The 104,389-nt window shown below is 39.9% G+C and carries 87 protein-coding genes (1 of these 87 only partly in view); 41 read left to right on the plus strand and 46 right to left on the minus strand.

What is annotated here, in order from left to right; all coding sequences use genetic code 11:
• Both pyrF and WAE64_RS19305 read left to right on the plus strand, forming a co-directional pair.
• Positions 1 to 61 carry the final stretch of an orotidine-5'-phosphate decarboxylase gene (gene pyrF, locus WAE64_RS19300; RefSeq protein ID WP_340239296.1) on the plus strand. 776 nt of this gene lie to the left of the window's left edge, so 61 of the gene's 837 nt are visible here — the last part of the coding sequence; its start codon lies beyond the left edge, outside the window; its stop codon occupies positions 59 to 61.
• Between the two features lie 41 nt (positions 62 to 102).
• Positions 103 to 1,374 (plus strand): DUF2851 family protein, encoded by a 1,272-nt coding sequence (locus WAE64_RS19305; RefSeq protein WP_340239297.1) that lies wholly within the window; start codon positions 103 to 105, stop codon positions 1,372 to 1,374.
• Between the two features lie 46 nt (positions 1,375 to 1,420).
• On the opposite strand, the gene WAE64_RS19310 is transcribed toward WAE64_RS19305, so the two are convergent.
• The 8 genes from WAE64_RS19310 to WAE64_RS19345 all read right to left on the minus strand — a co-directional run bounded on the left by WAE64_RS19310 (position 1,421) and on the right by WAE64_RS19345 (position 11,005).
• Positions 1,421 to 1,630: a hypothetical protein gene (locus WAE64_RS19310; RefSeq protein WP_340239299.1), complete on the minus strand. Its 210-nt coding sequence runs from the start codon at positions 1,628 to 1,630 to the stop codon at positions 1,421 to 1,423.
• A 6-nt stretch (positions 1,631 to 1,636) separates the two neighbouring features.
• Positions 1,637 to 3,103, minus strand: a complete 1,467-nt coding sequence (locus WAE64_RS19315; protein ID WP_340239301.1) for a CCA tRNA nucleotidyltransferase — start codon at positions 3,101 to 3,103, stop codon at positions 1,637 to 1,639.
• 294 nt (positions 3,104 to 3,397) lie between these two features.
• A complete protein-coding gene (locus WAE64_RS19320; protein ID WP_340239302.1) occupies positions 3,398 to 3,802 on the minus strand; it encodes an ExbD/TolR family protein in 405 nt (134 codons plus the stop codon).
• A gap of 235 nt (positions 3,803 to 4,037) precedes the next feature.
• Positions 4,038 to 4,439, minus strand: coding sequence for an ExbD/TolR family protein (locus WAE64_RS19325; RefSeq protein WP_340239303.1), 402 nt, complete (start codon positions 4,437 to 4,439; stop codon positions 4,038 to 4,040).
• Positions 4,440 to 4,468: 29 nt separating this feature from the next.
• Positions 4,469 to 5,146, minus strand: coding sequence for a MotA/TolQ/ExbB proton channel family protein (locus WAE64_RS19330; protein ID WP_340239304.1), 678 nt, complete (start codon positions 5,144 to 5,146; stop codon positions 4,469 to 4,471).
• Positions 5,147 to 5,443: 297 nt separating this feature from the next.
• Complete coding sequence (locus WAE64_RS19335) at positions 5,444 to 7,513, minus strand: DUF262 domain-containing protein (RefSeq protein WP_340239305.1); 2,070 nt, start codon at positions 7,511 to 7,513, stop codon at positions 5,444 to 5,446.
• Between the two features lie 225 nt (positions 7,514 to 7,738).
• Complete coding sequence (locus tag WAE64_RS19340) at positions 7,739 to 9,223, minus strand: helix-turn-helix domain-containing protein (RefSeq protein ID WP_340239306.1); 1,485 nt, start codon at positions 9,221 to 9,223, stop codon at positions 7,739 to 7,741.
• Positions 9,224 to 9,730: 507 nt separating this feature from the next.
• Positions 9,731 to 11,005 carry an aminotransferase class I/II-fold pyridoxal phosphate-dependent enzyme gene (locus WAE64_RS19345; protein WP_340239307.1) on the minus strand — a complete coding sequence of 425 codons (1,275 nt, stop codon included), beginning with the start codon at positions 11,003 to 11,005 and terminating at the stop codon, positions 9,731 to 9,733.
• 411 nt (positions 11,006 to 11,416) lie between these two features.
• On the opposite strand from WAE64_RS19345, the gene WAE64_RS19350 reads away from it, so the two are divergent.
• The 3 genes from WAE64_RS19350 (at position 11,417) to WAE64_RS19360 (ending at position 13,576) form a co-directional block, all read left to right on the plus strand.
• The gene (locus WAE64_RS19350) at positions 11,417 to 12,226 is read left to right on the plus strand and encodes a hypothetical protein (protein ID WP_340239308.1); all 810 of its coding nucleotides are present in this window, start codon (positions 11,417 to 11,419) and stop codon (positions 12,224 to 12,226) included.
• A gap of 213 nt (positions 12,227 to 12,439) precedes the next feature.
• Positions 12,440 to 12,778 carry a bacillithiol system redox-active protein YtxJ gene (gene ytxJ / locus WAE64_RS19355; protein WP_340239309.1) on the plus strand — a complete coding sequence of 113 codons (339 nt, stop codon included), beginning with the start codon at positions 12,440 to 12,442 and terminating at the stop codon, positions 12,776 to 12,778.
• Between the two features lie 225 nt (positions 12,779 to 13,003).
• Positions 13,004 to 13,576 (plus strand): hypothetical protein, encoded by a 573-nt coding sequence (locus tag WAE64_RS19360; protein ID WP_340239310.1) that lies wholly within the window; start codon positions 13,004 to 13,006, stop codon positions 13,574 to 13,576.
• Between the two features lie 79 nt (positions 13,577 to 13,655).
• Here the strand turns inward: WAE64_RS19360 and WAE64_RS19365 are convergent, their stop codons facing one another.
• The gene (locus tag WAE64_RS19365) at positions 13,656 to 14,084 is read right to left on the minus strand and encodes an OsmC family protein (protein ID WP_340239311.1); all 429 of its coding nucleotides are present in this window, start codon (positions 14,082 to 14,084) and stop codon (positions 13,656 to 13,658) included.
• 195 nt (positions 14,085 to 14,279) lie between these two features.
• Here WAE64_RS19365 and WAE64_RS19370 point away from each other — a divergent pair, with 195 nt between their 5' ends.
• The 3 genes from WAE64_RS19370 to WAE64_RS19380 all read left to right on the plus strand — a co-directional run bounded on the left by WAE64_RS19370 (position 14,280) and on the right by WAE64_RS19380 (position 17,464).
• Positions 14,280 to 15,107, plus strand: coding sequence for a hypothetical protein (locus WAE64_RS19370; protein ID WP_340239312.1), 828 nt, complete (start codon positions 14,280 to 14,282; stop codon positions 15,105 to 15,107).
• A 91-nt stretch (positions 15,108 to 15,198) separates the two neighbouring features.
• Complete coding sequence (lipA, locus tag WAE64_RS19375; protein ID WP_340239313.1) at positions 15,199 to 16,074, plus strand: lipoyl synthase; 876 nt, start codon at positions 15,199 to 15,201, stop codon at positions 16,072 to 16,074.
• A 208-nt stretch (positions 16,075 to 16,282) separates the two neighbouring features.
• Positions 16,283 to 17,464, plus strand: coding sequence for a lycopene cyclase family protein (locus WAE64_RS19380; protein ID WP_340239314.1), 1,182 nt, complete (start codon positions 16,283 to 16,285; stop codon positions 17,462 to 17,464).
• Here WAE64_RS19380 and WAE64_RS19385 read toward each other — a convergent pair.
• Together WAE64_RS19385 and WAE64_RS19390 are read right to left on the minus strand one after the other, a co-directional pair.
• Complete coding sequence (locus tag WAE64_RS19385) at positions 17,442 to 18,659, minus strand: NADH-quinone oxidoreductase subunit D (RefSeq protein WP_340239415.1); 1,218 nt, start codon at positions 18,657 to 18,659, stop codon at positions 17,442 to 17,444. The genes WAE64_RS19380 and WAE64_RS19385 overlap by 23 nt on opposite strands.
• Positions 18,660 to 19,020: 361 nt before the next feature.
• Complete coding sequence (locus tag WAE64_RS19390; RefSeq protein ID WP_340239315.1) at positions 19,021 to 19,914, minus strand: phosphodiester glycosidase family protein; 894 nt, start codon at positions 19,912 to 19,914, stop codon at positions 19,021 to 19,023.
• Positions 19,915 to 19,944: 30 nt separating this feature from the next.
• Here WAE64_RS19390 and WAE64_RS19395 point away from each other — a divergent pair, with 30 nt between their 5' ends.
• A complete protein-coding gene (locus WAE64_RS19395) occupies positions 19,945 to 20,526 on the plus strand; it encodes a DNA-3-methyladenine glycosylase (protein WP_340239316.1) in 582 nt (193 codons plus the stop codon).
• Positions 20,527 to 21,143: 617 nt separating this feature from the next.
• On the opposite strand, the gene WAE64_RS19400 is transcribed toward WAE64_RS19395, so the two are convergent.
• A complete protein-coding gene (locus tag WAE64_RS19400; protein ID WP_340239317.1) occupies positions 21,144 to 23,057 on the minus strand; it encodes a DUF4139 domain-containing protein in 1,914 nt (637 codons plus the stop codon).
• A 119-nt stretch (positions 23,058 to 23,176) separates the two neighbouring features.
• Here WAE64_RS19400 and WAE64_RS19405 point away from each other — a divergent pair, with 119 nt between their 5' ends.
• Positions 23,177 to 23,374 (plus strand): hypothetical protein, encoded by a 198-nt coding sequence (locus WAE64_RS19405; protein WP_340239318.1) that lies wholly within the window; start codon positions 23,177 to 23,179, stop codon positions 23,372 to 23,374.
• Between the two features lie 387 nt (positions 23,375 to 23,761).
• Here WAE64_RS19405 and WAE64_RS19410 read toward each other — a convergent pair whose 3' ends face one another.
• From WAE64_RS19410 to argS, 3 genes are all read right to left on the minus strand, one after another.
• Positions 23,762 to 24,643 (minus strand): 1,4-dihydroxy-2-naphthoate polyprenyltransferase, encoded by an 882-nt coding sequence (locus WAE64_RS19410; RefSeq protein WP_340239319.1) that lies wholly within the window; start codon positions 24,641 to 24,643, stop codon positions 23,762 to 23,764.
• Between the two features lie 82 nt (positions 24,644 to 24,725).
• The gene (locus WAE64_RS19415; RefSeq protein WP_340239320.1) at positions 24,726 to 25,328 is read right to left on the minus strand and encodes a glutathione peroxidase; all 603 of its coding nucleotides are present in this window, start codon (positions 25,326 to 25,328) and stop codon (positions 24,726 to 24,728) included.
• A gap of 36 nt (positions 25,329 to 25,364) precedes the next feature.
• Positions 25,365 to 27,140, minus strand: a complete 1,776-nt coding sequence (gene argS, locus WAE64_RS19420; RefSeq protein ID WP_340239321.1) for an arginine--tRNA ligase — start codon at positions 27,138 to 27,140, stop codon at positions 25,365 to 25,367.
• A 403-nt stretch (positions 27,141 to 27,543) separates the two neighbouring features.
• Between argS and WAE64_RS19425 the strand changes: the two genes are divergently transcribed.
• The 3 genes from WAE64_RS19425 to WAE64_RS19435 all read left to right on the plus strand — a co-directional run bounded on the left by WAE64_RS19425 (position 27,544) and on the right by WAE64_RS19435 (position 29,338).
• Positions 27,544 to 28,245, plus strand: a complete 702-nt coding sequence (locus WAE64_RS19425) for an RDD family protein (RefSeq protein WP_340239322.1) — start codon at positions 27,544 to 27,546, stop codon at positions 28,243 to 28,245.
• Between the two features lie 63 nt (positions 28,246 to 28,308).
• Positions 28,309 to 28,803 (plus strand): hypothetical protein, encoded by a 495-nt coding sequence (locus WAE64_RS19430; protein ID WP_340239323.1) that lies wholly within the window; start codon positions 28,309 to 28,311, stop codon positions 28,801 to 28,803.
• A gap of 115 nt (positions 28,804 to 28,918) precedes the next feature.
• Positions 28,919 to 29,338, plus strand: coding sequence for a DUF4348 domain-containing protein (locus WAE64_RS19435; protein WP_340239324.1), 420 nt, complete (start codon positions 28,919 to 28,921; stop codon positions 29,336 to 29,338).
• A gap of 205 nt (positions 29,339 to 29,543) precedes the next feature.
• Here the strand turns inward: WAE64_RS19435 and WAE64_RS19440 are convergent, their stop codons facing one another.
• From WAE64_RS19440 to WAE64_RS19460, 5 genes are all read right to left on the minus strand, one after another.
• A complete protein-coding gene (locus WAE64_RS19440) occupies positions 29,544 to 30,140 on the minus strand; it encodes a hypothetical protein (RefSeq protein ID WP_340239325.1) in 597 nt (198 codons plus the stop codon).
• Between the two features lie 4 nt (positions 30,141 to 30,144).
• Positions 30,145 to 30,633: an RNA polymerase sigma factor gene (locus WAE64_RS19445; RefSeq protein ID WP_340239326.1), complete on the minus strand. Its 489-nt coding sequence runs from the start codon at positions 30,631 to 30,633 to the stop codon at positions 30,145 to 30,147.
• 280 nt (positions 30,634 to 30,913) lie between these two features.
• Entirely contained in the window at positions 30,914 to 31,327 is a 414-nt protein-coding gene (locus WAE64_RS19450) for a lipocalin-like domain-containing protein (RefSeq protein WP_340239327.1), read from the minus strand.
• 106 nt (positions 31,328 to 31,433) lie between these two features.
• Positions 31,434 to 31,565, minus strand: coding sequence for a hypothetical protein (locus tag WAE64_RS19455; protein ID WP_340239328.1), 132 nt, complete (start codon positions 31,563 to 31,565; stop codon positions 31,434 to 31,436).
• 73 nt (positions 31,566 to 31,638) lie between these two features.
• The gene (locus WAE64_RS19460; RefSeq protein WP_340239329.1) at positions 31,639 to 35,577 is read right to left on the minus strand and encodes a hybrid sensor histidine kinase/response regulator transcription factor; all 3,939 of its coding nucleotides are present in this window, start codon (positions 35,575 to 35,577) and stop codon (positions 31,639 to 31,641) included.
• A 456-nt stretch (positions 35,578 to 36,033) separates the two neighbouring features.
• Between WAE64_RS19460 and WAE64_RS19465 the strand changes: the two genes are divergently transcribed.
• The 9 genes from WAE64_RS19465 (at position 36,034) to WAE64_RS19505 (ending at position 47,169) form a co-directional block, all read left to right on the plus strand.
• Positions 36,034 to 36,393 (plus strand): hypothetical protein, encoded by a 360-nt coding sequence (locus WAE64_RS19465; RefSeq protein ID WP_340239330.1) that lies wholly within the window; start codon positions 36,034 to 36,036, stop codon positions 36,391 to 36,393.
• Between the two features lie 1,075 nt (positions 36,394 to 37,468).
• A complete protein-coding gene (locus WAE64_RS19470) occupies positions 37,469 to 38,074 on the plus strand; it encodes an RNA polymerase sigma factor (protein ID WP_340239331.1) in 606 nt (201 codons plus the stop codon).
• Positions 38,071 to 38,517 (plus strand): DUF1129 domain-containing protein, encoded by a 447-nt coding sequence (locus WAE64_RS19475; RefSeq protein ID WP_340239333.1) that lies wholly within the window; start codon positions 38,071 to 38,073, stop codon positions 38,515 to 38,517. The genes WAE64_RS19470 and WAE64_RS19475 overlap by 4 nt, the downstream gene beginning before the upstream one ends.
• 60 nt (positions 38,518 to 38,577) lie before the next feature.
• A complete protein-coding gene (locus WAE64_RS19480) occupies positions 38,578 to 39,000 on the plus strand; it encodes a hypothetical protein (RefSeq protein ID WP_340239335.1) in 423 nt (140 codons plus the stop codon).
• 2 nt (positions 39,001 to 39,002) lie between these two features.
• Complete coding sequence (locus WAE64_RS19485; protein WP_340239337.1) at positions 39,003 to 40,628, plus strand: S41 family peptidase; 1,626 nt, start codon at positions 39,003 to 39,005, stop codon at positions 40,626 to 40,628.
• Positions 40,629 to 40,745: 117 nt separating this feature from the next.
• Positions 40,746 to 41,558, plus strand: a complete 813-nt coding sequence (locus tag WAE64_RS19490) for an alpha/beta fold hydrolase (RefSeq protein ID WP_340239340.1) — start codon at positions 40,746 to 40,748, stop codon at positions 41,556 to 41,558.
• Between the two features lie 509 nt (positions 41,559 to 42,067).
• Positions 42,068 to 42,505, plus strand: a complete 438-nt coding sequence (locus tag WAE64_RS19495) for a response regulator (RefSeq protein WP_340239342.1) — start codon at positions 42,068 to 42,070, stop codon at positions 42,503 to 42,505.
• Positions 42,506 to 42,698: 193 nt separating this feature from the next.
• A complete protein-coding gene (locus tag WAE64_RS19500) occupies positions 42,699 to 44,240 on the plus strand; it encodes an SBBP repeat-containing protein (RefSeq protein WP_340239343.1) in 1,542 nt (513 codons plus the stop codon).
• Positions 44,241 to 44,439: 199 nt separating this feature from the next.
• Positions 44,440 to 47,169 (plus strand): PAS domain S-box protein, encoded by a 2,730-nt coding sequence (locus WAE64_RS19505; RefSeq protein ID WP_340239345.1) that lies wholly within the window; start codon positions 44,440 to 44,442, stop codon positions 47,167 to 47,169.
• A gap of 129 nt (positions 47,170 to 47,298) precedes the next feature.
• On the opposite strand, the gene WAE64_RS19510 is transcribed toward WAE64_RS19505, so the two are convergent.
• The 3 genes from WAE64_RS19510 to WAE64_RS19520 form a co-directional block, all read right to left on the minus strand.
• Entirely contained in the window at positions 47,299 to 47,787 is a 489-nt protein-coding gene (locus WAE64_RS19510) for a hypothetical protein (protein ID WP_340239346.1), read from the minus strand.
• A gap of 310 nt (positions 47,788 to 48,097) precedes the next feature.
• Entirely contained in the window at positions 48,098 to 48,469 is a 372-nt protein-coding gene (locus WAE64_RS19515) for a hypothetical protein (RefSeq protein WP_340239348.1), read from the minus strand.
• Between the two features lie 322 nt (positions 48,470 to 48,791).
• Positions 48,792 to 52,226, minus strand: a complete 3,435-nt coding sequence (locus tag WAE64_RS19520; RefSeq protein ID WP_340239417.1) for a ThuA domain-containing protein — start codon at positions 52,224 to 52,226, stop codon at positions 48,792 to 48,794.
• Positions 52,227 to 52,684: 458 nt separating this feature from the next.
• Between WAE64_RS19520 and WAE64_RS19525 the strand changes: the two genes are divergently transcribed.
• On the plus strand, positions 52,685 to 53,407 hold the full coding sequence (locus WAE64_RS19525; RefSeq protein ID WP_340239349.1) for an NUDIX hydrolase: 723 nt from the start codon (positions 52,685 to 52,687) through the stop codon (positions 53,405 to 53,407).
• A 138-nt stretch (positions 53,408 to 53,545) separates the two neighbouring features.
• On the opposite strand, the gene WAE64_RS19530 is transcribed toward WAE64_RS19525, so the two are convergent.
• The 4 genes from WAE64_RS19530 to WAE64_RS19545 form a co-directional block, all read right to left on the minus strand.
• On the minus strand, positions 53,546 to 56,065 hold the full coding sequence (locus WAE64_RS19530; RefSeq protein ID WP_340239351.1) for a heavy metal translocating P-type ATPase: 2,520 nt from the start codon (positions 56,063 to 56,065) through the stop codon (positions 53,546 to 53,548).
• A 257-nt stretch (positions 56,066 to 56,322) separates the two neighbouring features.
• Entirely contained in the window at positions 56,323 to 56,559 is a 237-nt protein-coding gene (locus WAE64_RS19535; RefSeq protein ID WP_340239353.1) for a hypothetical protein, read from the minus strand.
• A 668-nt stretch (positions 56,560 to 57,227) separates the two neighbouring features.
• Positions 57,228 to 57,647, minus strand: coding sequence for a response regulator (locus WAE64_RS19540; protein WP_340239355.1), 420 nt, complete (start codon positions 57,645 to 57,647; stop codon positions 57,228 to 57,230).
• Positions 57,648 to 58,002: 355 nt separating this feature from the next.
• A complete protein-coding gene (locus tag WAE64_RS19545; RefSeq protein ID WP_340239419.1) occupies positions 58,003 to 58,155 on the minus strand; it encodes an SDR family oxidoreductase in 153 nt (50 codons plus the stop codon).
• A 196-nt stretch (positions 58,156 to 58,351) separates the two neighbouring features.
• Between WAE64_RS19545 and WAE64_RS19550 the strand changes: the two genes are divergently transcribed.
• Positions 58,352 to 58,873 (plus strand): YciE/YciF ferroxidase family protein, encoded by a 522-nt coding sequence (locus tag WAE64_RS19550; RefSeq protein ID WP_340239357.1) that lies wholly within the window; start codon positions 58,352 to 58,354, stop codon positions 58,871 to 58,873.
• Between the two features lie 93 nt (positions 58,874 to 58,966).
• Here WAE64_RS19550 and WAE64_RS19555 read toward each other — a convergent pair whose 3' ends face one another.
• Positions 58,967 to 59,146, minus strand: coding sequence for a hypothetical protein (locus tag WAE64_RS19555; protein WP_340239359.1), 180 nt, complete (start codon positions 59,144 to 59,146; stop codon positions 58,967 to 58,969).
• A 345-nt stretch (positions 59,147 to 59,491) separates the two neighbouring features.
• Here WAE64_RS19555 and WAE64_RS19560 point away from each other — a divergent pair, with 345 nt between their 5' ends.
• The 6 genes from WAE64_RS19560 to WAE64_RS19585 all read left to right on the plus strand — a co-directional run bounded on the left by WAE64_RS19560 (position 59,492) and on the right by WAE64_RS19585 (position 65,309).
• A complete protein-coding gene (locus WAE64_RS19560; protein ID WP_340239361.1) occupies positions 59,492 to 60,667 on the plus strand; it encodes a glycosyltransferase family protein in 1,176 nt (391 codons plus the stop codon).
• 567 nt (positions 60,668 to 61,234) lie between these two features.
• Positions 61,235 to 61,912, plus strand: a complete 678-nt coding sequence (locus WAE64_RS19565; protein WP_340239362.1) for a winged helix-turn-helix domain-containing protein — start codon at positions 61,235 to 61,237, stop codon at positions 61,910 to 61,912.
• Between the two features lie 168 nt (positions 61,913 to 62,080).
• Positions 62,081 to 62,962: a cation diffusion facilitator family transporter gene (locus tag WAE64_RS19570; RefSeq protein ID WP_340239364.1), complete on the plus strand. Its 882-nt coding sequence runs from the start codon at positions 62,081 to 62,083 to the stop codon at positions 62,960 to 62,962.
• Between the two features lie 116 nt (positions 62,963 to 63,078).
• Entirely contained in the window at positions 63,079 to 63,624 is a 546-nt protein-coding gene (locus WAE64_RS19575) for a Crp/Fnr family transcriptional regulator (RefSeq protein ID WP_340239365.1), read from the plus strand.
• Positions 63,625 to 63,706: 82 nt separating this feature from the next.
• Positions 63,707 to 64,342 carry a hypothetical protein gene (locus WAE64_RS19580; RefSeq protein ID WP_340239366.1) on the plus strand — a complete coding sequence of 212 codons (636 nt, stop codon included), beginning with the start codon at positions 63,707 to 63,709 and terminating at the stop codon, positions 64,340 to 64,342.
• 568 nt (positions 64,343 to 64,910) lie between these two features.
• Positions 64,911 to 65,309, plus strand: coding sequence for a VOC family protein (locus WAE64_RS19585; RefSeq protein ID WP_340239368.1), 399 nt, complete (start codon positions 64,911 to 64,913; stop codon positions 65,307 to 65,309).
• Positions 65,310 to 65,375: 66 nt separating this feature from the next.
• On the opposite strand, the gene nhaA is transcribed toward WAE64_RS19585, so the two are convergent.
• From nhaA to WAE64_RS19610, 5 genes are all read right to left on the minus strand, one after another.
• Positions 65,376 to 66,545: a Na+/H+ antiporter NhaA gene (gene nhaA, locus WAE64_RS19590; RefSeq protein WP_340239370.1), complete on the minus strand. Its 1,170-nt coding sequence runs from the start codon at positions 66,543 to 66,545 to the stop codon at positions 65,376 to 65,378.
• A gap of 395 nt (positions 66,546 to 66,940) precedes the next feature.
• Positions 66,941 to 67,984: an alpha-hydroxy acid oxidase gene (locus tag WAE64_RS19595; RefSeq protein ID WP_340239372.1), complete on the minus strand. Its 1,044-nt coding sequence runs from the start codon at positions 67,982 to 67,984 to the stop codon at positions 66,941 to 66,943.
• 151 nt (positions 67,985 to 68,135) lie between these two features.
• Complete coding sequence (locus tag WAE64_RS19600) at positions 68,136 to 68,843, minus strand: hypothetical protein (protein ID WP_340239374.1); 708 nt, start codon at positions 68,841 to 68,843, stop codon at positions 68,136 to 68,138.
• A gap of 8 nt (positions 68,844 to 68,851) precedes the next feature.
• On the minus strand, positions 68,852 to 71,461 hold the full coding sequence (locus WAE64_RS19605) for a hypothetical protein (RefSeq protein WP_340239375.1): 2,610 nt from the start codon (positions 71,459 to 71,461) through the stop codon (positions 68,852 to 68,854).
• 287 nt (positions 71,462 to 71,748) lie between these two features.
• A complete protein-coding gene (locus tag WAE64_RS19610; protein ID WP_340239376.1) occupies positions 71,749 to 73,728 on the minus strand; it encodes a DUF3298 domain-containing protein in 1,980 nt (659 codons plus the stop codon).
• Between the two features lie 225 nt (positions 73,729 to 73,953).
• Here WAE64_RS19610 and WAE64_RS19615 point away from each other — a divergent pair, with 225 nt between their 5' ends.
• On the plus strand, positions 73,954 to 75,312 hold the full coding sequence (locus WAE64_RS19615; RefSeq protein ID WP_340239378.1) for a TlpA family protein disulfide reductase: 1,359 nt from the start codon (positions 73,954 to 73,956) through the stop codon (positions 75,310 to 75,312).
• A gap of 114 nt (positions 75,313 to 75,426) precedes the next feature.
• On the opposite strand, the gene WAE64_RS19620 is transcribed toward WAE64_RS19615, so the two are convergent.
• The 3 genes from WAE64_RS19620 to WAE64_RS19630 form a co-directional block, all read right to left on the minus strand.
• Complete coding sequence (locus WAE64_RS19620) at positions 75,427 to 75,723, minus strand: hypothetical protein (RefSeq protein WP_340239379.1); 297 nt, start codon at positions 75,721 to 75,723, stop codon at positions 75,427 to 75,429.
• Positions 75,724 to 75,944: 221 nt separating this feature from the next.
• Entirely contained in the window at positions 75,945 to 76,211 is a 267-nt protein-coding gene (locus WAE64_RS19625) for a hypothetical protein (protein ID WP_340239380.1), read from the minus strand.
• A gap of 27 nt (positions 76,212 to 76,238) precedes the next feature.
• Positions 76,239 to 76,409: a hypothetical protein gene (locus tag WAE64_RS19630; RefSeq protein WP_340239382.1), complete on the minus strand. Its 171-nt coding sequence runs from the start codon at positions 76,407 to 76,409 to the stop codon at positions 76,239 to 76,241.
• Between the two features lie 332 nt (positions 76,410 to 76,741).
• On the opposite strand from WAE64_RS19630, the gene WAE64_RS19635 reads away from it, so the two are divergent.
• Positions 76,742 to 77,170 carry a response regulator gene (locus WAE64_RS19635; protein ID WP_340239383.1) on the plus strand — a complete coding sequence of 143 codons (429 nt, stop codon included), beginning with the start codon at positions 76,742 to 76,744 and terminating at the stop codon, positions 77,168 to 77,170.
• 276 nt (positions 77,171 to 77,446) lie between these two features.
• On the opposite strand, the gene WAE64_RS19640 is transcribed toward WAE64_RS19635, so the two are convergent.
• The 3 genes from WAE64_RS19640 to WAE64_RS19650 all read right to left on the minus strand — a co-directional run bounded on the left by WAE64_RS19640 (position 77,447) and on the right by WAE64_RS19650 (position 82,151).
• Entirely contained in the window at positions 77,447 to 78,829 is a 1,383-nt protein-coding gene (locus tag WAE64_RS19640) for a TolC family protein (RefSeq protein WP_340239385.1), read from the minus strand.
• A gap of 142 nt (positions 78,830 to 78,971) precedes the next feature.
• Complete coding sequence (locus WAE64_RS19645; RefSeq protein ID WP_340239386.1) at positions 78,972 to 80,321, minus strand: HlyD family secretion protein; 1,350 nt, start codon at positions 80,319 to 80,321, stop codon at positions 78,972 to 78,974.
• A gap of 192 nt (positions 80,322 to 80,513) precedes the next feature.
• Positions 80,514 to 82,151 (minus strand): ATP-binding cassette domain-containing protein, encoded by a 1,638-nt coding sequence (locus WAE64_RS19650; RefSeq protein ID WP_340239387.1) that lies wholly within the window; start codon positions 82,149 to 82,151, stop codon positions 80,514 to 80,516.
• A gap of 136 nt (positions 82,152 to 82,287) precedes the next feature.
• Between WAE64_RS19650 and WAE64_RS19655 the strand changes: the two genes are divergently transcribed.
• Positions 82,288 to 82,962 carry a TetR/AcrR family transcriptional regulator gene (locus WAE64_RS19655; RefSeq protein ID WP_340239389.1) on the plus strand — a complete coding sequence of 225 codons (675 nt, stop codon included), beginning with the start codon at positions 82,288 to 82,290 and terminating at the stop codon, positions 82,960 to 82,962.
• A 303-nt stretch (positions 82,963 to 83,265) separates the two neighbouring features.
• Here the strand turns inward: WAE64_RS19655 and WAE64_RS19660 are convergent, their stop codons facing one another.
• Entirely contained in the window at positions 83,266 to 84,603 is a 1,338-nt protein-coding gene (locus WAE64_RS19660; RefSeq protein ID WP_340239390.1) for a Fic family protein, read from the minus strand.
• Between the two features lie 322 nt (positions 84,604 to 84,925).
• On the opposite strand from WAE64_RS19660, the gene WAE64_RS19665 reads away from it, so the two are divergent.
• Complete coding sequence (locus WAE64_RS19665; RefSeq protein ID WP_340239391.1) at positions 84,926 to 85,225, plus strand: hypothetical protein; 300 nt, start codon at positions 84,926 to 84,928, stop codon at positions 85,223 to 85,225.
• Between the two features lie 124 nt (positions 85,226 to 85,349).
• Here the strand turns inward: WAE64_RS19665 and WAE64_RS19670 are convergent, their stop codons facing one another.
• A complete protein-coding gene (locus WAE64_RS19670; protein WP_340239392.1) occupies positions 85,350 to 85,772 on the minus strand; it encodes an SRPBCC family protein in 423 nt (140 codons plus the stop codon).
• Positions 85,773 to 85,882: 110 nt separating this feature from the next.
• Complete coding sequence (locus tag WAE64_RS19675) at positions 85,883 to 86,212, minus strand: hypothetical protein (protein ID WP_340239393.1); 330 nt, start codon at positions 86,210 to 86,212, stop codon at positions 85,883 to 85,885.
• A 278-nt stretch (positions 86,213 to 86,490) separates the two neighbouring features.
• Between WAE64_RS19675 and WAE64_RS19680 the strand changes: the two genes are divergently transcribed.
• On the plus strand, positions 86,491 to 86,949 hold the full coding sequence (locus WAE64_RS19680) for a MarR family winged helix-turn-helix transcriptional regulator (RefSeq protein WP_340239394.1): 459 nt from the start codon (positions 86,491 to 86,493) through the stop codon (positions 86,947 to 86,949).
• Positions 86,946 to 89,576, plus strand: coding sequence for a phosphoenolpyruvate synthase (ppsA, locus tag WAE64_RS19685; RefSeq protein WP_340239395.1), 2,631 nt, complete (start codon positions 86,946 to 86,948; stop codon positions 89,574 to 89,576). The genes WAE64_RS19680 and ppsA overlap by 4 nt, the downstream gene beginning before the upstream one ends.
• 143 nt (positions 89,577 to 89,719) lie before the next feature.
• Here the strand turns inward: ppsA and WAE64_RS19690 are convergent, their stop codons facing one another.
• From WAE64_RS19690 to WAE64_RS19705, 4 genes are all read right to left on the minus strand, one after another.
• Positions 89,720 to 91,267 (minus strand): DEAD/DEAH box helicase, encoded by a 1,548-nt coding sequence (locus WAE64_RS19690; protein ID WP_340239396.1) that lies wholly within the window; start codon positions 91,265 to 91,267, stop codon positions 89,720 to 89,722.
• A gap of 12 nt (positions 91,268 to 91,279) precedes the next feature.
• Positions 91,280 to 93,952: a hypothetical protein gene (locus WAE64_RS19695; protein WP_340239397.1), complete on the minus strand. Its 2,673-nt coding sequence runs from the start codon at positions 93,950 to 93,952 to the stop codon at positions 91,280 to 91,282.
• Positions 93,953 to 94,038: 86 nt separating this feature from the next.
• The gene (locus tag WAE64_RS19700; protein WP_340239399.1) at positions 94,039 to 94,986 is read right to left on the minus strand and encodes a DNA adenine methylase; all 948 of its coding nucleotides are present in this window, start codon (positions 94,984 to 94,986) and stop codon (positions 94,039 to 94,041) included.
• Positions 94,987 to 95,392: 406 nt separating this feature from the next.
• The gene (locus tag WAE64_RS19705) at positions 95,393 to 96,088 is read right to left on the minus strand and encodes a helix-turn-helix domain-containing protein (protein ID WP_340239401.1); all 696 of its coding nucleotides are present in this window, start codon (positions 96,086 to 96,088) and stop codon (positions 95,393 to 95,395) included.
• 1,970 nt (positions 96,089 to 98,058) lie between these two features.
• On the opposite strand from WAE64_RS19705, the gene WAE64_RS19710 reads away from it, so the two are divergent.
• From WAE64_RS19710 to WAE64_RS19730, 5 genes are all read left to right on the plus strand, one after another.
• Positions 98,059 to 98,949, plus strand: a complete 891-nt coding sequence (locus tag WAE64_RS19710) for a recombinase RecT (protein WP_340239403.1) — start codon at positions 98,059 to 98,061, stop codon at positions 98,947 to 98,949.
• A 266-nt stretch (positions 98,950 to 99,215) separates the two neighbouring features.
• Positions 99,216 to 99,467, plus strand: coding sequence for a hypothetical protein (locus tag WAE64_RS19715; RefSeq protein WP_340239405.1), 252 nt, complete (start codon positions 99,216 to 99,218; stop codon positions 99,465 to 99,467).
• 951 nt (positions 99,468 to 100,418) lie between these two features.
• Positions 100,419 to 101,429 (plus strand): hypothetical protein, encoded by a 1,011-nt coding sequence (locus WAE64_RS19720; protein ID WP_340239406.1) that lies wholly within the window; start codon positions 100,419 to 100,421, stop codon positions 101,427 to 101,429.
• A gap of 254 nt (positions 101,430 to 101,683) precedes the next feature.
• On the plus strand, positions 101,684 to 102,601 hold the full coding sequence (locus WAE64_RS19725; RefSeq protein ID WP_340239408.1) for a DUF5655 domain-containing protein: 918 nt from the start codon (positions 101,684 to 101,686) through the stop codon (positions 102,599 to 102,601).
• 253 nt (positions 102,602 to 102,854) lie between these two features.
• Positions 102,855 to 103,475 carry a tetratricopeptide repeat protein gene (locus WAE64_RS19730; RefSeq protein WP_340239410.1) on the plus strand — a complete coding sequence of 207 codons (621 nt, stop codon included), beginning with the start codon at positions 102,855 to 102,857 and terminating at the stop codon, positions 103,473 to 103,475.
• Positions 103,476 to 104,389: the final 914 nt, after the last annotated feature.

Here is a 104,389-nt window from a genome sequence, read left to right on the forward strand (position 1 = left end):
TGCCGAAGAAGCCAGAAAAGTACAACAAGAAATGGAAGGCTACCTTTCAGCAATTCTGTAAATGTTAGCGTAATATTAAAGCATAGTCAATAGGTTTATACCATGACAGAATCTTTTATTAACTACCTGTGGCAATTTCAACAGTTTGATAAATCTTTGCTGCGCACTACCAGACAAGAATCTCTCAGGATACTGAAAACGGGTATTCTGAATACTGATGCTGGCCCTGATTTTTCGCAGGCCAGAGTACAAATTGAAGAAATAGAATGGGCGGGGAATATTGAGATACATATTCGGGCGTCGGACTGGAATAATCATAATCACCAGACCGACGCCAGTTATAACAATGTAATACTGCACGTGGTTTGGGAATACGACAAACCCATTGTAAGAGCTGATGGGAGTGAGATTCCAACTTTGGAATTGAAACCGATAACCGATGGCTCGTTACTACACAAATATCAAGCACTTGTTGATAACAAAAACGTGATTCCGTGCGCTGCGCAATTTGGCGGCGTTTCTGATTTATCTAAGATTGCTACGCTCGACAAGGCTTTAACTAAGCGATTGATTCAGAAAGCCAAGCTGATAGAAACTTTGCTGGCAGAAAACAACGGCGATTGGGAAGAAACTACTTACCAGCTATTGGCCCGAAACTTCGGTTTTAAACTAAATTCGGAGGCTTTTTTGCGTTTGGCGCAGCATATTCCGCTTAAAGTATTGCAAAAACACCGTGATAATATCACGCAGATAGAGGCCATTCTTTTTGGGCAGTCGGGACTTTTGGTTGATGTTGACGATTATTCAAAAAAACTGGTACAGGAATATGATTTTTTTGCTGTTAAGTTTTCGCTGAAAGATACAAGATTAGAGCCCCATGAATGGAAGCTACTCCGAACCCGCCCTGCCAATTTCCCTACTATCAGAATCGCTCAACTGGCACGTTTGATTACGCTGCAAAAGAGCTTTTTCTCCTTATTTACCCAAACCGAATCGATAGACGATTTACGCAAGGCACTGCAAGTGCGCCAGAGCGAGTATTGGCAAGAGCATTATCATTTTGGTAAAAAACTAGGTAAGAAAAGTAATGGCTTGGGTAAAGATTCGGTTGATAATTTATTGATAAACACGGTTATTCCGTTACTGGCGTGTTATGCCCAAAAGACGGATAATCTGGCTTATATGGATAGAGCCCTTGCTTTTTTAGAGAGTTTTCCGGCCGAAAGTAATCATATTATTGATATGTGGAAGAATATGGGCCTAAGCATAACAACCGCTTATGATGCCCAGGCGAGTATTGAACTCTATAATAATTTTTGCACCCAAAAGAAATGCCTGCAATGCAATGTGGGTATTGAGCTATTGAAGAAGTAGGGCAAGCTATGCTTTTATTAACATAGCTTGCAAAAACTCATAAAATCTAAGTCCGGTTTATCATGCCTACGCCTGAAACCATCAGGATAAGACCTAATACGGCAGGAGCTATTTTTCTTGCTCCGGCTACATCAAAGCCCATCAAACGGTTGTTGCTCGACATAAAAGCGGCACAGGCAAAAAGCAACAGCAATAAGCCGATACCTGTTAATACTGCTCCCAAGTTTCTTTTAAACTTAGTGTTTTCGTCATTCATAAAAAATCAAGATTTAGGTTCAAGTGATTCTGAAAATGTCTTTATTTCGGCTTTACTCTTTACAGGTTTAAAATTCAGTTTCTCGCCTTCGGCCAACATAAAATCATAGGCAATATCAAAATCGTTCGGAATTGTGCCATCAAGAATGGCCTCTCTGATAGCTATTTTTATGTCGCCGACCTCACGTGAGGGTTTTAAGTCAAACGCCTCCATGATGATTTCTCCGGTAATAACCGGTTGAAAATTGCGGAGTTTATCTTTGGCCTCTAGCTCAATCAGTAGTTCTTCTACTTTATCGAAATTGCCCAGGTAGCGTCTTACCTTGCTCATGTCTTTCGAGGTAATATCGGCCCGGCACAAAATCATCAGGTATTCAATGTCGTCGCCTGCTTCAAACAGCAGTCGGCGAAGCGCCGAATCGCTCACGCCTTCTTTGGCCAGGGCAATGGGGCGTAAGTGCAACCTTACCAGATTTTTCACCATTTTCATTTTGGCATCTAGCGGCAACTTCAATTTTCTGAAAATACCCGGTGTCATCTTTGCACCGAGTTCTTCGTGCCCGTGGAATGTCCAACCCACTTTTGGGTGAAAACGTTTGGTAGCTGGTTTGGCAATATCGTGGAGAATAGCCGCCCAACGCAACCACAAATCGTTCGATTTTAGGGCCACGTTATCGAGCACCTGCAAGGTATGGTAAAAATTATCTTTGTGCCCTTTGCCGTCTTGGGTTTCTACGCCTTGCAATTCGCAAAATTCAGGGAAAATGATTTGCAACAAACCCGTATAGAACAACAACTTAAAGCCATACGAAGGTGTTTTTGATAACACAATTTTATTAAGCTCTTCGGTGATACGCTCTTGCGACACAATAGAAATGCGGTCTTTCATGGCCGCAATGGCATCGAAAGTTGTGCCTTCAATATCAAAACCAAGTTGTGATGCAAACCTGATGGCACGCATCATGCGCAGGGGGTCGTCAGAAAACGTAATTTCGGGGCTTAGTGGCGTGCGAATGATTTTCTTACCTATATCGGCCACGCCATCAAAGGGGTCAATGAGTTGCCCGAAATCTTTGATATTTAACGAAATACCCAGGGCATTAATCGTGAAGTCCCGTCGGTTCTGGTCGTCTTCCAGCGTGCCGTCTTCAACAAGCGGCTTGCGTGATTCGATGCGGTATGATTCTTTTCGTGCGCCTACAAATTCTATTTCTAAATCGTTTAGCCTGATTTGAGCTGTACCAAAGTTTTTGAAGAAACTCACGTGTACGTTGTCACCCAGTTGGCTTGCTACTTTTTCGGCCAGACCAATGCCGCTGCCCAAACACACCACATCAATATCTTTGTTGGGTCGGTTTAGTATCAGGTCTCTTACATATCCGCCAATAACGTAGGCTTCAACACCCATTTCGGTGGCCGAACGGGCTATTACCTCAAAAATTGGTTCTTTAGCTATATGTTCTTTAAAATTCATTTTGTTTCATGATATTGAGTGATTCAGCAGCCCGCCATGCGGTAATTGTATGAATATTCCGGTGGAGGAAGTATTCTCAAATGATTCAGTAAATCGCTCAAAGGTTATTTATAAATATTCTCTACAAGGATTCATCTAATTGATTTTTCTTGTGAGAATAACAGCAGTTTCTCTTTAACAGTACAATTATTGAGAAAAGTTGCAATTTAGTAAGGAATAGCGGTATAAATGAGAGAAATATAGAAAAAAAGCCGATAATTTTATCGGCTATCAATTATATTAAAGGTAGTTTCCTTACTGATTCAGCTCAGTAGCCATTACCATTTTTATCTTTAGCTTGGCCCCCAGCGACATCACATCGACCAACTCTTGTACCGTAACAGAATTATCGACACGTAGGGTTATTACGGGTTCGTCCATGTTAGCGGTGGCTGCTATCAGCCTTTCTTCCAGTTGAGGCAATGGCACGGCCGTGCTATTGATATAGTAGGTTTTATCTTTGGTAATAGTAAGTGCTACGGGTTTGGTTTTGGGAATATCCTGCACCGATTTTGATGATTTCGGCAAAAGCAATTTTATCACGTTCGGATTCCCCAGCGTTGAGATAATCAGAAAGAACAACAACAGGAAAAACATGATGTCGTTCAGCGATGCTGTTGATACCTCGGCATGAAACCGTCGTTGTCTTTTTAATTTCATGATAGTAATATTATAACTTTATGGATATAGTGTATCGATAGTATGAATTGCATATATGCTGCAATTTAACAAAAATAGAGGTTTCTTAAAAGAGGTCAGTTTGTATTATTAAGAGAAAGACCCCACTCCCTAAATCCCTCTCCCCAACAGTGGGGAGAGGGACTTTTTGCCCCCTTCCCCATTGTTGGGGAAGGGTTGGGGATGGGGTCTTTTATAGTGTTTTTTTGAAAAATCCTTACTTATTAAGCTCGGTAGCCAGTACCATTCTTATTTTTAGTTTGGCACCAAGTGCCATGGCATCAACCAAATCTTGTACTGTCAGTGAGCTTTCGGCTCTTAGCACTACAGTTGGTTCTTCCATGTTGGCCGTGGCTGCTATGAGCCTTTCTTCCAATTGCGGAAACGGCACGGGCGTACTATTAATATAATAGACTTTATCTTTGGTGATTGAAAGCGAAATAGGCTGCTTGCTTACATCGTGCGATGATTTTGATGATTTCGGCAAAAGCAACTTTATTACGTTCGGATTCCCCAGCGTTGAGATAATGAGGAAGAACAACAGCAGGAAAAACATAATATCGTTTAGCGATGCGGTTGATACCTCGGCCTCAAATCTTCTTTGTCTTTTTAATTTCATTATCGTAAACAGATGCTTGTTTTCTCCGATTATTTTATAGGCTCATTCAGCGTATCAAGGAAGTCCATCACGGTTGCTTGCAGGTGAATACCGAATTTATCAATCATCATATTGATACTATGGTAACCCGCATAAGCAATAACCCCAACCACAAGACCGGTAAACGACGAAATCATTTTTTCGTACAAACCATTGGCAATGATTTCGATGGTGAAGTTTCCGGTAGCGGCAATATCATAGAAAATACGGATAATACCCGAGATAGTACCGATAAAACCCAGAATAGGCGCAACCCCGGCGATAAGCCCCAGATAACCCATGTTTTTTTCCATTTTAGAAATCTCAAGGTTTGATTGGATTTCCATGGCACTTTCGATGTCTTTTACAGGTCGGCCAATACGTGTGATACCTTTTTCTAATATACGTGAAATAGGCAGGTTAGTACTTTTGCAAAGTGTGATAGCCGTGCGGAGGTCTCCACGAAGGATATTATCTTTGAGGGTTCTTAAAAAGCCATAATCGATGTTAGAAGCACCTTTAATAAAGAGGTAACGCTCTACGATAAAGAAGATGGCCAGAAACAACAAGAACAATAAAGGATAAACGACAATCCCCCCTTTTAGCAAGAGGCTTAAGTAATTAATCGATTCGGCATTTGCTGCAGTTGAAGTTGAGTCAGTAACTTGAAGCAAAATTGGTTGTAGCATGAGGCAAAGATTATAGGTTTTTGATATAAACTTTAAGAAAGCGGAATTTAGTATGCAAGTTAGTTTTTTTTTGTTCTAAACTTGAAGATTTCTTTGTTAAGTTCAATTTTTGAGGTACTTAGGTGGGTTGTATAGGGGATTAGTGCTATTGTGGGGAGGGGATAAACGTTGTAGTATGTTTTCTGAGCAACTCTTGTTTAGGCTAAATATATATTTAGCCTAAACAGTTATATTCAGGAATTGTAGTAATAATATTAACAAAGGCTCTTAAAACTATAACTATAATTTTAACTTTCTTTAATCAGCATATTTAATTAATAATTCGTCTTCAAATTCAAAAATTGTTAAAGCTTGTTTAATTCTGTCAAATTTACCTACATTATCAATATTTGTCTCTATATAATATGTGTCGCTTATAAGAAATGGTTGTCTTAATCCGTTAGTTGTTGGGTTTTTTGTCAAACTTATTCTATTACCAATTTCAGAGGTAAAAAACGTTTCTGGTTGTAGGTCAAAAAGCTGTTTAAAAACTTCTAAATACAATTTGGAGACTTGTGTTACTTCAAGCTTTTGGTCAAAAAATATTGCATACTCCAATTTCTTATGCTTTGGCTCTTCTGCATCAAAAATATTTACTTCATCATTTTCTGTTTCTAACTCTATATTAATATCTGGAATGGGCCAAATTTTGAGAAATCTTTCCGCAATAAGATGTGCTCTAGTTTCTATTTCCTGTTTATCCCATTTTATTTTTTCTTTTAATTCACGATTTAACCAAAGTCGACTGAAAATATAGCCTTGCTCTTTGCCTTCAATATTCATTATTTTTTTTTCCCCAAATGATTTGTTACCAAGTTTGCCATTATTACCAGATAAGGTAAGATTTCCAATCGTATTAAGATAATTTTCTTTTATAAAGTTGTATTCTTCTGTTCCCAGGTCAATCTTCCATTTAGGGTCAGGATTTTGCGGAAAAATATGTTCAATTGTAATATCTGAATTGCCTTCTATTGTTACAAGTTCTTTATTTTGAAAATTTTCAAGTCTTTCGAGCAAATAGGTTCTATTTTTAGGTTTAATATTATATACATCTTTTTCCTTTAAAGCATTAATAGTTTCATTGTTTCGAGGAAATCTTTGGACACCTGACCTTTGTAATAATGATTTTTGAATAGAAATTAGATAATTTCTAGGCTCAATCTTGTCATAAAGACCCATGAAAATTTTATTAAGTGCGTTTGTCGGCAATGCGAGGATAAAACGTCTAAATGTAAAAGATTGGACAAGGGATAAAATAGATATAAATGTTTGTTTATCAATTATATCGTTAGCAAAATCCTCATAAACTTTCATTAGAAAAGGGAAAGCTACATTTATTTCTATACGATTAATGTATTCCAATTGAAGTCTTATATCTTTGTCTGTTTCGTTTTTTGGGTTGACAAGTTTATTATAGAATTTAACTAATGATTTTAATTCAGATAAAACAAGCTCCAACTCTTCAATAGTTGTGGTTGGATACTTTTTTTTGAATGTTTGGTATACATCTCCTTTATTGGGAATTTCTTTATTTTTAAGTGTTAAATAGTCTCTAATAAATTCTGAGACCTTTGTTTTGTTCAAAATTTCATCTTTAGCATTTTTTTCAATGACCTCCCAATAGCTTTTATAAATTTTATCTTGGCTTGTTCTAGAAAGTCCCATTAAAATATAATTTCTTATTAAATCAGCTTGGGACAGTTCTAGGCCTGTTGAATTGAGACTTTCAAAAATCCTTTGAGGGTTATCTTTTTGTCTATCTAATGCAATATCAACAAAGATTAATTTAGATAGCCCACGTTGAACAGTTTCAAAATTATCTACTGTAATTGCTGTTCTAAAATAGCTAAAATTCTCAACTATTTTAGAATATCCTTTAAATTCTTCATCATTACTCGAGTTAAGTATATATCTTAAAGCATCCTTATTATTTTCTGTTGGCTTTAGCTTTAATTTTTCGGCTTCAGGAGCAAATTCATTAATTAAATAAGTCTTATGAATCTTATTTACTAATTTCTCATTTTCAAGTTCTTGTGCAAGTCGATAAAGAGAGATATAAATTAGCGTAATTGTAGTCAAGCGTTGTTGCCCATCAATGATTGTTAATTCTGTTAATCCTGATGCAGTATAAACGTCATCATGAACGTAAACGATACTTCCAATAAAGTGAGCATTTGTTTTATCATTTTTACCTGTTTCAATAATATCTTGGAATAGCTGCTTACATTGAGAAAGTGTCCAATCATAGTTCCTTTGGTAAACAGGAATAGCAAATGTTGTTTCATTTGTCGCTAAAAATTTATCAACTCTAGTTTCGTTTGCTTTCATTTTTATTTATTATCATTTATAAAGTAAATATTTAGTCATTAAGTGTACATTTAAATATTATGAATGCACAAGATTATTTCACAAATTAAGAAAACTATCTTTGCTATATAAATTTATTTATTATTCGGATACTTTGAATTTAATAAATCCCATACCCACAAAAAAAACAAAACCCCAACAAATAATCATTGGGGTTTCAATTAATATCTTTTTATATTCGTAATTCTAATTTTCCATTGCCTTTAGAGCGGCTTTCATTTGTTGTATCTGTCGTTTTTTCTGGAGTATCACCGGAGCAGCTACACGTTCTTTGCAGTCGAAAAGACTACAACGTTCGCAGGTTTGGTTTACGTCACGGGTCTGAATCTTGGGGTCTTCCAGAAACTTGAGTTTAGCACGCAGGTTATCGTTCATCTCGAAGCCCATCGTAACGCTTATGTTGATGTTCGAAATGATATTAAGCGGCCGTGCCATTGTCATTACAAAGTACTGGCTTTTCGAATCAACGTAGTTAGATATTTGCACGCCTACCAGCGGCTCTTTCATTTCACCTTTCTGTACCAAGTCCGAAACATCGTCAAGAATGTTCAGCGAAATCCAACGGCGGCAGTAATGTTCCTGCTGAATTTCGTGTGGCGTGTGGCGACGAGCCAGATGCATTTCTTTGGTAAGGTGATAATCTTTTTTGCCGTTTGGTGCTTCAAAACGTAAGAAAAAGATACCATCAATGCCAAAATACTTGGGCAATACATTACTGATGCGGTGGTAGAGGGTTTCGGGCGTTGCCTGAAAATTTTCGGCCAATTCTACCAGTGTATCATTTTTCCAGGTGCTTTGGTTAAATAATTGGTCTAGCTTTTCAATCAGTTTTTCTCTCCTAATCAGCACTGCGCCTGCAAAATAAGAGGCATTGAAATTGTTCAGAATCTGCTCAAACGATTTCACCTCTACCCACGATGAAGTATAAGGGCGGTCTTTCAACTTCATGTACAAAAAGCCCAACTCACGGCCTAGGGTAAAAGCCCGTTGGTCTGACGTGATTCGCTTATTAATTAATAAAGTATTGGTTTTAGACAAAAAAACCGAGCGTATGTTGGCAATATGGGGGTAATCTTCTTCGTCGAAATACTTAATCGTAAAGCCGTATTTATCGGTGAGTAGGTTTGACAAGAAAAACTCATCAACCTGTTGGTCGGGGCCAATGTTGTTTTCGGCCAGAAAACGGTCTACTGTATCTTCAATTTCGGGAAAATAATTATCGTGCATTTCCTGATACGAGCGCAACACGGCAAAATAAAATTGCTCAACGGTCATGTTGTAGGTGCGGCCTATTTCAATAATAGTGCTGATAAAAGCACTCAGTTTGGTAGGTGCGCCCGATAGCAACTCGAGGAGGTCGGCAGGCGAAATGCCAAAGATTTCAAAAGGCAGTTCGGTCAGGAAGTTCGAATGGAGCAGTTCTGAGATTGGCTCCAGCTTTTTATTGAGTTTCAGCGAAACGAGGCTGTCGTAATCAACACCCATTGCTTCGGCAAGGGCCACAATTTTGTCAGATTTCGGATATTTTTTCCCCTTTTCTATTTCGTTGATGTACGACATCGACAGTCCCGATTTCTGGGCAAGGTCGGTCAATGACATACCTTTGTCTATTCGTAATTGCTTTAATTTTAGTCCAAATACTAGGCGGATGTTGTCGGTATTAAGGCTCATTTAATAATCTTTGGTAAAAAAAGGGGTTAAGTAAAATTACTTAATGTTGTTGGTAAGTGTAATTTGTGCTCTTAAAGATATGAAAAAACTTATGATGTGCCTAAAGAATTGGATAAAAGAAAGACAATTTTATTACTATACTAAGAATCAGGACGTCAATAATTGTGAACATGGAATTTTTAAAGAATATATAGTTTCATGATTAGTTTACATTCTTTATACTAGAATAATTATCGATGTAATAAATAAAGCCTTGATTGTGAGTGCTTTGTAGTCCCGATAGGGACGATATATCGGTAGTATAATCTCAGGCTCAAAAGTCCAAGTCCCATCGGGACGATATATTTTTTAATATACCGTCCCGATGGGACTTAGTTTTTATTCAATCCATTTTTTCTACCGATATATCGTCCCTAACGGGACTAAATCTTTCGAATTCCAACAAAAAAACCTCCATTGCCGGGGGCAACAGAGGCTATTATTTATTTAGGTATAATTGAGTCTATATCAGGCTTTATCGTGTTGTTTGTCTCTCATTTTAAATCCTTTCAATACCTGCTCTTTGTTGAAAGAGCCTTCTTTCTCTAATACCTCAATGTATTCGGCCAGTAGGTCGCAAAGATTTTTTACATCTTCTACGGTTTGGTATAGGCTCAAAGAAATTCGGAAACCTGAGTGCTTAACCGGTACAGCCGGAACTGTTGACGGGCTTAGTAAGAAATCTTTGCTCATCAGGAACTGAGAAAAACGAATCAGCAACTCAACACTACCCAAGCCCATAAAGAACTGCGGCGTGTGTGCATAGTTGATGATTGGTAGTTTTAGGTCGATGGCCTTTTGTTTAAACACCGTGATTAATTCATTAAGGCGCATCTGGCGTTCGTAGATTTCGTCAGTAAGATGAATATCGGCAATGCAAGAAGCGGCCGTGATACCTGCGTGCAGGGTAGGGGCCGAGAATCTTAGTGCGCCACCGCAGTTATATACGGTTTGTTTGGTTAGCTTGTTGGGGAATATCAATGCCGAACTAAAAGCACCAAAGCCTTTGTTAAGCGAGGTAATCACATACATTTTTTCGTGGCGTGGTATGTTGTGCAGCGCAAAACCTTTACCATGCTCACCAATCCAGCTCATGCCGTGGGCATCATCAATATATGTTTTGAATTTATCATACTTGTTCATTAGCATCTCGATGTCTTTCATCGGAGCCACATCGCCGTGCATTGAGTAAACGCTATCGGCCATATACCATACGTTGTCGTATTTCTCGCTTAGTGCTTTTATTCTTCTCTCAAGCATTTCCATTTGGCTATGCTTAATCATCTCAACATGGTAGCCGTCAGCTTTCAGGGTATTTACAGCTAGCTGTACGCTTTCATGCACAAACTGGTCGAGGATAACGGCGTCGTTGCGCCCAATAATTACCGGAAGGTAGGCAAAGTGCCCGAGTGTGGTGCTTGATGCAAGAAATGTGGGTAACCCAAAAATCTTTTCTAGTTTATCTTCTAGCTCAAGGTAGTGGTCGAACGACATATACATTCTTGAAATAGAAGTTTGCATTCCGTATTTACGAATGCCTTCAATCGCAGCTTCCTTTACTCTTTCGTCGTTTTCAAAGGCAAGGTAGTTGTTTGACATAAAGCTGATGTAAGACTTACCATCTATTGAAATCTTGCGGCTTGATTCTTCATCCTGGTGTGCTTTTACTTGAATCAGTCCTAGGTCACGAGCATTGCTGAATACGTCATTGACATACAGCATCTGTTTTGACAAATCTTTCATAAAATTGATTTTTAGGTTATCGTAATGGCTAATTAGTAAACGAAAATAGGGACATATTTTCGGATATAAAGATTGTCAAAAAATGTACCAATATTTAGGGAAATCTTTCACAACCGATAAATGGTACAAAAATATGGATAAGTGGATGAAAAAAAAGCCTTTTGAACATCCGCTTGAAAAGTTTTTTTTATTTTTTTTCAAAATCCAAAACATTCCGTATATATTTAGCACGTCTTTTGATAGAGATTAAAGTATTGAAAGCTCGATTGAAATGGTGCTGAAATTAAATCTACATAAATATTTGATATTCAGGTTTTTAAACCATATTATTATGTGCAGATTCGGCAACCGTTTTTTTTGAGCCAGATATTTTGTCGTTTGTCCAAACCTTATACACTTGTTTCCTTACTCATGCAAAGAGTTATTACTATATTAATAGCATTATTAGTAATATTCAATATATATGCGTTTCTGAACGAGAGCCGTGTTGTGTTGCTTATTGGCACTACACTATTGATGCCTATGATGGGGGTTTATTATGGTTTTGCCCGTAAATGGGAAACAACGGGGATAGATAAACTAATGTATTTTGCTTGTGCCTTGGGTGGTTTTTCTGACCTTTCGATATACCTTAACTATAGAGGAAACGGCGAGTTGATGCAGATAACGCTAACCTGTATAGTGCATTTGATTTATATTGTTGTTTTTCAGAAAGAGGGTACGCACGTATATAGTTTAGGGCGCAAAAATCTACTCAAACTTGCTATTCCGGCCGGCTTTGTTTTCTTCTTTTTTGGTTTTGTTTTATTAAAAGTAATACCCGATACGGTTTTTCTGGTTACGGTGCTTTATGCCTTCGAGGTTTTTATACTGGTTGTGTTGGGGTATTTCAGGCCTGTAAACAAAAAAAGCTACTGGATAGGTGTAATTGGGGTTACATTGCTTTTAATAAAAGATGTTTTGTATAGTCAGTTCCACTTTATAAATCAAAACCCGTTTCTGCACTCGGTGATGGACGTTACCAATGCCTTGACTTACTTTTTTATTACCTGGAGTGTTGCCATCAGCCAGAACGATAAGTCGGTAGTGCCAAATTACTCGGGCTTAGTGTCTAAATTCCTTAAGTTTCTGCGCAATACGCATATCGTAAAGATGATTGCCCTTAAAGTGCTTAACCTACGCTATCAGCTAAGTATTATCTATCGTAACTATTTGTCGTAACATATTTATAAATTGGTGTGAAAGGTAGAGACAGGGCATTGCCCTGTCTGTACAAAACCATGCATTCCATAACACCCTTATTTTGTGAAATGTAAGTAGATTGTTTTTTTACTAAAGGCTAAACATAGGCATTTGTTAGTGGTTTTCAGGCTGATTTCCGAAACTTTTATGTTTTCCTTTTGGTTAAGGAAATACAATAAATTTTGAATAATAATGAATTGGCAAACTATTAACGACGAATTACAGGTAGAAGAAATCAAACAAAAATCATTTGAGCATCCGGTTTTAGTATTTAAACATAGCACAACGTGCTCTATCAGTGCGGCTTCTTTGAGCCGAATAGAAAGGGCCTGGGATACCGACAAAGCAAAAAATATAGAGCCTTTTTATCTGGATTTACTCCGATACAGAAGCATATCGAACAAACTAGCCAAAGATTTTGATATTGAGCACCAATCGCCACAGGTATTGTTGATTCAGAATGGTGAATGCACCTACGATGCTTCGCATTTTGATATTCGTTTTGATGAAATTGTGAGCCAGTTGGCTTAATTATATTGCCGAAAAAAATATTTGTAGCATACTTGTAATTATTACATAAGTGGGGGCATTAAGCTGTAGAGAATAGATATTTATTAAATAGATATTCTCTATATCAATTGTTCAGACAAAAAGTGTTTACGAATGTTTGGTGGGTTAGCTTACAAAGCAAGTCAGACAATTGATTTTTGTTTGCTTGTATTTAGAAAGTTTTAACAAAATAACCCCTTAAACATTATGCTAGATCACTTAAAGTTTGCGAAAATTGACGCACAGATTCTTAATGTTGAAAAAATCAGAACGAGTGAACTCGAGATTAGCGGAGGCAGTAGAGGTAGAGTTGATAGTTTTGGTTCTATCACTTTAGAGCCTATCAAGGCAGAAACTATCCATAAAACATCGATGGATATTTATGTGAGAGATAGCAACGGAAATGAGGATTTTTATAAACTTGTTGATGTTGATATACCGCTGCGTGAAGGCCATAAAGTTACTATGATAACTGCGCAAAACAAATTTACGAAGCCGCAGGTTATTTATATACAGAACCATACACTAAGGGATTCAGACCTTACAATGAATATATTTACACAAATCGCATTTGTATCAGGGAGTGTTATCATTCAACTTTTATTAAGTGCCTTGTTAGTAGTAGCCGGCTTATATATTGGAGGTGAGATAGCAGACGGTTTTCTTACATTTGGGTTTGTATTTGTTCTTTCTTCGTTGCCTCTCGGTTATTTTCTTTCAAAATATACAAAGAGCTTCAAGATAAAGGCACAAAGCCTGCTTGCGCACAACGATTATTAAGGTTTTGAATAAAGAAATTGTCTTAATATCTATCTGTATTTTTTATAAAAACAGATAGATATTAAGACAATTTTGTGTTTTAAACTGCCTCGGCTACGAGCCAGTTAAAATTAAATACTTGCTCAATATCCGGGTGCAGGCTATGAGCTACGGGGCAGGTATGTGCAATACGTATATACTTCTGCTTTACTTCTTCGCTTAGTTCTTGGGGTGTTTGCATCGTAAAGTTTACTTCTATCTTTACAATACGGCGTGGTAATTCTGCCGACATCACCTTGGTTACCTCAACACCTGAGCCTGTAAAATCGATTTCTTCACGACGGGCCGCAATGCCCATTACTGTCATGGCACAAGCACCCAGCGATGTTGCTGTGAGGTCGGTAGGCGAAAAAGCCTCGCCTTTACCGTGGTTGTCGGTAGGGGCATCAGTAATGATTTCGGTGCCTGATTGCAGGTGCGTTGCTTGATTGCGAAGCTCGCCAAGATAAGTAATTTTGGAAGTTGGCATTTTTATTAAGAATTTTATAGAAATTTTTGTATTCTGTTGAATAATACAGCTCAAAAATACGTTGAAAATAAGTAAATCCAAAAAAAATAGCTTTAGCCCAACAATTTAGGTATTTTTAATGTTGGTATTTATAAAAATAATTTTATCTTTATTTACATAAAATTCGGTAAAAGAACGACTATAAATTTTTTGCCCGTGAAAATAGGTGTACTTAGTATATTGCTGTTGCTTTCAGCCACCATTGGCTTTGCACAGAGAAGGTCAGCTCCTGCTCCGGTTTCTCCTGCTGCACCCGCTTCTACAGCTCGCAAGTCGGCTTCGAAAAAGCCTGAAGCAAAAAAAGAAGATTATAAAATGCTGGCCTATGGATTAACCACCAATACTAATTCGGGTTTGTTGGGTGGTTTGGTTGTGCGGCACTCAAAAGCTATTGGAACTTACAAGTGGAATCCGGTGCATCAATACATTGCATTCGAAATGGTGAATGTAAAGAACCCTAAAGAAAGCTCAATTCCTACAAGTATTGCTAATCGGTATATATGGGGTAAACGAAATTATCTGTTTTCGCTGCGCCCCGAGTACGGAAGAGAAATAGTGTTTTTTAAGAAAAACGGCGAAGACGGCATAGGTATCAGCGTGATAGCCGCCGCAGGGCCATCGTTTGGTATTCAGAAACCATATTATATTAAATATGACCGTGACGGCCGTGGCTCGGTAGACGTGGTGCAGTTTGACCCCAATATTCATAAAGACCAGAACCGCATACAGGGTTCGGCAGGTATCTGGCAAAATTTCTTCACGGGTATGAAGGTAATACCGGGTGTGCACCTGAAACTTGCCGCCAATATCGATTTTAACACTTTCGGCAACAATCTGACTGGCCTTGAGGTTGGTATCACCACCGAGCTTTTCAGTAAAACTCCTGAGATATTATCGAACCAATTGACCACCAATTCACGTTTCTATAGTGCGGGTTATCTGACTATTTACTTTGGTAGTAAAAAACAAAAGAAAGGTAAGTAATCTGCAAGAAATTGTTTTTACAAAGTATTTTAATTGATACTTTTGTAGCTTCGTAGGGCAATTATGGCCCAGAACCTTTTTTATTAAAAACATGATAGATACACCCGTTGTAAGTACCGAACAACGAACTCGCCGCCCCGATTGGTTGAGGGTTAAGCTTCCTATTGGCGAAAACTTTAAAAAAGTACGTAGTTTAGTTGACGAACATAAATTGCATACCATTTGCCAGTCGGGTAATTGCCCGAATATGGGCGAATGCTGGGGCGAGGGAACAGCTACTTTTATGATTCTGGGAAATGTATGTACACGTAGCTGTACATTCTGCGCTGTGGCAACAGGGCGCCCCAACGAATATGATACCGACGAACCACGCCGTGTGGCAGAGGCTATTCAGCTAATGCAGGTAAAACACGCTGTGCTTACATCGGTAAACCGTGATGAGCTGAAAGATAAAGGCGCCGAAATTTGGTACCAGACCGTGAGAGCCGTAAAGGAAACATCGCCACAAACTACTATAGAAACCCTTATACCTGATACCAAAAGTAACTGGGAAGCACTTTACCGAATGATTTCGGGAGGGCAAGAGGTGGTTTCGCATAATATGGAAACCGTAGAGCGTTTGTACCGCAATGTGCGCCCGCAGGCCAAATATGCCCGTAGCCTTGAACAAACCCGCCGTACTAAAGAATATGGCAAACGTACCAAGTCGGGTATTATGCTAGGCTTGGGCGAAACAAAAGACGAGGTTTTTAAAGCAATGGACGACCTAGCCGAAAACGGGCTGGATATTCTGACACTCGGCCAATACCTTCAACCAACCAAAATGCACCACGAGGTAATAGAGTTTATACACCCTGATACCTTTGCCATGTATAAAGAAGAAGGTTTAAGAAGAGGGCTGAAATACGTTGAGTCGGGGCCGCTGGTGCGCTCAAGCTACCACGCCGAAAGACATGTGCATGTATAGAGATTAACTATTATAAAATATTGGTTGACCCCATCCCCAACCCTTCCGCATCGGCGGTCCGACCCAACAGTGTGGAAGGGGGTAAAAGTCTCTCTCTCTCCGTTGTTGGAGAGCGGCCGCCGCTGCGGAGGGATTTAGGGAGTGGGGTCTTCTTCTTTTCATATAAAATCAGCCTAAATTCAGTTTTATATCGCCAATTTATTTATCGATGCATTACGATTACATTATTTGTGGGGGCGGCATGGCCGGGCTTTCGTTGGCTTATTATTTACAAAATAGTAAGCTGGCCGATAAGCGTGTACTGATAATTGAACCCGAAGACAAAAACAACAACGACCGCACATGGGCTATGTGGGAAAAAACGCCTAATGCTTTTGAGCATATATTATACAAAAGCTGGAACGTGGTGCAGTTGATTGATGCCAATGGTGTAGCGCAAACGCTCGATATGGGGGGCTATAAATATAAACTGCTGCGAGGCATAGATTTCTATGCTTTTGTAACAACAGAGTTAAAGAAACATGCAAACATCAGTTGGCTGAAAGGTAAAGTAAAACATATACATGAAGAGGCTCAGGGGGCTAGCGTAGAAACGCAAAACGGTGAACTATTGCAGGCAGAATATGTTTTTGATAGCACTTACAGGCTCGATTTAAGCCAGAAACTTAACCATAATCTGTTACAGCACTTTAAAGGCTATGTGATTGAAACGGAGCAGCCTTGTTTTAATGCAGCTTTGCCTGTGATGATGAATTTTAATGTTGCCCAAAAAAATGATTGCAGGTTTATGTATCTTTTACCGTTTGATGAACGTCGGGCGTTGATTGAATATACGCTTTTTAGCGAAACGCTCTTAACGCCCGAAGAATATGATGCCGAATTGAAGCAATATATAGAAGGCCAACTGAAACTAACTGATTATAAAATTAGAGAAGAAGAATTTGGGGTAATACCCATGAGCGATGTAAGCACGCAGGAGTTTCCGAGCGCACACGTGGTAAGAATCGGTACGGCAGGGGGCTATACAAATCCGGCTACGGGTTATACTTTTCAGAATACCCAACGGAGATTAAAGAAACTGGTAGAGAATCTGGAACGAACAGGCTCACCGAGAGCAGAAGAGGGGTGGTTTCAGAAGCGGTTTTTGTTTTATGCCAGCGTGTTGCTCAATGTGCTAGAGCAAAAAAGACACAGCGCTGCCGATTTTTTTGCCAGCTTGTATCGCAAAAATCCACCTGCAAGGGTGTTTAGCTTTTTAGATGGTGATACCAACTTGTGGGAAGAAATTAAACTCATGAATACCGTACCCAAAGCTAAGTTTATAGCAGCAGTAGGGGCGGTTCTGCTAAGAAAACTCAAGGCAAGGTTTATCTATCAACCTCGCCCATAACAATATCTAACGAGCCAATGGCCGCTATAAGGTCGGCAATCATTCCGCCTCTTGAAATCTCAGGTAAAACCGATAGGTTATTGAACGAACACGCACGGGCTTTTACACGCACGGGCACATCGGCACGTCCGTCGGTACGGAAAAAGAAACCTAATTCTCCTTTGGTGCTTTCGGCACGGGCATAAAAATCCATCTTTGGCGGGCGTATTTTTTTAGGTACTACTGCCTGTGGGTCAAATTCCTTGGTGCGTTTGTGCTCTTTGGTAAGTTTTTCGAGGCATTGCTCAATGATTCGGATAGACTCAAAACACTCTTGCACACGCACATTGTTTCTATCCCAACAATCACCTACTTTTCCGGCTTCTCCTGTGCCGATAGGTACATCAAAGTCAATTTCGGGGTAAACCGAATAACCATCAACTTTTCGTAAGTCCCAACGCAAACCTGAACCTCTCAGCACTGGCCCTGTGCAGCCATAGTTTATGGCTACGGGCAAAGGCAAAACGGCTACATTGGCCGTGCGGTTGATGAAAATATGGTTTTCGATAACCAATTGCTGTAATTCCTGCATTTTGGGTTTCAGGTACTCAATAAAAGATTTACAGCGGTCTTCAAAGCCTACTGGTATATCGTAAAAAAGGCCACCAACCCATATATAATTGTATAACATACGTGCGCCGCTTGTCCACTCGAGCAAACGCATAATGTGCTCACGGTCACGGAAGAGCCATAGAAATGGCGTGTAAGCACCAATGTCGAGCGCATAGGTGCCAATGGCTATAAAATGCGACGCAATGCGGTTAAGCTCGGCTACAAGTACTCTTATGTATTCAACCCGTTTCGGAATATCTTTATCAATGCCCAGCATTTTTTCGACACCCATCACATAGGCGTGCTCTGAGTTCATAGCACCGAGGTAATCCATGCGGTCGACGTAGGGGATAATCTGGTTGAAAGGCAGGCTTTGGGCGTGTTTTTCGAAACAACGGTGCAGATACCCAAGATGTGGTATTACATCAACCACAATTTCACCATCGGTTACCACTTCCAGCCTTAAAACGCCATGCGTAGAAGGGTGCTGCGGCCCTAAATTCAGAATCATTTCTTCTGATTGCAGATTTTCGGGCTTGTACTTGTTGGGTTCTGAAATGGTTAAATTTTCAGGGCGATATTTATATTGAACTGACTTCAAAATACAATTGGGGTAATGTGATAAAGATAAATAAAGTTAAGGAAGAATTAACCCCACCCTAACCCTCCCCAACAGTGGGGAGGGGACAAAAACCTTTATACAATAGTTTACAACTATTGCTAAGTTTATTATCCGTTCTTCTGTTTTTTTAGTTATATCACTAGCATTTTTGTGCCTTTTGGGAGCAAAAAAAAGAAGTTTTAAGATGAGAAGTGATAAGTTAAGCGTATCTGAGAAATAAAAAAAAGGTTTTTTTGCTCCCTCCCCATTGTTGGGGAGGGTTGGGGTGGGGTTAGTTTCCGATAATATATTTAATTTAAAAACCTGCATCCTGAAAACCTTTTTGTTAACTATAAAACACCTCTTACTTTTTCAAAAGTACAAAAATATTACTTACCGAGCGTTCTCCGGCGTGGTCAAATATTTTATTGTCTGATGGATAATTAACTACGCCATTATCAGGCTGACCTGCAATATACATGGTTGTTGAGCCACCGCCATCAAAATTGATGGCGTCTTTGCAGTTGAGGGCTTTGGCAAGGCTTGTTAGTTCGGGCAGTGTCATGCCGTAAGACTCGCTGCTGCGGCCGTCTACGGTTATCAATAATAACTTTTTATCGTTTGTTACACAGGCACAGGTGCGTGGGTGACGGTTATCGTTGAAAGGAGTTTTTTCTAAAGGCTGGGCTTCACCGTTAAGCAGGAGCAAAGGGCCTGTGAGTAATACGTTTTCTTCTTTCAATTGTTTTTCCCAACCGCTCTGCTGCCCACCTTTGATGATTTTTACTTTGTTTTTATGAATCGTAACGCCCGAAATGGCATGAGTGGGCAGGCGAGGCACGTTTACAACACGGGTACTATCCATCATTTTGCCGTTTATTCGCAGAAAATCTACTGCACCGCCATTTCTGGTATCGAAGAAACCGGCATTAACGGCGGCAATGGCCTGGCTGCCTGAGGCTATCTTGCTGGTAGGCAATAGCAATCTTTTGGCGGTGTTGTCGGGCTGCTTTTCGTCGGCAGCTACGAGGCCGAATTTTATCTTTTTGTTTTTGAGTGGGGTTTCCAGAATATTTATCATCTGATTGCCCTCAAACAAATCTTTCTGATTGAAATGGTATTTTTTCCATACAATGCCGTGGCCTAGGTCTTGTATTTGCCAGGGCGTGGCAGTAATATTTGGTTCGTCTTTTGTTTTGGTTTGCTGGGCAAAGCAAAATTGGCTAATCAACAAAAGACCTATTATTTTGTTATACATGTAGACTTTAATATTTTGCCAAAAGTACAGATGGAGCACATTCTTCCCAAAGAATTTTACGAAAAATATGATACGCTTACGCTAGCCGAAAAACTGCTGGGCTGCACGCTGGTTCATGAAAGCCCCGAGGGGCGTACGTCGGGTATTATTGTAGAGACCGAGGCCTATCTACACAACGACCCCGCTTGCCATGCTTACCGAAAGAAATCGGCCAGAAATGCCGCTATGTTCGAAGGCGCAGGCGTTTCTTACGTGTATCTTATCTATGGTATGTATCATTGTTTTAATATTGTGAGCGGACAAAAAGATATTGGCGAAGCGGTGTTGATACGTGCGCTAGAGCCTGTTGATGGCATAGAGCTAATGCAAAAGAGGCGTGGAACTACCCAACTGAAAAACCTTTGCAGCGGGCCTGCTAAATTGGTAAAGGCTATGGGTATTAGCCCTGATTTTAATTTTTTGCCTGTTTATGCCGATGAGTTTTATTGTCTGCCGCCAAAAGATGATAATTTTGAGCTTGTTACTACTACCCGTATTGGTATAACGCAGGGTGCTGATTTGCTTTATCGGTTTTATGTTAAGGGTAGTAAGTTTGTTAGTAAGTTGGGGTAAAAGGTTTTAGGGGGATTTTTGTATATCATCCATCTATACGAAATTGTAGAGACAACGGCACCGCCTTGTCTCTTTTTCTTTCTAAGTTGCTGTTTTGTTTTTCCCTTTAGTTCTAAAATTTTCCTTTATTGGAAGGATGTTACTTTTTTTACCTGAAAAAAAGTAACCAAGACTAGCCGTCCGCAAAATCGGCATCATTTAAACTCATACAATTAAAAAACTGTAATTATCTACCCATTCACATCATTAGTAGCTCGTTTTTTAGTCGTAGACTAGCCGTCCGCCTCAACAGGAAATGATGTTTTAAGGTTACAATTTTTAGTTGTTATTTTATTCTTACTCTGTAGAATTTTTAATTGAAGTTTAAAGAATAATTCTTTCATAAATGCCTGACTTGAGTCAGGCTTGGCTACTAAAATAAATTCCTTTGTTATATTAGACACCCACGGGGACGGCCTTCCGTTTTATTGGGTGAATCCACGAGTTTGTATTTAATTACTTCAAGATTTTTAACTGTGGACTAATCGTCCGCCTCAATAAGAAATGATGTTAAAGGATATAATTTTTGTAAACCACAGAGATAAGGTATTTACCTCATCTCTGCCGTTTTAAGGGTTTTAATAGGAAGTATCAACTACCAAACCTGATTTGGGGGATTTGATGGTGTATTTTAAGAATACTTTATGCTCTTTGTTTGGGGCAAGATTGATTCTCCATTTGATTTTTCCTGTTTCGGTGTTGATTTCTGCTTCGGGTGCTTCTTTATCATCAATGCTTACTTCTTTGTTGGCTGAGGTCGGAAATTGGTCTTCGATGAGTAGGTTGATTGACTCGTTTTTGGTGTTTCGGGCTACAATCTCATACGAAAACTGTTCGATTTTGCTTGAGCCTATGAATTGTTTTTTCTGATAACTTTTGAGCTTGGTGCGGTTTACAATTACGTTTTTGTCTCGCCCGAACGATAGGCTTAGTGTGTCTCTATTTGAGAGATTCAGGTTTGATTTACCTAAGAATGTATTCTCAACAAAAAGGCTTGCTTCTCCTTCCAGAAATTTATATTTCTCCCAATCGATAATATGTGCATATAAGAATACATCGGTGTCAATCTTTGGTACAACGAAGTGCTCAAACACCGCCGGAATGTTTTCTTGTTTGATTTCGGCAGTATACACTTTGCCATCAGATGGAACGGTATAAGGTATTAGAATTTCGAACGATTGGCTCGTTGGGGCATTGTTTTCGGTGATGTCGAGAGGAACGGTTCTTTGCTCACTTTCTCTGCTGATAGAAACCCCTGCTATTCTGCCTTGCAAATATGGTGGTGGTGCAGTTATTTTATCGCTAGCGACTTTGGCATAGCCTGTAACTACAACCTCTTCTAATTTTTGTACATCTTCATTTAAAGTTATATTTATATGCGTAGATATAATGGTAGCTTCTGCACTCTTCATGCCTACCGCTGAAAATACCAAAACCTTTTGATGTAATGCTAAATTGGGAGGGATGCTCAATTTATAATTCCCATTCATATCAGTTGATGTTCCCAGATTTGTGTTTTTTAATTGTACTAAAACACCCGGCACAGGTTGTTTATCAGTTTTAGAAATTACTTTACCTTGTACTTCAGATGGGCTTTCATATGGATTAGCATTAATATTCTCATAATAATCACTATAATCGTTCGGTTGGCCAAATACCCATTTTTGTAACACAGGTGCTGTGCCGCTTTTGTATGGGTTTGCCGTTGAGAGGGTCAGTTTTACGTCTTTCCAATCTTCGCCTGAGTATTGAAACACATTGGCCTTGTAAGAAATGTTGATGGGTTGATTGAGTTTCTCGACTCTGAAATCATAAGTGGGTGTCCAGCCGGCGTTTTTTACAAAGTAGGCAATAGAAACAGGCGTATTGCTGACAGCTTCTTTAGCTAGCACACTAACAATAATTTCTGACATCTGCACATCTTTCTTTGCATTGATTTCGGTGAGTTGCTGGTTTAGATTTTTGGTGTCGTTCTCTAATTTCTGTATATTTTTTTCAAGTTCGAGCTTTTTAAGCAATACTTCTTGCATTCGTTGGCGTTGGTAATCGATGCTTTCCTTTAGGTCGGCTACTTTCATGCCTGATTGTTGTCCGCCAACTACCTGATTTTTAAGCAACATATCTTCTTCTCGCTTAAAGAGCAACAAGTGCGTTTTTTCGAGGTTTAGTTTGTCTTCAATCTGGCGTTTCTGGGTTTCTATTTTGGTTATTTCGTCTTGTTGGGTTTTATCGAGCAAATTCCCTAATTGATGTGCTACTGATAGAATCGTAAAATTACCTTCGCTCTTTACCTGAATACTTTGCTTGTTTATTTGTGGCGAAATACCTTTAAAAACCAGTTCGCTTTTGCCAATGGGTAACGATATTTTAGCCGAACGGGTGATTTGCGCACCATTCAGAAAAACAGTAACCTGCTGAACCGTAGATTGAACAGGTGTTGATTGTGCCCACAGCAGTTGTGTGACAAAACAGAGTAAGATAATTTGCTTCATAATGATTGTTATTTTTCTACTTGATGCAAAGCGAAAGGAGATTCCATAAAAGTTTTAAGAATTTATTTTAGTTTCGTGGACAAAATACGCGTGTTTGTTTTTTGGTCTTGCTATAACACATGAGGCGACTTCTATACATTATGGTTTTTCTGTTTTTATCTGTGCAATGTTATGCACAGCAGTATGCTATTGACCAAATGCGTGAAAAGTCGTTTAGGGTATTAGCAGATAGTATTCTAATAAAAGACGATAGCACCCATGAGTTGGCTGTGCTGTATGAAATGGCGAAAAGCAAAAAGATTGTAGCCATAGGCTAGGTAACACATGGCACAAAAGAGGCGATGGCGTTTCAGAAACTGATTGCTGTAGGTAAGGTTTGTCTGAGGCTGCTGTTTTTCCCTTTAGTTCTAATATATTTCTTTATTGGAAGGATGTTACTTTTTTTACCTGAAAAAAAGTAACCAAGACTAGCCGTCCGCAAAATCGGCATCATTTAAACTCGTACAATTAAAAATTCGATGGTTCTTTTCTCAAATAAGTTTTTTGCTAGGTTTTTAATCGTAGACTAGCCGTCCGCCTCAACAGGAAATGATGTTGTAGGTTACAATTTTAGTTGTTATTTTATCTAATTGAAATGGCGTATGAAATTGTAGAGACAATGGCATTGCCTTGTCTCGTTTTGGTAGAATTAGAATTTTAATCGCTCACAAAAAAAACTGCCCGATACCAAATAGCAATACAAATGCTAGTGTTGAAAGAGACATTTGTTTGAGCATTGGGTCGGGGTTGGGGAGTTTTGATACTTTTATGCCGTTGATGAAGAATAAGGGGAAGCATAACACATAAAGAATGATGTATTGCTCTTTCAGTATGCTGAACAAGAGAATGCTTGCCATGCCTGCTATCAACAAAAACCAATGGTATCTGATGGCTGTCTGACGACCTAAACGGGCTGGGATTGTCTTTTTACCCGCGCGAGTGTCTGACTCAATGTCTCTGATATTATTGATGTTTAACACGCCAGTGGCAAAGAAACCACAGCTTAGGGCTGGTAGTAGATTCAGCCAGTCGAAGGTTTTGGTGTATAGATAGTTGCTGCCTAGTACGCCTACGAGTCCGAAGAAAATCAATACTGATATGTCGCCTAGCCCTGCATAGCCATAAGGTTTTTTGCCTGCGGTGTAGGTATAAGCAGCCAACATACAAAGCAAACCTAAGCCCAAGAAGCCCAGGAACTCGTCGGTTGAGGCATCTTTGAATGCAAAATATAGGAGCGAAATACCAAAAATCAGACAAACGATAGCCAATACTATAATGCCATTAAGCATTTGCTTTGGTGTAATAGCACCCGACTGCACAGCCCTTTGCGGGCCTACCCGTCCGGCTAAATCGGCACCGTTTTGGGTGTCGCCGTAATCGTTGGCAAAATTTGAAAGTACTTGCAGCGCAATGGTTGTAAGGCAGCAAAACGCAAAGATAAGCCAGTTGAATTGCCCGACAGAGGCAGCAAGAAAGCTACCCATCAGGATACTTGACAACGACAAAGGTAATGTACGGGGGCGGGCAGCAGAGAGCCAGTTTTTCATAACACCAAGTATATAAATAGCAAAAGAGTGAATGAATCTTCACTCTTTTGCAAAATTACGCAAATGCGCTTAATTTATTGAATTAAATCCCTACAGCTTTTTTGAACTCTTCGCTGTCTGGTTTTACTTTCGATGCAAAGAAATTGGTAAGTTCACCTTTTTCGTTGATTACGTATTTGCAGAAATTCCAGCTTGGCGCGCTGTCGTTCCAACCGTTCAGGTCTTTGTGGCTTAGCCATTGGTATAATGGGTGTTGGTCGTCGCCAACAACACTTACTTTTTCAAGCATCTGGAAAGTTACACCGTAGTTTTTTTGGCAGAACTCAGCGATTTCGTCGCTAGAACCCGGTTCTTGTCCTTTAAAATTGTTTGCCGGAATCCCCAATACTACAATCTTGTCTCCGTATTGTTTGTGAAAGGCCTGCCAGTCGGCATATTGTGGGGTAAATCCACATTTTGAAGCCACATTCAATACTACTACTTTTTTGCCTTTGTATTTGCTGAAATCGATGGTTTGCTTGCCATCAAGCGATTTTAAAGAATAATCATAAAACGAGCCTTTTGGTGCTGTCGCATCAGGACGACCAAGGCTTTTGTCGGAATAGATTCGGCTGATAGTACGGAAACCCATTACGCCAACAATTGTGAGTAGGGCTAGAGATGCTAAAATGATGCTCTTTTTCATTTTAATCGATTGTTTAGAATTGAGATTTTTGGGGTGTTACATTCTGTTCGGAACGTCTATGCCTAATAACGCAGTTGCCTTACGAATTGTTTCTGAAACTGATTTTATTAATGCCAAACGGAATTGTTTTTTGTCGGCATCGGTTTCGTTCATAATCGAGATTTCGGCATAAAACTGATTAAAGGTTTTTGCTAGCTCATAAGTATAGTTGGCAATTACCGACGGCGCATACTCATTGCCTGCTTTGGCAAGGGCAGCCGGATACTCGCTCAGAACAAAAATCAAATCGGTTTCAGCCTTTTCTATAGCTACGTTTTTTACCTGCGCATCTACGCTGATACCCTGCGAGGCAGCTTTGCGCAAAATTGAGCAGATACGTGCATGCGTATATTGTATAAACGGCCCTGTGTTTCCCTGAAAATCAATCGATTCGGCCGGATTAAACAACATTTTCTTTTTAGGCTCTACTTTCAGCAAGAAGTATTTCAAAGCACCCAAAGCAATCATCTGAAAGAGCGCATCGGCCTCTTCTTTGTCAAAATCATCAATCTTGCCACGCTCACGGGTGGTTACTTCTGCCGTTTCTATCATTTCGGCCACTAAATCATCGGCATCAACTACGGTCCCCTCACGAGATTTCATTTTGCCCGATGGTAAATCAACCATGCCATAGCTCAGGTGATAACAACCGTCGGCATAGCTGCGGCCCAGTTTTTTCATGATGGCAAACAATACCTGAAAATGGTAATCTTGCTCATTGCCTACCACCCATATCGATTTATCGTTGTTGAAATCGTGAAATTTAAGGTCAGTAGTTCCTAAATCTTGTGTGATATATACCGACGTACCATCGGCACGAAGTACCAGTTTTTCGTCGAGACCTTCTTCTTTTAAATCAATCCAAACGCTGCCGTTTTCTTTCTTGAAGAAAATGCCTTTGCTTAAGCCTTCTTCAACTATATCTTTACCCAATAGGTAGGTGTTCGATTCATAATAGGTTTTATCAAACGATACGCCGATTTTCTTATAAGTTTCGTTGAAACCTGCAAAAACCCAGTCGTTCATTTTGCGCCACAGGGCTACGGTTTCTTCGTCGCCTTGTTCCCATTTTATTAGCATTTCCTGCACGGCTTTAATGGCCGGAGCGTTTTTCTTCGCTTCCTCTTCGCTCATGCCGCCTTGCACCAAGGCTTCAATCTCGGTTTTGTAATGTTTATCAAAAATAACGTAGTATTTACCCGCAAGGTGGTCGCCTTTCAGACCTGACGACTCAGGCGTTTCGCCATTGCCAAATTGCTGATAAGCCCACATCGACTTACAGATATGCACGCCACGGTCGTTTACAAGGCATGTTTTTACTACATTGTAGCCATTGGCTTCTAATATTCTTGATACCGAAAAGCCCAGGAAATTGTTTCTTAAATGCCCTAAATGGAGTGGCTTATTGGTATTTGGCGAAGAGTACTCAACCATTACCGACTGATTGTTTTTTGGAAGTGTACCAAAGTTTGCATCAGCCAGAATACCGTTGAGGGTATCAAACCATACATCGTCGGCCAATACAAGGTTCAAAAAGCCCTGTACAACATTATAGCTTTTTATGTGCGTTGTGTTGGTTTTGAGGTATTCTCCTATGGCATTGGCAATATCGGCAGGGCTTTTTCGGAGTTGTTTCACCAACGGAAAAACCACATAGGTATAGTTTCCTTCAAAATCACTCTTGGTGGGTTGTAAAACTACGTCTTCTTCTACTTGAAAAAGTGCTGATAATGCTTGCTTAATAGCAGATTTTAATGATGATTCGATATTCATAGATTGTGAACTTTACTTCTTTAAAGAAGTGGATTTTTCTGCAAAAGTAAAGTTTTTTTGTAAGAATATTGCGCTTACGTCGCATCTATTTGCGCAATTAGGCCGTCTCAAAACTAAAAGTAACCAGATTTTATTTGGAAAAGAAAGACCCCTCACCCTAAATCCCTCCGCAGCGGCGGCCGCTCCCCAACAATGGGGAGAGGGACTTTTACCTCCCTTCCCCACTGTTGGGGAAGGGTCGGGGATGGGGTTTGCAAAATATTATTTGGTGCAAAAAACTTTTGATACACCTCGTTCATCTTAATGTTGTTAATTAATATCAGTTTCTACACATAAATAATCGGTTCTCTTTCCTGAAATTAACGAATAGCTTTATCTTTGAAAGTTCATCACCCAGATACCAATGCCCCAAAAACGTATATACGCCTTTTTGATAGATTTACTGATTGCCGCCGTGCCAACTGCTTTGCTGACAGACCTTGCTGTGTTTGTCTGGAAAGTCGATTTTAACCTAATACTTTATCCTGCGGCGGCTGTTCTTATTTTGCTGTTGATGCTAAAAGACATCAGAAAAGGGCAAAGCCCAGGTAAATATTTCATGAACCTAGTGGTGGTAAGTAAATCGGGAAAACCTCTGAGTTTTCTTTTGCGGAATATCTTTTTAGTGGCCTTTCCGGTCGATGTATTTTTGTTTCTGGTTTTGGATAAACGCATTGGCGATATTGTTTTTAAAACAGAAGTTGTAGCTAATGAGCATACAACCATAAAAAAGACCACACAGCTAACGGTAACTATTTTTGTAACGCTCTTGGCTTTGTATATGTCGGCCTACGAGTTGGGGAGTTTGTATATACGCCAGCGTCAGGAATATATCATTATGGATGCTTTTATACATGGCAGCAAGGTGATACAGGAAAAAACCGGAGAAATTATAAAACTGGATAAGAATCCGGGCTTCTCTTTCAAAAAACACAAGGGACAGATAGATTTACGTGTACAAACCAAAGTCTATGGCAAAAAAGAAGATGTTGACCTAATCATATTTATGTCGAAAAAAGATGGGGGAGAATGGGCTGTGAAGGATTTTAAGTATGCCAATAAGTAACATTTTATTTGCTTCATTTATAAAATTAACAAAACATTTTAGCTGTTTGACTAAAGCAATTCTATGAAACAATTCTACTTAATTATCACCGCAATACTGCTTGTTGTGTGTGCCTGCAAAGAAAAAGATAATGACAGATACTATGTGCCGCCCGGAGAAGGGAGCGTGCCTGTGTGCAAAATCAAGAACCCTACACAAGATTTACTTTGGATTGATAAAGCCATAGAAACAGATGTTAAACCATATTGGCAGATAGTGCGGTATGTATCGGTGTATTTTGGTATTTTCGATAAATCGATTCTGAAAAAAAAGGCATTAGATTTTTATGTGTCGAAAGGTTTTTTTAAAAGTAGAAACACCGAACATGTAGTAATATTTAGACTATCTATGTTTGAAGGCGGCAAAGCTGATGAGATTGCCACCTATTGGCTATACAATTGCGAAGGGAAGTTTTTGCTTGAATGGGAATTGTTTAAAGATGGCGATTTGTATGATGTAACAATGGGACTGAAAGAAAAAACGGTAATTAAAGATGATGTTGATTTACATGCTTTGTGAGGTTCAGCCTTCTTATTCTTTACAGAAAATTTATACAAAACTATAGGATAACTAATCTCGTTTATATATTATTACTTAACTAAATTGTAAGGATTAGCTAGCCCAGAATCAACACATGAAATTAATTACTGTTCTGTTTGTAATTACCTCTTTTTTTGTAGAAAACTATAATGCCACCGTAACAGGTTTTGTTGGAAAGGTGGAAGAAAAAGAAGAAAGTTTTGAAAAGTTTTTTAAGGATTTCTGTAAAGATACCGACTTTCAGGTGAGTAGAATCAAGTTCCCGCTGAAAATAGTGGTGCTTGATGAAGAAACAAGAAATGAAAAGTTGATTCAGCAAAGCGATTGGCGACACACCGATTTGTTGAAACTAAAAAAAGAAAGTTCAAAAAATAAACTGGAAATAGTCCATAAATCGGCCGACTCGAAAGATGTTGTTTTTAGCAATAAAGGTACAGGAGAAGCGGTACATCATCTGTTTTCGAAAATAGATAATGTGTGGTATCTGACTAGTATTGTTGATGAGTCGGAGTAGTAAAATACTATTGAAATTTTCAACCACGGGGTTTCACGGAGTTTTACACAGAGTTTCACAAAGTACTTATTACTATCTCCGTATAACTCTGTGCCTAACTTGGTGAAACTCTGTGGTAAATAATATGCCCTGCTAATAGTTAGTGCCTAATTAAGCGTGCCACACCCTTTTTATTGCGAGTATAGGTGTGACACACTTGATGGTTTTACCCCTCCAATTCCCTCAACAATTCCTCTGCCTGTTGCAGGGCGTTTCCGTAGTATTTTATTACCATTCGTGAGAAAAAGTATAAGAAAATATAACCGAAGGCTACTGCAAATGCCCAGAAATACTTATTGTCGTTGAGGCTGCGGCCGCCTGTGAATTTAGGCATCAGCAAGAATACAAATACTATTAAGATATAAGCTGCAACTACACTTAGCTGTTGAAAACGGATAAAGCGGAGTTTTTGTGTGGCAAATTGCTTAATGGTTTCGGCGATGGGTTGGCTTACATTGCCCAGCGAATTAATTTGCCATATCAGCATAAGGCTCACAATGGGCAACACCATTAAAAGCAAAGCCGTTACAATGCCCAAACCCTGAAAAAAGGGCGTTGTCAGTTTGTCGAAATTAAAGGCCATGTACGCAACGGCGGCAATGCACATAAGCGCACCTATCAGCTCATGAAATACTACTTTCTGTAATCTTGATTTGAATCTGGTCTGTGTCATTTTTTCAATCATTTTAGTGTTTAAAATTTGTTGAGTGTTGGTGGCATCGTGGGCGGTATCCCATATATTTTTAAGCTCGTCTAGTTCCATTGCCTTAGTTGTTTTTGTGTTGTTTCCTTAGTTTTTCTTTGATTCGCAGCATTTTTGTACCTACGTTGCTGGTGGATATTCCTACAATTTCGGCTATTTCGTCGTGGCTTTTGTTATCAAGGTAAAGCATGATAATCGCTTTATCGAGCAAGTTAAGGGCTTCTATCTGCTGCCGGAATATCTCCCATTTCTGTTCAATTGCGCTCGTGTCTTCGTCTTGATAATTGAGTAGTTGCTCGTCCATCGGAATAGTTTCAACTCGCTTTTTTGAGACTTTAAGCTGATAAATAGCTACATTGAGCGCAACCCGATAAAGCCAAGTGCTGAGGCTTGACTGTTGCTTAAAGGCATCGAACGATTTCCAGAGTTGATAGATGATTTCCTGCACCAGGTCGGCTTTATCGTCGGCGTTATTGGTATAAACCGACGCAATCTTGAGTATCAGTCGTTCATTATCTTTTATGGCTTTTATGAATGTCTCTTTTTTGTCCACTGAACAAGGTATCGTTTTTTGTTTCTTAACCCATTAGTGTACAGAAGTTAGAAAAAATCACAGTGCAAGAGAAAAAAGATTTACTTTTTTGGAAGTAACTATTGTGAAAATCAATTTAGAGGAGAACAAAAGCAGCTTAGGCTCTTGTTAATGAATATTATAGACACAGCAAGTAAGATGAGAAATAGCAAAACATATAATCAGGCTTTCTTGTTTAAATGGGCTCTACTATGCGTGCCACGCTCATTTACTTGCGAGTATAAGCGTGACACGCGGGCTATTACCTTTCAAACACATATTCGCCTGTAATTGCGTAGGTTAAAACGAGTTTTTTGCTGCTTACAGAGTTGATTTCTACTAAAACACCATTCAGCGACGACATACACAGGGCTTTGATTCTTACGTTTTTGTCTTCTATCGTGTAGCTTCCTCCGCCACAACCCAGAAAAGCATAATCGGCAGCGATTGTATTTTGGTAGGTTTCATTGAACGTGCCTTTGCTCGAAAACTCTACATATACTCCTTTGTTGCTTGGTACTTTAATGGCCTCACAGCCGGTAGCTAGTCCGCCCGATGGTCGGCAGTAGGATACTAGTCGCCATTTGCCAACAATATCGTCGGCCGGTGTAACACTGTTTTTTTCTTTACAGCCTGTCAAGAGGGCTATCACACAAAATAGGATAAGTTTTTTCATAGATTTTAATGTTACGGGTAATTATCCTAAAGAGTATATTTTTTGTAAAAAGGTTGGAAGTGGAGTGAAATTTGTGCTCTTGGCTTTGTTATGCGTGCCACTCGGGCTATGCCTTTGCCCGATGCTCCATGCTCTTGGCTTTGCTATGCGTGCCACGCTCGCTTGCGGACGAGTATAAGCGTGCCACGCAGGCTATGCCCTTCGCCCTAAGCTCTCTGCCCCATGCTATGCGTGCCACGCTCGCTTGCGGACGAGTATAAGCGTGCCACGCACAGGCTCTGCTCTTCGCCCTAAGCTCTCTGCCCCATGCCCTATGCCTTTACCCGGTTTTCTAGGGCGTATTCGCTTGGGGTTTTGCCGAAACGCTTCTTGAACTCCTTGCTGAAATACTTACGGTCTTCAAAACCTACTTTGTAGGATATTTCGCTCACTGTGAGGTCAGTAGTACGCAGTAGGCGGGCGGCTTTGTTCATCTGAACCGATTTTACAAAGTCGTTTACTGTCATGCCCGTTACGGCTTTCAGCTTTTTGTACAAAACCGTCAGGCTCATACCCGCCATGTGCGAAAGCTGATGCACACTAAAATTCTGCTCGGCAATTTGTGTTTCTACGGCTTCTATGATGTTGTTCAGAAACTTATCATGCGTGTGGCTCAACTCCTGGGTGTCGGTTTCGGTCATTATCGACTGATAGTATTTTTGTTGAAGCAATCTGCGGTTTTCGAGCAGGTTTTTGAGGCGAAGCAGTAGTAATTCAACATTAAAAGGCTTGGCCAAATAAATATCTGCTCCGGCATTTAGCCCCTCAATCTCGTGGCTAATGCCAGATTTGGCCGTTAGGATTATCACCGGAATATGATTTGTTCTGACATCAGCTTTTATCTTGCGACAAAGGTTGAGGCCGTCGATTTCGGCCATCATAATATCGCTTATTACTACATCGGGTATATCGCTGGTTACAATTTCCCAGGCTTCTCTTCCGTTTTGGGCTTCTGTTATTTCGTAGTTTTTGCCCAATACTTCTTTTATGAAGGCCCTTAATTCGGGGTTATCTTCCACGAGCAATACCTTGTTGGTTTTTACTTCATTCAATTCTTTATGCTCTGCTTCTGCTGGCTCTGGTTCTGTTGGCTCCGAGCGTTTCTCATGTATCAGATAGGCATCAAGGTGGCTATTGCCTTTCAGTAAGCTGATAGTAAAGCAAGTTTGGTTTTCGGCTTGCCCGGTGTGGCTATCAACCAGTAATTCGCCTTTGTGCAACTCAATGATGCTTCTCGATAAGGCAAGGCCGATGCCATAGCCCGTATTTTGTGAGCCGTTGTCGAAAATCTGAAAGAAGTTTGAGAATATTTTGGTAAGGTACTCGGGCGAAATCCCGATGCCATTATCGGTGATTCTGATGTGTACCTGGCTTGGGGTCTGGCTTACGGTGATGCTCACGTTGCCGCCTTTTGGCGTAAACTTATAGGCATTAATGAGCAGGTTGTAGATAACCTTTTGCAACTGGGCGGCATCGAACCATAGCTTGATGTTTTCGGTGCTTGTACTAAGATTCAGCTTGATGCCTTTTTCGATAAACAGGTAGTCGACCGACGAAATGATGTTTTTCAAAAAAGGAATAAGCTCGTTTTCGGTGATGCTCAGCCTTATTAAGCCGCTTTGTAGTTTACTGAAATCGAGCAACTCGCCTACGAGTTTCAGCAGCAGGTCGGTATTTTTTTTGGTGAAGCCCATCATGCGTTGTACTTCGGCATCGTCTTTTCTAAGTGCCAGCAGGCTGTCAATAGGGCCGCTGATAAGGGTAAGATGCGTGCGTATTTCGTGCGAGATATTCGTAAAAAAATCGAGCTTGGCCTGGTACAGTTCGGTTTCTTTCTGAAATGTTTCACGAAGCCAGAAGAAACGGATAACCAGAAAGAGCGTTAGCCCTGTTACGAGGCAATACATTACATAGGCGAAGTCGGTTTTCCACCACGGAGGCAAAATGATGATTGAAAGCCGGGTAGGGTTGGGGTTCCAGACACCATCATTGTTGGCTCCTTTAATGAGCATGGTGTATGTTCCTGCGGGCAGGTTGGTATAGGTTGCCGATGGGGTGCTTACGTAGTTCCAGTTTTTCTCAAAGCCCTCGAGCATATAGGCATATTGGTTTTTCTGGGGCTTTATGAAATTGAGTACTGCAAAATGAATGGTAAAAATAGATTGGTCGTAACGAAAAATGATTCGTTTCACGCTTGAAATATCTTTATTGAGCAGTTTTGATGAATCACCAACTGTTACCACACGGTTGAATAACTTTAATTGAGTAAACACCACTTGTGGTATCTGGGTGTTTATAGGTACAAGGTTCGGATAAAAGTGCAGGATGTTTTCGTTGGTACAGAAAAACATTTCGCCGTCGGTATTCTGAGAAGCACCGCCGGGTACAATTTCCTGCCCGGTGAGCCCTTCCGAAAAATCATATTTCTGTACAGTTTCTTTGTCGGGGTGGTATCTTAGCAGCCCACCTTCGTGGCTTAGCCATAAATAGCCGTCTTTGTCGCTCAAAATATTGGTTATCATGGCGTCATCATAAGCCTCTAAGCCTTTGCAGGCTACAAATGCCCTGCGGGCGGCATCGTATTGCAAAAGTCCTTTGTAGAAAGTCCCAACCCAGATTCTCCCTCTGGTATCTTCATGAATCGTATTTATCGAGCCTTTGTATGACGAAGCCTGCGCTTTTATAATTGTCGGAAACCACTCTGTTGTTTTATCAGGCCGAACCAGTTGAACCCCTTCCACGGTGCCGATCCAGGTATTTTGCCGGGTATCAAACAATAATGAAGTTATAAAATTATTGACAAGCCTGATTGGGCTGTTTTTGTCGGTGGTATATCTTACAATGGCATTCGTTTTTTTGTTGAGGGTAAAAATGCCATGATTGTTGGTGGCAATCCATAACAGCCCTTGTTTATCTTGACTGATGGTGGTTATTTTTCCGTCTATTGCAGGGGTGTCGAACGTATGATAGGCATTGGTGCGCATATCATAACTTATAATTTTGTTTTCGGAGGTACTTATCCACAACAGACCGTCTCGGTCAAAATATATTTCTCTGAACTTGATTTCATCGGGAAGGCTGAGCGGAAAGGGGATTAACTTCTCTTTTGCTTTATCGAAAGACATAAGATTGTTATGGAATGAGCTAAACCATAGTTTACCCTGTGGGTCTTTTATAATTCTTTGGAGAATAACATGACGGGAATTAACCGGCTGTATCGGAAGCGATTTAAACGCATTTTTGCCTGCATAGGTATAGTTGATACCTCCATAATAAGTGCCTACCCAAACAGTATGTTGCTTGTCTTCGAAAAGCGACAAAACATTGTTATCGCTCAGGGTGTCCTGATTGGTAGCATCACGCATAAATTCCTGTATCTGTTTGGTTTCAGGATTTACTAAAAACAAACCATTATTGGTACCAACCCAGAATTTGCCGTTGCGGCAGGGCATAATTTTATAAATAACAGAGAAAGGCTCGCTGCCTGATACTAAAGTAGGAAACCTGCTGAATTGCTCTGTTTCGGGGTCGAAGGTATAAAGTTTGCCGTTAGCAGTACCCAACATAAGTTGAGAGTCCTGGCCTGCGGCTATATCATTAATCGAATTACTGAAATAATCTTTCAGAGAAGGGTCAGGAAAAAAGAATTGAGTTGCCGCAGGGTTTTGGTCAGGGTCTAATTTAATGAGCCCATAATTACTTGCACACCAGAGGTTTTTTGCTGTGTCTTCGGCAAAATCTTGAATCTGTAGTTTTTTATTGTTTGCCAGCGCATAATTATTCAGGTAGTTTATGAATCGAAGCTGTTTCCCGTCTTCAATCAGGCGGGTAATACCATTGTGGGTAGCAAGCCATATTCTGCCTTTGTGGTCTTCGTAGATATTCTTGATAATATTATTGCTGAGGCTGTTTTTATAGTTGGGTTTATGCTGAAATTTATCAAAAGAGTCGGTGTCGGGGTTATATCTGTTCAGCCCTTCGTTGGTACCTATCCATAGAGTTCCCTTAGAGTCGTATAAAAGCGCATGAACATAGTCTGATGAGATGCTTTCGGGCAACTTGGGGCTGTGTCGGTAGTTCTTGAATTCTTTGCTGTCGAATCGGCTTAGGCCATTGGGCGTGCCTAGCCACATAAAGCCTCGGTTATCCTGGGCTATAGCCGTTATTGTATTTTGTGCAAGGCCATTTTCAATCGTTAAATGATGAAACATCTGAGGCGATTGAGCCGACAATGCAAATACCAGGCTAGTTAATATAGAGGAGTAGATTAACTTGACCACAGTTGTTATGTTTTATAGGGTTTGGACAAAAAAATAGGTTAAGTACTTTACCTGCTTTGGATCTTAGTTCTGTTTAGACTCTCTAAATAGCATTAAGTTACATAAAAAAAAGCGAGGTGGTTTCAAACAAGTAAAAAATATATATACCTGCAAATTGAGCGGTACCAAAAACAAAAGAATCTACCCTATTTGCTAAGATTATCGTCCTTTATGCCTCAATTTTGCCTAAAAAGGGGCTTTAAGTGTAAAAAATACAAGTATAAACAGGCGGTTTTGCTTAAAAAAAGTCTACCTAAATAAAAAAAATAGCCGCCCATCGGAGTATTTGCAATTATATACATTTGTATATAATTATTGTATCGACGCTAATCCTAATTTTATTCTGAAATGGCTGTAAATTCTAACATCTTGATTCTGGAGGAAGCAGCGGCACTCAGCCATATTACTCCTGACACCTCCGACAACGAAATCATACATATTCTGCTTAAAAAGCTGTATATGAGTGATACAGAGGAGTATCTTTTTGATTCGCCAGATGGTTTCTGGACTGATACAGCGGTAAGGCGCATGGTAAGTTTATTAACAACCGAAAACAACCTTGCCTGTATTAGCACAAACCGAGACATGGAGCGGGTTTATCTCAAAATCAGCAAACATGGCATTGATATTAGTAAGCAAGGCGGGTGGCTCAAGTATCTGAGTTTCAGGGCTGCCTATCAATCTGGCACCTATACGGTATTTGAGTAGTACCGATAAGCCTAAAAAAGGAGTACAACAAACTTAGAAAACATATAGAGTTTTATAAACATGGCAGTTTAGCTGTGATTAAAAAAGGGGTTTAGAAACTGGCAAAATCGTTTCATAAAAAGCAAAAAGTCCTCCGGTTGGAAGGACTTTTTTGTTTGGGTGTGTTCTGGCTCTAAAGGTGCGTTGGTCTGAGAAAAGAGAAGTTTCCTACTCTTTTGCGTTATTGCTTGGGTAAGCTAAACCGGACGATTTTCTAATATGAGGTTTAGACTAATAGCATCAACAATAAGTATGGATTTAATAGCCATCAAGGCCTTGATAAAAATCATTGAGTAAAAATAAACGTATTGTCAATAAGTTGTGTGTGGCAAAATGCATAATGATAAGAAACCTACCCAAAAAGAAAAATTACTCTCCCGTGTGTATGGCTCGGAATGGCTACATTTGTGCACTGACAATTGCAAAAATACTTATTATGAAGTTTTATTTGGTTTGACTGGCTTCAAAATCATGTGATGATTAAAACCGCAAAAAGCCCTTTGATGAAGGGCTTTTTTGTTTTTTGTGGGTATGTGTGGAATGAGTTTATGATTGAAGGAATAAATGTTTATTTAAATAATGAAGAAGTTCAAATTCTGTAGAGCCGTACGGTTCGCCGCGCGATTGCAATACGGCTCTACAAAAATTGCGTTTTTCGTGGATGTTTATTTATTAAATCCTAATAAAAGGTGGGGTTATTTTGATAGATTATTAAAGAAAAAAGGGAAGACTGCTTCCCTTTTTTACCTGCCACCTAAAGCCCAAAGGGCAAACTTTTGCTGTAAAATTATATTAAACTATGTCTTCTTGTCGAAATCGAAGATTAAAACTAACAAACCTGGTATGAATAAAAAAGTACCTGGGTAATTAGAAAAGATTTTCTACCCTAATGCGAAAAAACACCCCCCCAAGAGGCTCATAGGGCGTTGGCAGGTGAGCATAATTTTCGTGTTTTATTATTGCCTAGTGGCAGGCTGTACTAAGAAATTTTCAGAATTTTTGCAACAATTTATACGTTCGCCCGTCTTATGCCTTAGTGAGCATAATCAGAGAACATAATGTATCAGACCGCACGTTGGTCGACAGGGTATTAGGCGGCGATACTAATGCTTTCAGGATTATCATGAAAAACACTGAAGGTTTGGTGGCGCAGATTGTGTATAAAATGGTACGAAACCCTGCCGACAGAAAAGACCTGGCACAGGATGTGTACCTGAAGGCGTTTCAGCATTTGAGTAGGTTTCAGTTTCAGGCTAAACTCTCGACCTGGATAGGGCAGATTGCTTACAATGCTTGCCTGGGCTACCTCGAAAAAAAGAAACTGGTGCTGATTGATAGTGTTACTGACGAAGATGAAAACCAAGTGCTCGATAAACTAAACAACGTAATTGACCCATTTTTGAGTGAAACCGAAAGTAGTTTTTTTAAACAAGAGCTTTCGGAGATTCTGAAAACTGAAATAGATAAACTTTCACCTGTTTATAAAACGCTCATTACGCTGTATCATACCGAAGAACTGAGTTATACCGAAATAGGCGAGATAACACAGTTGCCCGAAGGAACGGTAAAGAGCTATTTATCGAGAGCAAGAAAATTGCTGAAAGACAATTTGCTGCGCAGGTATAAAAAGGAGGCATTATGAAAAATAGACATCTGACCGACGAGGAGATTCAACAATATGTGCTTGATTGGGGCACTTGCAACAAAGAATTACTTGCTCACATAAGCCAATGTGAGCATTGCCAACAGCAAGCGGCGCAATACCAACTATTGTTTGCCAGCATTGAAAAACAAGAAAAGGCCACTTTTGATTTTGAGCTGGCCGATTTGGTGATGGAGCAAATTACCCAACCTGCGCCTGTGCCTGACAACAGGGCTGTGGTATATGCAATGCTTGCCATAGTTGCGGCTATGGTGGGCGTAATGGCTTATTTATTTGGCAATAGCACAGCAAGCCTTTTTGCTTTTATGCAACCTTTACTGATTGGCTTGCTGATTGTTACAGCCTTTGGGCTGGTGGGTTTTCTGGGGCTGGATATGTACCAGAAATACAAAACACAGATGAAAGCCTTAAATTTTAGCTAATAATTGCAACATTTAACAGACTTACCTATCTAATCTGACATAAACATTAAATTAAAAATTATGAAAAAGCTGTTTGTTATTTTATTAGCCCTTGTGAGTCCGGCGATGGCTCATGCACAAGAGGGACTCTACGAACCGGAGGTTTTCAGAACCGTTTCGGTGATTTTTTTGGTAGGCTTATTTATGTGGTTTTGTCTGGCCGTAATGAGGCGTATTATGGACAATAAACTGCGGAACAAGATTGTAGATAAGGGCGTGCCCGATAGTGTGGTGTCGTCTATTTTAAAGACTAACCCTAAAGAAGACCTGAACGCCAACATAAAATGGTTTGCTATTCTGATGGGTCTGGGCGTGGCACTTACGGCTATTCACTACACTTTGCCTTTGGGAATCCATTCGCTGGCAATCATGGCTTTTTGTATTGCCGCCAGCTTTCTGGGTTATTTCTTCTTCTTGAAACAATCTGACAAAAAATCTGAATAAGTATGCGTTATATAGTTTTATTGGTAATCAATGTATTGATTGCCTGGCCGAATTTTGCCCAGACATTACCTGTTGTCAAGGCAAATACAAAGCAAGTGAGCATACGTGACGGAAAAGTTTTTCAGAAAAATATCTGGAATCTATCGCCCGAGATAAAGCCCGATGTATATCAGGCTTTAGAACCCATAGTACCTAAATGCATTACGTTTTATACCGATATTGATTCTGTTTCTTTTGCTGTATCGTCGGGTAAAACGTATGATTTTCTGGTGGTATTAAACCAAAAAGATACTTGTTATACACGTATTTCTACTATTAAACCTGTGAGCAAAAAACCTGTAAATGTGGCTGTTGATAAACCCTTAGCCCCGGCTTTGCTGCAAGAAGATTTCAGAACATTCCGTGAAGCTTTACAGAAACACCACGCAGGTTTATACACTTACAAAAGCAAACAAGCAATAAATAGGCTTCTGGATAGCTGCGCAAGGGCATTGAAGAAACCAATGAGTCCGCTCGAATTTGGCAAGACGATTCTTTGGGTAATAAGTGCCATTGAAGATGGGCACACAGGAAGCAATCTGCCTCGTTTATTAATGGCCCATTACAACGACCACCAAAAAGTGTTTCCGCTGTATCCGTACTTTGTAGATAATAAGGCTTATGTGCTTTGCGGAGGTGCGCAGGGCTTGCCACCGGGTACTGAGCTATTGGCTATTAACGGCAAGCCAATTGGCGAAATCGCTAAAGAGATATATCGCTACCTGCCCTCTGACGGTGCTATTATGAGTAAAAAGCGACAACAACTAAACGATGGCGCTTTCCCGATTATGTATCATTGGCTTTTAGGTGGGAAAGCTATGTTTAAAGTTAAGTACAAAGCTAAAAACGGAGCAATGCAAACCATAAACCTGGTGGGTAAAGCCGTAAAAGACTTTAAGTGTGAGTATCAGAACCGGCAAAATAATACAAAACCTTTGCAGTTGACACAACTGAATACCAAAACAGCTTTGCTAAGCGTGAAATCGTTTGATGAAGGGAGGCTCAGTAGTGCCAAAGTAGATTTTGCTAAGTTTTTAGATAGTGCTTTTATTGCCCTGAATACACAGAAAACGGCCAACCTGATTATTGATGTACGAGACAATGGCGGCGGAGAAGATAATTATGGGGCTTTGTTGTATAGCTACCTTAGCCAGAAGCCATTCAGGTATTTTTTCTTAAAAGCCTCTACTACTCACGTCGTGAAGCCGAAAGAAAATCCCTTGTTGGGTACGCAGAGCCCTAAAAACAACAGCTTTAAAGGAAAAGTGTATATACTCACTAATGGGCGAAGTTTTTCTACTACGGCCGATTTCTGCGCCACAGCCCGTAGCAACGATAGAGCCATATTTATAGGTGAAGAAACAGGCGGAGGCTATTACGGCAACACATCGGGCGGAAGAATGGACGTTACCTTGCCCAACAGCCAGATTGTGGCCTTTGTGCCGCTTTTCAAATACCTGAATGCTGTAAAGAAAGCTAAATATGCTAATAGAGGTATAATTCCCGATTATACCATCATACCGAGCATTGACGATTTGCTTCAACACAAAGACGCCGAGCTTGCTTTTGCTTTGGGTTTGATTAAATAAGAGGGAGATTATTTGTCTGATTTTACCCTTAAATTGTCGTTTTTGCACCGTTTATAATTACAGAATGATGCTGATATTTGTATTATCACTAAGAATCAAACTAAACCGGGCAATTTTATGAATGCAGCATCTAAAGCCGACACGCAAGCAATGAAACCTAGCAATAGTGGCTACGCACCAGCTAATGGTATTGAAGTGTATTACGAAGTATATGGCAGCGGTGAGCCTATTGTTTTACTACATGGTGCTTATTATACTATCGAAATGAATTGGGGGCAGTTAATACCTGAATTGGCAAAAACAAGAAAAGTAATTGCTTTAGAATTGCAGGGGCACGGGCATACGCCTTTTTCGGAAAGAAAACTATCACGGGCAACTTTAGCCAGCGATGTAGAGAAAGTGATGGATTACCTGAAAATTGAGAGCGCAGATATAGTTGGTTATAGTTTTGGCGGGCAGGTAGCCTATCAGTTTGCGATACAGAGCCCTTCACGATTGAAAAAATTGGTTATTATTTCCTCTGTTCATAAAACCGAGGGTTGGGTGCCCGAAGTAAGCAGTGTTTTTAAAATAATGAAACCTGAGTTTTTTGCAAATTCGCCTTTGCAAACTGCCTACGATGCCGTAGCACCGGATAAAACAAAGTGGACAAAGTTTCTGGAGCAAATGATTGCCTCGGCCGGAGAACCATTTGATTTGGGCGACGACAACATAGCAAAATTAACGGCGCCTGTGCTAATCATATCGGGCGATAACGATGGGATGGACAAAGTCGAATTGGCAAAAACATATAAGTTGTTGGGAGGGGGTATTTCGGCTGATATGGCCGCAATGCCCAAATCACAACTGGCTATTATGCCTAATCAAAGCCATGTGAGCCTGATGAAGCAAACAAAAGAAATATTGATGTATTTGGATAAGTTTTTATAATAACACCATTGGAGAATATAAGTAATGCATTTGGTGTGCCCACTAAACAAGGTAGTTTTCAGGCACATCAAATGCATTTGCACCCTCTGCCCCAAGCTCTTCGCCCCAAGCCTTTCACCCCAAGCTCTTCACCCCAAACTCTTCGCCTTATGCCCTTCACCCTCTGCCCTTCACCCTCTGCCCTTCACCCTCTGCCCTTCACCCTCTGCCCTTCGCCCCATGCCCTCTGCTATATTATCTTTCTGTGAAATGTAAATTTTTTGCGTGCTTTTAGAAACAATTACGGATTTTTTTTGTTTAATTTTGTAATAAGTGAGAAAATCCATACAATATTTTCTCAAAATCAGGTATTGGCATGGTTTTTTATGCTTATTTACTAAGGTTTCCTCTTTTTATACCATAAAGTGCTTCCCCCTTAAAAACACCATTTACATCTCGTGCTTTTTCGTGTTATACGTTTGTGCTTTCTATCTTATAACATCAGTGCTTAAACTATACTGGTAGCTATATTGTCAGAACTAAATACACTTGGTATTATGTATAATATTGTATTAGCCGAAAAAGATGCCGAATATCAGGAGATATTCCAGGAGGCACTTGAAGAAATGAGTTTGCCGACTACGCTTACAATCGTGAACGATGGTAAAGAGTTGATGGATAAACTTAAAGCCGCACAATCATCGACTTATAATGTAGTGGTTTTGGATGTGAACATCCCCAAAAAAAGTGGGATTCAATGCCTGAAAGAAATCAGAAAAAACAACAGGTGGAATAATACATTTTCGGTTGTGCTCACGAGCGATAAAAACCGCAATCAGGTTGAAAAGGCTTATGGCGCAGGTGCAAACCTGTTTCTGACCAAACCCGATTCTTATAACGCTTACCTTGAAACTATCAGAAGAATACTAACTTCGGAATGGGAAATGAGTTTACCGATTTTTAGGTAATGGCATAGAATAGTTATGCAAATATGTTTTTTGAGTATGAAGTTAATCATGCTTTGAATCTTCTTTTTGACATTAAATTACTAGGTTTTTAATGATAAATACCGAAAGATAAATATGCCTACTTTTTCTTGATGCAGGCTTGTTTAGTTCTTATATTTGGTTTTAACCATTTCTGAAACTAAACAATTTTGCTATGAAATCTTTACTCGCTGTTTCTCTTCTTTTTGTTTTCTCTCTATCAATTTCATTCAGTTTTGCACAAAATGTAACAATCACCCCCGATGGTATTACTCCGGCTACCCCGAATTTGTATCCCCGTTTAAGCCATGACGCCCTTATGGCCTTACCTAACCCACAAAGCGGCGATATTGCCTACGATGTAACCTTTAGATGTTTGCGCCTCTATAATGGTACCAAGTGGGCAAGGTTGATGACTGATGTTGAACTAAACACACCATCGATGACGGCTTGGTCGGTAGGAGGAGTAGGAAGTGAATCTTCCAGAAGCATTGCCGTTGATACGCTAGGGAATGTATATATTGCCGGATACATTTCTGGCACTACAGTATTTGGAAATGATACGATTGTAAGTGCCGGACTAGCTGATGTTTTTGTTGCCAAATATACTAAAGAAGGAGTTTTGCAATGGGTGAAGCATGGAGGCGGATCAGCCTACGATTATGCGAATAATGTAAAAGTTGATAAAAGTGGGAATGTTTACATAACAGGGGTATTTGAAGGAACTGCCAGTTTTGATAGTTTATCTATAACAGCAGTTGGAGTTATGGATATTTTTATAATTAAGTATAATAGTGAAGGACAACTTCAATGGCTAAAACAAGGAAATGCAGCAAATTATGGCTATGGTTTTGCTTTGGCTATTGATATAAATGATGATTTATATGTTACAGGAAGCTTTGGACTTTCGGCTGATTTTGGCAAAGGAACTATTACTAGTGTTAGTTCACATGATGTTTTTATTGCTAAATATGATGGCACTGGAGATTTAAAATGGGTGCAAAAAGCTGGAGGGGTTCTTAATGATATAGCCTATGGAATTGCTGTTGATTCAGCTGGGTTTGTGTTTATAACAGGCTATTTTCAAAGTTCAGCAAGCTTTGGAACTATTAATGTTACCAGTGCAGGTAACGGTGATATTTTCATTGCAAAATATGACCCTTTTCTTCTTAAATGGGATTGGGTAATAAACAATGGAAGTGCCGGAACTGAGATTGGAACAGATTTAGCCGTTGATAAAAATGGTAACATTTATGTAACAGGAATATTCGACGGAAGTATTAATTTTTCTGATACTATGCTAAGTGGTAAGGGAGGCAATGATATTTTTGTGGCAAAGTACAACTCGGCAGGTACATTAGCATGGGTAAGAAGTGCTGGTGGTACAGGTAATGATGAGAGTTTGGGTTTGGCACTCGATGCCAGCGGCAATGCATATGTAACCGGGTCATTTAATTCAGTTGCCAGTTTTGATCAACTTTCGCTTATAAGTGTTGGAATGAGAGATACATTTATTGCCAAGTATGCAACTAATGGCACTCCACAATGGGTACAGAGGGCTGGTAGTATTGATAATGATGAAGGAAAAGATATAGCAATAGATGCAGGTAACAATATCTATATAACTGGCTATTTTACAGGTATTAATTTATTTGGCAGTACTCCGGTTACAAGTGCTGGCAGCGGAGATATTTATATTGCCAGAATAAAAGAGTAAAATAGTATCCTATTTTACCAAGAGCAGAGGTGTTAAACTTCTGCTCTTGTTTTTTTGTAGAGAGCCAGTACTAAATATTATGTATTTTTCCTCTTCAATCATATGGTTTTGCCAACAAAAAATCCAATCATTTGTTTATATTTGTAACAGTTACTAATAACACCTTAGCTTTTCTTGGGTTTTAACCAGTTTCATGATTATGAGTATACAATCATCATTAATAATCCCTGATGATTCGAATTTAGATATACAGTTAGATTTTCAGCAGGCTATTTTTAACTTTTTCAGGCAGGCTTCAGGTATTTTCTGCGTATTAAAAGGCCCTGATTACGTCTTCGAACTGGCTAATCCTTCTTTCCTACATTTTGTGGGGCAGCGTGAGCTAATCGGAAAAACCATGCATGAGGTTTTGCCCGAATTGCAAGAACAAGGCTTTTTTGAGATTCTTGATAGAGTTTATACGTCAAAAATAAGCTATTCAAATGCCGAAATGCCGCTCTTGTTTTCGCAAGCCGATGGCACAAAAAAAGAAACTTACGGCAATTTTACATTTCAGCCTGTGCTCAATCAGGGTGGCAATGTAGTTGGCATTATACTATCAGGCTATGATATTACTGAGCAGGTAAACGCCCATAAAAAGGTAGAGGAGCTTGAGGCACGTATGAGGTTGGCGGTTGCGGCCAGTAATCTGGGCATTTATGATTATAATATGCTAACTGGCGAGGTATTAGCCTCTGAGGCCATGAATGAGATTTTTGGTGTAAGCGGGCAACAGCATATTGAGGCGTATCTGAAAACGATGCAGCTTGGCGAAAACCAAGCAGACCGTGAGCTGATTTATGAAGAAGCTTTAAAGACCGGAAATTTGAATTATCAGTTTAGTATTACGCTGCCTGATGGTGAAAAAAAATGGGTAGAAACCCATGCCAATGTTTATTATGACAAAGAGGGCAAACCTGTGAGGCTGCTAGGTACAGTAAAAGATATTACGAATACTAAAAATGCAGAAGAGAAAATGGCAATGCTGGCGGCCATTGTGGAGTCGTCAGACGATTTGATTCTGAGCAAGGGCCTTGATGGCGTGATAAAAAGCTGGAACGATGCAGGCGAGCGGATTATGGGCTACAAAGCCCATGAAATGATAGGCCAGCATATATCAAAACTAATGCCGCCAGACCGCCTGCAGGAAGAAGATGAGATTGTAGGCCGTTTGAAAAAAGGCGAGCGGATTGAGCATTTTGAGACCCGAAGGGTGCGCAAAGATGGCACAACGATAGATATTTCGCTTACGATTTCGCCTGTGAAAAACACTAAGGGCGAAACGATAGGTGCTTCTAAAATTGCCAGAGATGTAACCGCCCAAAAATTAAATGAGCGGCTGATTTCAGAAAATGAAGAGCGCCTGAAAGTATTGCTGGATGCCAGCGACCTGGGAACATGGGAGCTGAATCCGGTAACAAGTGAGGTGAGTTACTCGCCAAGGTATCTTGAAATTTTTGGGTATGGCAGAGATGCCAGCCTTTCGCACCCCGACCTTTTGAATCATTTGCACCCTGAAGATAGGCTAGTCAGAGATGAGGCATTTAAAGAGGCCTACAAAAGCGGTGTGCTTGCGTATGTGTCGAGAATTGTCTGGAATGATAAAAGTGTGCATTGGATTGAGGCTAAAGGCAAGGTGTTTTATGATGAAAATAATAAGCCTTACAGGCTTTTAGGAACGGTGCGTGATGTAAGCAATGAAATGAATTACCAGAAAGAACTGGAGACAAGAGAACAAAAATTCAGGTTATTGGCTGATTCGATGCCACAGCATATCTGGACAAGTGATGCTGAGGGCAATATGAATTATTTCAACCACTCGATAACCGATTATTCGGGAATGACCGCCGAAGAGCTGGGGCATGAGGGTTGGCTGAAACTGCTCCGTGCTGAGGAAAAAGAAGATGCTACCGAAAATTGGCTTGATGCTGTTGCCGAAGGCGAATTGTTTAAGACCGAGCATCAGTTCAGGCGGCACGATGGGCAATATCGCTGGCAACTGACCCGTGCACTGCCACAAAAAGACCATGACGGAAACGTGGTTATGTGGGTGGGTACAAGTACTGATGTGCACGACTGGAAATTATCTACCGATGCCCTTGAAGAACAGGTGAAACACCGCACACAGCAGTTGGAAGACTCGAACGAAGAACTCAGTAAACTGAATAACGAACTGGCTCAGTTTGCCTATGTGGCGAGCCACGATTTGCAAGAGCCTTTGCGGAAGATTCAGACCTTCTCGGCACGTATTCAGGAGATTGAAAAAAATAATTTGTCTGATAAAGGCAAAGATTATTTCAACCGATTGCAGAATGCCTCGAAGCGAATGCAACAATTAATACTCGATTTGTTGGCCTACTCAAGAGCTAATACTGCCGAGCGGCACTTTGAAAACGTAGACCTCAACTCGATGATAGAGGGGATTCAGGAGCAGCTCAGGGAGGTTATATTACAAAAAAATGCAGTGATAGCTTCAGCCAAATTGCCTACATTGAGTTGTGTGCGGTATCAGTTTGAGCAATTGTTTACCAACCTGATGACAAATGCATTGAAATTTGCAAAGGCTGATGTAAACCCTCATATAAGTATCAGCTATGAAGTAGTGCCGGGTAGTACAATAGACGAAACAGACGTTGATAAAACCCTTGATTACCACCATATCAGTTTTAAAGACAATGGTATTGGCTTTGAGCCTGAGTATAACGAGGTGATTTTTCAGGTATTTAAGCGACTGCACGGCAAAGACGAGTATCCGGGCACGGGTATTGGGCTGGCTATTGTAAAGAAAATTGTAGAAAACCATGAGGGTTTCATTAGTGCATCAGGAGAAATAGGCGTAGGAAGTGTTTTTGAGATGTATTTTCCGGTGGAGAATCGTCCTGAACTTTGATTTACCTGATTAAACTGATTTTTATGATTTCAAATTCTGAATAAATGATTATTATTTGAAATCATAAAGATTATAATTACAAATTAATCAGGTAAATCACTAAAATCAGGTAAATCAAAGTTCAAGATATTATCTACTCATTGCATAATTCGGGTGGTTTAGTTCGGTCAGGATTACGTCTTTGGTAAGGTAGCCGAACATAGCAAAGGTTGCTATAAATGCAAAAATGCTGATAACTACCGACAAGGCGAAATAAGAGCCCGAAAACTGTTTTAATCGTTTTTTGAAAAAATGATTATAAACGATAAATGATTCGAGTATCATCAGGCCAATAAATAAAGTGGCTACCAATGCTACCGTAAAATTGTTGGCTGCCAGTGCCGATGCTTTTGATACTACCCCAAAGATGGTTATCCAGATTGGCAGGGCATAAAAGGCCAGCCATAGTACTATGGCAAAACCTACCCAACTGGCGATTTTACCGAGCGCACTAAAATGAGGGTAGCGTGGCTGAATTTGCCAGAACAGATAATGCACACCGCATAGATGCGCCAGTATTACATGGGGAATAACCAGATAAAACTCGGTAGGGAAGAGGCTTGCTTGTAAAAAAATCATAATAAGTGGAGGAGTTTATTATAGTATCAATTATATAAAGCCAGCAGTTATATTAAATAGCTTTGTGGGACATCAGCCCTAAAATACAAGGCAAATGTAATAAGCTTTTTGAGAGGAATAAAATGTATGAGAATAAGGTATTAATAATAGGTTCATACGTATAATGATTTAATGCCAGCAAAATTCTTTGCTAAGATAATAAAAAAACAAATAAATGCTAATACAATACAGTATTTTTAGTGCCTGAAATTGGGGGCATAAAAAAACACCTCTGAGCAAAGGCCACAGAGGTGTTTTTTATAAACTTCAATTACTTGATTCTTGTACCTATTACTTCTAGCATATCCATCAGCTTGCCTGTAAATTGGTCGTTGTCTTTTTTGGCAATAAGCATTGTTAAATCATAACCACCGGCCGAGAAAGTAGCAAATAGCTCTTCACCTTTCATTTCTACCGATGTCATGGCGCCTTCTTCTTTGGTTTCAGGGTTGATTACTTTTCCTGAAAGTTTGCCATCGGCAAAGCTGAAAATCATTGGTAGCTTCACATCACCTTGCGGTGTGTCTTTCACTAGTACTTCCCAGTTGCCTATGAAATAATCATGCGTAACTGCTTGTGCTTTAGCCATAGAAACAGCGGCCATTAATAAAACAATTGTGAATACTGATTTCAGGGTTTTCATTGATTTTGGTTTTTAAATATAAACGTTGGTTATGTATTGAGTGATTGTTGTCTTGAACTTTGATTTACCTGATTTTATGATTAAAATGATTTGAATTAAAATTTATATAATAATCATTTTCAATAATGAAATCAGAGAAATCAGGTTAATCAGTTAAAGCGGTACGCCGCCCCCGGCAAAGTTCAAGATTAAACTGTCTTACTGCTTCTTCCCCTCAAAACCAGGGGCTTGGCGGGGTTTATTGCTGTACTGTGGTCGCCGAATTTAAGGTTAAGTTTACCAACTTTTTGCTATAAATCTGTTGGTAAACCTTCCGTTCTGCCTATTCCGGCAGGTTGAGTTTAAACTCTGAGCCTGTTACAATCATCAATGTACCGTTTTCAGCTTTCGGATTCACAAATACCACATATATATCGTGTATGCCTTCTACTTTACCGATTGGTATTTTCAGTATGTTTGGCGTCATGCTCATAGTTTCGCTTGGCTCAAGGAATTGTGATTCGCCGACTAATTTACCTTTAGGGCTATCGAGGCGCAATTCTACTTTCCCGCCTAGTGCATTTACCTGTGGTTTTGGTGCCATTGCTTGTATCTGCAATTCGGTTACATCATTCAAATCTACTTTATTCAATACCATATAGGCACCCGATTTTGCAGGCATGGCAAGGTTGCGGCCACCGAACGACATCTTGTTTACATCTTCGTATTTATCGAAATCATGTGCGCCAAGGCTGGCATTTCTGAGCGTGAAAGTCTCTTCTGATTTAAGCGATGGTAAACCGCTTGCGCCTTGGTCTTCGTAGGCTGCACGTACAATAAATACGCCTTTGCCTTTGTCGTTAGCCGGTAATTTGGCTGTGTATGTGCCTTTGAGTGGCAACGATTTTGCTTTTGGTTTTTCGTTGGCGAAATTCAGGATATACTTTACCATTTCGCTTGCATCGGCAGTTGATATTTGTGGGTGGCCTGCCATAGCAGTTTCGCCCCAAACGCCACTTCCACCGCTGATAATTTTCTTAGCCAGGCGGTCAACGGCTTCTTTATCGCCTTTGTATTTTGAGGCTACATCACGGTATGCTGGCCCGATAGATTTTTTATCTGGGCTGTGGCAAGCTTTACAGTCGCTTGCTTCAATCAGTTTTTTACCTGTCGAGAAAGCTGCACTTGCATCGGCCGAGCGGTGGCCTTGTGCAATGGCTATTTTATCGAACCCTTCGGCAAGGTAATCGATATTTACGGCCACATTTTCAGGGTCGATACCGTTGTTAAGCGTACCGTCTTCTTTGTCTTTTACTTTAATATCGTATTCGAACGATTTGTTGGCTACATAAAACGATTTGTTACCTTTTGGCATATCGAAACTCAATACCGGAGGCTCGTTACCTGCCACAATCTCAAGCGATTGTGCGTTAGTACCCCCTTTGCCATCGTTAACAGTAAGGGTTGCTTTGTAGATACCCGGTTTTGTAAGCGTCAGGCTTGCATCAGGCGTGCTGATGGTTTTGTTGAAACCATTTTTAGAGGTAACCTGCCAAGTGTATTTCAGGGCATCGCCATCGGCATCGGTTGAGCCTTTTGATGTTAATTTAAGGTTGAAAGGTACTGCACCGCCCAATTGGTTGGCAGCCATTGCAATTTGTGGTTTGCGGTTCCCACCGTTGTATTCGATACGAATCAGGCGGGCGTCGTCGTTAGCTGTAAACCAGCCCGAGCCGTATTCAAGCATATATAAATCACCGTTTTCGGCAAATTCCATGTCCATTGGGTTGCTGAATTTGTAGCTAGGCATAAAACGCTCCATCGATACGTAGTTGCCGTCTTTATCCATCGTTACGGCCATAATCCAGCCACGCATCCACTCATAAATCAAGAGTTTGCCATCATAATATTTCGGGAATGCACGTTGTGCAGTTTTGAAATTATCAGCATAGAAAACAGGACCTGCCATAGCATTACGGCCACCGCTACCTACTAGTGGGAACTCTTTAGAAGCAGCATACGGATACCAGATAAAGGCTTTTTGCGCCGGAGGCAATACTTTTAAACCAGTGTTGTTTGGCGATGTATTGGTAGGAGCGTTTACATCCCATTTCTCTAATGATTTGTTATTGGCAAAATCAAACTTGTTGTAAGCTTTGTTGTCGCCTACAAAGTGAGGCCAGCCAAAGTTACCAGCTTTGCGGGCTTGTCCAACCTCATCGTGTCCGGCCGGGCCACGGTCGTCGGCAGGTTTGCTGGCATCAGGGCCAACTTCACCCCAATACACAAAACCTGTTTTGTTATCAACCGAAATTCTGAATGGGTTTCTGTGGCCCATTGTATAGATTTCAGGGCGAGTGCCTGCTGTGCCTTTCGGGAACAAGTTACCTTCTGGAATAGTATAACCGCCATCGGCAGTTGGTTTTATTCTGATGATTTTACCTCTTAAATCGTTGGTATTGGCCGATGATTTTTGTGCATCCCACGACTCACGACCCGGGCGTTCGTCACTTGGGCTATAGCCATTTGAGCCGTGCGGGTTGGTGTTGTCGCCGGTTGATAGGTAGAGGTTACCTGTTTTATCCCAGGCAATAGAGCCACCTGTGTGGCAGCATTCTTCACGTTGGGTTGGTATTTCAAGCAATACTTTTTTTGATGAAAGCACCAGTTCATCGCCTTTTAGCTCGTAGCGGGTCAGGATATTTTTTGATTCCTCTGGGATTGAGTAAAACAAATATATCCAGTGGTTTTGTGCAAAATTAGGGTCTTTGCTTAGGCCCATCAAACCATCTTCGCCCATTGATTCTTTACCTTCTTTGTTTTTGTATTTGGTGCTTACAGGTATAGTAGCAATGGTTTTCATTTGCTTGGTTTTGGTGTTGTAGAGCTTTACGGCACCTTTGCGCTCAATCAACAAAATGCGACCGTCGTTCAAGACGCTCAATTCCATTGGCTCGTCTAGTTTTTCTTCCAAAATTACTTTGGCAAAACGGTTTTCTTCGGGGCGAGCATTGGCGTAGTTCAGTGGTTTAGGGTTTGGCCCACCCATAGCGTAGTTGATACCCGCATATAGGTGATTAAGGAACAATGGCTCAACAAAAGTTTCGTCGGTATGGCCCATTGCTGTATAGAATGAGCGGCCGCCGTCGAACTCCTGATACCAGCTCATCGGGTGATAGTCGGGGTTTTTGCCCCCTTGGTATGTTTTTTCGTCGATAGTCAACAATACGTTGATTTTTGGCGAAATATCTTTGAAACTGTAAAACTCGTCGGTTCTTTCAAACTCATCAGGCATTCCTTGTGTAGCCCAATGGTTTTTTTGCACAACGCTGTATTTACCTTTCTGTACGTTGCTTGGGGTCATTGGGTGGTCTAAGAAATAGGCCCCAGCCAGTTTGCCGTACCAAGGCCAGTCGTACTCGGTATCGGTAGCGGCGTGGATACCCACATAACCACCACCTGCTTGAATGAATCGCTCGAAAACGGCTTGTTGTTTGTCGTTCAGCACATCGCCTGTGGTGTTCAGAAACAACACAGCGTTGTATTTTTTCAGGTCGGTTTCGTTAAAGGCTTCGGCATCTTCGGTAAAGGTTACGTTAAAACCTTTGTCGGTAGCCATTTTGGCAAGGGCTTTTTTGCCGGCATCGATAGAGGCGTGTCTGAACGAAGCCGTTTTGCTAAAAACCAATAGGTTAGGCTTTTTTACCTGCGCCTGCACCCAGTTGTAGGCCAGTAGCAAGGTTAAAAGAAGGGAAAATGTTTTTAAGCGTTTCATCATCATTTAATAATTGATTTTTTTAGAGGTACTAATAGACAGCTTGGCTGTTGTTGTTTTGTAAAAGTTTGTCGTATTGACCCCACCCCGACCCTCCCCAACAGTGGGGAGGGAGCTAAAAAATCTTTACTGTATAAATGAGGAAGAGTGAAAGTATTGGTGTTTTTATGTCCCCTCCCCACTGTTGGGGAGGGCTAGGGTGGGGTTATAAATCCAACCTAATATCTTATCACATGTTAAATAAAAACTAACTCTTTATACAGTATAATCTTTCTTCCCAACACAAATGTGAATACTTAAAAATTACAAAACAAGATATAATGTCTTTTTTTTAGACAATAATGAAAATTTGACTATTTTTGCACCTATCTGAGAACAAATAGTACAGGTTTTAGAAAAATGGCTCAGAAACGGATTTGTGCCTTATTTTTACACAAACACCAATACAACACTTTATGGGAATGTTTCAGAAGGGAGATTATATAGAGCAGGTGTCTATCGACTGCGTTATTTTGGGGTTTCATAACAAGCAACTGAAAGTGCTTTTGCCTAAACTGAAAGCATTGAATATATGGACGCTGCCAGGTGGGTTTATCAGGCAAACCGATAGCCTTGAAGAAGCTGCGCTGAGGATACTAGCCGACCGAACAGCCATACGTGATATTTATCTGGAACAGTTTATGGTGTTTGGTAGCCTTGAGCGGTCGTCGCCCAAATTAATGAAGAGCCTTGAGGAAATTCATAAAGAGAGTATTGCTGAGGCGGGCTTGGTAGAGGCAGATTTTGCGTGGCTACAACGCAGGTTTATTTCGATAGGCTATTATGCTTTGGTAGATATTCATAAGGTTGTGCCGCTTTGCTCTGAATTAGACGAAACCTGCGAGTGGTATGATATTAATGAGTTGCCTCCGCTGGCATTTGACCACGCCGATATTGTAACAAAAGCGATTGAACACATACGGCTGATGCTTAACCATAAATTGATAGGTTTTAACCTGTTGCCCGAAACTTTTACGATGAAAGAGGTACAGGATTTATATGAAACGATTCTTGACCGACCTTTCCGCCGTAATAATTTTCAGAAAATGATTCTCGACCTTGATATTCTGGAACGCCTCGAAAAGAAATTTACAGGGGCAGCCAACAAAGCTCCGTTTTTGTATAGGTTTAAGAAAATGTCTTGAACTTTGATTTAGCTGATTAACCTGATTTCGCTGATTAATTTGTGATATATTTTTTATGATTTTAAATTGAATTCAAATCATAATCAATCACTCGGTATTTGAAATCATAAAAATCAGGTTAATCAGGTAAATCAAAGTTCAAGATATAGCTCTCAACCGCAGTGCGTTCCCAATAACTGATACCGAGCTGAAACTCATGGCCAGGGCGGCTATCATGGGCGATAGTAAGATGCCGAAAAACGGATAGAGCAAGCCTGCTGCTACCGGAATACCCAGGATATTATAAATAAAAGCAAAGAACAGATTCTGCCTGATGTTTTTCATTACAGCATGGCTCAGGCGTTTGGCACGCACTATGCCTTGTAAATCGCCTTTTACGAGCGTAATTCGGGCACTTTCGATGGCTACGTCGGTGCCTGTGCCCATAGCAATACCAATGTTGGCCTGCGTAAGGGCAGGGGCATCGTTTATACCGTCGCCGGCCATAGCAACTATTTTACCTTTGGCTTGTAAGTGTTTTATTTCGTTTAGCTTGTCTTGGGGCAGGCAAGAGGCTTTATATGCCGAAAGCCCCAATTCTTTGGCTACTGTGGCGGCTGTATTTTCGTTGTCGCCCGTCAGCATTATTACTTCTATGCCTTCGGCTTGCAGGGCATTAATGGCGGCTTTGCTATCGGGCTTTATGGCATCAGTGATACTCACAAAGCCTATCAGTTTGCCATCAATGGCTATATAAGATACCGTTTTGCCTTGCTTTTGCTCGGCTACAATTGCTTGCTCAATCTCGGGGTTCATTTGGGCTTTTATGCTTTCCATAAGTGCCTTGTTGCCAAGTGCTACTTGTTTTCCGTCTACTGTGCCTGTTACGCCTTTGCCCATTACGGCCTCAAAATTCTTTGTTTGCGGCCATTTTAAATGGCGGGCCTGGGCAAAGTTCAATACCGCTTGCGCTAATGGGTGTTCGCTATTCTGGTTCAGAGAGGCTATGTAAGCTAATACTTCGTTTTCGTCGGCTTGCTGTACAGAGATTTTTTCGACTGAGGGTTTACCTTCGGTGATGGTTCCGGTTTTGTCAACAATCAGCACGTTTACTTTGTCCATGTTTTCGAGGGCCTCGGCGTTTTTGATTAACACGCCCGACTGTGCCCCTTTGCCGACACCCACCATAACCGACATGGGTGTTGCCAAACCCAAAGCACAAGGGCAGGCAATAATTAGCACCGCAATGGCATTGATAAGCCCATAGTTGAGCGATGGCGGCGGCCCCCATTTAGCCCATATCAGAAATGTAACGAAGGCGATTATCATTACAATTGGCACAAAGTAACCAGCAATGCTATCGGCCAGTTTCTGGATTGGGGCTTTTGAGCGGCTGGCAGTATTAACCATGTTTATGATTTGCGCCAGCAGGGTTTCAGAACCCACTTTTTCGGCGCGCATCACAAATGATTTATTGCCGTTGATAGTGCCTGAGCTTACGGCATCGCCCGATTTTTTATCGACCGGAATCGGTTCGCCTGTAATCATTGACTCGTCGATGCTGCTTTCGCCGTCGCTTATCCTGCCATCAACCGGAATCCTGTCGCCGGGTTTTATGCGTAGTAAATCACCCACGGCAATATCATGAATCGATACTTTTTCATCGGCACCGTTTCTTATTCTAATGGCCTCGGTCGGGCTTAGTTTTAGTAATTCTTTTATGGCGCTACTGGTTTGGGTATGCGCCCGTGCTTCCATCAACTGCCCTAAAAGTGCGAGTGTAAGAATAACCGTTGAGGCTTCAAAATAAAGTGTAACCGAGCCGTGATGGGTTCTGAACTCGTCAGGAAAAACATTCGGAAAAAGCAAGGCTATAATGCTAAATATAAAGGCTACACCCGTGCCCAAACCAATGAGCGTAAACATATTGAGGTTTCGGCTAATGATTGATTGCCACGCACGCTCAAAAAACAGCCAGCCTGCATAAAACACAACAGGGAGCGATAAGCCAAACTGCACCCAGTTCCAATATTGCACGTCCATGATGCGGAGCAATGGGTTGTTGGGTATCATTTCTATCATGGCTATCAGAAACACGGGAACGGTGAAGATAAGCGCCACAATCATTTTCTTGCGGAGGTCAAGATATGTGCGGTTTTCTTCGTTGTCGCTGGGTTGCATGGGTACTAAATCCATACCGCAAATGGGGCAGGAGCCGGGGCCATTCTGCACAATTTCGGGGTGCATGGGGCATGTATATTTTGCGCTGGTGGGCAACTCAGGCATTTTTTCGAGATTCATGCCACACACGGGGCAATTGCCGGGCTTTTCATAAGTTTTGTCGCCCTCGCAATGCATGGGGCAATAATAAGTGCCTTTGCCATGTTGTGGCGTGGCTGTATGCTTGTGCCCTGTATGCGCCGCATGATGATGCCCATGCGAGTGCTGGTGGGTATCGGTATGTGGTGCTTTGCTATCGGTGCTGATTGTATATTTGCCAACAGCCGACAGGGCACTTTGCAATTGCTCTAACGGAATATGTTTTTGCATGTGCACGATGGCCTGTGGTGGCTCAAGGCTCACTTCGGCGTGTATGCCTTCTATGCTGTTGAGGGTTTTTTCTACTTTGGTGCGGCAACCATCGCACGACATGCCATGAATATAATATGTGTGTGTCATGATGTTTCAGTCTGATTAATGAGAGGAAGGGAGCTTAATTAGATATAAAACACCAAAAGTAGGGCAGAATGTTCGGGAATAATATGAGATTGGTCAGATGTTGGAGAATTGAGTGAATGAGTGATTTTGTCTGAACTGTGATTCACCTGATTTATTTGATTTACCTGATTTGATTTTTTCAATTTTAAATAATGCCCATTTTTCTATAATACTAAAATCATAAAAATCAGTTTAATCAGGTAAATCAAAGTTCAAGATTAAAACGACACATCTATTTTGATACGGTGGCGGGTGGGGCAGAAGTACGATTGGTATTTAAAGCCCTGCGCTTTTATGAATCGGGTGAAGTTTTCGAACATCACGGGGCAGTTCTTTTTTGCCAGCACAATTGTTTTGCCATCGTCGGTACTCTTTGCTGTTATTTCTTCATAATGTATGCCGAAATGTTGCAGCGCGTCTTTGAGGACAGCTTTGATGTCGTTAATTTTTTTCATTAGTATCATGTTCAGGAAGGTATAGTTGCTCAGAAATTTTTCTAAGCGTGAAAAACCAGGTTAATTGTAAAAGGGAGGGGGATTGTAATTATAGTGCAGTAAGTACCAAGAAAATATTATTTGACATTAAAATTTCAAACCAATTCTACTATCAGTTAATTTTAGAAACCTGCTTATTTATATTTTTTCACTATTTCTTATTTGGAAGGCTTTTACTTTTTTTACCTGAAAAAAAGTAAACAAGACTAGCCGTCCGCAAAAGAGGCATCATTTAAACTCGTAGGTTAGCCACCCGCCAATAAAAACTGAAAAATCTTTTCTTAAAGGATAGTTCTCTTCAAGTTTTTTAATTGTAGACTGGCCGTCCGCCTCAACAGGAAATGATGGTTTAAGGATACAATTTTTAGTTGTTATTTTAGTATCAATACTCTCAAATAATTTTGTGCCTTTACTTATATAGTAATAACAGCTAAAGTTGTGGTTTATTATATCGGGAGGTGGATAAAAGAATAATGCAGCCGTTTAATATCGTTTTCTGGTAGAGACGCCATGTTTGCGGCTTCATTGGCCTGTTAAATCTTATGTGATGAATAAAATTTAATAGATAAATTTCTAATTTTTATAGGCCAAAGGGGGCGTACACAGTACGTCTCTACCTGTATTTTTTATCAGAAAAATATGGGCAAGTTCATTTGCCAGTCAGAGGTTAAAATCTTTCTTACGGTTTCTACATATTCATCAAAATCTTCGGGCTTGGTAAGAAACAGGTTTGCGCCGGCATCGTAGGCGTTGGCCTTTATCATGGGGTCAAGGCTTGATGTGAGTATCACCGAAAAAGTACTGCTCAGGTTTTTATCGAGCCTGATTTCTCTGAGGCACTCAATGCCATCTTTTTTTGGCATATTAATATCCAGAACCACAATATTGTAAGCAGGCGCATCCGGGGACTGCAATGTTTTCATGAGTTCGTGCCCATCGCTCACAACGGTGAGTTTGGTCGGAATATTTACTTCGGTGAGCGCATTATTGAATATTTCCTGATAGTCTTTGTCGTCTTCGGCCAAGACTACATTTAATGATACGTGCATAGTAAGGTCTTTTATAATACTTTAAGTTTATGGCTGAGCCTGATACAATGATGGCTCGCTTAGGCTATTTTAAAAAAATAGCACTGTGTATGTTTCATGGCTATGCTTTATTTTAGCAAGCATAGAGTTGCTATTTAGAAAGGTATTATGAGGTGAAGCTGTTTTCTTATGGCTATATAAGCTTCTGTTTATTGTTGACTGTCTTTTTTATTCTGTTAGATTTAGTAAGTTCTATAAAAATAGTTTTTTTTATCTAAAAATTGCCTATTAAGCACAAAAAAATTATCCTTTAACCGAATTTTAATGTAAAAATAGGTTTATCCATGTTTTTATTGAACGATTCAGGCTCATTGTCTTATCCGTTTACAATAGTGCCGCCGTTTACATGAATCACTTGCCCGCTTATATAACTGGCGTCTTCAGAGGCCAGAAAAACATAAGCCGGCGCTACTTCGATAAGCGTAAAAGAACGAGAAATATAATATAAAAAAACAATCATTAAAACAATAAAATACCATACCTGCCTATATTGTTCTGAGTGCTACTTTTTGTCCTCGCCAAATAGCTCAACCGCAATTTTCAGGTAAAACAATTCCCATAAATCAGTACTTATAATGGGGTAATCGATTGGTATATTTTTTTCGCTTTTCAGGCTAAATAAGCATTAGATACATTAATCCAAAACAACAAAACAAACTCGTATCATGAAAAATTACATTGCATCAGAACAAGAGGGTGAAAAACTGAAAGAATTATTTGTGGATGGACTGAAAGACATCTATTGGGCTGAAAAACAACTGACAAAAGCGCTGCCTAAAATGGCTAAAGCTGCTACGTCAGAAGATTTGAAATCTGCTTTTGAAGAACATTTGAGTGAGACAGAAGAGCAGGTGAAAAAAGTTGAAAAAGTATTTGAATTGATTGATGAAAAAGCACAAGCGAAAGTATGCCCTGCAATGGAAGGATTGATAAAAGAAGGGGAAGAAATAATTGAATCGACAGACAAAGGCACAATGGTGCGCGACTGCGGGTTGATTATGGCCGCACAAAAAGTAGAGCATTATGAAATAGCGTCGTATGGTACTTTAAGAACCCTTGCACGCATATTGGGGCATGATGATGCCGCAGTTGTGTTACAAGATATTTTAGATCAGGAAGGCAACGCAGATAAAAAATTAACAGACCTGGCCGAATCTCATATCAATGAGGCTGCTACACAGGAATAAAGATAGAGAGAAAGAAGTAAATATTGGTATTAGAGTAAAAAGGCTTTGCAATTGCAAAGCCTTTTTTTGTATAAGGCATCAGCAATTGCTCAATTATAAATCGACATGGGTAATCAATGAAATGTTTTTCAAGGCTTGCACACGGGCTTTTAGTGCCATTGCTTTCATTTTTACTATCTGCACTTGTGCGTCGAGTAGCATAGCTTTGGCTTTCAGAATTTTCAGATGGGCCTCGTCTCGTAGTTTCTTGTCGTGTTCTTGTTGTGTTGGCATGGCTTTTATAATTTTAAGGATAACAGCACTAAACATACTTTGTTGTATTGAAAAGACAAATTGCGTACCAAAAATTACTGAGCGGTTGCCTACCTAAGCATTATACTGTGTTAAGATAGATAAAACCGGAATATTTAGGTTTTATCGGCCTAAATACGCTTTTATGTCTTAAAAGTTCCTGAAAATCAATGCTTTACAGGTTTTTGCTGATGGGTATTTTTATCCACACTTCTTGAGGCTTATTCCCCATTTCATACTTATCTGCCTCTTGGTTATAGCTATAATGGGTTCGATAACCGAGGTACATTTATTTATACTTTACTATGAGTAAAATAAGAAGTAATTATGGAAAATCTTAATATAAACGATTACGAATTCCCGCATGATAAGCAGATTGTGGAGGTACGGGAAGAAGACAACATAGATACGCTTCTTTGTTTTTCGCCTGTTAAGTGGGAGGGGGTTTTTCAGCGTCCGCAACACCTGATGAGCCATGCCGCAAAAAAATGGAGAGTGTTTTATATAGAAGACCCCATTTTTGATACAGATACTAAAGTGCCTGATTATGATGTAAAAGAACTAAAAAAACATACGGGATTATTTGTGGTGAGTATCCGGCTACCAGAGACATCGTCGAAAGTTGATACGAAAAACGCAATGCATAAGCTATTGGGCAAGCTATGTGCTGAGTATAAGATTAATAACTTCGGCACATGGTATTATTCGCCTATGGGTATTCAGTACACTTATGAGTTGTATCCGAGAGTAGTTGTGTATGACTGCACCAGCCCGATACGCACGGCACAGCCAAGCCTGATAGATATAGAAAACGAGCTTATCAGCCAAAGCGACCTGGTTTTTACTAATGGCAATGCCCTATTTGAAGCCAAGCAAAACTGGCACCCGCAGGTATATAATTTTCCGAGTAGCATTGATAAAGAGCATTTTATGCAGGCAAGACTTCAATTGCCCGAACCCGCCGACCAGGAAGAAATATTGTGTCCGAGGTTGGGCTTGTATGGGGCAATTGATGAGTGCTTTGATGCCGAACTGCTCAGGGCACTTGCCCACCGCCGCCCCGACTGGCAGTTTGTAGTGGTAGGCCCTGTGGTGGGTATTGATGAAGACACTTTGCCTAAGGCAGAGAATATTCATTACCTCGGTGAAAAATCGTATCAGGAAATGCCCTCATATATCAGTGGCTGGAATGCGGCTTTAATTTTGGTATCGACCGATAAAACAAAACAGGTACAAGTGCCTACCCGCACGCCTGAGTATCTGGCGGCATTTAAGCCCATAGTGGCTACTCCGGTTGCAGATATTATAAGCCCGTATCAGGAAATGGGTTTGGTGAATGTAGCCGAAAATGTATTTGAGTTTGAGACTGCCATAGAAGAGGTGCTTTCGGCCGACAAACGAAAACAATGGAAGAAAAATATTGATGAGTTTCTGAAAACAAACTCGTGGGATATAATGTGGCAACAAATGCGGCATCTGATAAAAACGCATATTATTAACTGATGCGCATAAAAGAGGCTGTTTCAAAAGTTTTCTATACCAAATAATATTTGGAGAATACCCCACCCTAACCCTCCCCAACAATGGGGAGGGGACAAAAAAGCCCCTCTCCCCATTGTTGGGGAGAGGGGTTGGGGTGTGGGGTTGAAGCCTTGCCAAATAATATTTTGTGCAGTTTTCTTTTGAGACAGCCTCATTTTTTTGATAAACAACAGCACTTTTCAGAGCCTTTTCCTAGTGCATCTTTTAGGGTAGCATAGGTTTTCTGAGAGGTTTCATTAAAGCAAAAGCGTTTTAGAAAGAATTCATCAGTAAACATCTTGATTAAAACATAGTTTTATACTTACTTTATGCTAAGAAATCAGGAACAACAATTTTTTGCTGAAAGAGTTATTTTGCTGTAAACCGGCTTCTTTAGTTTTCTTAAACTTCATCTTAATCAAATTTAAACCTGATTATAGCCAAGGCTTAAATGCTTACGTTTTTATAAAACAAATTTGCTGTATAAGTATTAGGAAAGGCTTAAGCTATAATTAGAATTTCGTTAGAAGTACTAATCTATCTTTTTAAATGAAAATACTCCTGGTTGAAGATGAGCCTAAAAGCGTGCAACTTATCAAGCAGTGTCTGGAAGAGAATTTCTACGAAGTAGATATTGCCTATGATGGTTTGATTGCCAAACAACTTGCGCTGCGTAATACTTATAATGGTATTATAACCGATATTATATTGCCAGGTAAAAATGGCTATGTACTTATAAAAGAACTGCGTGATGCAGGTGTGCAAACGCCCGTAATGATAGTTTCGGCCTTGGGAGAATCGGCCGATAAGGTGGCAGGTTTTGATGCCGGAGCCGACCAGTACCTGGTAAAGCCTTTTCAGTTTGCCGAGTTACTAGCCATGCTGCGTTCGCTCACCAGGCGTTCGTCAGAAGTGCTCATGACAGCCCAAGTACTTAAGTTTGATGGAATAGAGCTAAACCTTGATAATAAAACGGTGCATAGAGCCGGAAAAAACATAGACCTGACGGCTCAGGAATATAAGTTGCTAGAGTATTTTCTCAGGAATCAGGGGCGGGTTTTATCAAAGATACAGATTGCCGAAAATGTGTGGGGTATCAATTTTGATAAAGGCACCAATTATGTTGAAGTTTATATTAATTACCTGCGAAACAAAATAGATAAGGGCTTTGAGAAAAAACTGATTCACACGGTTTTTGGAATGGGTTATGTACTGAAAGAAGAATAAGTTTAAAACTTAATTGAATAGTAAACAAGCTGTAAATTGTTGGATTATGCACACATAATTACCAGAAATTAGTAAATTAACATTTTTATAATAGCATTTAGCCTACCTTTGCAGAAAATTAAGCAAATTAGCTCTGTAAATAAGTGCAGCGCAGCAATACACGCATAGATGGCAAACACCCCCGAAGAAAAAGCTATTAAAGCTACTTACTTTAGTATTTTTGGCAACATTGGTTTAGCCTCAATTAAATGGTTTGCCGGTTTTTTTGGTAACTCTTATGCTTTGATTGCCGATGCTATTGAGTCTACTACCGATATTTTTACTTCGCTGCTCGTGCTGTTTGGCTTGAAGTATGCAAGTAGGCCAGCCGACGAAAACCACCCCTACGGGCATGGACGAATAGAACCTTTGGTTACGTTTCTGGTTGTGGGTTTTCTGACGGCCTCGGCAGGGGTAATTGCCTACGAAAGCATTAAGAATATCCAGACACCGCACCAACTGCCAAAATCATGGACCTTGATTGTGCTCGGTCTGATTATTCTCTGGAAAGAGGCTTCGTATCAGATTGTGATGAAAAAAAGCCGTGAAACCAACAGCTCGGCACTGAAAGCTGATGCATGGCACCACCGTAGCGATGCTATTACTTCGGTGGCTGCTTTTATAGGTATTTCGGTAGCTTTGTTTTTAGGCAAAGGCTACGAGGCTGCCGACGATTGGGCGGCTTTGTTTGCTTCGGGCTTTATCTTATACAATTGCTACCTGATTGTGCGCCCTGCGCTGGGTGAGATTATGGACGAAAACCTGTATGATGATATTATTGAAGCTATTAAGAAGAAATCGTTGCAGGTAGAGGGCGTGCGTGATACCGAGAAATGTTTTGTGCGCAAAGCAGGGATGAAATATCATGTTGACCTGCACATTGAAGTAGATGCCGATATGACCGTGCGAGACAGCCACAGAGTAGCGCACCAGCTAAAAGATTACCTGCAAGCCGAAATCCCCGAACTAGACCAGATACTTATTCATGTAGAACCGCATGAGGGGAATTAATGGCGAATTAGTGAATAAATTATTAGTGATTGAGTTAGTGAATGAGTGATTGGAGCTGCAAAAAATTCGACAATCTGCACCGTGCGACGGACCGTCGACGTTTGACAATAATTTAGATGTTACAGGCTATTTTAAATAAAGTTGGTAGGTTTAGTGATGCCGATTTGGCATTGCTCGAGGAGCAGTTTGTGCGGCGGCAGTTCAAGAAGAATGAGGTGCTGCTGGCAGAAGGTGCAATTTGCCAGTCGGTGTTTTTGGTTCAGACCGGGGCGGTATATCAGTTTGCTATTGATGACATCGACGAAAATATCATTGATTTATATACTACCAACGACTGGGTGATGAACTACCAGAGTTTTGTTGGCCAGAAGCCCTCAGTTACGCAAATAAAAGCCTATACCGATTGCGAGACGCTTGAGCTTAACATTTTTAAGGTGCACGAGCTTATTGAAACCTCGCCCGTGTTTTTTCAGCTAGGTAAAATAATGGAGCAGGGTATGCAGCGAATCCATTTTTTTGATAATGCACTTACACCTCAACAAAAATATAACTACCTGCTCGACACCAAACCGCAGCTTTTGCAACAGTTTCCGCTTAAAATGATAGCCTCTTACCTCAAAATTACCCCCGAAACCCTCAGCCGTGTGCGGGCAAATTATTAATCTGCCTATTTCTTGATTTGAATCAAGTGCTGATTTGACGCTGATAAACCATTTTTGCAGCTCACAATTTAGCAACAATCAAATGGAACCGCAATTCAGAAAAACAGCTGCTTTTTGCCTCTTTATAGGCGCATTATTGGCTACTATTACAATGGTATTGCACCCAACAGGGGGCAGCATGGAGTACATCAATCATATAAAACCGGTGTTGGTTTTTTCGCATTCGCTGGCAATTTTTTGTATGCCTTTTATTGGTTTTGGGGCATGGGGCTTGTCGGTTTTGTTGCAAACTACCAATAGAATAGCCATGCTGGCTTTCTTTGTTTTTTGTGGGGGGTTAATAGCTGCCATGATGGCCGGGGCTTTCAATGGTCTCATATTGCCTCATTTTGTTGGGCGTTATATCAATTCCGATATAGATTCTGGTATATTGAAAGCCATAATGGGTTATGGTAGATGCATTAATGCGGCTATGTCTTATATTTTTATTGCAGCTTGTGTGTTTGCCATTGGTTTGTGGTCGGTTATTATTATTCTGAAAGCCCAGTTACCTAAATGGATAGGCTATTATGGTTTTGTGATAATTGCGGCAGGAGTTGTAGGTGTTCTCACAAAATTCAATTTCCTTAGTGTTGTTGGGTTTAGTGTATTTGTGTTTGGCTTGGTGAGTTGGTTGGTGCTGGCGGGTGTTTTTATGAGTAGAAATAGAATTGAATGATTTAGTGATAGAAGAATAGGGGTGGTTTATTTAAGATAATGTAAGCACCAAGAAAATATTGTTTGACATTAAAATTTCAAACCAATTCACTATATGTTAATTTTAGAAACCTGCTTATTTATAGTTTTTTCACTAATTCTTATTTGGAAGGCTTTTACTTTTTTTACCTGAAAAAAAGTAAACAAGACTAGCCGTCCGCAAAAGAGGCATCATTTAAACTCGTAGGTTAGCCACCCGCCAATAAAAACTGAAAAATCTTTTCTTAAAAGATACTTCTCTTCAAGTTTTTTAATTGTAGACTGGCCGTCCGCCTCAACAGGAAATGATGTTTTAATGATACAATTTTTAGTTGTTATTTTTATATCAATACTCTCACATAATTTTGTACCCTTACTCATTAGAAATTAATTAAAAATATCGCAGCGAACTGTTTTAAAACGGAATTGCACTATGTTTTGCACAGCGTTTCTCGGAGTTATTGAAACCTTTAATGAAAATTAGCCATTCGTAGGGAAAAGAAATAAGTTTAAACAGGTTCAATATTAAAAATAGCTATAATTCTAAGGAAATGGATGCATCGGAAGTAATTTACAAAAACGCCTGGCCTTACCAGCAGGATAAAATGAATTTGCCTGTGAATAGTGTTGAAGAGGCTTTGCCTTTTTATGAAAACATTATGGGTTTCATAAAAACGGCCGAGTACGATACGCCACATAAGGCAGTTGTATTGAGTCGCAATGGTCTTGAAATAGGCTTGGCCGAAAACGGCGGCGACCCTACGCAAGATGGCTGTTTTTTTGAGGTAAGCAATGTAGAAGCGGCATTTGCAGAACTACAAGCCAAAGGCTGGGATAAAGGAAATGCAGATTTTAGTTTCCAGAGACACGGTACTACCAATTGGAAGGTTTTCTTTGTAGTGGCCCCCGATGGGCTTTGTTATTGTGTTGGCCAGAAGCAGGGGGTGTAAAATGCCAGGGCATATAGGCATGGCCAGCAGGTGTATTTGCCAGCTATACCTATATGCCCTGTATATTTAGGCTTCGGTGCCTTGCTCTTCGGTTTGTGCTTCGCCTTTCAGGGTGAAGTTCAGAAAAAGATAGCCAAGCACACCCGCAGCTAAAGATGACAAGAGAATCACGAATTTGGCATCGTTGATTAGCGTGGCATCTTTGAAAGCCAAGAGGGTAATAAATATCGACATGGTGAAACCAATACCACCAAGAAAGCCGACACTACCAAGGATTTTCCAGTCGATATCGCTAGGGAGCTGGCATATTTTGAGTTTAACTGCCAGAAAAACCAGCAGAAAAATACCAACAGGCTTACCTAATACAAGCCCAACAGCAATACCAATGCTGTATGATTGAGAGAGGATGTCGCCCAGATTACCACTTAAACCAATGGCTGTGTTGGCCAATGCAAAGAGTGGGAGTATAAAAAAAGCCACAGGTTTATGTAATGAATGCTGCAATACATAAGAAGTAGATTTTTCGTTGCCATTGCCAAACGGAATAACAAATGCTAGCAAAACCCCTGTAATTGTGGCATGTACCCCCGAATGTAACATAAAATACCACATTACAATGCCGCCTAATATATACGGAATCAGGTTACGAACCTTGAGCCTGTTTAGTATAAATAATATGCCCATTATGCCAAGTGCTATAAGCAGATTGCTCCACAAAAGCCCATCGGTATAAAAGATTGCAATTACCAGAATAGCCCCTAGGTCGTCGATAACAGCCAGAGCCGTTAGAAAAACCTTTAGCGAAGCAGGTACTTTATCGTTAAGTAAAGATAAGATACCCAAGGCAAAGGCTATGTCGGTAGCCATCGGGATTCCGGCACCCGATTGGCCGGGCGTGCCCCAGTTAAAGGCCAGATACAGCCCCGCCGGAACTAGCATTCCGCCTATGGCACCAAATATAGGAAGCAGAGCGTCTTTCAGGTTTGAAAGTTCTCCGATATACACTTCTCGTTCTAATTCAAGGCCCACAAGTAGAAAGAAGATGGTCATAAGGCCGTCGTTTATCCAATATTCTAAAGGCTGGCCACCCAGATTGGTGTGCCATATATGGGTATAGTCGGCTGCCAGACCAGAATTAGCCAGTGTAAGCGATAAAATAGTGCATGCAATCAGTATCAGACCACCTGCTTTTTCGCTTTCAAAAAAATCTGTAAATAATGTGCTAAGTTTTACCATATTTCGTGTTGCTTGGAGTTACAAAATTACGGATTTATTAATGAAAATGCCGTAGAAATCTGCGTATAGTTTAGCCGTTGGCTCTTATTTGGGAATCAGATAATTGAGATTTTAAGTTTTTTGAAGAAAGATTTGGACTTTCCAGATTTGGGAACCAGGTCAGACTGGCTTTGTTGAATAGCCATAATCAGGATATTAAATCTAAACCCTGAAAAATAGGAGCTACTAAAAAGAAGTAGCCCTATCCAAAACAACTTTTGCTGTAATTGACCCGAAAGTTAGGCGTTTAATGGCAGACTATCAAAAAAAACTTATCTGGTGGTAAAATAGCCTATTTTGTAATGATTTAGCGTTGTTTTTTAAGGGGTGAATATTTATTTTGCGGTGCAAATTGCTTAATGCCAGATAAGCGAGCGGTTGAGGTTTACGAGGCGGGGCTGTCCGGTCAGTAACATAGCCAGATGAAGCTCGTCTTTCAGTATTTCTATTACTTTTGCCACACCTTCGGCACCGCCACAGGCCAGCCCATAACAAATAGGCTTACCCAAGAGCACAGCTTGTGCACCCAGCGCAATGGCTTTAAGAATATCTGTTCCTCGTCTCACACCGCCATCGAGCAAAATCGGTATCTGCTTGTTTACAATGCTTGCAATGCGTGGCAGCACCTCAATAGTGGCCGGTACGGTATCAAGGTTGCGAGCGCCATGATTAGACACAATAATGCCCGATACACCCACTTGCACGGCTTTTGCGGCGTCGTCGGTACTCATAATGCCTTTCAGCAAGATTGGTATTTTGGTAAAAGATTGCAGCCATTCAATGTCTCGCCAGGTGATAGGATTTTTGGGCGCACCAATTTCGCCTAGTGAATAATGCGCAATTACTTCTTCGGGCAGGGCAAAGCCAGCACGTACTTGTCTGTCTCGGATACCCGGCGTTGGGGTATCTACAGTTATACAAAGTGCCTGATAACCGAGTGCCTCTGCTTGTTGAACGAGGTCTTTTGTAAAAGAGCGGTCGTCTCGCACATATAACTGAAACCAGAGTGGGCTAGTGGCAGCCTGCGCAATTTGGTTGAGTGGGGTAGTGGTAAACGAGCTTACCACATAGGTAGTATTTGCCATGCCTGCGCCTTTGGCGGTGGCGAGTTCGGCCTCGGGGTGCATGAGCCTGTGGAAAGCCGTGGGGGCAATCATGATAGGGTGGGGCATAGGGCGACCCAGCAGCGTAAAGGAAGTGTCGAGGCGGCTTACATCGTTAAGCACAGATGTGTTGAGCTTGATGTTGTCGAAGGCGGTGCGGTTCCAGCGGAGGCTTATTTCGTCGGCTGCGCCGCTGGCTACATATTCGTAAGCCATGCGTGACATGCGAGTAGCAGCCATTTGTTCGAAATCGAATAGGTTAACGATTTCGGATAAATCAGCAGAATTGTTGTACATCGTTAGGTCAGAGAGGTTGAAATTGGTATTTCAAAGATAGGGAAAGAATTGTGGATTGGTGAAATTTAGCAGAGAATTTGACTTATAAAATTCTTGATAAATGTGTAGCGCCTGATTGAATTCAATTGGTTTAATCAGGCGCTGAAGATTATTATAGATTTACTGATTTTGTTAGTTCAATAACTTTAAAGTTACCTTGAGTATTGGATAATGATATGCTGGTAGAATCTAAATATTTGTTTTTCCCGATATTGTATTTAGTGAAAATGTAATACTTATTACCTTCATCGTTATTTAAGCTTTTGAATAACACAACTCCTCTTGAATTTGAAGAATCTTGAAGCGTATATCCTGTTACATTGTTGAAAGATGTGTCCTTATGGACTGCTAATAATTCCTTATTGGTAAACAAATACACTTTAGCATTATAAAAAGGCTGGTCGCTTAATTTTAACTTGATTTTCAAAGTAGTTGCTGGTGTCTCTTGTGTTAAAAGTAATTTTAATCCTGTATCTTTTGTTTTAAAAATAGCTCCTTTATATACTATGTTGTCAGCTTTCAACTCGCCTCTAATCTGATAATTAGTATTTTTTTGTAGTACATAAGGAAGCTCGAATTTCCCTTCAGCATCTGCTTTGATGGCATACAAATAAGGATTCTTTATTGTATCTGCATGTAAATAAATATCAGCTTCAGGAGCTTTTTTTTCAGGCGTTTCAAGTAGGGTGTCCTGATAATAGACAGTCCCCTGAATAGTTTTTTCTTCATAAATACCACTACCTGTGCTTTCATCTTCACATTGAAAAAACAATATGGGCATTAGTGCTACAAAGATTATTAATAGAAGCTTTTTTTTCATAATTGAAATCAGTTAAATAGCTTGATAATTTTATTAAAAATAGCAGGGTCGATATTTACCCCATAATAAATATATGGCTTTGAAAACCTTGTGAACTCGTCTACAACTACGCCATTTTCAAGAGAATAGCCTTTTTTGAGAAAAGTATTTATGCCAACATTTATTCCAATGCCCGGGGTAGGGTCAATGTTTATACCTAATAAATAGTTTTTAGCAAAAGAATGGCTTACTCCCAAGGCTACAGTAAACGAAACTCTGTTTAGGAATGAATTTCCTCGTTTTAAATTTGTATCATCTCCGAAATTAGTAAGGTCTGTAGATTTTTGTTTATAGGTAATATTTGTTCGCCACGGAAAAATCTTTACCCCCACAAAACCTTCGATATTACTAATTTTAGTATCGTTCTTGAAAGCTTTTGTTGCATTGTCATAAACTACTGTACTTCGGGTTTCTGGAATTAAGGCTATGCCTCCCATAGGCCAGACGATTGGGAGTTCGTGCTTTTTATATGTTTTTTTAAGAATTGCTTTTTCAGGTGTATCGCTTGGGAAAAGTTCAAGACTTACCTCTTTCGTTTTTTCTAAAACTAGCTCTTTTTCTGGGAAAAGTACTTTTGTTCGATAAAATGTATAGGGCTCTTTATTAAATTCAATTTCTGTAACAGGTGTAGTTTGTTCAGAAAGCCATTTAAGTTTGACTTTGAATTCTTTATAGTTCTCAATTGCTTTTTTATAAGCCGGGGTATCTTCACAACCTAATATAAGGCTGCTTAGAATAAAGTAGTCTTCTTTATTTTGTATGTTACTTATTTGCTTTACTATAGCTTGTTTTGCATTATCGAAATCCAGAACTCCTTCATTAATTACATTATTGACTAAATCTTTTTTGTTGATAAAAGTTTCACAATCTTTTTCAGCAATATATTTCAGATTAGCTCCTTTTTCGCTTATGATTCGCAGCAAACTATCTGCTTGTTTAAGTTTTCCTCCTTCAGCCAGAATTATAATTTTTTTATAAACAATATCCTTATCTAGTCTCTTTAAAAAGGTAGTGTCTTCTTTTATTTCAGTAAAAACTTCGTTTGCCGCTTCATTATCCCTAGATTTTGTACCCTCCCATATAGGATTATTGTTATTTCTATTTTTGTTCGTAGAGATAAAATCTCGTCCATTATTTTCGTTTGTAAGTTCAATTTTAGTTTGAATACCTTTATTGAAAAGTGGACGAAGTACACTCGCTACCTTAGTTACGTTCGGGATAAGGGCAAATGCGCTCGTAAGAGCGTCTATAAATGGGTTAAGTTCTACTACAATAGGTGGCTCTAAGTCAATGAGTTTTTCTGTAGACGTTAGGTTCACATCTTTGTCTTTACCTAAATTATGCGCAAGAACAATGATTTGGTCTCTTTCTGCTATAGAATGTGGTAGACCGGAGGGCTTATTAAGAAACTCAAATTTTTTGTTGGCATTGAAATGTTGAATCCAATTAATTTGGTTTATGTCAGATAAAGGCAAGGCTCCATCATATAAAATAAAAGAGCTTTGTTTGATACTATTTAGCCAAATATTGTATTTGTTTTTCAAAGAAAGTAATTCCTCTTTTTGTTTCTTTAAAATTACTACGCCGGAAGTAATACGTTCTAAATCAGCCTCAAAAAGTCTGAAATTCTCATCGGTTGAAGTAGACCTATTTTGAGCATAAGCGTTCAGTAGCTTTATTTTTTCTTCTGCCAGTTTTATGTCTTCTTCAACAATTAATATCTGCGGAGTAGGGTCTGTTACATCAAAAGGGTTAAGTTTTATTTTACCTTCAGTAAACCACAACCAGCTTTTTATCCATTCTCTGTTATCATTAATTACTTTTTCTAAAAGTACTTCAAAGTTTTTTCTGCCAGCATTCAGGCTATCAAGATACTTAACTGCGCTGATGTTAAAATTCCCGTTACTCAAAAAATCATTTAATTCTATTTCTTTGCCCCAATTTTCATTGGCTTTTGAAATCTCATTTAGCAAGGGTTTATATTGTTCCCATTCTCCATTATAAAAGCCATTACCTTTTTTTAAAGAATTCAGATGATTAACAATAATTTGATTATCAAATTGTTTTCGTTTAATTTTAAATGAACTTACATCTTTTATAGGGATACCTGTTGCTGATTCAGTTACTCCACTTACAGAAGTAATCTGCACACCTGTATTGTTTAGAAATTCATAATAGCTTTTTGTTGCAGCTTTAAATGGAAATCTTGAGTCAGGGTTTGGCTCATAAAATGATGCACCTGAAGTTGGGATACCTCTTCGAAAAATATCTATATTGGTTTGTATCGGAAAAATCATCCTGAAAATAGGGTCATCAGTAAATTTGCTATCAGAAAGATTTGTCGATAAATTTATCAGCTTATTAGGAATAAGAGATTTTTCAGTAGGGTATTTTATTGAGAAGTTTACTGTATTAGTATTTAATAAAATACTTGGGTAAGCTCCATGTACAGATTTAATATCTTTAGTGTATGTATTGCTAAAATCTTGCAACACACCATCACTATTGAATTTTAAATCAAGCTGGGCATAGGAATTGAGACAAGCCAGACATAAGCCTAGCAGTAGGATTTTTTTCATATCTAAGGTATTAATATATTCTAAAGGCTCGAATGTACTTTTAGCAAATATACGGCTTAATGTATACGTGGCTGATTGGTACGGTTTTACGTATCAAAAGTATTTAATTATTTAATTCTATGTTCAGTTGATACTTTGTTTTTATTCTAAGGTACCTGAGTTGGCTTGGGTTAAATAAGTCTTTGTAACATATAATAATAAAGCGAGTCATCTTCTGAACGACTCGCTTTATTATACAGAACCTGGGTTGCTAGCCACATTTCGGAGTGGGGCTACTAGCATTCCCCCTAATTAAACAAACCCTGATACTCAGGTTTGATAAGCTGTTTCACTGATGCATAATTAAGCTTCACCGACCAAATACCTGCCGCAAAAGATTTGCCTTCGTAGGGGTCATAAATCAATTCGAGAGTGCCCTTATGGGCTGTGAAATTGCGGGCTAACTCAAACCTGCAATTATCAAACAAATAATTATTACATAGCGAGGCTGTGGTGCTTAGTTTCTCGTCCCGACGAAATACCTTTTCTGCTATCTGGCGTAGTGCGCTGCGGCCTCCTGCTATCAGTATACCATCTAATTGTAAAATTTTTTTTGCTCTGTTGTCATAAATCACATCTATTTGGCCATGTTGTGCATGGGCTGCTCCCTCGTTGTCTTCTCCCCAGCTTGCTTTTAGCACGGTAAAATCAGGGAGCTGTCGGGAAACAGTGATTTTTAAATCGTAGCCTTGGCCCAGGCCTGATGCGCCAAACATATCATCGGTATAATTGGCATAGGTTTGTTTTTGTTCGGCTATGTAGTTATCGGCGGCTTTTTCGAAAGATACCCCTTCTGTAAATTTTTTACGTAAGGCTGCATTGAGTTGTTCGTCGTCAAAGAGCGGATATTCATAATCAGCAGTAATTGCGCCTACACTTTTACCTGTTGTTTTACTAAGCCAATCGTACTGCCGGCTGACTTTCTTCATGGTATATGTAGGGGTTTTTGTTGTAGGAGTAATATTACCAGCAGTATAGGTATTAGAAATACCATCATTTTTAAGGGTAGTGTTTTCGGCGCTTACCCAGCCGCTAATGTCGTTTATACTTACTTTATACCAATTTTCTGGCCATTGGTTATACGTTTCTTCTATCTGAAAACTTATGTTTTTTTGCACAATAAGTAGTGGTTCGCCAAGTTTAAAACTAGGGCGGTCGTAGAGAACTAAATTTCTTTTGGCAGTGGCAATCTGGCCTATAACTCGTACAACTGCCGACGGATAAGCTACTGAATCAACCTCAGTTCTGTAAGAGGTCTCCACATTAAGTTGTTGCTGAGGTTTTGTTTTGATTATATTGCTTGAGTTAGACAATTCGTTTGAAGTAATATTATCATTATTTCCAGACAAATCAGGTTGGGGTTTTGCTGTGGCAACTTTCTTCTGATAGGCTTGACTGAAAGTGATAATAGAAGTATTGGGTGTTTTTTGGGATTGTGCGTCACTTATTTGTCGATTATAATCATATTTTGAGCCATTCCAGCGCCAAACGGGGTATTGGAATCCACGGCCAGGAATCAGTAAATCAGGATAACCACCACTAAGATTAGTAAGTGCCTGAGGAAGAAGACCTGGAAAATCAAGGTTCTTTTCATATCTACCTCCACGATTTTTGATTAATGCTACAATTTCAGATCCTTCCATACCAGATGTATAGGTATTACCATAAGTAATAAAAATTTCTTCGGCACCATCTTTGTTCAAATCGGTCGGGAATACACTTGTACTGAATGGAAATTCTTTATTGGTGTCATCCAAAAGACAAAACATTTCTTTGTCTTTCGATATGCTGAATCCGAGCATTCTAAAAATGGTGTTTTTTTCTTCATCGCTCAGGCGGCTTTTTACATCTTTAAAAAGTAATGCAGCTCCCTCTGAAAGATTCCCTTTTATGGGCGATGCTACTTGTCTTTGGGTTTGAGGTCTTGTATTATTTTTCTTCTGAATGGCCGTTCCGGTATCGGTTATCCAACCGATACCGCCCTGGTAGTTTACCTTAAACCAAAGGAAATTCCCCACGCTGCTTTCCTCTAAAACTTCAAATTCGGTATTGGTAGGTATAAGGCTTATTCTGCTTGAATTTAGAGAGGTCGATTCAAAGACCGATTTATTCATGCTGGTCTTTCTGATGACACCAGTACTTGTATTGTTTTGTGCCAATGCTACTTTTGGATTGTTAAGGCATATTAGCGCAAAAAATAAAGACGAAATCAGCTGTATTTTTTTCACGATTATAGCAAATAATAGTTCAGAGAAATAAACTCATTTTATGAAGCCGGGGGCTAATACTTACACAATTTTGTTGTGAAGTAAGATATAATGAAAAGAAGCAGCAAATAAATTTATTTATCGGCTGTTTTAGCTTTTTTATTTATTGGGCTATGGAGTTAAAAGATTTTTTTTTACCTTGGCTCTTGTTCAAATATTTCTCTTAAACTTAAGCACTCTTTTGCTATGCACAAGTATTACTTTTTGCTTGCCTTTACTTTTATGGCTTGCGCCTCAGACAAAACCAGCAACACAACACCAAGGTCTTGCAAAATTATTTTCAGCTCTTCAGAGCAGGTGTCGTTGCAGGCTTCATTAGCACAGGTGCTCGATGAAGATGCCAAATCGGCTTATAGTATTATGCCCGGCGATACGCTTGTAATACCCCTGCAAGATGATTGGCAGATAGTTGATTTATCTTATCATAACGAGTGGTACCATCAGGTTGTGGTGGCCAAAGGCGAGGTTTTGCAGGTTGACAAAAGTGGTATATATAAACTAACCGATACCCAAAAAGAAGCCGTAAAAAGTACAACCGAAGAAGCCTTTGGCGAAAGCAAGAGCAGAAAAGAGCTGGAAGAGGCCGAAAAGATAATTACGGGCTATAAGTATGACGATGCTGAGAAACTGAAGCAACATTTTCGGTTATATCTGCAAGCTAATAAGGAGTATTATGGGAAATTGCGGGAGGCTTTTCTTGAAAAGGGCACGGCAAAAGCAAAAATACTGGCTGATGTTGTGTTGGTAGAGCAGTATAAACGCCTATGGGCTGTGAACGAGGTGGTTCAGGATAGCGCAACAACGGCTTTGCTGAAGTCGGATATGTTTATAAATGAGGAGCATTTCAGAAATCGTAATCTGAGCCCTCTTTTTAATCAGTTTACTTATTATAATCAGATAAAAAATGCTGGAAACAAAACACTGGTTGAAAAATATAAGTCCGATTATGTGAGTTATCCGGAGGTAATTCAGGCTTATTTTAAGCGGCAGCTTATCATTAACATGATACTGAAAAAGTATGACCGCAAGAGTATCATCAGTCATTTAGATAATTACATTGCCGAATATGGCCCTAATAAGCAATTGGAGCAATGGATGAAAGAGATAGAATATGGGGTAACAGAAAGCGACGATTTATTGCTTACCGATGCCAATAATAAAAAATATACCTGGCAAACCCTGCTGAAACAGCACAAAGGCAAGGTAGTGTACGTTGATTTCTGGGCGAGTTGGTGTGGGCCTTGCATTGGCGAAATGCCAAGTTCTAAAAAACTGCATCAAGACCTGAAAGATGTGGTATTTGTGTATCTGGCACTTAATGATGAGGCCGATGCATGGCGCAAAGCAATGGAGAGGCATCAGGTGCAAACGCACAGTTATCTGGTTACTAATTCGAAGAGTTCAAACTTTGTTACGGGGCATAAAATTACGAGTATTCCGAGATACATGATAATTGATAAAAACGGCAAGATGAACAACCCCGATGCACCAAGGCCATCGTCGACCGAAATAAGGTATTTGCTAAAAGAGGTTATGAATATGTGAGATAAGCCAGGCACACAAGTTGGCTTTCACAGACTGATTTTGGCTGGATATTAAAATTATAATGGCTTTGCCCTGAAATACTTTGAACTTATTTCAGGGCAAAGCCATTGGCGTTTACTTCTCGTTCTTTTTCAGTTCCTCTTTTGTTTCTTCGTACACTTTGTCGTATTCTTCTTTTTTATCGCTTTCAATGGTTGAGCCTATGGCTCCACCGATTACGAGGCCGATTGGCCCTGCAACGATTGTGCCTATCACGGCACCTATAACCCCATTTTCGGTTGATTCATCGTCAGGCGGATTGGGTGTATTATTAATGGCGTCTTCTACGGCTTTGCGTGTATTTTGGTTGACAGGTGCATTGTGCTTCTCAACCTGTTCTTTAATGAACTCTTCTTTTCCTTGCGTATTCATTGTTGTAAAGTTTTGTGTGTGAAAATATTATATAGTTATAACTAATATTTTGGCAGATGGTTTTTTAGAGTAGTAGTTTTAAAAATTATTTGACGAGTTTTGCTGGCTCGGCAAAGTATCCCATGTGAGTAAGCCACTGGGGGGAGAATCAGTAGAATTCCTACATAAAAAATAAACGCCCCCAGCAAAGCCGAGGGCGTTTTATCAAATAACAACTGCTGCTAGTCCCGATATGGGACTGCCTTAATGAGCCGAAGCCCGTTAAGCTCTTCAACCTCCTTTACATTTTCAGGAGGTATAATTCCTCTCTTTATCCAGTTCGTGACAACCTGAGTATCTTTTATTCCGAACCTCTCACAATATCTTTTTACGGTGAGCCATTCGTCTAGTATCACCGCTTCACCCTTTAGCATCAAAAAATCTTTTACCTGATTAATCAGGTCCCGGCCTTCTTTTAATTCTTGTTCGATTGTTTGTTCCTTTATCATAATCTTTTATTGTTTGGAAAAAAGGGTTTATTCCAACCCCTTTTTTAGTTTCTCAATTAGTTGCTCAATTTCGTTGATTTGGTCGAGAAGTTCATCTATTTGCTCTTCGCTTAAACTTTCTGCCATATCTCTCAAGAGCTGTTTGTAATGGGCTTTTTGAAGTATAAGGTCTTGAATAAATTTCCTAATTTGCTCCATTTTTTTAATTGTTGTTGTTATTTGATACTGTAAAGATATTCCTTGTTTCGTTGCGAAACAAGGGGGTGCTACATTATTTATATCAAATAAACTTCTTTTGCTATCTCGGCAGAATCTCTTGTATGAGTAAGCCACTGGTAAGCAAGGGCACTCTGCCGCTATGGTAAAACATCTTGTACCAGAATTCCCTTGCAAGTTTAGACAAGCGCATAGGGGAGATACTGGCAAGACACAAAATCTGCCCTCAGTACCATTAAAATAGTTGATAAAAAAAACTAAATCATCATAAAAGAGTTAATATTGCAGTGATTTTTTAAAACATAAAACCTGTAATGACGAGTAGACCTATTTTATTGATAGAAGACGATTTTGATGACAAAGTTTTTCTGGAGGAAGTTTTCAGTGAGTTAAATGTACAGAATCCTCTGGTTTGGTTTGAAACTTGCAACGAAGCGAAGAAATTCATTTTGACTTCGAATGAGCAAATGTTTATTATTCTCTGCGATATTAATATGCCGGGTAAAAGCGGAATAGAATTTAAAAGAGAAATAGATGCTAGTATGGAGTTGAGAGAAAAAAGTATCCCGTTTATTTTTTATACCACAACAGCCAATCAGGACTACGTAAATGAAGCTTATAGAAAGCTAACGGTACAGGGATTTTTTCAGAAAAGCCATGATTTTGAAAAAACAAAACAGGATATTAAGTTGATAATGGACTATTGGTCGTCTTGTATTCATCCTAATTCTAAGGCTTTATAAGTCTGATAAACGTTTTTGTAGTGTGCCACGCCATAATTGCAAGAAATTGGGCGTGGCACATTTGTTTTTTGTAGGCATTTCTTAAATAGACCGATTCGTAGAGACGCCAGCATGTCGTTTCTACCAAAAAAAGGTCCTTCTAATTTATAAGAACGTTTACTCCGTAAAATTCAGATATTAATACAAAAAAATAAGCGTACCACACTAGCCGTGCGCCCCGCATATTCTGACGAGTATAAGGGGCGCACGGCTAGCGCGCCACGCTGGTGCTGACGCTTACTGAGCCAGTTGCCCGGTGGCGTAGTCGATGGCTACTATCGATTTGGCTACTTTGGTTTGTAGCGATATTTGCTTTTGCAGGGCTTCATACAACTTGTTTTCACGGCTGTTTACCAAAAACAGGCTGCTTTCGCCGTTTCGGAATTTAATGATTTCGGCTTCATAAAGTCGGCGGTAATTATTTACTGTCTGCTGGTATATCTGTAACTGGCGTTGTAGCTGAACGGCATCGTTGAAATACTGGTTTACTTTATTCTGCTGCTCGGTAAAGAGTATGCGGTTCTCCCACGATTGTTGAGATATTTTCAGGTTTGCTTTGCGATACTCGGCACGGGCTTCTCGCAGAAACAGCGGTATGCCGATTGTGAATCCCCACTTATAGTTGTTCTGAAAAAGATTGGGCTCGGCAAAAAAGGTGTAGTCTTTGTTGAGCATGTTATACTGCACATTAAATGTAGGCAGTAAACTCTGAAACTTAAGTTGTTTTTCGATACCCAGCACATTGCTCTTGATTTGTGCCTGTTGTAGTTTTGGGTGTGTGGTAACAAAATTCAGGTAGTCGGCCAGCGGCATCAGAGGTCGTTCGATGCGTGTGCTGGCGGGAGCCACAAAGGCCGGAAGCTGATAGGCTTGTTGGTTTTCCTGCCACAAAAAATTGCCTAGCTCAAAGGTGGCGTTGTTGAGTGCCTGCTGGGCTTCGGTTTGCATAAACTCAAAGCTTTGTAATTGCGCCAGCGTCTCGACGGTATCAATGGCGGGGCGGTCGCCTAGGGTTACGCCTTGTTTGATAAACTGAAAGCGGTCTTGGTTGGTTTGCAGCAGGCTGTCGGCCAGTTGTTTCAGAAAAAACGAGTTTTGCCATTCGTAGTAGGCTGCTGTGGCATCGTAAAGTAGCTCGTTTAGCATCAGGCGGCGTTCCTGGTCTGAGTAGTTTACCATTTCTCGGGCCTGCCTTACTGCGGCACGGCGTTTGTCTATCAGTAAACCTTTTCCAAGAGCGGCTTGTACGCCTACAAAACTGCTTCGGCCTTTCGATAACTCGGTGGCTGTATAGTAACCCTGGTTGTTTTCGGTGCCTGCTTTAAAATCGAGGCCGTACCAGGTGGGTACTTTCAGTTCTGAGGTGAGGTAGGTATAGTAGTGCGTACCCGCAAATTGTTTTTCGTTTTTGTTGAAATAAACCGAGGGCTCAAAGGCTCCACGGGCACTTTGCAACTCGGCTCGGGCAATGTCGGCTTGAATATAAGCCTGCTGTGCCACCGGGTGGTATTTCCTGACAATGTTCATGAACTCGTCGTAGGTGAGTAGTTCTTTTTCTTGGGCTTGCGCCAAAGGCATGAAACTCAGGAATAAAAGTAAATAAAACAGTATTTTTTGCATGACTCTTGTTTGAGTTGATTTATGTCTGAACTTTGATTTACCTGATTTGATGATTATACTGATTAAAATATTAAAATCATGATGATTCAATAATTCATAAAAATCAGTTTAATCAGTTAAATCAAAGTTCAGACAATATTTCCTATTTCTTGGCTGATTTTTCTTCGGCGGCTGTTTGGTAATACTCAGGCGGGAAGCCGTTGATATTACGCCAGATTTCGTAGCCTAGTGGCACATCTCGCAGCAATATAAAGGTATCGGTGGCTGTACCAAGGCGTAGGGCGTCGGGCCAGGGGCGCTCGGTTGGGTCGGGTTTTACCAGTACCCTGAAATTGCCCGTTGCCTGGTCAACGTTGTTAGAAATAGCCGTGATTACCCCTCTGAAAGTACCGTACGACTGGTTTGGCCAGCCGCTGAAAACTATCACCGGAAATCCATCAAAAATCACATTCACTTTTCTGCCCGGTTGTAGCAGGGTAATATCAAGCGGTTTTACAAATATTTCTATGGCCTTTACTGCGTGGTCGGGTACAATCTGTGCTAGTTCTTCGCCTTCTTTCACAATTTCGCCTATACCTGCCTTGTTGGCTCTTGTAACCTGCCCGCTTTGTGGAGCTATTACATAATACAATTCGTTACGCAATACATAGCTATTGTATTGGTTTTGTAGCTTGGCAATATCGGCCTCGCCAGAGGCAATCTGTGATAGCGACTGATAACGCTCGCCACGGGTTTTTGATATTTTCTCGATGTATTCCTGATTAACGCCATTCAGTTCAAGCGAAAGATTGATTAAATCTTGTTTGGAGTTCATGAATTTTATTTCGCTTCCGGTGCGCTTGGCAAGGGCATTCTGAAAAGCCTGATTGCGCTGCTCGTATTGCGTAAGCGATACCAAGCCTTGCTCGTAGAGTTGTTTCTGGCGTTTTAGCTGCTCGTTGGCAATGGCAAATTCGTTGCGAGCGGCGAGCATATCCATGCTATCGGCTTGTATTTTGGCTCTTGTCTGAGCCATTTTGTTGTTAATCTGGGCTACTTTCAGGCGTTGGGCTTCTTCCATTGCCGTGGTTTGCACGTTGGCAGTATTGGCTTTGCCGAGGTAGTTATCGTTGGCTAATTCTTTGGCTACAATCTGCTCGCGGGTGCGCTCTATGAGGTTGGGGTCGAGGTACTCAACTTTTACCTCTTGCAGGCGGGCAATGGTATCGCCCTTTTTTATCATGTCGCCTTCTTTTATGTACCATTGTACTACCTTGCCCGATATTGCGCTGTAAATTCCCTGCTGGCGTTCTTCTTGCCGTAGGGTGGTTACTTTACCTCTACTTTTGATATTCTGTGTCCAGGGCAGAAAGGCCGCCAGCACAAACGAACCAAGTAATGCATAAACCCAGTATTTAACTTTGCTTTCCCGGTTGATAAAGTAAATATCACGGAAAGACTTAGGTTTTTTTGCTAAATCTTCTTGTTCGAAAATTGTATCTATGTATTTCATAATTTACCGAATGTGTGCTGTCTGAACTATGATTAAACTGATTTTTCTGATTTTATGATTGATAAACATTGATTCACTTGCATTTATAAAACAAATTGAATAATTAACATTTGTTATGACTCTTTGTTTTTATAATCAATTAAATCAGTTTAATCAGCTAAATCATAGTTCAGACAAAAATCACTAAATTCTTTATTTTAGTTCAATAATTTTTTCGAAATGTACATGAACCCCCTCCTGGTCGGTAGCTATTATTACCGTCATGGGTAGTTTGTTTATGTACTCGGCTACTTTGTCGCACTTGGTTTTGTTGAGGTTCTTGAAAGGTTCGTCAAGAATCAACAACTGTGAGTTTTGAACAAAAGTACGAAGCAGCAGAATCTCCTGAATGAGATGCGAGGCCAGTTTGGCTCCTTTGGTGAGCAGCACGGTGGCATACCCATGCTCAAACTCTTCGATGAAGCCATCAAAGCCTAGCTCTTTTATCAGATAATTAATGGTTTCGGGCTTTACGTTAGGGTTTGCAATTGTAATGTTTTCCCAGAGCGTACCGTTGAAAACCTCGTTTTGTCCGCTCAGGTAGTTTACAGTTTTACGATAACTGAGCATTTCATAATTATCTTTCGGAATATCGTTAACCAATATACTACCGGTGTGTTTTGTGAGGTTGTTGCTGATGAGCTTCATGATAGTGCTCGTGCCAACACCTGAGGCAGTTTTGTGGAGCATGGCTTTATCGCCGGGGTCAAGCACAAACGAAATGTTTTTGAGCAGGTTACTCTTATCTGAATACGAAAAACCTACGTTTTTAAATTCAACTTTCAGCGGCTTCGAGTCGTCTAGTTTCAGCTCGCCGTTGGCTTCGGTTGGGGTTTGCAATACTTTGTTGAGCTTCTCAACTGCCGTAAGGGTATCATATACAATATCAATACTCAGAATCAGTTTTTCAACGGCACTGATAATGGCAATAATCACGATTTCGGCAGCGATAAACTGACCGATATTGATTAGCTGATTGAGCAAAAGCACACAGCCGATAATAAGCATGGCGGCCGTAAGTATCACCTTAAATGCCACAAGGCTCCAGTATTGGGTTTCCAGGATACCAAAGTGGCGTGTACGGTTCTGGAGGTATCCTTGTGTGAACTCATCGGTTTTCTGGATATTCAGTTGGGTGTACTCGTAGTTTTTGAAGGTGTTCTGATTCCGGCTGATTTCTTGCAACCAGGCAGCAACTTTATATTTGTAGTCGCTTTCGTTCATGCTGGTTTCAAGCCCTTTTTCAGAACTTAGCCTGAAAATAAGGTAGACAATCAGCAACAGCAATGCCCCGAATGCGATAAATATGGTATGGTAGAACGATAAAAGCAAAATACCAAACAATATCTGGATAATAGCCGTGGGAACATCAAGCAATAGTTTCGATAGCCCTTTTTGCAGGTGGATGGTATCAAAGAAACGATTGGTGAGCTCGGGCATATAATAGCCTTCGGTGGCTTCGGGGCGAATTTTTGGCAGAATATCAGAGTAGGCAAATGCATAGCGTACAAAGATTTTCTGCTGTATTTTTTCGGTGAGTTTCATCTGGTTTATCTGCAAAAAACCAGCAATAAAAACACTGATTATTACCAGCCCAATTAATACAACCAGCGATGTTGAGGCGGTGTTGTACATCACAAAGTTGATGATTGACTGGATACCAAGCGGATTAACTAATAAGATAACACCTGATAAGATTGCATAAAAGTAAAGGGAGGTAATGTCTTTCTTATCAAGCTTTAAAAGGTTAACGATTCTTATAAAAGGGTGGATGGTGCGATTTTCGGCCATACGATTTTAATAATTTTTTACAAATATAATAAAAGGATTGGTGATAGTGTTACTATTATTAAATAGAGTTTTATTATCATTTATTGTATTGTTACTATTATTATTTACCTTTGTTTAAATTTTTTTAATGTAGCGTATGGAGTATCAGCTGAATTTCAACGTAAATGACAAAATATATATTCGAGACCCGGAGAGTAGTGAGTTAGGCCGTCAGATTGTCAGCAAAGCCATAGAGTTGATTCATGAGATTGGGTACGAGCATTTTACATTTAAAAAACTAGCCCTTGAAATTGGCACCACCGAGGCCAGTATCTACCGGTATTTTAAGAACAAACACCTGCTACTGATTTATATTCTGAATTGGTATTGGAGTTACCTTGAGTTTCTGGTGATGTTTCAGTTGAAAAACATCGGCGACCCACGCCTTAAAATTAAAACCGTGATTCAGTTGCTTACGAGCGAGCTACCGCAAAACTCTGGCAAGATGAAGTATAATGTGCCCTACCTGAACCAAATTGTGATTACCGAGAGCAGTAAGGTGTATCTGGTAAAAGAGATTAAGGAGATTAATCAGGCTGAGGTTTTTAAGCCCTTTAAGGATTTATGCAATACCATTGCCAATATTATTCTTGAATTAGATGCCGCATACCCATACCCGCATTCGTTGAGTAGCACGCTTATTGAGGCTTCGCACAATCAGCAGTTTTTTAGCTCTCATCTCAAGAGGTTGACCGATGTAAAAACCAACCAGGAAGCATCGGTCTACGTAGCAGCGTATCTGGAAGATTTAGTTTTCAGGGTGCTGCGCTAAACTCAATTTTATAGCCATTTAGATTCCACGTGCCACGCTTGTTTAATTATGGGCGTGGCTTTTTTTATGCTTAATAGCTTAACGGACATAGAGCGGTCTGCATGCCACGCCTATACTCGAAAGCGAAAGGGCGTGGCATGCTTAACATAGCCACAATGTACACGAGTAGCACGGGGACGCCTAGTTAATGTTTCACTATTCTGTAATTATGAGCATGGCCTGCATGTCACGCCTATACTCGAAAGCGAAAGGGCGTGGCATGCTTAACATAGCCACAATGTACACGAATGGCACAATGTTGCACTATTTTTTGGTATTGGCTTGTATTAAGTTAAAAATGCCTTTGTAGATTTTATTTACTATTTCTTTGGTATTGTCATCTGAAAAAACTTTGTTATAGGAGAATTGAAAGGTAATTTCAGGCTCTTTGAGTTCTATTATAAATATATCTTGATTAAAATTAACTCTTATTTCTATTATGATATTAGAAATTAATCTATTTAGAGAAGAAACTAGTTCCTTTTTCCATAAAATTGAAACTTTCTCTTCAGTTTCAGCAAAATCTTGTACAGCCTCCATGTGTTTAATGCTACTAAACGTAATTCTTCTAACATCTAATGACCTTGATTTTAATTCTAAATAATAGCTTTCAGTATTACTTTCAAATAATTCATTAAATATTTGTGTCCTTTCACTTAACTCAATCAAAACATTTCTGACAGTATTATAATAAACTTTTGCTATCTTCTCTGGATTATCAGCAGCAATTTGCTTTGCTATACTCAACTGCTCTTTTTTAAACAAAGCCACTTGCTTATCAATATCATCCTCTTCTTCAATGCTTGCGCCTTTGGTGGCTTTTATCTTTATCTCTAAAGACCAGATAAGCTGTTGGGCTATGTATTTTACAAAAGCACCAAGATTACCCGCATCTGCCTGATTCAGTGCATTCAAATAATTTTTCTTATCGGCTGATTTGATGATAACCGGTGGTAAATCGTGTTTCAACAAAACGTAGTTCATCAATAGGCGAGATATTCGTCCGTTGCCATCATCAAAAGGATGAATTGATACAAACTTATAATGGAATATAGCCGCCAGTTCAACAGGGCTTAATTCATTCTTCTCTGTTTCGGCATGAAACCAGTCCATTAAGGCATGCATCTCTATTGGCGTATCTGCGGGCGATGCATAATGAAACATTTCGCCGTTTTGTAGTTGAACCGAATTAGGATGCTTTTTGTATTCACCAACCAGAATCTGCCGTCTGGTTGCTTGTCCGTCTGGCGTAAGTGCATCTTTCCAGAATGGGCGCACCAATATTATTTCATTAAGTTGTTTAATGTCTCTTTCAATCAGCCTGTATGCTTTGTCTTCTGCCAGTTCTTTAATCCACCTATAGGCAACATCATGCGCTTTCATTTCTTCAAACTCACGCATTTCGTGCGGGCCATCGGTTTTGTCGAAAATCAACAATAGCTTGGTTTCTCCATAAGTAAGCGTATTGCCTTCAATATGATTACTGTTAAAGTTAAATTCGAGTCTGAATTTATCTTCCAGTTTTCGGGCATTTTCATTACTTATGGCAGGCAATGTGGCTAGTTCTTCTAGCAAAGCATCTATTTTTTCTTTTTCGCTCATGTTGTTTGGCTATTGTATGGCGCAATGTGTACAAAAATAGTAAGTATAATTGTAGATGCACCAATATAGCAAATCTATTCTGCTATTATGCAGAATAATAGCTTAGAAAACATAGCCACAATGTACACGAATCCACTATTTATATGTATCGAATTATCCCCTAGCTTAAGCCTGCCACACTAGCCGTGCGCCGCCCTTTCGCTTCCGAGTATAGGCGTGTCAGACTAGTGGCAGAGTCGAGAAGTATTTTAATTACCGCCCTGCAAACTAAATCAGACGTATAGTCGTTGATAGGAAGAACACTAAAAACACATACTGACACATGAGAACAAGGTTCGGAATTTTATTGATGATTTTTGCGATGGCTATGGCTTCGTGTAGCAACAAACCTGCATCAGATTCATTCGATGGCGTGATTGAGAGCATCGAAAACGGTAAAGATGGCTATGTGGCTATTCTGAAAGATACGAAAGGCGGGAATTTTGAGGCCATTTTTTCGATTCCGAATATGGGTACCAACTACAAACGCTGGGAAGTAGGCGATGCCCTGAAGATTAAAGGCGATACTTTTGCTATCAATAATACCTTTCGGGTAGTTGCCAAAGAGGCGGTGAAGGAATAATATATCTTGAACTTTGATTTACCTGATTAATCTGATTTAATTGATTCAATTATGATTCTCAGAATCCTCGTTTTAATAGCAAATCAGAAAAATCATAAAATCAGGTAAATCAAAGTTCAAGACACTAAATAGTAGTCTCCGCATACGCCTTAAAATTATTCAGAATTGCCTGCCAGCCTTGTTGTTGCATTTCGGCTGAATTCTGACTTTCGGCGTCGAAAACGATTTCTACATTTGTACTAAGGCCGTCGGCTGTGAAAGTGATAATTGCCTGTCGGCCATCTTCCATTGTGTATTCAATTAATCTGTGTTCTTCTACTGTATCGTATTTCCCTTTGAAATCAAAGCTGAAACTGCCGTCTTTTGCAGCCATTGTGTAAACAAATTCTCCGCCCACGCTTAAATCGTTGGTAGCATTGGGCGTATGCCAGTCGTCAGAAGCATTGTTCCATTGCTTCACGGCTTCGGGTGTGGTATAGTCTGTCCAGACTTTTTCGATAGGGGCATCAATAGTAGCCGCTACCGTGATTTTTGTTGTTTGAGCCATGTGTGTATTGAGTGATTTAGTGAATTTTAAATGGTGAATTAGCGAATGGCGAATTAGTGAATGAAAATACAAAAATTCACTAATTCGCCATCCACAATTCGTAATTATTTCTACACGCTCGCTGCCACTGCTGCCATTTTGTGTTTTATGTATTTGCGGCGTTTGGGTCTTTCTATGAGTACAAGCGGCTTTTTGTATTTTTTGCCTTTGCCTGTAAGCAGGTAGTCGCCGGAAACTTTATATTTTTCAACCAGAATAGAGAGCCATTCGAGTTGCATAATATCACGGCTGTAATCTTTGCGTAGTTGGTAAATATTACGGCTATTGATGTCGTTTTCAACGTAAAAATCGTTCATGAAATGGATATGACCCATCTGAACAAGCTCATCGAGAATCTCAAAGAAGCGTTGTGTTACTTCCTGACTTTTTACTGATTGCATGTTTTTCTTTTTTTATAGGGGAAACTCTTAACAGCAAAGTTAATGAATCGGGGCAATGACGGAAATAAAATCTTTGAAATTAGTGATTGTGCAATGGTGGATTAGCAAGCACCTTTGCCGCACAAAGTTAAATTCAGATGTGAAACGTTGACTAGGCGTCTACGTATTTCACAAGTTTTTCTTCCCGTGCCTAAACATAAAGGCTTGTTCAAGTCCTATTTGTGTTTATCAATAAATAACAATATCTTTGTGACTAAGATATTTAGTTAATAAGATAAATGAACACAGAACAAGTAACTCACCTCAGGCGATTGAGCCAGCAATATGCTTATAGCGCACTGCAAATGCACGAAACCATTGGCCGAAAGGCGGGGCTTTCGGGTACCGACCATAAGTATCTGGGTTTTCTGATACAGAAAGGTGCAATGACAGCGGGCGAACTGGCCAACTTAACGGGGCTTACCACAGGCGCTGTTACGGGTCTAATAGACAGGTTTGAAAAGAAGCAACTCGTAAAACGCCAATTTGCCGAGGGCGACAGGCGCAAGGTTATCATTGTGCCCGACATCGACAAGATAATGGCATTGCTGGCACCACTTTACGCCGATTTCAGAAGTGCGTCGGAGCAACTATTGGCTTCATTTTCGGCACAGGAAATGCAGGTGATTGAAAACTATTTTGTACGAGCCATTGAGCTGATGAATCAGGAAACCGAAAAACTTAATACGCAAGCATGAAAACGAATCATAAAAACGCCTATGTATTTGGTTTTCAGGAACTCGATAAAACCAAAATAGCACTTGCCGGAGGTAAAGGGGCAAACTTGGGTGAGATTAGCCGGATTAACGGAATACTTGTGCCCGATGGCTTTTGTGTTTCAACAGAGGCTTTCAGAAAAATAATAGAAGAAACAGGCCTGCTTAAGGAATTATTGGAGCAATTGGCACTTTTAAAAATAGAAGAACGCACCAAAATAGCTGAATTAAGTGCCGAAATCCGCCAGATTATTGAACAAACGCCTATTCCTGACGAAATTTCGGCCGAAATTAAAGCTTACCTCACAAAATCGGGCGATGGGCTTGCCTATGCTGTACGCTCAAGCGCAACGGCCGAAGACTTGCCGATGGCCTCTTTTGCAGGGCAGCAAGATACTTATCTGAATATTATCGGCCATCGGGCAATGCTGCAACATATCAGCAAATGTTGGGCTTCGTTGTTTACCGAGCGGGCCGTTATTTACCGAATTCAGCATGGTTTCGACCACCGAAAAGTGCATCTTGCGGTAATTGCGCAGCACATGGTTTTTCCTGAGGCGGCAGGGATTTTGTTTACCGCCGACCCCGTGAGTGGCAACAGAAAGGTGCTGTCGATTGATGCCAGTTTTGGGCTTGGTGAGGCTATGGTTTCGGGCATTGTGAATGCTGATGTATATAAGGTGAAAAATGGTGAGTTGATTGAAAAGCAGATTCTGACCAAGAAAGTGGCTATTTATGCCTTGCCGGAAGGCGGTACTCAAGAGCAAAGACTTGGGCCATTGCAGCAAATTGCACAGGTTTTGAGTGATGAACAGATTTTAGCACTTGCAAGCATCGGCCGAAAGATTGAGGCGCATTTCGGGAGTCCGCAAGATATAGAATGGTGTCTGGTTGATGACAAATTTTACATAGTTCAGAGTCGGCCCATTACTACTTTGTTCCCGATTCCTGACGCAAACGACACCGAAAACCACGTGTATATATCGGTTGGGCATCAGCAAATGATGACCGACCCGATAAAGCCGCTCGGTTTGTCGTTTTACCTCATGGTAACCTCGGCGCCCATGCGCAAAGCAGGCGGCCGCCTGTTTGTTGATATGAGTAAATTAATGATTGCGCCGCAGACCCGAAAAAATGTTTTAGAGGCAATGGAGCAGTCGGACCCGCTCATAAAAGATGCCCTGATGAATGTGCTCGACCGGGGCGATTTTTTGCAAATAATGCCCGATGACGCCCCTCCACAAAGCGAAGACGAAGCCCCTAAAGTGGCCTTAACCACAGGTGCCAGAAAAAAAGTGGATAATGACCCTTGTATTATTACTGACCTCATTAAACGAAATGAGGAATCATTAGAAAACCTGAAGCACGAAATAAGGACGAAGGCAGGGGCTGAACTATTTGATTTCATTCGGGACGACATCGGAAACATAAAGCAGTTTTTAGCCGACATACGAAGCATAAATGTGATTCTGGGCGCAATGGATGCGATTGTCTGGATAAATGAGCAGGTTTGTGAGTGGCTGGGCGAAAAAAAAGTGGCCGATATAATTGCGCAATCGGTGCCGCATAACATTACCTCAGAAATGGGTCTTGCATTACTTGATGTGGCCGACGTGATTCGGCCGTACCCTGCGCTGATAGATTATTTGCAGCAGGCAAAAGACGATGATTTTATGGCTAAACTGCCTGCATTTGAAGGCGGAGAAGCGGCTCGTGAGGCCATTGAGGCCTTTCTGGATACATACGGCATGCGCTGTGCCGGAGAAATTGATATTACCCGAACCCGCTGGAGCGAAAAGCCCGCTACGCTGGTTACGATGATACTGAACAATATCAGGAGTTTTGAGTCGGGGGCTAGCGAGCGGAAATTTGAGCAGGGTAAAAAAGAAGCCCTTGAAAAGGAGCAGGATATACTACAACGCCTGAAACAATTGCCCGACGGCGAACAAAAAGCCGAAGAAGTAAAGCAGATGATAAGCCTGATTCGGAACTTTATGGGCTACCGTGAGTATCCGAAATACTACATTGTGAGTCGTTATTTTGTGTACAAGCAAGCCATGATGCAGGAGGCTGAAAAATTGGTGGAGGCTGGGGTGCTAACCGAAAAAGAAGACTGCTACTACCTGAGTTTTGATGAATTTCAGGAGGTGGTGCGCACCAATAAGCTCGATTACGGCCTTATAACGCAAAGAAAAGAAGATTACTGCCTGTATGAAAAGCTGACGCCACCACGAGTAATTACCTCAGACGGTGAAATTGTTACGGGTAAGTATAAACGGGAGCATCTGCCGGCCGATGCGCTTGTGGGTTTACCTGTGTCGGCTGGGGTAATAGAGGGCAGGGCGAGGGTTATTTTAAACATGGCAGAAGCCGATATTGAAGACGGCGACATATTGGTAACGGCCTTTACCGACCCAAGCTGGACACCCTTATTTGTAGCCATAAAAGGCTTGGTAACCGAAGTAGGCGGCCTGATGACACACGGCGCAGTAATTGCCCGTGAGTATGGCCTACCCGCAGTAGTAGGCGTAGAAAACGCCACCAAACTGATACGAGACAAACAACGCATAAGAGTACATGGTACTGAGGGGTTTGTTGAGGTTTTGTAGTTTAATTGAATGGGGGTAGCTGGACTTTATAGATTTTATGGTTAGTTGGTTTATTTTTCCGGTTAAGTGGGGGACATTGATAATAAAACATTACTTATAGTTACATATTGCTTAAAAGATTTCAATACTACAGCATAGGCACACTATGGATAGCGAACGATTATGTCAACACTTTCTAGCCTATTAGAATTTAAAATATTTATAGTTTTTTTCTCTTCATTTTTACAAAATTTCAATACAAACATTTGAAGATGAGAAGCATCTTCAGCTACTTTTTTATCATTTGGCAAATAATTGATTAATGCATCTGAAATAATCATTATAAACTTACTCTTTGCTCGCGTTAAACTAACATTAAATCTTCTTGGATCAAGTATAAACTCATCTTCACTAGTAACAAAGTCTTTATCAGAGACTGTATAACTTGACATTATTAAATCTCTTTCTTGACCTTGAAATCTATCAACTGTATCAACAAAGCTATCATTTTCAGTAGTAATGTTTTGATCACTTAGCAAATTATGAATCAAAGATCGCTGTGCTCTATGTGGAGTTACAATACCAATTTTTTTGGTTGCAAAATCTGCTGACGATATTTCTTCTGATAGAGAAAGTTTGTATAGGTAGCAAAGTGATGCAATAATTTGTGCTTCAAAAATATTTGAAACAGTATATATAGAACTGGGATAAGTAATGACAATAATTGGTAAATTAGGATCTAAAATTTTAAGAAAAATATCGTCCCATAACAAAGCATGTGGCCATTCATCTGGTTTTACACTAGGAAGATTAATATTCAATACTTTATTTGGATTTTTCGATTCAAGTTTTCCTAAGTAAAATCTTTTATTCGGCCAATCGTTAATATAAATATTACTACGATAATTATCTATTATTGTTTGAGGTTCTATCTTATGCGTTTGTTTCATAAAAGTATAAATACAATCAAAAAGGCCCGATTGTTTATCTTGCATTTGAAATCCATGAATTGGTCCAAGTTGCTTATCATCTCCAGCTAAAACTAAATTAAAATCTTCTTTCAAATAAGTAAAATATGCTAAAGCGTGTTCGACTTTTATCTGTGACGATTCATCCAATAAAATTACATCAAACCATTTCTTATGATTTGCTGGACTATTTTTATTATCTTTTGAGAAATTATAAAGTTGTTTCCAAGTACTACCATTTATTGTAATTAACTTATTCTCTTCTATTTTGCTTTTTAGAATACTTGCTTCTTGAGAATATACTATAACATCTGTAATTTTATCATGTACAAAATCCTCTCCTGATTTTGATCTTATACGACTCATTATTATATCTTTACTATAACCTATAATATTTTGATTTCTATTACAGATCAAATCATAAATTTCGAGTAATAAATTATCGATTGCATTCCAATTGCTGGATCCTAATCCTATATTAATTCCAATTTTATTCTCATTAGCATACTCAATCCAACCAAGGACAATAGAAGCTAGAGTCATTGTCTTTCCAGTACCTGGAGGCCCCCACAATAATGTAATCCTATTTTTAAAAGAGTAATTAAAGACATGCTTTTGTGAATTATTCAAAGGATTCTTTAAAGAAGTTGATATTTTAGATAATAAACTATCTGTATCAATATCTCTTGCAATATTCTTTAATTTACAATGATCACTTAAAATACTATATGCGGGTTCTACCATTTTTCTATTTTATTAGCGTTTATTTCTTGGTGCTTTATTACTTATATCTCTTAGAATTTTTTCTATATCCTTACTTTCAAAATCTTTGAATGAACTATCAAGTACCATAGGTTTATCTAGATCTATTATTCTTTCTTTTATTGCAAAATTGAACATATCTAAATTGTAGTTTGGAATCTCTAAAAGGACATATGGAGGATTCGAAATAGTATTTAATTTAAGAATTGTAACGCTTAAAATTTCTGCAATTGTCTTTTTTACTTTTCTGTCTGCTTGATTAATATTTCTTTCATTCAAAAGGCTTAATGCTTCTTCAAACTTTAAACCTATTGCAGTATACCAAAATGTATATATATTTGCAGGAAAATCCTCGTTTGTTAAGCAACATAAAAATTCCCCCTCTTTTAATTTTGCATCTCTAGAGTTTATTGAAAATTCAAATGCATAGATAGTAGAGTTCCTTAATGATACATTATTATCTCGAAATCCCTCAATTTCTTTACTATATTCCAAACTTTTGTTAATTAAACCACGTATTGCTACAAACCTTGCCTCTTTTTCATCAATTGGTAAAGAAACTTGATGCAAGTTTTCAATTTCCTGAGTTAATATATTAAGTTTATTAAATACTAAAAGATTTTTCGATACTTGAGGTAAATGACTTTTTACTAAAGCTCCTAAATAAAAAGGAGGTTTATGAAGGACAAGTTGGTTTTTACAGTTGTCTCTTAGACGCATCACAATGTTTTGAAGTGCTTCAAGATAAGTTTTTACTGATCTTCTTAAACCTTCGTAAATTTCATCTCTAGTATAGTGTAGACCTCCTAAATTTTGAGAATGCTTTAAAAAGACATTGTCTTTCCAAAGTTCATATGCTCTTTCAAAGGGTATTTGGTCATTTAGAGGCGTCCAAAAACCGTAGGCAAAATAAAATTGAAATAAACTACCATCAGGCTTCGATTTTGGAAAAAACTTATTTGCAGTTTCAAGTAAAGTATAATCATAAGAAATAGGTAATGCAACTAGATACTTGACTACATCTTTAACAACAGTTCCTGGTTGCGATTTATACATATCGAGATCTAGTGGCAAAGTATTATCAGGAGGGAATAATCTTGTAATAATTTCTACCTTTGCAACAACATCTGGATGATCCATGTGCCTTTCAACCATTCTCAAAAACTGCTTAACTTCAATTTTACTCCAAAAAAAGAAATGTACATTAGATTTACCAAATGCATTATCTCGACCGGTATTAGCTCTATGTTGTGCTGCTATGATATTATTGTCATCATTAACTTCATTTAACCAACTTTCTAATAAATTTATTAACTCTATTAACCTATTTCTTTCTGTGGCTGGAGAAAATTGTTCTACTTTATCTATTATAAAAATTTTTTCCACTGAAATTGGAGGCTCACCTTGGCTTCTTCCTGGCTTGAAATAAACCTTTTTTGCTCCAATAGCAAAAGTTATCCCTGAACCCGGGTCAAAATGCAAAGTCAAAAATATACTCATATCAGACCACTTTGGCATTAAATGACTAACTCTCTCAGATAAAATATATGGCACTCCATCTTCTAAAGAGTTACATCGGGCTTCTATACCTGATTCATCTGCTCGAAGTTGGTAATTTACAGATTTAATTTTTTCCCAAGCGGGTGTGTTTTGAAGAATATTTTGGCGTAAATCACTTGTATTTAAAATCCCTTCTGATCTAATTAAATTTGCTTGACTACTATTTAACCAAGGAATTTTACACAATTGGTCATCTCTTTTTGCTTCACCTTGACAATAAGTAAGATATTGACATAATTGGCATTTCGCAGATATATGCCATGCAGCATCTTTGGGGGATTTTTCCAAAACTGGAATTAACCTCTCCTTAAAGAATCTCTTTATATGTATTTCATAAACTTCATATGGCACTGGTATTAAAGTTTCTTCTAATGCTTTCACCACTGGATTAAGTTCATTATTAGCCTGGAATTTTCTGACAATGTTTTTGAATTCATTAATGTCGTGACTACCTGGCCAAACTAACCCCTTCGCACTAACTCTATATCGGGCAATTAAATTATTATCTCTAAGAAATGCATCTAAAGCCAAAGCATAAAATGTAACTTCAGTAAAATGCTTTAATGAAGCTTCTGAAGCCATCTTTACATCTATAATATGCAATTCATACTCTGGTTCTAAATCCCCTTCTTCAAGGATTAAAGGAGATTCTTTTTCATGAGGTTTAATCCAAATTATGTCGGGGATTGCACGAGATGGTTCAATATCAAATTTATCACAAGCTAATTTTAACTCTATAGAAACAGACTCTAATATTTTAAATTCAGCCTCTATAATTGCTTTAGGAGGGTTTTCCAAATTTAAAATATCTTTTAGATCTTTTATTACTTTAAATTTCTTAACTCCTAATATTGGATCAATCTTTTCTTCTTCTATATATTTTACATTATCTTTACCAAACCCCAATATCAAATCATTATATTTATCTATTTCCCACTTATTACCAGCCTCCTGCATAAGTTGTACTCCCGGTCTAACTTTTCCAAGAGCAAACTCTTCTATTCCTAAAGTTTTCTTTTCAGTATCTGAACTCAATTGAAATCTAAGAAATCGGTCACAATCAAATTTAAATGTCTGTGCAATTGTCTGTTTTCCAAGTTTAGGCATAAGTTGTTAATTATTAAAAGAATTAGGTTATTAATCACTAGTCAAACAATTATCTAATACATTTCACATGGCGATATTTTTGAAGATTATCCTTCTTGTCTTATAGGGTTTACTTTTTTTTCCTTTTGTTCTTTTGTAGTTAAAACAATAGGCATTTCTTTGTTTTTATAAGCTGTTACATAATATTTATTCATCCACACAACTTCTAACCTCTCTAGCATATTTCCTTTAACATCACTTGTAGAAGTTGGAATAACTTTTTTTTCCCATCCCTCGCTAGCTCTCAATAGCTGATTATAAAGTTCATTTTCATACCCACTAATAAAAATCATGCACTTAGCTTTATTTACTAATTCTAATAATGCAATATGAAAATTTGTATCATTTGCATCTTTATTATATCCCCTCGATCTATCTCCTAAATAAGGCGGGTCTAAATATATGAGTGTAGCAGGCCTATTCAAGTAACGATTAATTATTCTTCTCGCATCTTTATTTTCAATCCTTACATTTTTTAATCTTTTGACAACTTCGCTAAGACGATTAGGTAAATTATTCCATCTATTTACACGCGCCTCATGCCCATTTCGAGTATAAGAATCTGAGTAAGAAAATCCTCCTCTCTCTTCTCCAAATACTCCATTTATTGCCATCATTGATTGAATCAAAAAACGACGTGCTCTTTCTAAATCTGTTAATCCTTCTTCTTTAATTCGAGAAGCATATAATTCTTGCTCCGCATAAGGAGTAAGTTCTATCTGACGAATTAAAGCACTTGAATTCTGTCTAAGTTGGGCAAAAAAATTAATGATTTCGTTATCAATATCATTGATTACTTCAATCTGTGCTGGCTGTTTGGCAAGTGTTAGAGCTGCAGATCCACAAAAGGCTTCCACCCAGCAATTGTGAGGTGGAAGGTTTTTGCAAAGTTGCAAAGCAATCTTATTTTTCGAGCCGAAATATCCAAATGGGGTATTGATTTTATCTTTTAAATTTTTCTTCTTTATTACTACTTCCTGATTAGGATGATTCATTTAATTAGTTAGTTTTAGATTATCTCAAAGTATTTGAAATAAATTCCTGAAGAGTATGTTTTTAGTCTAAAAGCAAAGAGTCTAACCATTATTCAAAGTTATTAATTATCATTCAAAATCAAAATACTATTTGAGTCTTATTGGCCTATACTCCATCAAATAAATATTGAGTTTCTACATTTCCCATTCTCTAAACAACATTTACCATGCTTAGCAAGCAGTAGACTCTAGGCTTGGTGTAGGAGTTACACCTAAAAATAATTCTAACAATTTATCTTTTTTTCTAATTCTTTTAAAAGTGCACTTTCCGAATTAAAGATTAAAAACAGCGTAATTACGAAGCACAGAAAATTTGTTTTACTTTTCATAATAGCTGCTTTGATTCAAAACAGTTTATTTATCCAAATCAAAAAGTCCGTTTTAAAACCTTGAAAATCTTGTGTACGTCGTTCAGTGATAGTTTGAAGTCGCAGTACTCGGGGCTGTCGTTGCGGCTGTGGCAGGTGATAGTGGCCGTTTCACGGTCGAAAGCTACAATGTCTTTGAATAACACATTGCGCTTGGTCAGGATAATCCAGCCGAAGCGTGACTCGCCGAAACCATCCATCCACAAATCCATCGATAGCTCTTTGCCTAGCACAGTGGCTCTGTCGGGCGTGTCGTCAATGCGGCCGCCATTCATGCTATCGCCCGAAATACGGAAGGCTATAAAATTGCCACGGTCTATTTTATCTACAACAAACGGAATGCGTTCTTCAAACTGAAACGTACCGGCATCGCTTAGCTCGTCGAGGTAGCGGGCGAATGCTTCGGTAGTGAGTAGGGGCACTTCTACAATCAGGTCGCCGTCGGGGTTGCTGATAAACTTATTGCCGTTTTTGTTCACGTAGGCGTCTTCCAAGCCGGCTTTTTTATAGTTCAGAAATACCTCTCTTATGGTTTTTTCGGCCAGGCTCGATACATTCCTGTCGCCGCTTTCCCATAGCTGCACGGCTCTCATCGATACACCAACAAGTTCGGCGAACTCGGTCTGTGAGAGCTTGTTTTTCTTGCGGAAACTCTTGATTTCTGTTCCGCTCACCGGAGGTATGCCAATTGTCATGTGTAGAGTTGCGTTTAAAAAATAAAAATAATTTTCAATTTTGTTTGCATAATACGAACAAGTTCGCTATTTTTGTTCATTGAATTACGAACAAAGTAATTTTTGATAAGACAAAAATACTTAAAATACGTAATTGTGCAATATTTTTTTGAAGATTTAGTGTTAAAGCTGAATCCACACAACAACGAAAGTTTGTTTAAATAAATGGAGGTCTAAAAAGTAAGGAGAGATAAATTTTATTTGGTGTATAAAAGACCCCACACCCTAAATCCCTCCGCAGCGGCGGCCGCTCCCCAACAATGGGGAGAGGGACTTTGACTCCCTTCCCCATTGTTGGGGAAGGGGCGGGGATGGGGTCTTTTAAACTCAAAAAATTTTAGACATTTTAGACTCTTGTTTACCTTTCAGTACTTATCGCCATCGGTATTTTCGGCATCCTCGCGCCGACAGAACCAGGGCAAAAACTGCAAGGCTTGTGTAAATAATACTATACCGATAAAGCTGTATCGGCGTGAATCCACACAACACCTTACAGCACATCGGGGGCAATGTTGTGAATGATAATGTATTGTTGATGCCCGTGGCAAATGCCTTTGCCTGTGCAAGGGCGCAATGAAGCTGTGCGCCTTGTGCGAAACAGCAATTGATTCTGGAGTTTTTTAAATCTTTGACTATACAAATGCCTGCTCTGCTTTGAGCAGGTGTTTTTCAGGCTGTATTGAGTATTTCGTTAACATATATATTTAAAGGCCTCCTTTGCTTTGGAGGAGGCATTTTTTGAAACGCATTTAAGTTGTGACTATACATTAGGTTTTAGTATTTAATTAGGGTTAGGAAAGATGATTGAAAAGCCTCCTTCGCTATGGAGGAGGTGTTTTTAACTCATTGTGAGAAACAACACTATTGTTTTAGGTTACGAATCAATATATTTTAAAACCCTCCTCTCTGGTGTAGAGGAGGTGTTTTTCAGGATGCTTAAACACGTTTAGTAAATAGATTTAAAATCCTCCTTCATCTGGAGGAGGTATTTTTTTCTTGAAAATCTTGAGTTGCATTTTGTGGGTTTTTGAGAATGGGGTGTGGGTGAGATTGGGATTGTGGGTTATAGGGAAAAACATTTGCCGACGATGCACCCAATGAATTGGGTGTCTAATAGAACAAAGGAATTATTATGTAAGCCGGACTTATTAGTGTTCAAGAAATAAGCGTTCTTTGAAAGTTTTGGTTTCAGAACGATTTAAAAGTAATAGCTAATGCTCGTGTTCACCCAATAAATTGGGTGTCTAATGTAACAACGGAATATTTTTACTGTATGTGCCGACTTAAGTCGGCGCTAGAGATAAATTTCCTTTGTTTCATTAGGCGGTGAATTTATTCACCGAAATGGAAGATACATTTCCAAACCAAACCCATATATTATAGGAAAGAACGCTTATTTCTTGAATCCTAATAAGTCCGGCAATGTATGTGAAAATATTCCTTTGTTACATTAGACGGCGACCACGACGGGCTCATTTAGTTTTAGAACATTTTAAGATTACGAACATATACGTTCATTGAAAGAGAATTTTAAAAATTTTTCTTACGCATAGACCCCACACGGTCTGAATTATTAGGGGAACAAATCAAATCCTCCTCCGCCTGGAGGAGGCATTTATTCCGACAAAAAACATATAAATATAAAGCATCAAATGCTCAATAAACAGGGCATCTGAAACGTTTAATAATACGCTTCTATCGATAATACTATTAATTGTCGTTTATCAGGCTTTGGCTGCAAGTCTGGAACATAATTATAGTTTTCATATCACCTAAAATATATATAAGTGGCATTGGCTCAATGCTGCCGCTGCGAGTAGGAATGCCCCCATTTCCGACCCCTTTTCTGACTGTGGCAGGGGGACGGGTTTGGGGGCCTGCATCGCACGTTTGAAATGTATCATAATCCCAAATTATACAAATTAAAACAAATGTCAGAACAGTTAACAACGAAGGATTTTTTCGGAAAAACCTCGGTAAAGCAGAAGTTTGAAGAGCTGCTGGGCAAAAGAGCGCCGGCTTTCATGACCTCGGTGCTGCAAATTGTTGCCAGCAACGAGCTCTTGAAGCGTGCCGACCCAACCAGCGTGTATCATGCCGCTGCTACGGCTGCCACGCTCGATTTACCCCTGAGCAACAACCTGGGCTTTGCCTATCTGGTGCCTTACAACGACCGCAAGAGTGGCCGCCAGCTTGCCCAGTTTCTGATTGGCTACAAGGGTTTTAAGCAGTTGGCTATCAGGAGCGGGCAGTATCAGACCCTCGATGCCAAGATAGTGTACGAAGGCCAGAAAGTAGACGATGAGTCGTTTCAGGGTTTTCATTTTGAGTGGGACAAAAAAACGAGCGACAAGGTGATTGGCTACGCCAGCAATTTTAAACTCCTCAACGGCTACGAAAGCACTTTCTTTATGGATGCCGACACGGTGCACAGGCACGGCAAGCGTTACTCGCAGACGTTTAAAAACGGAAAAGGTTTGTGGGCTGAAGATTTCGACAAGATGGCTTTAAAGACGGTTACGAAGCTGCACCTCAATAGTGGCGATGCGCCGCTGTCGGTCGAGATGCAGAAGGCTGTGATAACCGACCAGTCGGTGATACACAACGTAGAAGGCACCGAGGTTGAGTATATTGATAATCAGGCCGAGCCGCAAGACCCCGAAGAAACAAGCAAAGAGCGTGAGTTGCAGCGCATTGCTAATTTCATTGCCAGCGCCATGACGGTGGAGCAGCTCGAGTTGGTTGATGAGCACGTGTATGATTTCGGATTGGTAGAAATGTATGAATCCCGAAAACAGGAGCTATACCGAAAATCGGCATAGATTGTTGGTTTTGTAGCTTCGAATCCACACACACTTTTTTTTGAAAAATTGGGCTTTTAGCCATTTGTTTTGCTGTGCGTATATTGGTTGGCGGTAGGCGGATATAACCCCATCCCCGACCCTTCCCCAACAGTGGGGAAGGGAGATAAAAGCCCCTCTCCCCACTGTTGGGGAGAGGGGTTGGGGAGAGGGGTTATACCCCCCAACCAACACTGCTGTGTTTTTAAAACTAAAAATTTTCTAATGTTCTATTTCAACTTAATTTCATGATACTACAAACAAATCAGCTGGCTGAGTTTGAGAAATTTATGTTTAAATACATAAAGGTAAAGCAAAGTAATAAACTCAGCATTAAAGGCAAACTTCTTGATGTAATTGCCGACTCAACAGGCCTACACAAAATTCTGATAGAGCAAGAATTTATAGCCAAAGGTAAGGTTGGCGATTTTTTCCGCAGTTCACGGCCTACGGTTGCTACCGTGTACACAAAAAACATTTCGACGGTGGAGGTCATTTAAGAAATCGTTAATGGTGAATAGCGAATTAGCGAATAAGTGAATTTTATATTCGCTAATTCGCCATTCACTAATTCGCAATTTCATAAATCCAAACACACATTTCAATGAATTATATTGATTTAATTAATCATTTCTGGCGAGTTGATGAAGGTTCTCAATTTACGGGCTGGGAAACTAAGCTGTATTTTTATCTGATAAAAACAGCAAATAGTTTAGGCTGGGTAAATGTTTTCTGGCATTCAGATAGTAGGGTATCTGCCAATGTCGGGATGAGTATAAATACGATGAAGACTTCTCGTAACCGTTTGAAACAAGTCGGGCTGATTGAGTTTCATACCGGAGGCAAAGGCAAGGGCGATAAAACAAGGTATCAGATTTTGCTACCTAATGCAGCAAGTTTATCGGTCGAAAAACCAAGCAGGAAATCGCCTAGTAGTCAGAAACTGACAGCTAAACTGACACCTAACGATGCGCCGGAGGTAGAAATTGAGCTTGATGAAGACGATGGGTGTCAGAATTTGGAACCTAAACTGACTCCTAAGTTAACACCTAAGCTGATACCTAAAGTAACACCTAACCCGCAACCATTAAATAAACTAAACGAAACTAAACTAAAAGAAGAAAATAATAATAATACTCTTTTGGTGAGCGAAAACGATTTGCCCGAAAAAAACGAGGCAGATACTTTGGCCTATGTTGATGTCCAACGGCAGCAAGCTGCCATGCATGCCGATAGCATTTTTACGAAAGAAACGCTAAAAGCCGATTTGCTCGAAAGTGAAATTTGCAAAATAGCTGCAAAAAACAACGAAGTTCGGCCCGAAGAATATCCGGCTGCTGTTGAAAACTTTGTTGAAACCAAATTTGGACTGGGCAAAAATGCGCACTGGAAAGACATAACCTATGCCAGAGAGAATTTCATGTATTGGTTGCCTTATTACAAAACAAACATTGCGAAAAAACATGGAAAACGAAATACCCCAAAGACCACAGGCCGACAGATTGTTGAACAGCAAACCGACGATGACTCAGTTGTTGAGCAAGGAGCAGATGGGGTCGTACGCCGAGTTTCGGGAGCGGGAGTTCAGACCTTTGCTGGATAAACTTTATGCCGTTATTTATCCGGTTCTGGCGGCCAATGAGCACGCAAGCAAGCTCGGCGAGGGCATCAGGCACGAGTTTATTCAGACGCTAGCCGATAGGCTGACGAGTGAGTATTTCTCGAAATCGCTCGATTATCTGAAAAAACAGCAGAAACAAGATGCCATTGATGCGGCTCAAAGGCAGATGGCACTACGGCAGGCGCAGATAAAAGCTATGCGCAACGTAAGCCAGGCTGATTTTAAGGCAAGAGTGTTGGCGAACCTCGATGCGCTGGTGAAAGAGCGAAATCCGTACAAAAAGTTTATGCTCGATAACTATTGCGTAAAGGCTTTTGAGTTGTGCCTGAGCTATTTTCATACGGCATCGGCATCGGCGATGGACAGAAACAAGGGCATTTGTTTGCTCGGAAAGGTAGGCACGGGGAAGTCGACGTTGCTGACGGCCTTTAAAGATAATCCGCTGGCATCGTTCAGAATCGTGAAGGCGCAGGATATTGTAGAGAGCTACATGAATAATCCTGAGCAGACCATGAGCCGCATTCTAACCGAAAAACCTTTGCCCGACGAAGAAAATAGCTACGGCTTTGCCCGCTACGATTTGCTGATTGAGGAGGTAGGCCGTGAGCAACTATCGGTAATTGTGCGGGGGGAGTCGTTCAAATCCACGCCCGTAAACGTGATTGAGCGAGTGCTGATGGAGCTTTACGACCATCCGGGTGTGCGGGTTCATATTATCTCAAACGCCGAAACCCCGGATAAACTATCAGCCCTATACGGCGAAGCCGCCGCCAGCCGTGTCTACGATATGTTCAACGTAATAACCCTAGACCCAAAAGCACCAAACAGGCGGTTTGTATAGGGCATAGGGCATGGGGCATGGGGAAAAGGTCATGGGGTTTTGTGGGGCGAACGTCCTCGTTCGCAGTTTGGGGTAGGATGGGTATTAGCAGAGTTTCTTGTGTGCGATGGTTTGTGTTTGGCAAAGGGGCTTTGCGATGGGAGTAGCAGAATTTTGATTTGATAAACAAAAAATCTGCAAAAACTTTCGCATATTTACGAGTTGGGGATTATTAAAGAGCAATCAAAAATTACAGTTAAACACCATCACTAAAAATGGCATTGTATAAAATAGGTCAGCGTTTAGATTTTATAAAAGAGCATCCGTTTAAATTTGAAAAAGAGATTCAGACATTAGTTGAGCAAAACTTAAAAACACTTTTGCACTTAGATTTTATCTGCTCCGAATTTTCGCTTAATAACTTTCGTTTAGATACATTAGCCTTTGATTTAGAAAACAAATCGTTTGTTATTATCGAATATAAACGAGACAAAAGTTTTAGTGTGATAGACCAGGGTTATGCGTACTTGTCTTTAATGCTCAATAATAAGGCAGATTTTATTCTGGAGTTTAACGAAAATCAGCAGACAACTCTTAAACGGACTGACGTTGACTGGTCGCAGTCGAAAGTGATTTTCGTTTCGCCACAGTTTACCAATTATCAGAGAGAGGCCATAAACTTCAAAGACTTGCCAATTGAACTTTGGGAAATCAAGCGGTTTGAGAATGAAACTATTTCATTCGACCAGATTCAAAAAACATCGGCAAAGGAAAGCATCAAAACAATCTCAAGGAATGACCAAACCGTTGAAGCTGTTAATAAAGAGGTAAAAGTATTTACCGAACAAGACCATCTGCAAAAGGTTGACTTTGAAACAAGAGAACTGTATGAACAAGTACGAGAAAGGCTGATTGCACTCGACGACAATGTTACGACCCAACCCAAAAAGCAGACCATCGGTTTTAAAATCGATAACAATATTTTCTGCGATGTAGTATTACAAGGCAAAGGTCTAAAGATTTATCTGAACCTGAAAAGTGGCGACTTACAGGACGAGAAGCAAGCTGCAAGAGATGTGTCAAATGTTGGGCATTGGGGCAATGGTTCTTACGAAATTAAGCTCGCCGACTTAGAAGATATTGATTATATCATTAGTTTATTGAAGCAGTCGCTACGTAAAAATAAGGAGTAGTTTTGCTTTGTGGCGTGAACGTCCTCGTTCGCAGTTTGGGGTAGGATGGGTATTAGCAGAGTTTCTTGTGTGCGATGGTTTGTGTTTGGCAAAGGGGCTTTGCGATGGGAGTAGCAGAATTTTGATTTGATAAACAAAAAATCTGCAAAAACTTTCGCATATTTACGAGTTGGGGATTATTATGCATTAACACATTTAACAAGAAAACTTCAATACATTGATGTTGACTAAAAACAAAACCATTCTAATTATTATGTTTGGCTTTCTAGCTTCTTTATTTGGGTGTTCAGAAAATAAGAATGCCGATTTGGTTTTAATAGAACAAAATCAGGAGCCTTATTATCAGAAAGGTTTAGAACTCATTGAGCCGCTTATAAATCTTCAAGAAGGTCGGGCAACTATTGATTCAAAAGCAAAAGATAGTCTTGCAAAGGGGATAAAGTATTTAGATGCCGTTACGACAATTAACCCTAATAATTTTGCAGCGTATTGGCTCAAGGGGAAAGCATATCAGGCACTAAAACAGCATGAAAGTGCATATATAGAGTTTGATAAATCTTTTGAAATTGAAAAAGAAAACCCCGATGTTGCAAGAGAGTTGATGATTGAATGTGTGCACTTAGGAAAGGGAAAAGAAGCGGTGAGTGTTGCGTTACACGCTTTATCGTTCGATAGCCTGGATGTAGGTTTAATGGGCAATCTCGCACTTGCATACCTTATTGATGGCGATACTAACCTTGCCGATAAGACAATAAAAAATGCAATAAAGGCCGACCCTAAAAACAAAATAAACCTTAGACTTTCGCAAATCATAAGCGATGTAATTAGCGGCAAACGAACCAGGCCCACTAAGTACGATGAGATTTTTCGTTAAAGATACTGAACAGTTAGTTTGGTGTTTCTTGTAAGACTTTTAGCGATTGTTTCTCGGCAGAGTCTCCCGTGCGAGTGAGCCATTAGAGTAGAAGGGGACTCTACCGCTATGGAAAACCTTTAGCTCAATATTCCGACTCCTTCGCCAGAGTCCCCTAGCTATGTTAAGGCACTCGCACACGGGAGACTCTGGCGAAGACCCAACGGTTTTAGTATTTTGATAAATTTGTTATCTCGGCAGAGTCTCCCGTGAGTGTAGGTCCTGCGAGTAGAAGGGGACTCTACCGCTGTGGAAAACCATTAGCTCAATATCACGACCCTTCGCCAGAGTCCCCTAGCTATGTGAAGGCACTCGCACACGGGAGACTCTGGCGAAGACTCAAGGATTTTGATAAATTTGCTGTCTCGGCAGAGTCTCCCGTGAGTGTAGGCCATTAGTGTAGAAGGGGACTCTGCCGCTATGGAAAACCTTTAGCTCATATTACGACTCTTGAGCCAGAGTCTCCTAGCTATGTTAAGGCACTCGCACATGGGAGACTCTGGCTAGACCCAAGGGTTTCGATAAATTTGCTGTCTCGGCAGAGTCTCCCGTGCGAGTGAGCCACTAGAGTAGAAGGGGACTCTGCCGCTATGGAAAACCTTTAGCTCATATTACGACCCTTGATCCAGAGTCCCCTAGCTATGTTAAGGCACTCGCACACGGGAGACTCTGGCTAGACCCAAGGATTTCGATAAATTTGTTGTTTCGGCAGAGTCTCCCGTGAGTGTAGGCCATTAGAGTAGAAGGAGACTCTGTCGCTCTGGAAAACCTTTAGCTCATATTACGACCCTTGATCCAGAGTCCCCTAGCTATGTTAAGGCACTCGCGCACGGGAGACTCTGGCGAAGACTCAAGGGTTTTAGTATTTTGATAAA

This window comes from Emticicia soli (assembly GCF_037860775.1).
Taxonomy (GTDB): domain Bacteria; phylum Bacteroidota; class Bacteroidia; order Cytophagales; family Spirosomataceae; genus Emticicia; species Emticicia soli.

What these genes read in the sequence shown, in the direction of transcription:
- WAE64_RS19305 (WP_340239297.1), top strand. Translation starts at nt 103, where the DNA reads ATGACAGAATCTTTTATTAACTACCTGTGGCAATTTCAACAGTTTGAT.
- WAE64_RS19310 (WP_340239299.1), bottom strand. Translation starts at nt 1,630, where the DNA reads ATGAATGACGAAAACACTAAGTTTAAAAGAAACTTGGGAGCAGTATTA.
- WAE64_RS19315 (WP_340239301.1), bottom strand. Translation starts at nt 3,103, where the DNA reads ATGAATTTTAAAGAACATATAGCTAAAGAACCAATTTTTGAGGTAATA.
- WAE64_RS19320 (WP_340239302.1), bottom strand. Translation starts at nt 3,802, where the DNA reads ATGAAATTAAAAAGACAACGACGGTTTCATGCCGAGGTATCAACAGCA.
- WAE64_RS19325 (WP_340239303.1), bottom strand. Translation starts at nt 4,439, where the DNA reads ATGAAATTAAAAAGACAAAGAAGATTTGAGGCCGAGGTATCAACCGCA.
- WAE64_RS19330 (WP_340239304.1), bottom strand. Translation starts at nt 5,146, where the DNA reads ATGCTACAACCAATTTTGCTTCAAGTTACTGACTCAACTTCAACTGCA.
- WAE64_RS19335 (WP_340239305.1), bottom strand. Translation starts at nt 7,513, where the DNA reads ATGAAAGCAAACGAAACTAGAGTTGATAAATTTTTAGCGACAAATGAA.
- WAE64_RS19340 (WP_340239306.1), bottom strand. Translation starts at nt 9,223, where the DNA reads ATGAGCCTTAATACCGACAACATCCGCCTAGTATTTGGACTAAAATTA.
- WAE64_RS19345 (WP_340239307.1), bottom strand. Translation starts at nt 11,005, where the DNA reads ATGAAAGATTTGTCAAAACAGATGCTGTATGTCAATGACGTATTCAGC.
- WAE64_RS19350 (WP_340239308.1), top strand. Translation starts at nt 11,417, where the DNA reads ATGCAAAGAGTTATTACTATATTAATAGCATTATTAGTAATATTCAAT.
- ytxJ (WP_340239309.1), top strand. Translation starts at nt 12,440, where the DNA reads ATGAATTGGCAAACTATTAACGACGAATTACAGGTAGAAGAAATCAAA.
- WAE64_RS19360 (WP_340239310.1), top strand. Translation starts at nt 13,004, where the DNA reads ATGCTAGATCACTTAAAGTTTGCGAAAATTGACGCACAGATTCTTAAT.
- WAE64_RS19365 (WP_340239311.1), bottom strand. Translation starts at nt 14,084, where the DNA reads ATGCCAACTTCCAAAATTACTTATCTTGGCGAGCTTCGCAATCAAGCA.
- lipA (WP_340239313.1), top strand. Translation starts at nt 15,199, where the DNA reads ATGATAGATACACCCGTTGTAAGTACCGAACAACGAACTCGCCGCCCC.
- WAE64_RS19380 (WP_340239314.1), top strand. Translation starts at nt 16,283, where the DNA reads ATGCATTACGATTACATTATTTGTGGGGGCGGCATGGCCGGGCTTTCG.
- WAE64_RS19390 (WP_340239315.1), bottom strand. Translation starts at nt 19,914, where the DNA reads ATGTATAACAAAATAATAGGTCTTTTGTTGATTAGCCAATTTTGCTTT.
- WAE64_RS19395 (WP_340239316.1), top strand. Translation starts at nt 19,945, where the DNA reads ATGGAGCACATTCTTCCCAAAGAATTTTACGAAAAATATGATACGCTT.
- WAE64_RS19400 (WP_340239317.1), bottom strand. Translation starts at nt 23,057, where the DNA reads ATGAAGCAAATTATCTTACTCTGTTTTGTCACACAACTGCTGTGGGCA.
- WAE64_RS19405 (WP_340239318.1), top strand. Translation starts at nt 23,177, where the DNA reads ATGAGGCGACTTCTATACATTATGGTTTTTCTGTTTTTATCTGTGCAA.
- WAE64_RS19410 (WP_340239319.1), bottom strand. Translation starts at nt 24,643, where the DNA reads ATGAAAAACTGGCTCTCTGCTGCCCGCCCCCGTACATTACCTTTGTCG.
- WAE64_RS19415 (WP_340239320.1), bottom strand. Translation starts at nt 25,328, where the DNA reads ATGAAAAAGAGCATCATTTTAGCATCTCTAGCCCTACTCACAATTGTT.
- argS (WP_340239321.1), bottom strand. Translation starts at nt 27,140, where the DNA reads ATGAATATCGAATCATCATTAAAATCTGCTATTAAGCAAGCATTATCA.
- WAE64_RS19425 (WP_340239322.1), top strand. Translation starts at nt 27,544, where the DNA reads ATGCCCCAAAAACGTATATACGCCTTTTTGATAGATTTACTGATTGCC.
- WAE64_RS19430 (WP_340239323.1), top strand. Translation starts at nt 28,309, where the DNA reads ATGAAACAATTCTACTTAATTATCACCGCAATACTGCTTGTTGTGTGT.
- WAE64_RS19435 (WP_340239324.1), top strand. Translation starts at nt 28,919, where the DNA reads ATGAAATTAATTACTGTTCTGTTTGTAATTACCTCTTTTTTTGTAGAA.
- WAE64_RS19440 (WP_340239325.1), bottom strand. Translation starts at nt 30,140, where the DNA reads ATGGAACTAGACGAGCTTAAAAATATATGGGATACCGCCCACGATGCC.
- WAE64_RS19450 (WP_340239327.1), bottom strand. Translation starts at nt 31,327, where the DNA reads ATGAAAAAACTTATCCTATTTTGTGTGATAGCCCTCTTGACAGGCTGT.
- WAE64_RS19460 (WP_340239329.1), bottom strand. Translation starts at nt 35,577, where the DNA reads ATGTTTCATCATTTAACGATTGAAAATGGCCTTGCACAAAATACAATA.
- WAE64_RS19465 (WP_340239330.1), top strand. Translation starts at nt 36,034, where the DNA reads ATGGCTGTAAATTCTAACATCTTGATTCTGGAGGAAGCAGCGGCACTC.
- WAE64_RS19475 (WP_340239333.1), top strand. Translation starts at nt 38,071, where the DNA reads ATGAAAAATAGACATCTGACCGACGAGGAGATTCAACAATATGTGCTT.
- WAE64_RS19480 (WP_340239335.1), top strand. Translation starts at nt 38,578, where the DNA reads ATGAAAAAGCTGTTTGTTATTTTATTAGCCCTTGTGAGTCCGGCGATG.
- WAE64_RS19485 (WP_340239337.1), top strand. Translation starts at nt 39,003, where the DNA reads ATGCGTTATATAGTTTTATTGGTAATCAATGTATTGATTGCCTGGCCG.
- WAE64_RS19490 (WP_340239340.1), top strand. Translation starts at nt 40,746, where the DNA reads ATGAATGCAGCATCTAAAGCCGACACGCAAGCAATGAAACCTAGCAAT.
- WAE64_RS19500 (WP_340239343.1), top strand. Translation starts at nt 42,699, where the DNA reads ATGAAATCTTTACTCGCTGTTTCTCTTCTTTTTGTTTTCTCTCTATCA.
- WAE64_RS19505 (WP_340239345.1), top strand. Translation starts at nt 44,440, where the DNA reads ATGAGTATACAATCATCATTAATAATCCCTGATGATTCGAATTTAGAT.
- WAE64_RS19510 (WP_340239346.1), bottom strand. Translation starts at nt 47,787, where the DNA reads ATGATTTTTTTACAAGCAAGCCTCTTCCCTACCGAGTTTTATCTGGTT.
- WAE64_RS19515 (WP_340239348.1), bottom strand. Translation starts at nt 48,469, where the DNA reads ATGAAAACCCTGAAATCAGTATTCACAATTGTTTTATTAATGGCCGCT.
- WAE64_RS19520 (WP_340239417.1), bottom strand. Translation starts at nt 52,226, where the DNA reads ATGATGAAACGCTTAAAAACATTTTCCCTTCTTTTAACCTTGCTACTG.
- WAE64_RS19525 (WP_340239349.1), top strand. Translation starts at nt 52,685, where the DNA reads ATGTTTCAGAAGGGAGATTATATAGAGCAGGTGTCTATCGACTGCGTT.
- WAE64_RS19530 (WP_340239351.1), bottom strand. Translation starts at nt 56,065, where the DNA reads ATGACACACACATATTATATTCATGGCATGTCGTGCGATGGTTGCCGC.
- WAE64_RS19535 (WP_340239353.1), bottom strand. Translation starts at nt 56,559, where the DNA reads ATGAAAAAAATTAACGACATCAAAGCTGTCCTCAAAGACGCGCTGCAA.
- WAE64_RS19540 (WP_340239355.1), bottom strand. Translation starts at nt 57,647, where the DNA reads ATGCACGTATCATTAAATGTAGTCTTGGCCGAAGACGACAAAGACTAT.
- WAE64_RS19550 (WP_340239357.1), top strand. Translation starts at nt 58,352, where the DNA reads ATGAAAAATTACATTGCATCAGAACAAGAGGGTGAAAAACTGAAAGAA.
- WAE64_RS19555 (WP_340239359.1), bottom strand. Translation starts at nt 59,146, where the DNA reads ATGCCAACACAACAAGAACACGACAAGAAACTACGAGACGAGGCCCAT.
- WAE64_RS19560 (WP_340239361.1), top strand. Translation starts at nt 59,492, where the DNA reads ATGGAAAATCTTAATATAAACGATTACGAATTCCCGCATGATAAGCAG.
- WAE64_RS19565 (WP_340239362.1), top strand. Translation starts at nt 61,235, where the DNA reads ATGAAAATACTCCTGGTTGAAGATGAGCCTAAAAGCGTGCAACTTATC.
- WAE64_RS19570 (WP_340239364.1), top strand. Translation starts at nt 62,081, where the DNA reads ATGGCAAACACCCCCGAAGAAAAAGCTATTAAAGCTACTTACTTTAGT.
- WAE64_RS19575 (WP_340239365.1), top strand. Translation starts at nt 63,079, where the DNA reads ATGTTACAGGCTATTTTAAATAAAGTTGGTAGGTTTAGTGATGCCGAT.
- WAE64_RS19580 (WP_340239366.1), top strand. Translation starts at nt 63,707, where the DNA reads ATGGAACCGCAATTCAGAAAAACAGCTGCTTTTTGCCTCTTTATAGGC.
- WAE64_RS19585 (WP_340239368.1), top strand. Translation starts at nt 64,911, where the DNA reads ATGGATGCATCGGAAGTAATTTACAAAAACGCCTGGCCTTACCAGCAG.
- nhaA (WP_340239370.1), bottom strand. Translation starts at nt 66,545, where the DNA reads ATGGTAAAACTTAGCACATTATTTACAGATTTTTTTGAAAGCGAAAAA.
- WAE64_RS19595 (WP_340239372.1), bottom strand. Translation starts at nt 67,984, where the DNA reads ATGTACAACAATTCTGCTGATTTATCCGAAATCGTTAACCTATTCGAT.
- WAE64_RS19600 (WP_340239374.1), bottom strand. Translation starts at nt 68,843, where the DNA reads ATGAAAAAAAAGCTTCTATTAATAATCTTTGTAGCACTAATGCCCATA.
- WAE64_RS19605 (WP_340239375.1), bottom strand. Translation starts at nt 71,461, where the DNA reads ATGAAAAAAATCCTACTGCTAGGCTTATGTCTGGCTTGTCTCAATTCC.
- WAE64_RS19615 (WP_340239378.1), top strand. Translation starts at nt 73,954, where the DNA reads ATGCACAAGTATTACTTTTTGCTTGCCTTTACTTTTATGGCTTGCGCC.
- WAE64_RS19620 (WP_340239379.1), bottom strand. Translation starts at nt 75,723, where the DNA reads ATGAATACGCAAGGAAAAGAAGAGTTCATTAAAGAACAGGTTGAGAAG.
- WAE64_RS19625 (WP_340239380.1), bottom strand. Translation starts at nt 76,211, where the DNA reads ATGATAAAGGAACAAACAATCGAACAAGAATTAAAAGAAGGCCGGGAC.
- WAE64_RS19630 (WP_340239382.1), bottom strand. Translation starts at nt 76,409, where the DNA reads ATGGAGCAAATTAGGAAATTTATTCAAGACCTTATACTTCAAAAAGCC.
- WAE64_RS19635 (WP_340239383.1), top strand. Translation starts at nt 76,742, where the DNA reads ATGACGAGTAGACCTATTTTATTGATAGAAGACGATTTTGATGACAAA.
- WAE64_RS19640 (WP_340239385.1), bottom strand. Translation starts at nt 78,829, where the DNA reads ATGCAAAAAATACTGTTTTATTTACTTTTATTCCTGAGTTTCATGCCT.
- WAE64_RS19645 (WP_340239386.1), bottom strand. Translation starts at nt 80,321, where the DNA reads ATGAAATACATAGATACAATTTTCGAACAAGAAGATTTAGCAAAAAAA.
- WAE64_RS19650 (WP_340239387.1), bottom strand. Translation starts at nt 82,151, where the DNA reads ATGGCCGAAAATCGCACCATCCACCCTTTTATAAGAATCGTTAACCTT.
- WAE64_RS19655 (WP_340239389.1), top strand. Translation starts at nt 82,288, where the DNA reads ATGGAGTATCAGCTGAATTTCAACGTAAATGACAAAATATATATTCGA.
- WAE64_RS19660 (WP_340239390.1), bottom strand. Translation starts at nt 84,603, where the DNA reads ATGAGCGAAAAAGAAAAAATAGATGCTTTGCTAGAAGAACTAGCCACA.
- WAE64_RS19665 (WP_340239391.1), top strand. Translation starts at nt 84,926, where the DNA reads ATGAGAACAAGGTTCGGAATTTTATTGATGATTTTTGCGATGGCTATG.
- WAE64_RS19670 (WP_340239392.1), bottom strand. Translation starts at nt 85,772, where the DNA reads ATGGCTCAAACAACAAAAATCACGGTAGCGGCTACTATTGATGCCCCT.
- WAE64_RS19675 (WP_340239393.1), bottom strand. Translation starts at nt 86,212, where the DNA reads ATGCAATCAGTAAAAAGTCAGGAAGTAACACAACGCTTCTTTGAGATT.
- WAE64_RS19680 (WP_340239394.1), top strand. Translation starts at nt 86,491, where the DNA reads ATGAACACAGAACAAGTAACTCACCTCAGGCGATTGAGCCAGCAATAT.
- ppsA (WP_340239395.1), top strand. Translation starts at nt 86,946, where the DNA reads ATGAAAACGAATCATAAAAACGCCTATGTATTTGGTTTTCAGGAACTC.
- WAE64_RS19690 (WP_340239396.1), bottom strand. Translation starts at nt 91,267, where the DNA reads ATGGTAGAACCCGCATATAGTATTTTAAGTGATCATTGTAAATTAAAG.
- WAE64_RS19695 (WP_340239397.1), bottom strand. Translation starts at nt 93,952, where the DNA reads ATGCCTAAACTTGGAAAACAGACAATTGCACAGACATTTAAATTTGAT.
- WAE64_RS19700 (WP_340239399.1), bottom strand. Translation starts at nt 94,986, where the DNA reads ATGAATCATCCTAATCAGGAAGTAGTAATAAAGAAGAAAAATTTAAAA.
- WAE64_RS19705 (WP_340239401.1), bottom strand. Translation starts at nt 96,088, where the DNA reads ATGACAATTGGCATACCTCCGGTGAGCGGAACAGAAATCAAGAGTTTC.
- WAE64_RS19710 (WP_340239403.1), top strand. Translation starts at nt 98,059, where the DNA reads ATGTCAGAACAGTTAACAACGAAGGATTTTTTCGGAAAAACCTCGGTA.
- WAE64_RS19715 (WP_340239405.1), top strand. Translation starts at nt 99,216, where the DNA reads ATGATACTACAAACAAATCAGCTGGCTGAGTTTGAGAAATTTATGTTT.
- WAE64_RS19725 (WP_340239408.1), top strand. Translation starts at nt 101,684, where the DNA reads ATGGCATTGTATAAAATAGGTCAGCGTTTAGATTTTATAAAAGAGCAT.
- WAE64_RS19730 (WP_340239410.1), top strand. Translation starts at nt 102,855, where the DNA reads ATGTTTGGCTTTCTAGCTTCTTTATTTGGGTGTTCAGAAAATAAGAAT.